The sequence below is a fragment of the Sphingomonas corticis genome (genome assembly GCF_012035195.1).
Classification (GTDB): domain Bacteria; phylum Pseudomonadota; class Alphaproteobacteria; order Sphingomonadales; family Sphingomonadaceae; genus Sphingomonas; species Sphingomonas corticis.
Genome location: NZ_JAAVJH010000002.1, coordinates 331,507 through 444,502 on the forward strand (window position 1 = coordinate 331,507; position 112,996 = coordinate 444,502).

107 protein-coding genes and 2 tRNA genes (2 of these 109 running past the window's edge) are annotated in these 112,996 nt (G+C 71.2%); 33 read left to right on the plus strand and 76 right to left on the minus strand.

The features are described 5' to 3' along the window. The 7 genes from xrtV to HBH26_RS04370 all read right to left on the minus strand — a co-directional run. Positions 1-797: the 5' portion of an exosortase V gene (xrtV, locus tag HBH26_RS04340; protein WP_168133359.1), read on the minus strand. The gene continues 130 nt to the left of window position 1, outside the view; 797 of the gene's 927 nt are visible here — the first part of the coding sequence; its start codon is at positions 795-797; its stop codon lies beyond the left edge, outside the window. Next, complete coding sequence (locus HBH26_RS04345; RefSeq protein ID WP_168133360.1) at positions 787-1,497, minus strand: CpsD/CapB family tyrosine-protein kinase; 711 nt, start codon at positions 1,495-1,497, stop codon at positions 787-789. The genes xrtV and HBH26_RS04345 overlap by 11 nt, the downstream gene beginning before the upstream one ends. A 3-nt stretch (positions 1,498-1,500) precedes the next feature. Beyond that, positions 1,501-2,832: a Wzz/FepE/Etk N-terminal domain-containing protein gene (locus HBH26_RS04350; protein WP_168133361.1), complete on the minus strand. Its 1,332-nt coding sequence runs from the start codon at positions 2,830-2,832 to the stop codon at positions 1,501-1,503. 45 nt (positions 2,833-2,877) lie between these two features. Beyond that, positions 2,878-3,756: an SLBB domain-containing protein gene (locus HBH26_RS04355; RefSeq protein WP_239024548.1), complete on the minus strand. Its 879-nt coding sequence runs from the start codon at positions 3,754-3,756 to the stop codon at positions 2,878-2,880. Beyond that, positions 3,756-4,985, minus strand: coding sequence for a porin family protein (locus HBH26_RS04360; protein WP_168133362.1), 1,230 nt, complete (start codon positions 4,983-4,985; stop codon positions 3,756-3,758). Before HBH26_RS04360 ends, HBH26_RS04355 begins: the two co-directional genes overlap by 1 nt. Positions 4,986-5,058: 73 nt before the next feature. Further along, positions 5,059-6,360: a Coenzyme F420 hydrogenase/dehydrogenase, beta subunit C-terminal domain gene (locus tag HBH26_RS04365; protein ID WP_168133363.1), complete on the minus strand. Its 1,302-nt coding sequence runs from the start codon at positions 6,358-6,360 to the stop codon at positions 5,059-5,061. Between the two features lie 48 nt (positions 6,361-6,408). Next, positions 6,409-7,269, minus strand: a complete 861-nt coding sequence (locus HBH26_RS04370) for an EpsD family peptidyl-prolyl cis-trans isomerase (protein WP_168133364.1) — start codon at positions 7,267-7,269, stop codon at positions 6,409-6,411. Between the two features lie 142 nt (positions 7,270-7,411). Between HBH26_RS04370 and welK the strand changes: the two genes are divergently transcribed. Further along, positions 7,412-8,425: a beta-1,4-glucuronosyltransferase WelK gene (welK, locus tag HBH26_RS04375; RefSeq protein WP_168133365.1), complete on the plus strand. Its 1,014-nt coding sequence runs from the start codon at positions 7,412-7,414 to the stop codon at positions 8,423-8,425. 3 nt (positions 8,426-8,428) lie between these two features. Here welK and HBH26_RS20590 read toward each other — a convergent pair whose 3' ends face one another. The 8 genes from HBH26_RS20590 to HBH26_RS04415 form a co-directional block, all read right to left on the minus strand. Further along, entirely contained in the window at positions 8,429-9,859 is a 1,431-nt protein-coding gene (locus tag HBH26_RS20590) for a sugar transferase (protein WP_239024549.1), read from the minus strand. 225 nt (positions 9,860-10,084) lie between these two features. Further along, positions 10,085-12,196, minus strand: coding sequence for a hypothetical protein (locus HBH26_RS04385; protein WP_168133366.1), 2,112 nt, complete (start codon positions 12,194-12,196; stop codon positions 10,085-10,087). Beyond that, on the minus strand, positions 12,196-12,465 hold the full coding sequence (locus HBH26_RS04390) for a spike base protein, RCAP_Rcc01079 family (RefSeq protein WP_209308311.1): 270 nt from the start codon (positions 12,463-12,465) through the stop codon (positions 12,196-12,198). The genes HBH26_RS04385 and HBH26_RS04390 overlap by 1 nt, the downstream gene beginning before the upstream one ends. An 85-nt stretch (positions 12,466-12,550) precedes the next feature. Then, positions 12,551-12,814, minus strand: a complete 264-nt coding sequence (locus HBH26_RS04395) for a hypothetical protein (protein WP_168133367.1) — start codon at positions 12,812-12,814, stop codon at positions 12,551-12,553. Between the two features lie 61 nt (positions 12,815-12,875). After that, a complete protein-coding gene (locus HBH26_RS04400) occupies positions 12,876-14,531 on the minus strand; it encodes a TolC family protein (protein ID WP_168133368.1) in 1,656 nt (551 codons plus the stop codon). 11 nt (positions 14,532-14,542) lie between these two features. Continuing rightward, positions 14,543-15,889, minus strand: coding sequence for an HlyD family type I secretion periplasmic adaptor subunit (locus HBH26_RS04405; protein WP_338057236.1), 1,347 nt, complete (start codon positions 15,887-15,889; stop codon positions 14,543-14,545). Further along, positions 15,886-17,601, minus strand: a complete 1,716-nt coding sequence (locus HBH26_RS04410) for a type I secretion system permease/ATPase (RefSeq protein ID WP_209308312.1) — start codon at positions 17,599-17,601, stop codon at positions 15,886-15,888. The genes HBH26_RS04405 and HBH26_RS04410 overlap by 4 nt, the downstream gene beginning before the upstream one ends. A gap of 165 nt (positions 17,602-17,766) precedes the next feature. Further along, a complete protein-coding gene (locus HBH26_RS04415; RefSeq protein ID WP_168133369.1) occupies positions 17,767-20,343 on the minus strand; it encodes a putative bifunctional diguanylate cyclase/phosphodiesterase in 2,577 nt (858 codons plus the stop codon). A 151-nt stretch (positions 20,344-20,494) separates the two neighbouring features. On the opposite strand from HBH26_RS04415, the gene HBH26_RS04420 reads away from it, so the two are divergent. The 4 genes from HBH26_RS04420 (at position 20,495) to HBH26_RS04435 (ending at position 26,265) form a co-directional block, all read left to right on the plus strand. After that, the gene (locus HBH26_RS04420) at positions 20,495-22,015 is read left to right on the plus strand and encodes a fumarate hydratase (RefSeq protein ID WP_168133370.1); all 1,521 of its coding nucleotides are present in this window, start codon (positions 20,495-20,497) and stop codon (positions 22,013-22,015) included. 88 nt (positions 22,016-22,103) lie between these two features. Next, complete coding sequence (locus tag HBH26_RS04425) at positions 22,104-24,272, plus strand: TonB-dependent siderophore receptor (protein WP_168133371.1); 2,169 nt, start codon at positions 22,104-22,106, stop codon at positions 24,270-24,272. Beyond that, a complete protein-coding gene (locus HBH26_RS04430) occupies positions 24,272-24,814 on the plus strand; it encodes a hypothetical protein (RefSeq protein WP_168133372.1) in 543 nt (180 codons plus the stop codon). Before HBH26_RS04425 ends, HBH26_RS04430 begins: the two co-directional genes overlap by 1 nt. After that, positions 24,811-26,265 (plus strand): PepSY-associated TM helix domain-containing protein, encoded by a 1,455-nt coding sequence (locus tag HBH26_RS04435; RefSeq protein WP_168133373.1) that lies wholly within the window; start codon positions 24,811-24,813, stop codon positions 26,263-26,265. Before HBH26_RS04430 ends, HBH26_RS04435 begins: the two co-directional genes overlap by 4 nt. 467 nt (positions 26,266-26,732) lie before the next feature. On the opposite strand, the gene HBH26_RS04440 is transcribed toward HBH26_RS04435, so the two are convergent. From HBH26_RS04440 to HBH26_RS04475, 8 genes are all read right to left on the minus strand, one after another. After that, on the minus strand, positions 26,733-27,854 hold the full coding sequence (locus HBH26_RS04440; protein WP_168133516.1) for an OmpA family protein: 1,122 nt from the start codon (positions 27,852-27,854) through the stop codon (positions 26,733-26,735). A gap of 114 nt (positions 27,855-27,968) precedes the next feature. Beyond that, a complete protein-coding gene (locus tag HBH26_RS04445; protein WP_168133374.1) occupies positions 27,969-28,466 on the minus strand; it encodes a DUF2793 domain-containing protein in 498 nt (165 codons plus the stop codon). 14 nt (positions 28,467-28,480) lie between these two features. Further along, positions 28,481-30,595 carry a phage tail protein gene (locus tag HBH26_RS04450; RefSeq protein WP_168133375.1) on the minus strand — a complete coding sequence of 705 codons (2,115 nt, stop codon included), beginning with the start codon at positions 30,593-30,595 and terminating at the stop codon, positions 28,481-28,483. A 1-nt stretch (position 30,596) separates the two neighbouring features. Next, positions 30,597-30,989 carry a peptidoglycan endopeptidase gene (locus HBH26_RS04455; protein WP_168133376.1) on the minus strand — a complete coding sequence of 131 codons (393 nt, stop codon included), beginning with the start codon at positions 30,987-30,989 and terminating at the stop codon, positions 30,597-30,599. A 38-nt stretch (positions 30,990-31,027) separates the two neighbouring features. Continuing rightward, complete coding sequence (locus HBH26_RS04460; RefSeq protein WP_168133377.1) at positions 31,028-31,795, minus strand: DUF2163 domain-containing protein; 768 nt, start codon at positions 31,793-31,795, stop codon at positions 31,028-31,030. Further along, positions 31,792-32,226: a hypothetical protein gene (locus tag HBH26_RS20380; protein ID WP_209308313.1), complete on the minus strand. Its 435-nt coding sequence runs from the start codon at positions 32,224-32,226 to the stop codon at positions 31,792-31,794. Before HBH26_RS20380 ends, HBH26_RS04460 begins: the two co-directional genes overlap by 4 nt. A 27-nt stretch (positions 32,227-32,253) precedes the next feature. Then, on the minus strand, positions 32,254-33,588 hold the full coding sequence (locus HBH26_RS04470; protein ID WP_420824975.1) for a DNA-packaging protein: 1,335 nt from the start codon (positions 33,586-33,588) through the stop codon (positions 32,254-32,256). Further along, positions 33,585-33,857, minus strand: coding sequence for a hypothetical protein (locus HBH26_RS04475; protein WP_168133378.1), 273 nt, complete (start codon positions 33,855-33,857; stop codon positions 33,585-33,587). The genes HBH26_RS04470 and HBH26_RS04475 overlap by 4 nt, the downstream gene beginning before the upstream one ends. Positions 33,858-34,078: 221 nt before the next feature. On the opposite strand from HBH26_RS04475, the gene HBH26_RS04480 reads away from it, so the two are divergent. Beyond that, on the plus strand, positions 34,079-35,575 hold the full coding sequence (locus tag HBH26_RS04480) for a hypothetical protein (protein ID WP_168133379.1): 1,497 nt from the start codon (positions 34,079-34,081) through the stop codon (positions 35,573-35,575). Between the two features lie 36 nt (positions 35,576-35,611). Here the strand turns inward: HBH26_RS04480 and HBH26_RS04485 are convergent. The 14 genes from HBH26_RS04485 to hisG form a co-directional block, all read right to left on the minus strand. Continuing rightward, positions 35,612-35,686, minus strand: a tRNA-Phe gene (locus HBH26_RS04485). A 30-nt stretch (positions 35,687-35,716) separates the two neighbouring features. Then, on the minus strand, positions 35,717-35,887 hold the full coding sequence (gene yacG / locus HBH26_RS04490) for a DNA gyrase inhibitor YacG (protein ID WP_168133380.1): 171 nt from the start codon (positions 35,885-35,887) through the stop codon (positions 35,717-35,719). Further along, entirely contained in the window at positions 35,884-36,813 is a 930-nt protein-coding gene (locus tag HBH26_RS04495) for a ribonuclease E/G (protein ID WP_168133381.1), read from the minus strand. The genes yacG and HBH26_RS04495 overlap by 4 nt, the downstream gene beginning before the upstream one ends. Next, positions 36,806-37,402: a Maf family protein gene (locus tag HBH26_RS04500; protein WP_168133382.1), complete on the minus strand. Its 597-nt coding sequence runs from the start codon at positions 37,400-37,402 to the stop codon at positions 36,806-36,808. The genes HBH26_RS04495 and HBH26_RS04500 overlap by 8 nt, the downstream gene beginning before the upstream one ends. A gap of 1 nt (position 37,403) precedes the next feature. Then, positions 37,404-37,649 carry a translation initiation factor IF-1 gene (infA, locus tag HBH26_RS04505; protein ID WP_022685627.1) on the minus strand — a complete coding sequence of 82 codons (246 nt, stop codon included), beginning with the start codon at positions 37,647-37,649 and terminating at the stop codon, positions 37,404-37,406. 78 nt (positions 37,650-37,727) lie between these two features. Continuing rightward, positions 37,728-38,966 carry a dicarboxylate/amino acid:cation symporter gene (locus tag HBH26_RS04510; RefSeq protein WP_168133518.1) on the minus strand — a complete coding sequence of 413 codons (1,239 nt, stop codon included), beginning with the start codon at positions 38,964-38,966 and terminating at the stop codon, positions 37,728-37,730. Between the two features lie 139 nt (positions 38,967-39,105). Then, positions 39,106-40,554, minus strand: coding sequence for a DNA methyltransferase (locus tag HBH26_RS04515; protein ID WP_168133383.1), 1,449 nt, complete (start codon positions 40,552-40,554; stop codon positions 39,106-39,108). Between the two features lie 123 nt (positions 40,555-40,677). Continuing rightward, positions 40,678-42,864, minus strand: a complete 2,187-nt coding sequence (locus HBH26_RS04520; protein WP_168133384.1) for a sodium-translocating pyrophosphatase — start codon at positions 42,862-42,864, stop codon at positions 40,678-40,680. A gap of 87 nt (positions 42,865-42,951) precedes the next feature. Then, on the minus strand, positions 42,952-43,854 hold the full coding sequence (gene thiL / locus HBH26_RS04525; RefSeq protein ID WP_168133385.1) for a thiamine-phosphate kinase: 903 nt from the start codon (positions 43,852-43,854) through the stop codon (positions 42,952-42,954). Between the two features lie 252 nt (positions 43,855-44,106). Then, a complete protein-coding gene (locus HBH26_RS04530; RefSeq protein ID WP_168133386.1) occupies positions 44,107-45,873 on the minus strand; it encodes a sensor domain-containing diguanylate cyclase in 1,767 nt (588 codons plus the stop codon). A gap of 49 nt (positions 45,874-45,922) precedes the next feature. After that, positions 45,923-46,120: a DUF4169 family protein gene (locus HBH26_RS04535; RefSeq protein WP_168133387.1), complete on the minus strand. Its 198-nt coding sequence runs from the start codon at positions 46,118-46,120 to the stop codon at positions 45,923-45,925. 3 nt (positions 46,121-46,123) lie between these two features. Then, positions 46,124-46,600 (minus strand): transcription antitermination factor NusB, encoded by a 477-nt coding sequence (gene nusB, locus HBH26_RS04540; protein ID WP_239024550.1) that lies wholly within the window; start codon positions 46,598-46,600, stop codon positions 46,124-46,126. Positions 46,601-46,629: 29 nt separating this feature from the next. After that, positions 46,630-47,925, minus strand: a complete 1,296-nt coding sequence (gene hisD / locus HBH26_RS04545; RefSeq protein ID WP_168133388.1) for a histidinol dehydrogenase — start codon at positions 47,923-47,925, stop codon at positions 46,630-46,632. After that, entirely contained in the window at positions 47,922-48,587 is a 666-nt protein-coding gene (gene hisG / locus HBH26_RS04550) for an ATP phosphoribosyltransferase (RefSeq protein ID WP_168133389.1), read from the minus strand. The genes hisD and hisG overlap by 4 nt, the downstream gene beginning before the upstream one ends. 60 nt (positions 48,588-48,647) lie before the next feature. Between hisG and HBH26_RS04555 the strand changes: the two genes are divergently transcribed. After that, positions 48,648-49,730: a DUF2332 domain-containing protein gene (locus tag HBH26_RS04555; RefSeq protein ID WP_168133390.1), complete on the plus strand. Its 1,083-nt coding sequence runs from the start codon at positions 48,648-48,650 to the stop codon at positions 49,728-49,730. Here HBH26_RS04555 and HBH26_RS04560 read toward each other — a convergent pair. From HBH26_RS04560 to HBH26_RS04570, 3 genes are all read right to left on the minus strand, one after another. Continuing rightward, positions 49,700-50,464, minus strand: coding sequence for a gamma-glutamyl-gamma-aminobutyrate hydrolase family protein (locus tag HBH26_RS04560; protein WP_338057238.1), 765 nt, complete (start codon positions 50,462-50,464; stop codon positions 49,700-49,702). The genes HBH26_RS04555 and HBH26_RS04560 overlap by 31 nt on opposite strands. Further along, positions 50,461-51,393, minus strand: coding sequence for a serine O-acetyltransferase EpsC (gene epsC, locus HBH26_RS04565; RefSeq protein ID WP_168133391.1), 933 nt, complete (start codon positions 51,391-51,393; stop codon positions 50,461-50,463). The genes HBH26_RS04560 and epsC overlap by 4 nt, the downstream gene beginning before the upstream one ends. A 74-nt stretch (positions 51,394-51,467) precedes the next feature. Next, a complete protein-coding gene (locus HBH26_RS04570) occupies positions 51,468-53,114 on the minus strand; it encodes an O-antigen ligase family protein (RefSeq protein WP_168133392.1) in 1,647 nt (548 codons plus the stop codon). A gap of 108 nt (positions 53,115-53,222) precedes the next feature. Here HBH26_RS04570 and HBH26_RS04575 point away from each other — a divergent pair, with 108 nt between their 5' ends. Beyond that, on the plus strand, positions 53,223-54,548 hold the full coding sequence (locus HBH26_RS04575) for a polysaccharide pyruvyl transferase family protein (protein WP_168133393.1): 1,326 nt from the start codon (positions 53,223-53,225) through the stop codon (positions 54,546-54,548). A 194-nt stretch (positions 54,549-54,742) separates the two neighbouring features. Here the strand turns inward: HBH26_RS04575 and HBH26_RS04580 are convergent, their stop codons facing one another. The 4 genes from HBH26_RS04580 to HBH26_RS04595 are packed head-to-tail and all read right to left on the minus strand — an operon-like array spanning position 54,743 to position 57,060. Beyond that, complete coding sequence (locus tag HBH26_RS04580) at positions 54,743-55,645, minus strand: pirin family protein (protein WP_168133394.1); 903 nt, start codon at positions 55,643-55,645, stop codon at positions 54,743-54,745. Then, the gene (locus tag HBH26_RS04585; protein WP_239024551.1) at positions 55,642-56,070 is read right to left on the minus strand and encodes an NUDIX hydrolase; all 429 of its coding nucleotides are present in this window, start codon (positions 56,068-56,070) and stop codon (positions 55,642-55,644) included. Before HBH26_RS04585 ends, HBH26_RS04580 begins: the two co-directional genes overlap by 4 nt. Position 56,071: 1 nt before the next feature. Next, entirely contained in the window at positions 56,072-56,779 is a 708-nt protein-coding gene (locus tag HBH26_RS04590; RefSeq protein WP_168133396.1) for a glutathione S-transferase family protein, read from the minus strand. Continuing rightward, positions 56,776-57,060: a BolA family protein gene (locus HBH26_RS04595; protein WP_168133397.1), complete on the minus strand. Its 285-nt coding sequence runs from the start codon at positions 57,058-57,060 to the stop codon at positions 56,776-56,778. The genes HBH26_RS04590 and HBH26_RS04595 overlap by 4 nt, the downstream gene beginning before the upstream one ends. Positions 57,061-57,103: 43 nt before the next feature. On the opposite strand from HBH26_RS04595, the gene HBH26_RS04600 reads away from it, so the two are divergent. Further along, positions 57,104-57,694 (plus strand): J domain-containing protein, encoded by a 591-nt coding sequence (locus tag HBH26_RS04600; protein WP_239024552.1) that lies wholly within the window; start codon positions 57,104-57,106, stop codon positions 57,692-57,694. 91 nt (positions 57,695-57,785) lie between these two features. Then, the gene (locus tag HBH26_RS04605; RefSeq protein WP_168133399.1) at positions 57,786-58,178 is read left to right on the plus strand and encodes a hypothetical protein; all 393 of its coding nucleotides are present in this window, start codon (positions 57,786-57,788) and stop codon (positions 58,176-58,178) included. On the opposite strand, the gene HBH26_RS04610 is transcribed toward HBH26_RS04605, so the two are convergent. From HBH26_RS04610 to HBH26_RS04620, 3 genes are all read right to left on the minus strand, one after another. Further along, positions 58,179-59,039, minus strand: a complete 861-nt coding sequence (locus tag HBH26_RS04610) for a type 1 glutamine amidotransferase (RefSeq protein ID WP_168133400.1) — start codon at positions 59,037-59,039, stop codon at positions 58,179-58,181. Positions 59,040-59,042: 3 nt separating this feature from the next. Next, positions 59,043-59,246 carry a hypothetical protein gene (locus tag HBH26_RS04615; RefSeq protein ID WP_168133401.1) on the minus strand — a complete coding sequence of 68 codons (204 nt, stop codon included), beginning with the start codon at positions 59,244-59,246 and terminating at the stop codon, positions 59,043-59,045. 133 nt (positions 59,247-59,379) lie between these two features. Then, positions 59,380-59,454: transfer RNA gene (locus HBH26_RS04620), tRNA-Thr, on the minus strand. A gap of 83 nt (positions 59,455-59,537) precedes the next feature. Here HBH26_RS04620 and HBH26_RS04625 point away from each other — a divergent pair. Then, on the plus strand, positions 59,538-59,693 hold the full coding sequence (locus HBH26_RS04625; protein WP_168133402.1) for a hypothetical protein: 156 nt from the start codon (positions 59,538-59,540) through the stop codon (positions 59,691-59,693). A 48-nt stretch (positions 59,694-59,741) separates the two neighbouring features. Here the strand turns inward: HBH26_RS04625 and HBH26_RS04630 are convergent, their stop codons facing one another. Beyond that, positions 59,742-61,541, minus strand: a complete 1,800-nt coding sequence (locus HBH26_RS04630; RefSeq protein ID WP_168133403.1) for an aminopeptidase P family protein — start codon at positions 61,539-61,541, stop codon at positions 59,742-59,744. A gap of 154 nt (positions 61,542-61,695) precedes the next feature. Here HBH26_RS04630 and HBH26_RS04635 point away from each other — a divergent pair, with 154 nt between their 5' ends. The 3 genes from HBH26_RS04635 (at position 61,696) to ppc (ending at position 65,562) form a co-directional block, all read left to right on the plus strand. After that, positions 61,696-62,262, plus strand: a complete 567-nt coding sequence (locus tag HBH26_RS04635; RefSeq protein WP_168133404.1) for an HNH endonuclease — start codon at positions 61,696-61,698, stop codon at positions 62,260-62,262. 41 nt (positions 62,263-62,303) lie between these two features. Then, positions 62,304-62,714: an EF-hand domain-containing protein gene (locus HBH26_RS04640; RefSeq protein WP_168133405.1), complete on the plus strand. Its 411-nt coding sequence runs from the start codon at positions 62,304-62,306 to the stop codon at positions 62,712-62,714. A 175-nt stretch (positions 62,715-62,889) separates the two neighbouring features. Continuing rightward, on the plus strand, positions 62,890-65,562 hold the full coding sequence (gene ppc / locus HBH26_RS04645; RefSeq protein WP_168133406.1) for a phosphoenolpyruvate carboxylase: 2,673 nt from the start codon (positions 62,890-62,892) through the stop codon (positions 65,560-65,562). 278 nt (positions 65,563-65,840) lie between these two features. Here ppc and pepN read toward each other — a convergent pair whose 3' ends face one another. Beyond that, entirely contained in the window at positions 65,841-68,447 is a 2,607-nt protein-coding gene (gene pepN, locus HBH26_RS04650; RefSeq protein ID WP_168133407.1) for an aminopeptidase N, read from the minus strand. A 77-nt stretch (positions 68,448-68,524) separates the two neighbouring features. On the opposite strand from pepN, the gene HBH26_RS04655 reads away from it, so the two are divergent. The 3 genes from HBH26_RS04655 (at position 68,525) to HBH26_RS04665 (ending at position 72,259) form a co-directional block, all read left to right on the plus strand. Then, a complete protein-coding gene (locus HBH26_RS04655; RefSeq protein ID WP_168133408.1) occupies positions 68,525-70,192 on the plus strand; it encodes a M28 family peptidase in 1,668 nt (555 codons plus the stop codon). A 74-nt stretch (positions 70,193-70,266) separates the two neighbouring features. Continuing rightward, positions 70,267-71,502 (plus strand): M48 family metallopeptidase, encoded by a 1,236-nt coding sequence (locus HBH26_RS04660; RefSeq protein WP_239024553.1) that lies wholly within the window; start codon positions 70,267-70,269, stop codon positions 71,500-71,502. Between the two features lies 1 nt (position 71,503). Further along, positions 71,504-72,259 (plus strand): Rossmann-fold NAD(P)-binding domain-containing protein, encoded by a 756-nt coding sequence (locus tag HBH26_RS04665; RefSeq protein WP_168133409.1) that lies wholly within the window; start codon positions 71,504-71,506, stop codon positions 72,257-72,259. A gap of 157 nt (positions 72,260-72,416) precedes the next feature. Here HBH26_RS04665 and HBH26_RS04670 read toward each other — a convergent pair whose 3' ends face one another. From HBH26_RS04670 to HBH26_RS04705, 8 genes are all read right to left on the minus strand, one after another. After that, entirely contained in the window at positions 72,417-73,340 is a 924-nt protein-coding gene (locus HBH26_RS04670) for a DMT family transporter (protein WP_168133410.1), read from the minus strand. Positions 73,341-73,353: 13 nt separating this feature from the next. Further along, the gene (locus HBH26_RS04675; RefSeq protein ID WP_168133411.1) at positions 73,354-74,355 is read right to left on the minus strand and encodes a threonine aldolase family protein; all 1,002 of its coding nucleotides are present in this window, start codon (positions 74,353-74,355) and stop codon (positions 73,354-73,356) included. A gap of 31 nt (positions 74,356-74,386) precedes the next feature. Continuing rightward, positions 74,387-75,151, minus strand: a complete 765-nt coding sequence (locus HBH26_RS04680; protein WP_168133412.1) for a hypothetical protein — start codon at positions 75,149-75,151, stop codon at positions 74,387-74,389. Then, on the minus strand, positions 75,148-75,360 hold the full coding sequence (locus HBH26_RS04685) for a helix-turn-helix domain-containing protein (protein WP_168133413.1): 213 nt from the start codon (positions 75,358-75,360) through the stop codon (positions 75,148-75,150). Before HBH26_RS04685 ends, HBH26_RS04680 begins: the two co-directional genes overlap by 4 nt. After that, the gene (locus tag HBH26_RS04690) at positions 75,360-75,875 is read right to left on the minus strand and encodes a DUF2975 domain-containing protein (RefSeq protein ID WP_168133414.1); all 516 of its coding nucleotides are present in this window, start codon (positions 75,873-75,875) and stop codon (positions 75,360-75,362) included. The genes HBH26_RS04685 and HBH26_RS04690 overlap by 1 nt, the downstream gene beginning before the upstream one ends. Positions 75,876-76,132: 257 nt before the next feature. Next, on the minus strand, positions 76,133-76,501 hold the full coding sequence (locus HBH26_RS04695; protein ID WP_168133415.1) for a hypothetical protein: 369 nt from the start codon (positions 76,499-76,501) through the stop codon (positions 76,133-76,135). Continuing rightward, on the minus strand, positions 76,498-77,184 hold the full coding sequence (gene gpmA, locus HBH26_RS04700; RefSeq protein WP_168133416.1) for a 2,3-diphosphoglycerate-dependent phosphoglycerate mutase: 687 nt from the start codon (positions 77,182-77,184) through the stop codon (positions 76,498-76,500). Before gpmA ends, HBH26_RS04695 begins: the two co-directional genes overlap by 4 nt. A gap of 9 nt (positions 77,185-77,193) precedes the next feature. Continuing rightward, entirely contained in the window at positions 77,194-77,652 is a 459-nt protein-coding gene (locus HBH26_RS04705; protein WP_209308315.1) for a GNAT family N-acetyltransferase, read from the minus strand. 68 nt (positions 77,653-77,720) lie between these two features. Here HBH26_RS04705 and HBH26_RS04710 point away from each other — a divergent pair, with 68 nt between their 5' ends. After that, positions 77,721-78,443, plus strand: coding sequence for a dienelactone hydrolase family protein (locus tag HBH26_RS04710; protein ID WP_168133417.1), 723 nt, complete (start codon positions 77,721-77,723; stop codon positions 78,441-78,443). A 96-nt stretch (positions 78,444-78,539) separates the two neighbouring features. Here the strand turns inward: HBH26_RS04710 and HBH26_RS04715 are convergent, their stop codons facing one another. From HBH26_RS04715 to pyrE, 8 genes are read right to left on the minus strand one after another with little or no spacing between them, the layout of a single operon-like run. Then, positions 78,540-79,730, minus strand: a complete 1,191-nt coding sequence (locus tag HBH26_RS04715; RefSeq protein WP_168133418.1) for a glycosyltransferase — start codon at positions 79,728-79,730, stop codon at positions 78,540-78,542. Between the two features lie 22 nt (positions 79,731-79,752). After that, positions 79,753-80,286, minus strand: a complete 534-nt coding sequence (locus tag HBH26_RS04720) for a DUF2141 domain-containing protein (protein ID WP_168133419.1) — start codon at positions 80,284-80,286, stop codon at positions 79,753-79,755. After that, positions 80,268-81,275, minus strand: a complete 1,008-nt coding sequence (locus tag HBH26_RS04725; protein ID WP_338057240.1) for a hypothetical protein — start codon at positions 81,273-81,275, stop codon at positions 80,268-80,270. Before HBH26_RS04725 ends, HBH26_RS04720 begins: the two co-directional genes overlap by 19 nt. Before the next feature lie 39 nt (positions 81,276-81,314). Then, positions 81,315-82,415 (minus strand): AI-2E family transporter, encoded by a 1,101-nt coding sequence (locus HBH26_RS04730; protein WP_168133420.1) that lies wholly within the window; start codon positions 82,413-82,415, stop codon positions 81,315-81,317. After that, positions 82,412-83,341, minus strand: coding sequence for a signal peptidase I (lepB, locus tag HBH26_RS04735; RefSeq protein WP_168133421.1), 930 nt, complete (start codon positions 83,339-83,341; stop codon positions 82,412-82,414). The genes HBH26_RS04730 and lepB overlap by 4 nt, the downstream gene beginning before the upstream one ends. Continuing rightward, positions 83,341-83,763 carry a holo-ACP synthase gene (acpS, locus tag HBH26_RS04740; protein WP_168133422.1) on the minus strand — a complete coding sequence of 141 codons (423 nt, stop codon included), beginning with the start codon at positions 83,761-83,763 and terminating at the stop codon, positions 83,341-83,343. The genes lepB and acpS overlap by 1 nt, the downstream gene beginning before the upstream one ends. Next, positions 83,760-84,488 (minus strand): pyridoxine 5'-phosphate synthase, encoded by a 729-nt coding sequence (locus tag HBH26_RS04745; RefSeq protein ID WP_168133423.1) that lies wholly within the window; start codon positions 84,486-84,488, stop codon positions 83,760-83,762. Before HBH26_RS04745 ends, acpS begins: the two co-directional genes overlap by 4 nt. Beyond that, positions 84,485-85,069 carry an orotate phosphoribosyltransferase gene (gene pyrE / locus HBH26_RS04750; RefSeq protein ID WP_168133424.1) on the minus strand — a complete coding sequence of 195 codons (585 nt, stop codon included), beginning with the start codon at positions 85,067-85,069 and terminating at the stop codon, positions 84,485-84,487. The genes HBH26_RS04745 and pyrE overlap by 4 nt, the downstream gene beginning before the upstream one ends. Positions 85,070-85,302: 233 nt before the next feature. Here pyrE and coxB point away from each other — a divergent pair, with 233 nt between their 5' ends. After that, a complete protein-coding gene (coxB, locus tag HBH26_RS04755) occupies positions 85,303-86,520 on the plus strand; it encodes a cytochrome c oxidase subunit II (protein ID WP_168133425.1) in 1,218 nt (405 codons plus the stop codon). 3 nt (positions 86,521-86,523) lie between these two features. After that, on the plus strand, positions 86,524-88,197 hold the full coding sequence (ctaD, locus tag HBH26_RS04760; RefSeq protein WP_168133426.1) for a cytochrome c oxidase subunit I: 1,674 nt from the start codon (positions 86,524-86,526) through the stop codon (positions 88,195-88,197). 287 nt (positions 88,198-88,484) lie between these two features. On the opposite strand, the gene HBH26_RS04765 is transcribed toward ctaD, so the two are convergent. Further along, entirely contained in the window at positions 88,485-89,693 is a 1,209-nt protein-coding gene (locus HBH26_RS04765; RefSeq protein ID WP_168133427.1) for an LL-diaminopimelate aminotransferase, read from the minus strand. Positions 89,694-89,780: 87 nt separating this feature from the next. Here HBH26_RS04765 and HBH26_RS04770 point away from each other — a divergent pair, with 87 nt between their 5' ends. The 5 genes from HBH26_RS04770 to HBH26_RS04790 all read left to right on the plus strand — a co-directional run bounded on the left by HBH26_RS04770 (position 89,781) and on the right by HBH26_RS04790 (position 94,185). Further along, positions 89,781-91,472: a PHA/PHB synthase family protein gene (locus HBH26_RS04770; RefSeq protein ID WP_168133428.1), complete on the plus strand. Its 1,692-nt coding sequence runs from the start codon at positions 89,781-89,783 to the stop codon at positions 91,470-91,472. Positions 91,473-91,556: 84 nt separating this feature from the next. Then, entirely contained in the window at positions 91,557-92,213 is a 657-nt protein-coding gene (locus tag HBH26_RS04775) for a phasin family protein (protein WP_168133429.1), read from the plus strand. A 132-nt stretch (positions 92,214-92,345) separates the two neighbouring features. After that, on the plus strand, positions 92,346-92,678 hold the full coding sequence (gene clpS / locus HBH26_RS04780) for an ATP-dependent Clp protease adapter ClpS (protein ID WP_168133430.1): 333 nt from the start codon (positions 92,346-92,348) through the stop codon (positions 92,676-92,678). A gap of 57 nt (positions 92,679-92,735) precedes the next feature. Continuing rightward, positions 92,736-93,566, plus strand: a complete 831-nt coding sequence (locus tag HBH26_RS04785; protein WP_168133431.1) for a dienelactone hydrolase family protein — start codon at positions 92,736-92,738, stop codon at positions 93,564-93,566. Between the two features lie 13 nt (positions 93,567-93,579). Beyond that, positions 93,580-94,185, plus strand: a complete 606-nt coding sequence (locus HBH26_RS04790; RefSeq protein WP_338057241.1) for a glutathione S-transferase family protein — start codon at positions 93,580-93,582, stop codon at positions 94,183-94,185. 15 nt (positions 94,186-94,200) lie between these two features. Here the strand turns inward: HBH26_RS04790 and HBH26_RS04795 are convergent, their stop codons facing one another. From HBH26_RS04795 to HBH26_RS04820, 6 genes are read right to left on the minus strand one after another with little or no spacing between them, the layout of a single operon-like run. Then, positions 94,201-94,656, minus strand: coding sequence for an SRPBCC domain-containing protein (locus HBH26_RS04795; RefSeq protein ID WP_168133432.1), 456 nt, complete (start codon positions 94,654-94,656; stop codon positions 94,201-94,203). Further along, the gene (locus HBH26_RS04800) at positions 94,653-95,132 is read right to left on the minus strand and encodes a VOC family protein (RefSeq protein WP_168133433.1); all 480 of its coding nucleotides are present in this window, start codon (positions 95,130-95,132) and stop codon (positions 94,653-94,655) included. Before HBH26_RS04800 ends, HBH26_RS04795 begins: the two co-directional genes overlap by 4 nt. Position 95,133: 1 nt before the next feature. After that, complete coding sequence (locus tag HBH26_RS04805; RefSeq protein WP_168133434.1) at positions 95,134-95,919, minus strand: VOC family protein; 786 nt, start codon at positions 95,917-95,919, stop codon at positions 95,134-95,136. Positions 95,920-95,935: 16 nt separating this feature from the next. After that, positions 95,936-96,655, minus strand: a complete 720-nt coding sequence (locus HBH26_RS21285) for a DUF1428 domain-containing protein (RefSeq protein ID WP_168133435.1) — start codon at positions 96,653-96,655, stop codon at positions 95,936-95,938. Then, the gene (locus tag HBH26_RS04815) at positions 96,652-97,359 is read right to left on the minus strand and encodes a glutathione S-transferase family protein (RefSeq protein ID WP_168133436.1); all 708 of its coding nucleotides are present in this window, start codon (positions 97,357-97,359) and stop codon (positions 96,652-96,654) included. The genes HBH26_RS21285 and HBH26_RS04815 overlap by 4 nt, the downstream gene beginning before the upstream one ends. Positions 97,360-97,385: 26 nt before the next feature. Then, a complete protein-coding gene (locus HBH26_RS04820; protein ID WP_168133437.1) occupies positions 97,386-97,814 on the minus strand; it encodes a VOC family protein in 429 nt (142 codons plus the stop codon). 68 nt (positions 97,815-97,882) lie between these two features. Between HBH26_RS04820 and HBH26_RS04825 the strand changes: the two genes are divergently transcribed. The 8 genes from HBH26_RS04825 to HBH26_RS04860 all read left to right on the plus strand — a co-directional run bounded on the left by HBH26_RS04825 (position 97,883) and on the right by HBH26_RS04860 (position 105,620). Further along, positions 97,883-98,551 (plus strand): winged helix-turn-helix transcriptional regulator, encoded by a 669-nt coding sequence (locus HBH26_RS04825; RefSeq protein ID WP_168133438.1) that lies wholly within the window; start codon positions 97,883-97,885, stop codon positions 98,549-98,551. Between the two features lie 67 nt (positions 98,552-98,618). After that, entirely contained in the window at positions 98,619-99,623 is a 1,005-nt protein-coding gene (gene cobS / locus HBH26_RS04830; protein ID WP_168133439.1) for a cobaltochelatase subunit CobS, read from the plus strand. Positions 99,624-99,626: 3 nt separating this feature from the next. Then, the gene (locus HBH26_RS04835; RefSeq protein ID WP_168133440.1) at positions 99,627-99,920 is read left to right on the plus strand and encodes a nucleotidyltransferase domain-containing protein; all 294 of its coding nucleotides are present in this window, start codon (positions 99,627-99,629) and stop codon (positions 99,918-99,920) included. 16 nt (positions 99,921-99,936) lie between these two features. Then, the gene (locus tag HBH26_RS04840) at positions 99,937-100,269 is read left to right on the plus strand and encodes a HepT-like ribonuclease domain-containing protein (RefSeq protein ID WP_168133441.1); all 333 of its coding nucleotides are present in this window, start codon (positions 99,937-99,939) and stop codon (positions 100,267-100,269) included. Continuing rightward, a complete protein-coding gene (gene cobT, locus HBH26_RS04845; protein WP_168133442.1) occupies positions 100,259-102,082 on the plus strand; it encodes a cobaltochelatase subunit CobT in 1,824 nt (607 codons plus the stop codon). The genes HBH26_RS04840 and cobT overlap by 11 nt, the downstream gene beginning before the upstream one ends. After that, the gene (locus HBH26_RS04850) at positions 102,079-102,351 is read left to right on the plus strand and encodes a ribbon-helix-helix domain-containing protein (RefSeq protein WP_168133443.1); all 273 of its coding nucleotides are present in this window, start codon (positions 102,079-102,081) and stop codon (positions 102,349-102,351) included. Before cobT ends, HBH26_RS04850 begins: the two co-directional genes overlap by 4 nt. A gap of 60 nt (positions 102,352-102,411) precedes the next feature. Continuing rightward, entirely contained in the window at positions 102,412-104,880 is a 2,469-nt protein-coding gene (locus HBH26_RS04855; protein WP_168133444.1) for a TonB-dependent receptor, read from the plus strand. 56 nt (positions 104,881-104,936) lie between these two features. Then, complete coding sequence (locus HBH26_RS04860; protein ID WP_168133445.1) at positions 104,937-105,620, plus strand: Fe2+-dependent dioxygenase; 684 nt, start codon at positions 104,937-104,939, stop codon at positions 105,618-105,620. 40 nt (positions 105,621-105,660) lie between these two features. Here the strand turns inward: HBH26_RS04860 and HBH26_RS04865 are convergent, their stop codons facing one another. From HBH26_RS04865 to HBH26_RS04880, 4 genes are all read right to left on the minus strand, one after another. Then, complete coding sequence (locus HBH26_RS04865) at positions 105,661-105,906, minus strand: response regulator transcription factor (RefSeq protein WP_239024554.1); 246 nt, start codon at positions 105,904-105,906, stop codon at positions 105,661-105,663. Positions 105,907-106,405: 499 nt separating this feature from the next. After that, entirely contained in the window at positions 106,406-107,071 is a 666-nt protein-coding gene (locus HBH26_RS04870; protein ID WP_168133446.1) for a 4'-phosphopantetheinyl transferase family protein, read from the minus strand. A 27-nt stretch (positions 107,072-107,098) separates the two neighbouring features. Next, positions 107,099-108,136 carry a glycosyltransferase gene (locus HBH26_RS04875; RefSeq protein WP_168133447.1) on the minus strand — a complete coding sequence of 346 codons (1,038 nt, stop codon included), beginning with the start codon at positions 108,134-108,136 and terminating at the stop codon, positions 107,099-107,101. Beyond that, positions 108,133-112,996, minus strand: partial view of a type I polyketide synthase gene (locus HBH26_RS04880; RefSeq protein ID WP_168133448.1) — the 3' portion only. Its footprint extends 1,589 nt past the window's final position; the window shows 4,864 of its 6,453 coding nt (coding positions 1,590-6,453); the start codon falls outside the window, past its right edge; it ends in the stop codon at positions 108,133-108,135. Before HBH26_RS04880 ends, HBH26_RS04875 begins: the two co-directional genes overlap by 4 nt.

The window sequence follows — 112,996 nt, forward strand, 5'->3', positions numbered from 1 at the left end:
GCGGCATTGCCGAAATAATAGGTGATGAGGATCAGCGCGAGGACGCGAAGGATGTTCACGAACACCGCGATCGGCACGATCAGCGCCACCATCAGCGCGGCGTAGCGCCAGGATGCGCGATGCATCAGGTAAATGTAGAACAGGCTGATCGCGGTGAGGCCGATCAGCGAGTTCATGCCCGCGCACGCGTCCTCCACCAGCAGCTGGTATTGCGCCACCGTCAGCGTCACGCCCTCGCGCGAGATCGGATAGCCGAGCGGCGCGAGGATGTGCACCGCGGCGAAGGAGACGAAGGTCTGCAACGGCGCGGTGATGCGGTCGATCACCCAGCCTGGCGGCGGGACGACGAAGCCGAGGTAGAAGAGCGGGAAGAGGTTGCGCTTCCACTCCGCCCAGCCGGACAGCAGGTACAGCGCCACGGCGAACACGACGTAGAGGCCGAGCGCCTCCAGGCTGATGAAGTCATAGGCGCGCCCGAAGACGTAGAGCGCGAACGCGAACAGCAGCGGCGGGACCCACAGCAGCCGCCCGGCCCCGGGCGACCCGTCGAGGCGCAGCTTGTTGTAGCTGAACAGCCACAGCCCGGTGGCGAGCACGATCGGGCCGTGCGCCCCCACCTCGGTCGACCAGGTCTGCTTGCCGATGCTAACGAGGGTCGGCACCGCCAGCAGCAGCAGCCCCGCGAACAGCGGCCAGTGCCGCAGCAGGAGGCCGCGCGGGCTGCGCGGGTCGGCGGTGCGCCATCCGCGCGACAGCCCGCCGGACGCCCCCTGCGACGGCAGCGTGTCAGATGTCATTGAGATAGGTGCCCACCACGCGGACGCGATCCGACGTCAGTTCGTCGATCAGCGTGCGCACGTCGCGAACATAGCTCTTGTCGCGCCGCGCGACGACCATGGCGTAGCGCATGACGGAGGCGATGCGGCGCGCGTCGGCGTAGCTGTTTGCCGGGGGCGTATCGATCAGCGTCAGGTCGTAATCGCGCACGCAGGCGTCGACCAGCGCCTTGAACCCGGCCGCGCCCAGCAGCTCCTGCGCCTCCGGCGCGGCCTGGCCGGCGAACAGCAGCGACAAGCCGGGCACCACGTCCTCGTGGATCGCTTCGCGCACCGCCAGGTCGTCGCGCGACAGGCAGTCGTACAGGCCCGGCGCACCCGCGCTCGGGCGAAAGTAATTCTCCAGTCCCGGACCGCGCATGTTGCCGTCGATCAGCAGCGTCTTGACCCCGGTCTGCGCCAGGCCGACCGCCAGGTTGGCGGCGATGTAGGAACAGCCCGCCCCCACCGCCGGCGCGCAGACCGCGAGCGAGCGGCGCCCGTCGCGCAGGTGCTGCGCGATCAGGTGGGTGCGCAGCACGCGGACCGATTCGGCGCGCGCGCCGGTCGGTTCCGACAGCAGGTGGACGTCGGCGGACACCTGGAACGTCGTCGCGCGCTGAACCGGTGCCCCCTCCCTTGCGGCGACGGGCGGCACCGCAGTGGCGGTGGTGGTGGCCATGGCTCAATATCCCCCTTGAACGGCCGGGCGCCGGAACGGCATCAGCCGGTCAAGCAGCGAGCTGCGCCGCACCGGCTTCGCCTTCGTCATCACGCCCAGCACGGGCACCTCGCGGAAGGTGAGGTCCTCCGCGCTGCGCACGCGGCGCCCGAGCAGCTCGACCACCAGTGAGGCGAGCAGCCCGAGCGCGAAGCCGAGACCCAGCGAGCCGAAGATCACCAGCGGCCAGTTGGGGAAGATCGGCGAGGTCGGCACGACGGCGCTGCCCAGCATCTCCAGCCCGGTCTCGTTCGATTCGCCCTGCTGCTGCAGCTCGGCGGCGCGGGCCGCGGTCTTCGCATATTGGTCGCGCAGGACGCGCACGTCGGTGCTCAGCTGCTGCGCCTCGGCCACCTTGCCGCGCTGCGCCAGCACCTTCTGCTGCTGCGCCGAATAGAGGCTGGCGACCGAGGGCCCAGCGGCCGCGGCGACCGGGGAGACCGCGCGCTGCGCCGCGGCGACCGTGGACGCGATCGCGTCGCGCTGGCGCTTCATCGCCAGCAGCTCGGGATTGTTCGGGCCCAGCACCTTCTCCGCATTGGCGATCGCGGCATTGGCCGATTCCAGCTGCGGCGAGGCTACCGCCTGCGCCGCGGCGATCTGTGCCGCGGCCTGCGGGGGGGCGGCCCCGGCCAGGGCGGTCAGCCGCGCCGAATCGACGTCGGTGTCGTTGTCCGCCAGCACGATGCCGTTGGCGCGCTCGAACGCGGTCTTGCGCTGCTCCGCCGCGGTCAGCTCGGCACGGATGCGCGTGGCCTGCTTGCGGAACCAGTCGGCGTTGTTGGCGGCGTCGTCGCGGCGGAAGGTGAGCGCCTGGTCGACATAGGCCTGGCGCACCGTGTCGGCGATGCGCGCCGCCTGCTCGGGCGAATTGGAGGTGAACTGGATCTCGAGGATGTTGCTGGTGTCGACCAGCTTCGTGTCCGTGTTGTCCATCACCTGCTGCGCCAGCCAGCGGCGCACGTCGCTCTGGTCGGACGGGTCGCGCCGCTGGTACGCGGCGACCAGCTGCGGGTTCTCCGCCCAGCCCAGCTCGTCCACCACCTTGCCCGCGATGCGATAGTCGCGGATCAGCTCGCCCTGCGTCTTCACGTAGGCGCGCGCGAAGCCCGACGAGATCGCCTCCCCGGTGACAGGATCGGGCTTGAACATGTTGAGCATCACGCGCGAGCTGGCCTGGTAGCGCGCCGGAAAGCTGCGCGCGACCAGCATCGCCGCCACGAAGCAGACGAAGGTGGTCGCCAGGATGATCCAGCGGCGTGCCCACAGGATGCGAAAGAATTGTGCGATGCTCATGAGATCATCCCGTCCGTCTGCCCGTCCGCCCGATACCGTCGCGGCTTAGAAGAAGCGCTCGCCCACCTTGATCGAATCGCCGCCCTTGATCGGCTCGTCCAGGCCGATCTTCACTTCCCTGCCGTCGCGGAAGACCTTCACCTTCTTGTCCGAACCGCGATCGGTCAGCCCGCCCGCGCGCGCGAGCGCCTTGCGCACGGTGAGGCCGCGGTCGACCTTGTACGCGCCCTGGCCGGTCACCGCGCCGCTGATGTAGAAGATCGGCGCCTCGGGCAGGAACAGCTTGTCGCCGGGCGTGACATAGGGGTCCTGGTCGGGCCCGCCGCTGGCGATCGCCGCGATCGGCAGCGAGATCGACTGACCGTCGGCGCGGCGCAGCTCGATCGCGTCCGCCGCGGTCGGCTGCGCCCCGCCGACGCGGGCCAGGATCTCCGATATGCGATAGGCGCGGTCGACCGGCACCAGCCCGGGCTGTCCCACCTGGCCCAGCACCGTGACGTAGCGGCTGGTGTAGGTCGCTACCGTCACGGCCACGACCGGATCGGTGTAATAGCCCCCCGCCTGGAGCCGGCGACGGATATCGTCGCGCAGCTGCAGCACGGTTTTGTCCGCCGCCGGCACCGATTTCAGGTACGGCAGCTGGATCGTGCCGTCGACCTGCACCTGCACGCGCGCCGCGAACTCCGCGCGGCCGAGCACCGATACCTCCACGACATCGCCGTTGCCCAGCACGTAGCCGTCGGACAGCGAGGTCGTGGGCGCGGGCGTGCCCGTGGCGGGCGCCGTGGCCGGGGCAGGGGAGGGCGTGGTCTGGGCCAGCGGCTGCTGTGCGGCGGCGGCGGTGGCGAGGAGCATCGCGGCGAGGCCGGCGGTGCAGGGGATGGCGCGAAGGCCGACGCGAACCATGGTGTCGATGGTCTCCATCAAATCCGATAGGTGGTGCGAATACCGACGTAGACGCTGCTATAGTCGAAGAACGTGCCGTTGCCGTCGCGGTCCTGGTAGCCGACGTCGATCGCGGCGCCGAGCGGACGACCTTGGTTGAATGACCAGCTGGCGCTGACAAAGCGCTGAACGGAATCGGTTAATGGCAGGCCGAAGAAGCGGCCCGCACCGACGAAACGGCGGTCGTTGATCGAGCCGCGGATCGTCAGCGCCTGCTCGCGCACGAATTGGTAGGTGGCGTCGAGCGAGTAGGTGTTGCCCACCTGGTACAGCGCGTCGGTGCCCAGCGAGGGCGACACGTCGCGCGCGAAGGCGCCGGTGATCTGCAGGTCGGGCCTGGGCACCGCGGTGAGCGCCACGTTCCAGCCCACCGTGCTCAGCGAGGGATCGCTTCCCGCGATATCGGGCTTCAGGCTGATCCAGGAGATGCCGGCGGACCCGGTCAGCACGGATCCCAGCTCGCGCCGGGCGGTCAGCTCGATCCGGTCGCTGCTGAAACCGGTCTGCGAGAAGGTCGCGGGGCGATCGGGATACTCGCTGTCGGTGCGCAGATATTGCGCGGTGAACGAGCCGAGCGCCGGCCCGTCGTAGGACACGCCGCCGCCGTAGCGGGTGGAGCGATAGTTCGAGATCCGGCGCAGCTCGTTGGAATTGTTGCCCTGCGAGTAGCCGAAGCTGGCCATCGGCTTCAGCCCGTAGGGGGAGCTGCCGAGCCGCACCGATCCGCTGTAATCCTGGACCGTGGACCTGTTGCGCAGGCTGTTCGCGCCCGGGATCAGCAGCGGGGCGAGGTCGCCGGGGTCGCTCTGCGAGCGCGACAGCGTGGCGGCGAGATCCACCGTCAGCGGGCCGGCGAGCACGTTCGCGGCGCTGCCCAGCGACAGCCGCTCGCGGTTGAAGCGCTTGTTGCGGCGGTAGAAGTCGTAGCCGGCCGACGCGTTGAGCGACAGCATGTTGCGCCCCAGCGGACGCGAGACGACGACGTTGATGGCGGGCGTGGCGCGCTGGTCGGCACGCGACAGGTTGCGCGCCGACGCGCTCGCCGCGTTCGATCGTGCGACGTTGCTGTCGTGCCGCACGTCCAGCGACAGCGAGATCGCCGTTTCCGGTTCGCGGCGCGCCTGCGCGGCCGCGGTCGTGCCCGTGCCCAACATCGCCAGTCCTGCCAGCGATGCGGCCGCCCGCGTGGACGCCGTGATCCCCATCATTCTTCCCCGGTCCCGAAAAGATGCCCATATCCCATCGGGGTGGACGAAGGAAGCGCCGCGCGCACCACGGCGGTCAGCGGCGCCCCAGGATGATACGCCGGGCGGTACCGACGAGGTTGCGCAACGCCGTGCCGAGCGTGCCCCGCCGCATCGCCGCACCGGTGGCCAGTCCGCGCACGTCCGGCCGTGGCTGGAACAGCAGCGCGCAGGCGGCCAGCCGCGGGATCACCAGCCGCTTCCGATTCGCCTGCGATCCCTGCATCCTGACGATCTCGCCGACCGGCAGCGGCGCGGTGACGATCGCGCCCGCCGCCCGCGCCGCCGCCAGCGCGGCGACGCCCGCCGGCGTGCGCGCCATCACCAGGCTGCGCCCGTCCTGCTCGGCGAAGGAGGGATAGCCGCTCGCGTCCTCGTACCAGGCGTCGGCGACCGCCACGTCGGCGACCCCGCCCACCGCGTCGGGACAGATCTTGCAGCGGAACTGCACTTCCTTCGACAGGTGGCCGCCCCAGCTGTCGGCGTAGCTCATCTCGCCGTGCGTCCCGTCGGCGAGATCCGCGCGCGCGGTGCCGGGCCAGCCGTGCCCGCGATAACGGAAGCGCGCGAGCTGTGCCGGGTCCAGCCCCATGGCGCGCACGATCCGGTCCGCGCCGGCATGGCTGGGCAACCCGCCGCAGAAGAAAGCGATCTTCAGCGGCACCTGCGCGTCGACGCGCGGGTCGGTGAGCGCGAGCTGGCGCAAGGCGGACACGTCGCACGGCTTGCCCACGAAGGCGAAGCGGCGGCCGGAGGCGAGCGCGGCGTCGATCTCCGCCAGCGGCGAGGAAGCGGCGTAGCGCGATCCCGCACCCGCCAGCACCTCCTCGCGCGTCGTCGACCAGTGGAGCACGTTGCGGGTCGGGCGCGCGGGGTCGGCGGCGACGTGGAGGGCGGCATCGACCGCGCCCGATTCGATCGCGCCGATCAGCAGCGCGCTGGCGACGCCGCCCGACGAGCCGACGAAGCGCACCTCCTCGTCCGTCGCATGGCCCGTCTCGCAGGAGTGGAACGGCCCCCAATAGGGATCCACCTGCGGCGCGTCGCTCCACGCGCGGCCGCGGGCGCGCGGGCCGACCCAGGGCGCGACCGTAGCGCCGGGGCACGCCCGGGCGATCGTCCGCTCGGTCGCGGCGTCGAGGGCCGCGGACTGGCGCGGCCGGGTGTAGCCGGGCGCTACCGTCTCCAGCGCGATGCGACCGTGGGAAATCCCCGCGCACAGCCCGCAGCCGCTGCACAGCTCGCCCGCGAGCACGCGGGCCAGCGTGGGCGAGGACGGGCGCGACGCGGACGCGGCGGTCGCGGGCCGATCCGCGACCGCGGGGAGGGGATCAGCCATGCCGGGAGACGTGCGGGACGCGGAACGTTGGGTGGCGGGCGGATCGGCTCAGTTCGCCGCAGCCTTCGGCGCGCCGGCCGCCTTGCCCGCATTCTTCGGCTGGAAGGCGGCGTTGATCTTCACGTCCTTCTGCCCTTCCTTGATGATCGCATCGAACTGCGAGCGGACCTGGCCGACCGTCTGCCGCTGGCTCAGGACCGCCTGCGCGGCGCGCTGCGCCTCCTCGCCGGTCAGTGGCGCGTCCTTGTAGCCGGTGATGCGCGAGATCTGCACGCCGCCCTGCGCGGGTGTGATGAACACCTTGTTCTCGCCCAGTGCCACGACCTTCTTGTAGACCTCGGGCTCCACCTGCAGCGGATCGAGCGCGCCGTTGCCGCGGCGGAACGGCACCTTGTTCGCCTCCAGGAGCGCGACGATGCCGTCCATCGTCTCGATCGGCTCCATCTGCTTCACGACCGCGGCCGAGATCTGCGGCGCCTGGATCTGCTCCAGCAGCGCGACGCGGCGCTGCGCGAACAGCTCGGGATGGTCGCGCACGTAATCGGTGGCCTGCCCCGGCCCGACCTTGGGCGCGGCGCCGACGATGGTGCCCTGCAACATCTGAATCAGCGCCAGCTCGCGCGCCTTCTGCAGCATCATCGCGCCCTGCGGGGTCTTGTCGAGCCCCTTCTCCTCCGCCGCCTCGGCCAGCAGCTTGCGGTTGATGACCGCGCGCAGCGCCGCCGGCTGCTGCGCCGCCGCGTCCTGCGGATCGGTGCCCGCCTCGCCCAGCTCCATCCGCACCTCGGACGCGGTGATCTCCTTGCCATCGACCGTCGCGGCGACCTGCCCCTCGGGCGCACCGCCCCCGTCCTTGTTGCAGGCGACCAGGGCAGTGCAGGCGAGCAGGAGGACGGTGCAACGGTTCATCGCGATTATCCTGAAAGAGAAGGCAGGTCGGCGGCAGTCGCCACTACAGAAGTTTCACGTCTTGCGCGATAGGCACGCATTCTTGAGACAAGATGAACCCCCCGGTGCGGCCCTGCGATGCCGCCACGCGATTGGAGACCCGATGTCGTCGGCGCGCAAGCCCCTAATCTGCCTTGCCGCGTCCGGCGGCGGGCATGTCCGGCAGATCCTCGACCTGAAGCCGGTGTGGCAGGACTATCCGCACTACATCGTGACGGAGGATACCGCGCTCGGCCGCTCCATCGCCGCGGAGGAGGAGGTGCATTTCGTGCCCCACTTCGCGCTGGGCCAGGCGCGGCTGGGCAATCGCGCGGGGATGCTGGCTGCCGCGTGGCGCAGCATCGCGGCATCGTGGCGCATCGTGCGACGGCGCCGGCCGGACCTGTTCATCACCACCGGCGCGGGATCGCAGCTGTTCGTCATGCTGTTCGCGCGGCTGGCGGGAGCGACGGTGGTGCTGATCGATTCCTTCGCGCGCTTCCGCGCCCCGTCCGCGTTCGCGCGGCTCGCCGGGCGGCTGGCGCACGTGCGGATCGCGCAATCGCGGGAGAGCGCGGCGGCGTGGGGCGGGGCGCTCTCCTTCGATCCGTTCCGCGTCAACGACGGGGATCCGCCGGTTAAGGACCCGCTGCTGTTCGCCACCGTCGGCGCGACGCTGCCGTTCGACCGGCTGGTCCAGCTGGTCGAGCACGCCCGCGACGCCGGGCTGATCGCGGAGCAGATCGTCGTCCAGCACGGGGAGGGCGGCCGCCCGGTGCCCGGCGTGCGGTCGGTCGAGGGGCTGCCCTTCGCCGAGGTGCAGGGCCTGCTGCGCCGGGCGAGCATCGTCGTGTGCCACGGCGGGACGGGCTCTCTCATCACCGCGCTGCGCGAATGGTGCCAGGTGATCGCCGTCCCGCGCAGCTTCGCGCGCGGCGAGCATTACGACGACCACCAGGAGGAGATCGTCGACGCCTTCGAGGAGCGCGGGCTGATCCAGCGCGCGGACGACGACGCGCAGTTCGCCGCCGCGCTGGCCGAGGCGCGGCGCCGGCCGCGGCGGTCGGCGACCACCGATCCGGCGGAGCTGATCGCCTATCTGCGCGATCTGGCGGAGGCGACGCCCGCGCGGGGCTGATCGTCAGAAGGCGCGGGGGTGGACGATCACCTTCAGCGTGTTGAAGATGATCGCCACGTCGCGCCACAGCCGCCAGCCGTCGATATATTCGAGATCGGCCTGGAGCCGGTTCTCGAGATCCGACTGCTGGTGCGTCGCCCCGCGGAAGCCGCGAATCTGCGCCAGCCCCGTGATCCCCGGCTTCAGCGTGTGGCGAAGCCAGTATTTCTGCGACACCTGCCAGAACAGTTTGTCCCCGGCCAGGCTGCCGAGCGCGTGGGGACGCGGGCCGACGATGCTCATGTCGCCCTTCAGTACGTTGAACAGCTGGGGCAGCTCGTCGATGCTGGTCATGCGGATCAGGCGCCCGACGCGGGTCACCCGGTCGTCGTCGCGCGACGCGGAGCGGTTGCCGTCGTGGTCGGTCCGCGCCACGTGCATCGAGCGGAACTTGAGGATGCGGAACCGCTTGTTGCCGCGGCCCAACCGCACCTGCGCGAACAGCACGGGACCCGGGCTGTCCAGCTTGATCGCGATCGCCACGATCAACAGCAGCGGGCCGGCAAGCAGCACCGCGGTGCCGGCGATGACCAGGTCCATGATTCGCTTCTTCAGCCGGTTGCCCAGCGACATCGGCCCGCGCGCGACCACCACGGTGTCGGCGCCGTGGAAGCGCGAGATGCCGATCGCGCCCAGCGGATCGCCGCTGTCGAGCTGCACCTCGCTGGTCACGTGATACGCCTTCATCAGCACCGCCCAGTCGTGGCGGCGCTCCTCCGTCGCGGCCACCACCACGCGGTCGTAGGGTTCGATCAGCACGGCCAGGCGCGACAGCATGTCGGGATCGTTGATGTCGGGCGACACGCCCGCCGCGCGGGCGTCGAACACGTGGCGGGCCCCGGGCGCGGGCGGCACGCCGTCGACGATCTGCAACTCGCCCATCAGCCCGCCGCGCACCGGCTGGACGAACAGGACGGAGAAGGTGGTCCGCAGCAACGCGATGAAGAACAATGTGCTGACGATCGCGATGCCGAATGCGACGCGCGACACCAGCGGCCCGGCATATTGGAAAAAGATCAGCAGCGCGATCGCACTGGTGGCGATCATGAACGCGCTCATGGCACGCCGCAGCGATTCCGATCGCCGGAACAGCGCATGGTGCGCGTAGGCGCCGCTGCGCAGTCCCACCAGCACGTGGATCGGCAGGATCAGCCAGCCCAGTTCGATGCCGTTGGGCGCCAGCCATTGCCAGCGACGAAACGAGCCACCCACGGCGAAGCCAGCGCGGATCGCCGCCACGTCGCACAGCATGAGGCCGAAGTAGAGGAGCAGGCGGATGCGCTGCTTGTCCCACGCCACCCGGCGCCCCTCGCGCACCTCGCGCGTGGCGTCGCGGCTCGACGGGGGCAGCGTAGTCGCCATCGTGTCGTCCGGTTCAGCGGGAACCCGACGCATCAGCGGCTCGCTGAGGCGGGACTTGCTGGTGTGGGGTTTGCTGATGAGGGACCGGGGACATGGCGTAGCGTTCTCCGTCGGGACGGCGGCCCGCCAGGGGGACGGGCAGCCGCGATAAGGCGGCGACCTCTCCCTATCGTTCGAGTCTTTCCAAACCCCTTTTGCACCTCGTCGACGGCAAAGGCCAGCGCCGCGAGCGCCGAAAAAGCGCCCGCGGCGAGATCGTTACACGTAGGCGCCGGCACTGTCCGGCCCGTCGGGCGTCCGCGGCGCGCCGGCGAGGTCGTGGCTGAGCACCGCCACGTCCACCAGCCCTCGGGCGGCGGCGCCGGGTTGCAGGCGATAGTCGCCGCCGCCCGCGCCCGCCCCCGCCGCGGTGACGCCGCGATAGTCGACGAAGCCGGGTTCCCGACGCGCCGTGGTGCTGGTGCCGATCAGGCTGCGCACGCCGGGCCACGCCTGAAGCTCGACGTGGGCGGTGGCCGTGGCGACGCGGAACTGCGTCAGGTTGCCGCGGCAGCCGACCCCGTGCTGATACGCCAGGTGGCCGAGCGCCGCCGCCTCGCCGATGTCGACGTCGCCCTTCACGTTCAGCTGCACGCCGACGTCGCCCTGGTGCCACATCCGCCGATGCGTCCGCCGCACGCCGCCGGTGTCGTTGTCGTAGAAGACGTTGTAGCGCCCGGCCGATCCCTGCCCGGTGATGGTGTTGCGGCCCAGCCCGCAATGGTCGGTGTTGCCGAAGGCGGGGGCGTCGGACGAGATGCGGACCATCGGCCCCGCGCCGGTGCGTGTCAGCTCGATCAGGTTCTGCACCGCCCAGAACCCCGTCACCGTATCGCCCGCGCCGGACGCGCTGATCGCGAGCGGAGAGCCCGCGGGATTGGGGTTGAGGAAGCGGTTCTGGAACGCGATCGCGCCCTTGGTCGCATCGCGGATCGCGCCGGTACCCGGCCGCGTCAGCGTGCAGGCCAGCGTCACCCAATTCTCGTACATCGCATCGGCCAGGTCGGCCGCGACGCCGCGCATGATGCGCTGTTCGCCGTTGGCGCCGGCGGCCAGCGTCGTGCCGGCGAGACCGGTGAAGGCCACGCCGAAGAAGTAATTGTCCGATCGCGTCAGCCAGTTGCCCGACACGCCGTTGTTGTCGAAGGCCACGTCCTCCCACTGCAATTCCAGCCGGGCCGCGCCATCGCCGCTGAGGAAGGCCGCGCCGGTGCGGCGGACGGTCAGGTCGCGGAAGCGCAGGCAGCCGGTGGCGACCGGGCCGGTGAAGCCGGTGGAGAGCCGCGGCGCGAAGCCGGCCGCGCCCCACGTGACGATCGCGCTGGCGCGCGGCACCGCGGGATCGCGCTCGATCGTCAGCGCCGCCACGCGCTGCGTCCGCGCGGCGGCGGCGCTGGCCAGTGGAAACGTGCCCGCGCCGATGCGCACGATCGCGCCGTCGAGGCCGGTGGTGGCGGACAGCGCCGCCTGGAGCGCATCGATCGCCCCCTTCACCGTGGCGAACGGCGCCGCCGACGCGGTGGCGGGCACGGTGGAGATCGTGCCGCTCGCGTCGTTGCCCGCGGCTGCGACATAGGCCAGCGGCGGCGCGGCGTGGAGCGCGGGGTGCCTCAGGAAGTATCGGGCGGAGAACTCGCGCGGGGCGGCGAGCTCGGCGCTGCGCAGGACGGCGGCGGCGTCGCCGATCCAGGGATACACTTCGGCGTGGACGGTGACGAGACCCTGCGCCAGCGTCGAGACGTCGAGCGCGCAGGCGAAGACGGGCAGCGGCTGCCGGTCGCCCGGGCGCGTCGATAGCGTCGTCGCGGCGACGACCTGCGACACGACGGTCGCGCCGTCGGACGCGAGGAAGCGGACCGCGGCGACCATGCGCCCGCCTCTCGCGTCGCGGTGGAAGGCGACCACTTCCAGCGGGATCGTGTCGCCCACCACGCGGCGGTGCGGCATCGCCCAGGCGGCGACGGGGCGCGGACTGGTTTCCGTCGACAGGTTCGCCACCCCCGCGATGGTGTCGGTGGCGTAGACATAGTCGTCCAGCGCCACCACCGCGGGCGTGTCGCTCGTCTGGTCGGGCCAGGGAAGGCGGCGGCGGCGCGTGAACAGGCGGGTGGCGGCGTGGACGGTGGGTCGCGCCTCGGCGTCGAAGCCCATCCGCGCGACCGCGATCGTTTGTGGCGCGGCGTCCGGTGCGAAGGTCGGCGGGGTGCCGGTGGCCCATCGCGCGGACCAGCCGTCCGCCTCGATCGCGGAGATGGCGGCGGCGGCCACGGGTCCGGCGATCCCGCCGCGCCGCCGCGCGCGCAGCGACAGGCCGAGCGAGAGCCCCGGCATCAGGCGAGCGCCACGATGTCGGCGGCGGTGGTGCCCGTCGCGCGAACGTGGCTGACGCGCAGGTCGAGGATCTGGCCGCCGGCGACGTTCTTCAGCGTGACGTCGGCGGCCGAGTCGACGCATCGCACCACCAGCGTGCCGCCGGTGCCGACGAACAGTGCGCGCGGCAGCACCGCGAGCGGCGTCGTGTCGTGCGGCGCGATCGCCACGGCGTCGCGGGCGGGATCGTTGAGCGCGCCGGCGAAGGCGGCGAAGGGATCGGTCGGCATCGGCGGTCCTTTTCTCGCGAGAGGAAGGACGCAGCACCTATGCCGGAAGGGACGATGTAGGACAGAACAATCGAAGAACGTGAACTCAGGCGAGCGCCGCCCACGCGCCACCGATCGCCAGCCACGGCACCAGCACCGCGGTACCGATGATGAGCAGGCGGACGCGCGCCGGGTAGCGCTCGTCCCCCGACGGCGCGGTATCGCCGAAGGATTGCAGCAGCTGCTCGTGCAGCGCGCGCGCGGGGGACGCGGACCATTCGACGGCCACCTCGCCGACCGCGACGACCTGCGCCGCGCTGGGCAGCGTGACGGAATGGACGGGTTCGATCGAGCGTGCGGGCTGGGCCATGAATACCTCCGAGAGCGCGACCATCGCCTCGTCGTCGTGAAGGGAGCGTGAAAGGCGAGGGTTAACGCGGCGTTTGCAATGGTACGGGCGCCGCCACCGCCTCCAGCGCGGCAGGATCGCGCAGCGGGCGGTCGCGCATCGTGTCGCCGTTCGCCACGCCGTCGATGCGCGAGAGCAGCGGCGTCAGCAGCGGAACGTCGCCCTTTCCGCGCACGCGCCGGAAATGCGCGTCGGCGTCGTAGCCGGCCAGACCGGGCACCAGCAGCGGCGCCTCCAGCTGGCCCATCGCCGCCAGCAGCGCGGCACGCGCGACATATTCGTCGGCCACCGCGGCATTGTAGCTGAGCCGGATGTTGAGGAGGTCGCGCGCCAGGTCGAGCACGTCCAGCGTGGTGCGGTCGCCCGCGCGCTGCTGCAATTGCGCGCCGTCGTAGGCGCGCTGCGCCGCGTCGACGGCCACGCGATAATGGTCGAGCGAGGCCCGCGCCGCGGTCAGCACGTTCCACGCCTCCGTCACCGATTGGTGCGTCGCGCGGACGGCGTCGTCGATCAGCCGCCAGTCGGCCTGGTTCGCCTGCGCCGCCTCGTTGCGCCGCGCGTTGCGCAGGCCCGAATCGATCAGCGGCTGCGTCAGCACCGCGCGGCCGACCAGCTGGGTGGTGCGCGCGCGGTCGGAATAGGGGGTCAGCGTGCCGTAGTCGGCGGTGCCCTGCAGGTCGAGGCGGGGTCGCGACTCGGCTTTGGTCGCTTCCCAGGCGGCGCGCGACACCTTCTCGCGTGCCTGCGCGGCGCGGACCAGCGGCGCGTTGACCTCCGCCACCGCCAGCGCCTGCACGAGCGAGGCGACCTTCACGTCGATCACGTCGGGCGCGGCGAGCGTGCCGGGCCGCGCGCCGACGTCGCGCAGGAACGCGCCCTGCGCGGTGCCCAGCTGGCCCAGCGCGTTCGTCACCTGCGCGCGGCCGAACGCCACGCGGGTCTCGATCTGCTGAAGGTCGCTCGACGTAATGTCGCGCACGCGGAAGCGCTCGGCATTGTCGCGATACTGCCGGTCGAGCAGCTCCAGGTTCTGCTTCGCGATCGTCACCGCGTTGGCCTCGCGTTGCAGGCGCACGTAGCTGCCGACGATCGCCAGCATCACGTCCGCCTCCGTCACGCGCAGCGAGTCGCGCGCGAACTGCGACTCGGCGAGCGCGCCCGCTGCGGCGGCGCTGTTGCGGCCGAAGGTGAGCAGCGGCTGGTTCAGCACCGCGCCCGCGGTGGAGGTGAAGCCCTGCGCGCCGAGCCACTGGCCGGGCAGCACTTCGGACCGGTTGCGCGTGAAATTGTAGGCGCCGCTGACCGACAGGCTGGGGCCGAACTGCGACCGCGCGGCGGGGTAGCGATAGTCGGCCGAGCGGGCGTCGGCGCGCGCCGCCTGCAACCGCGGGTTGCCCCGGTAGGCGAGCGCCACCGCCTGCGCGAGCGTCGTCACCGGCATCTGCGCTGCGGAATGCGTGACGCCGAAATCGTCCTCGGCGGGAACGTAGGCGAGCAGCGGGCGCCCAACGCGGGCCATGGTCGCGGGGCGTTCCACCGTCAGCGGCGCGGCGGCGGTGTCCTGCGGTGCGACCGCAGCGGCGGCGGCGCCGCTGCTGGTGTCGGGCCGGGTCTGCGCCATCGCGGCCGAAGCCACGGTTGCGAGCAGGACGGCGGCGAAGGGCGCGATACGGGTCACGCGGAAACTCCTCAATTGTCGCGGAAGGCGCGGGCGAACTGGTCGCGCAGCGGCTTGGTGATGTAACCCAGCATCGACCGGCTGCCGGTCGCGACGAAGACCTCCGCCGGCATGCCGGGGCGCAGCTTCATGTCCGGATTGCGCGCCAGGTCGCGCTGGTCGATGGCGATGCGGACCGCGTAGAAGCTCTGCCGCGTCGCCTCGTCCGTGGTCCGCTCGGGCGCGACGACGAGGACGCGGCCGTGGATCTCGGGCGTGGAGGGCGAGCTGAAGGCGGAGAAGCGGATCCGCGCCTCCTGCCCATCGCGCACCTGGTCGATGTCGGCGGGGCTGACCATCGCCTCCACGATCATGCGGTCGCGATCGGGCACGATCTCCATGATCGTCTCGGCGGGGCGCACCACCTCGCCGATCGCGGCGAAGGCCAGCTTGTCGACCGTGCCCGAATAGGGCGCGCGGATGACGTTGCGCTCGTGCGCGTCCATCGCGGTGGCGCTCCTCACCTGCTCGGTGTTGAGCGTGCCGTTGACGGTGGCGAGCTGCGCGCCCGCATCGGCGCGGCGGGTGTCGCTCATCTGCAGCGCCTGTTCCTGCGCCTCGGTGATGCGCGCCTGCGTCTGCGCGATCTGCGCGCGCAGGCTGGCGATCGACCCTTGCAGGTCGGCGCCCGTGCGTTCCAGCTGGTTGAGGCGCCCGATCGTGACCAGCCCCTTGTCCCACAATTCGCGCACGCCCTTCTGCTCGGGCTCGATCAGCGCGGCCTGGCGGTTCAGCGAGGCGATCTGCGCCTCGTACCCCTGGATCTGCTTGCGATACTGCGCGACGCGGGCGGTGATCTGCCCGCGCATCCCGCCGCTCTCCGCGCGGCGGATGCGGAACAGCTTCTCCTCGTCCGCCATCGCCTTCAGCGCGCCCGCGTCGCGGCGGCGCGCCAGTTCGGCCGGGAAGGCGATCGACGGAATGCCCAGCCGCTCCGCTTCCAGCCGCGCGCGCTGCGCGAGCAGCTGGTCGACCGACAGCGAGGACAGTTCGGACTGCACCGACGACACGCCGTCGTCGAGGCGCATCAGGATGTCGCCCTTCTTCACGCGGTCGCCGGTCTTCACGTAGATCTCCGCGATCGTGCCGCCGATCGGGTGGGCGATCCGCTTCACGCGCGACTCGGCCGCCACCTGTCCCCCGGCGATCACCGCGCCGCCGATCGGCACGACGATCATCAGGAGGCCGATGCCGAAGACCAGCACCGCGACCAGGGCGAGCGACAGCCGCAGGCGGTGGCGCATCTGCACGGCGGGATCGAAGGAGAGCAGCTGGCGCTCCCCCGACGCGGGCACGGCGGGTACGGTGGCGGCGGTCACGCGGCATTCTCCACACCCGCGACCGGGCCGGCGCGGCGGTTGGGCACGTCGAGGGGGACGGCGGGTTTCATGATGCGGCTCATCACCTGGTCGCGCGGGCCGAACGCCTCCATCCGACCATCGCGCATGAAGAGGACGTGGCTGACCTGCGCCAGCGCGGAGGGGCGGTGCGCGATGACGATGGCGATGCCGCCGCGCGCGCGCACCCCGGCGATGGCCGCGGCCAGCGCGTCCTCGCCGGCGGCGTCCAGGTTCGAATTGGGTTCGTCGAGCAGGACCAGGAACGGGTCGCGGAACAGCGCGCGGGCGAGGCCGACGCGCTGGCGCTGCCCGGCGGACAGCTGCGCGCCATCGCTGCCGACGGGCGTGTCGTAGCCGCTCGGCAGCTTCACGATCATCTCGTGCACCCCGGCCGCGGTGGCGGCGGCGATCACCTCGTCCGATGTGGCGGCGGGATCGAAGCGGGCGATATTCTGCGCGACGCTGCCGTCCAGCAGTTCCACCGCCTGCGGCAGGTAGCCGACGAAGGCGCCGAACGTGTCCGCGTCCCACTGGTCGGGCGTGGCGCCGTCGAGGCGGATGGTGCCGCGCAGCGCCGGCCAGCTGCCGATCAGCGCACGCGCCAGCGAGGTCTTGCCCGCCGCACTCGGCCCGATCACGCCGACGCCGTCGCCCGCCTCCAGCCGGAAGGTGATGCCCTGCGCCGCGACGCGCTCCACTCCCGGCGGTGCGACGGCGAGCTGCTCCACCGCCAGCTCCTTCGCCGGCGCGGGCAGCAGGACGTGCGCGTCGGCGGCGGCGGGCAGGTGCTGGAACATCGCGTTCAGCCGCTTCCAGCCGCTGCGCGCGGCGGAGAAGCCGCGCCAGTTGGCGATGGCGGTGTCGATCGGCGCCAGCGCGCGGCCCGACAGGATCGAGCTGGCGAAGATCACCCCGCCCGATGCCTTGCCGTCGATGACGAGCAGCGCGCCGACCGTCAGGATCAGCGATTGCAGGAACAGGCGGAATACCTTGGCCGACCCGCCGATCGCGCCGACCGAGCGGGCCAGCCGGTCCTGCGCGGCCAGGTGGTGCTGGTTCACCTCCACCCAGCGATCGCGCATCCGCCGCTGCATGCCCAGCGCGGTCAGCACCTCGGCGTGGCGCAGGTTGTTCTCCGCCATGCCCAATCGCCACGCGGTGATCTGCGCGACGAGGCGCGAGGGCTTCTTCGTCGCCCGCTCGGTCAGGACGGTCAGGCCGATCATGACCAGCGCGCCCGCCAGCGCGGTGACGCCCAGCCACACGTGGAGCATGGCGAGGATCAGCAGGAAGAAGCCGATCCACGGCAGGTCCAGCAGTGCGGCGGGTCCGCCGGACGCGAGGAAGGAGCGGATCTGGTCGAGGTCGCGCATCGGCGTCATGCCGTCGCCCCCGCCCTTGTGCCCCTTCAGCGCGGCGGCGGACATCATCCGCTGCACCTCGGGCGCGAGTTCCTGGTCGAGCGCGCTGCCCACGTCGGTCAGGATGCGCGTGCGCATCGCGTCGAACACCCCCTGGAAGGCGTAGACGACGACCAGCATGCCGAGCAGGCTGAACAGCGTCGGCAGGCTGTGGCTGGGCAGCACCGAGTCGTAGACCAGCATCATGTAGATCGAGCCGGCGAGCACCAGCACGTTCAGCACGGCGCTGAGCACCGCTACCGTCACGATGGCCGTGCGATAGCGCGCCAATGCGGCTCCGATCCGAGTTGTGCCGTCGGCCAACCCCTTCACGCTCATCACGTTTCGCTTCCCACCCGCTGGGCACCGGCCCCTTTTTCCGGTGCGATTCTGGATGGTTCGGACCTAGCGGATCGTGGTGCAGGAACGGTTAACGATACCCGTCGGCGAGCGGGTCTACGCCGCCTGGCGCTGGCCCGCGGCGTTCAGCCGCGCCATGTCGAACGGCCGGTCGAAGGCGACGCCCGCGCGCCCCTCCTCCGCCCAGCGGATCGTGCCCGGCGTGGGATCGCCGTCGACGATCTCGACCGTCACCGGATAGCCGATCGCCTCCGCCGGGAAATCCACGCCGTCGATCAGCACGCCGGTGACGGAGATGTCGCGCACGCGCACCTCCCCCGCCTCGTCGCCGATCGTCAGCCACGCCGCGCGCAGCATCCGGTGGCGGGGCGAGCGGCTGGTCTTGAAGCCGATCGGCTCGGCCCAGCCTCCGGCGCGGTCCAGCTGCTCGAACACCACCGCGCACCGTTCCGGCCGGCCGTAGACGAACCCCTGGATGTGGCTGCATCCCAGCTCTCGGATCAGCGCGATCTCGTCCTGCTGCTCCACGCCCTCGGCCGTGGTCTCCATGTCCAGCGTGTCGGCCAGGCTGACGATCGCCTTGATGATCGCGGCGTTGCGGCTGCCCGGCTCGATCGCGCCGCGCACGAAGGACTGGTCGATCTTGATCTTGTCGAACGGCGCCTTCTTCAGATAGCCGAGCGAGGAATAGCCGGTGCCGAAATCGTCCAGCGCCAGCCGCACGCCGATGCCCTTCAGCGCGCGGAACATCTGATCGGACGAGGCATCCTCGTTCAGGAACACGCCCTCGGTGATCTCCAGCTCCAGCCGGTCCGCGGGCAGGCCCGCCGCGGCGATGGCGCTGGTGACGATGCCAGGGAGCGCGGGGTTGGCGAACTGGATCGGCGACACGTTCACCGCCACGCGCACGTGCTGCGGCCAGGTCGCGGCCTCCGCGACCGCGGTGCGCAGCACCCACTCGCCGATCGCCTCGATCAGCCCGCACTCCTCCGCCACCGGCACGAACTCCGCCGGGCTGATCGATCCGCGCTCCGGATGCTCCCAGCGCAGCAGCGCCTCGTAGCCGACGATCCGCTCGTCCGCGGTGGAGACGACGGGCTGGTAGGTGAGGTAGAACTGGCCCGATTTCAGCGCGTGGCGCAGGTCGTCCTCCAGCCGCTTCCGGTTCTGCGCGCCTTCCAGCAGCGCGTCGCGGTAGAAGCGGTGGACACCGCGCCCCTCCGCCTTGGCGTCGTAGAGGGCGAGGTCGGCGTTGCGGACCAGCACCTCGGGCGTGTCGCCGTGGGCGGGCGCGACGGCGATGCCGACCGAGCAGCCGATGGAGAGCGTCGCGCGGTCGATGTAATAGGGTTCGGACAGCGCGGCGATGATCGCGTCGGCCAGCGCGGAGAGCGCCGCCGGACTGCCCTCGCGCGGGACGACCACCTGGAACTCGTCGCCGCCCAGCCGCCCCACCAGTCCCGCCTCGCCCACGGTGCGTTGCAGCCGGAGCGCCACCTGCTTCAGCAATTCGTCGCCGACCTGGTGGCCCTGCGTATCGTTCACCGCCTTGAACCGGTCGAGGTCGAGCAGCAGCAGTCCGGTCGCGCCCTGCGCCGACTGCGACGACAGCATCTGGTCCAGCGCGTGGCGCATCCGCTGGCGGTTGGCGAGGCCGGTGAGGCTGTCGAACAGCGCCAGGCGCGCGATCTCCGCGTCGGCGCGCCGCTTCTGCGTCAGGTCCGAGCCCGATCCGACGAAGCCGCGGAAGCGGCCCTCCTCGTCCAGCATCGGCCGCCCGCTGATCGACCACCAGCGTTCCGGCGCGTTGTCCGCGGCGGGCCGGACGGGATAGTCGGCGAAGGACGTGCGCGAGGACAGGTGGAAGGCGAGCGTGCGCGCGGTGCCCGCCGCGGCGGCGTCGAGGCAGAACAGGTCGATCAGGGCCGCGCCCGCGGTGGCGCAGCCGAACTGCGCGAACTCGCGCGACACCTTGTCGGACAGGTAGACGATGCGGCCGGCACGGTCGGTCTGCCAGAACCAGCCGGGCCCGTGCGATTCATATTCGGCCACCAGCCACCCCGCGCGCTGTTCCGCCTCGCGCGCGGCGCGGTCGTGCAGCAGCGTGGCGAAGCTGCGCCGCGCGGCGCGGACCGTGCCGATTGCGAACAGGAGCGCGATGATCGCGGCGCACTGGCTGGCGAGCCCCGCGCCCGTCGTCGCCAGCAACGCCGCGACCAGGCCCGCGGCATAGGCCAGCACCGCGGCGCGCAGCGGTGCCAGGGCGGCGGCGACGATGGCGATCGCACCCACCGCGGCGGTGCCGCCGGCGATGCGCCACGATGCGGGACCCAGCAGCGCGGCATCCTGGGCCAGCAGCGACAGCGTGACCGCGATGCCGCCCGCGCCCGCCGTAACCACGGTCGTGCGGAAGTGCGGCGACCAGGCGCGCGGCTGCCGCAGCCGGAGAATGCACCAGACGACCGCGCCGAACCCGGCGGCGAACGTTCCCGCCAGCGCGACGGCGGCAGCGAGCAGCCACTGCTGCTGCCGGATCGCCGCGGCGGCCAGCGCCACCGGCAGCGCCAGCAGCACCAGCGCGGCGGCCGACCACGTCGATGCCGCGGTGTCCAGCGCGGCCTCGCGCGCCCGCGCGATCAGGTCGTCGTCGGTCGCCGCCAGACCCAGGGCCATGCGCACGCCCGGTCGGGCAGCGGGCAGGGCGGGTGGGGCGGAGACGGACATGCGACGTAACTAACGGAACGAAGGTTGCGATTTTGCTTCCGTCGCCGTGCGCCGCGCTTGCCGTTGCCGAGGCGCGCCGCCGGTCCTAAACGACCTCGCCATGACCATTGTGATCCGCGAAGCCGACCTGATCGAGAGCGTGGCCGACGCGCTCCAATACATCTCCTACTTCCACCCGATGGACTATATCCGTGCGCTGGGCGACGCATATCGCGCGGAGCAGAGCCCGGCGGCGAAGGACGCGATCGCGCAGATCCTGACGAACAGCCGCATGTGTGCCGAGGGACACCGGCCGATCTGCCAGGATACCGGCATCGTCACCGTCTTCGTCAAATGGGGGCAGGACTGCCGGCTGGAGAGCGACCGTTCGCTCCAGGAGGTGATCGACGAGGGGGTGCGCCGCGCGTACCTCCATCCGGAAAACAAGCTGCGCGCCTCGATCCTGGCCGACCCCGCCTTCACCCGCCGCAACACGCGCGACAACACGCCCAGCGTGCTCCACGTCGAGATGGTGCCGGGGGCCACGGTATCGGTCGACGTCGCGGCGAAAGGTGGCGGATCTGAGAACAAGTCCAAATTCAAGATGATGAACCCGAGCGATTCGATCGTCGACTGGGTGCTGGAGATGCTGCCGCAGATGGGGGCCGGCTGGTGCCCGCCGGGGATGCTGGGGATCGGCATCGGCGGCACCGCGGAGAAGGCGATGCTGCTCGCCAAGGAATCGCTCATGGGCGCGATCGACATGGCGCAGCTGAAGGCGCGCGGGCCGCGCAACGACGTGGAGGCGCTGCGCATCGAAATCTTCGACAAGGTCAACGCGCTCGGCATCGGCGCGCAGGGGCTGGGGGGGCTGTCGACCATCCTGGACGTGAAGATCGCCGACTGGCCCACCCACGCGGCGTCCAAGCCGGTGGCGATGATCCCCAATTGCGCCGCCACGCGCCACGCCCACTTCACGCTGGACGGCAGCGGGCCGGTGTATCTGGAAGCGCCGAAGCTGGACGAGTGGCCGGAGGTGAACTGGACGCCGGACAAGGCCGCGATCCGCGTCGACCTCGACACGCTGACGCCCGAGGTGGTGGCGACGTGGAAGCACGGCGACCGCCTGCTGCTGAACGGCAAAATGCTGACCGGGCGCGACGCCGCGCACAAGCGGATCGCCGACATGCTTGCGAAGGGCGAGCCGCTGCCGGTCGAGTTCGCCGGCCGCGTGATCTACTACGTCGGCCCCGTCGATCCGGTGGGCGAGGAAGTGGTCGGCCCGGCCGGCCCGACCACGGCGACGCGCATGGACAAGTTCACCCGCATGATGCTGGAACAGGGCTTGCTGGCGATGGTCGGCAAGGCCGAGCGCGGCCCCGCCGCCACGGAGGCGATCCGCGACCATCGCAGCGCCTATCTGATGGCGGTCGGCGGGGCGGCCTATCTGGTCGCGCGCGCGATCAAGGGCAGCAGGGTGGTCGGGTTCGAGGATCTGGGCATGGAGGCGATCTACGAGTTCGAGGTCGCCGACTTCCCCGTCACCGTGGCCGTCGATGCGCAAGGCGCGAACGTCCATCAGCTCGCCCCGCTGGTGTGGAAGGAGAAGATCGCGCGGGAGGGCCTGCTGACCCCGGCATAGCCGAACAATTTGCGATTGATTTGCAATAGCCGCGTCGCTAGAGGCCGCGCGTGCCCGCCGATCGCGGGCGACGTTCGGAGACGATGGAATGACGCGCAGCCTGCTGATCGGATTGCTGGCCACCGCCGCCTTTCCGGCGACCGCGATGGCCGAGGCGCCGGTAGCGGACACGGGCCTGGAGACGGCGGGCGACACCACCGCCGATCCGCAGAACGACCTGATCGTCACCGGCGCGCGCGCGAGCGCCGCCGATGACAAGCAGAGCGCATCGCCCACCGGCCTGTCGCTGTCGCTGCGCGAGACGCCGCAGTCGCTGACGATCGTCGATCGCGAACGGATCGACAGCTTCGCGCTGACCAACGTCAACGACCTGCTGACGCAGACCGTCGGCATCAACGTCGAGCGGACGGAGACCGACCGCACCGAGTTCAACTCGCGCGGCTTCGACATCACCAACTTCCAGTTCGACGGCATCGGCCTGCCGATGTTCTTCAATATCCAGACCGGCGATCTCGACACCGTGCTGTTCGAGCGGGTGGAAGCGGTGCGCGGCGCCAATGCGATCATGACCGGGGTCGGCAATCCCTCCGCCACGATCAACTACCTGCGCAAGCGCCCCACGCGGGAGTTCCGCGCCAACGCCTCCGCGTTCGGCGGCTCGTTCGACCTGTGGCGCTTGGAGGGCGACGTGTCGGGGCCGCTGACCGCGGACGGCAGCCTGCGCATCCGCGCGATCGGCGCGCACGAGGAGCGCGCAAGCTACCTCGACTACAATCACGTCAACCGTGACGTCTTCGCGGGGCTGATCGCGTGGGACGCGACGCCGGACCTGACGGTGACGGCGGGCTACTCGCTGCAGGACAACCGGTCGGACGGCGTGCTGTGGGGGGCGTTGCCGCTGGTCTACAGCGACGGCTCGCGCATCGACTATCCGCGTTCGGCATCCACCTCGGCCGACTGGACCTACTGGAACGTCCGCGACCAGACCGCCTTCGCCGAGGTGGCCTACAAGCTGGGCGGCGACTGGTCGCTGCGCGGCGTCGCGACCTATCGCCACTGGCGCGAGCGTGCGCGCATCCTCTACGCCTATTACGCCAACGGTGTTGGCGCGGACCCCGCGACGGGGCAGGGCATCGTCGGTCTGACCGGCACCTATCCGTCGAAGTACGAGCAGCTGCTGTTCGACGGCTATGCGTCGGGCAGCGTGAACGTCTTCGGCCGCGACCATCAGCTCGCCTTCGGCGTGGCGACGGGGCGGTCGGACGGCGAGCAATTCTCCGCCTCCTCGCTCGGCGGGGCGATCGACTATGGCGACATCCGCCAGCTCGCGTCGTTCCGCGCGCCGCTGCCCGCCTATGCGCCGCTGGTGCAGCAGGCGGATACCTATGATCGGCTGACCCGCGCTTACGGCGCCGCGCACCTGAACCTCACCGACCGGGTGAAGGGCGTGGTCGGCGCCACTGCCATCTGGTTGCGCAGCGGCGGCCTATCCTACGGTGCCGACCAGACGCGCCGCAACGACAAGGTCAGCCCCTATCTCGGCGTGCTCTACGACCTGACGTCGAGCCTGACCCTCTACGCCAGCTACACCGACATCTTCAATCCGCAGCGGGAGGTGGACCGCACCAACGTCCGCCTCGATCCCGCCAAGGGCACCAGCATCGAGGGCGGGATCAAGGGCGAGTGGCTCGACGGCCGTCTCTACGGCAGCGCGGCCGTCTTCCGTGCGAAGCAGAGCGGACTCGCCGTGGTCGCCGGCCAGTTCGTCGAGGGTGAACCCGGCCAAATCGGTACGTCCTACTACACCGGCCAGGACACGACGTCGAAGGGCTTCGAAATCGAAGTCGCGGGCCGCGTCGCCAACCGCTGGCTGCTGTCGGGCGGCTTCACCCATTTGTCGATCGAGGACGAGCAGGGGAGTGACGCGCGTACCTTCATCCCGCGCGACACGCTGAAGCTCGCCGCGACGTACACCGTGCCGGAATGGCGCGACTTCAAGCTGGGCGCGCAGTTCCGCTACCAGAGCGAGATCTCGACACCGAGCAGCGTGGTCGTCGGCGGCACTGCGGTGCCGATCGTGCAGGACGCCTTCGCCACGCTGGACCTGCTCGCCGGCATCCGCCTCGCCGAGCACGTCACTGCCACGGTGAACGTGCGCAACGTCAACGACGCCAAATATCTCGGCACGCTCAAGTACGGCCAGGCCTTCTACGCCGCGCCGCGCAGCGTGATCGCGACGCTGCGGTTCGACTATTGATGACCGCCGCCGCGCTCCTCGTCGTTCTGGCCGGCATCGCCGCGGTGCGCGCGGGCTGGGGAGGGCGTCGTCGCGTGGCGGCGGCTGGCTGGGCGGCGATCGTCGCGGGTGCGGGGATGCTGACCACCGCGGACGGCGCATGGGGCCTCGCCGTCGCGACCGTCGTGGTAATGATGGGAGCGCTGACGATGGTGCTTCACGCCGGGTGGCGCTCGCCGCCGAAGGTGCAGCGTCCGCTCCGCGAGGCGCCCGCCGTGGCGCTGCCGCGCCGCGCGTCCGGCCTGTTGCGGCGTGGCGCGGTCTTCCTGCTCGTGATACCGGTCGGCTTCGCCGCGGCGCAGTGGCTCGCCTTCGGGCTTCAGGCGTTCGCGCGCACTTGCGGGATGGGAGAGACGGACGCGACCGTGCTGACCTTGTTCCTGCAACCGCTGCTGTGGCTCGCGATCCTGACGGTGCAGATGACCCGCGCGCGCACCATGCAGATGGTGGCCGCGCCTGCGATGGCGGCGCTGGCGGGCACGTTGCTGTGGAGCGCGGCATGACCGCGCCGATGCGCCCCCCGGCAACGCTGGTGCAGCGCTCGCTGGGTGGGCACGCCGCCATCGGCCTGCTCGCCAGCGCGCTGCTCTACCTCATCTCGCTCAGCGGCACGCTGATCGTGATCCACGATCGCTGGCAACGCTGGGAGCAGCCGACCGTCGTCGACAGCGGGCCGCTGTCCCCGGCCGCGGTGCAGGCCGCCGCCGTCGCCGCGATCGCGCGCGACGCGGCCGACGGCAAGCCGCGCACCACCCATCTCTACGTCCGCCTGCCGACCGACGACCTGCCCCGCGCGGTCGTCACCACCGATCATGCCGCCTGGTACGTCGACGCCCGCGGTCGCCTCGTCGCGCGGGAGGCGCACGCCTGGACCGAGTTCGTCATCGCGCTGCACGAATATCTCCACCTGCCGCTGACGTGGGGGATGATCGTGGTGGGCGCGCTGGGCGTAGTGCTGGCTGGCCTCGTCACTACCGGCGTGCTCGCGCACCCGCGCATCGTGCGCGACGCCTTTCGCCTGCGCACTCGCCACGACAGCCAGCTCGCGCGGGCGGACTGGCACAACCGGCTGGGCGTGTGGACGCTGCCGTTCGCGCTGGCGGTGGCACTGACCGGCGCGTTCATCGGGCTGGGAAGCGTGGGCTTCACCGTGCTGGCGAAGGCCTATACCGGCGGCGACCTGGAGAAGGCGTACCAGCCCGTGTTCGGCAGCGAGCCGGCGCCCGACCCGCGCGTCGCGCCGCTGCCCGACATCGCCGCGGCACTGACGACGCTGGCGGCGCGCGTTCCCGCGGCGGCACCGATCTACGCCATCGTCCACGATCCCGGCACCCGCGGGCAGCACGTGCAGATCCTGGCGGAGCACCCGCGGCGCCTGATCTACGGCGAGAGCTACGGGTTCGATGCGCGCGGGCGCTGGCACGGCGCGGTCGGGCTGGCCGACGGCGCACTTGGCAAGCAGGCGGCGGCGTCCGCCTACAACCTGCACTTCGGCAATTACGCCGGGTTGCCGGTCGAGGTCGCCTATATGCTCCTGGGTCTCGCGCTGTGCGTCGTGACGGCAACGGGCACGACCTTGTGGCTGGAGAAGCGGCGGCGGCGCGGGCGCGGCGGTGACCGGCTGCGTGGCGCATGGGTCGCGACGGTGTGGGGAACGCCACTGCTGCTGATCGCGACCCTCTGGCTACGGGCCGTGGCGGGACCGGATGCGCCGCTGGTCGCCACATTCTGGTCGGCACTCGCCGCGCTGGTGGCCGCAGGTCTGGCCCAGCCACGCCGGCTGAGCGCGGCAGCCTTGCGCCGTGTCCTCGCGGCGGCGCTGTTCGTGACGGGGGCCGGCCACGCCTTGCTGCTGCGCCCCACCGATGCCGGGTCGATCGCGATCGACGCCGTCGCCGCGCTCGCTGCGCTGATGTTGCTGGTGCCGGACCGCCGGATGCTTCGTCGCGCCTGAGCAAGCGGTTGGTGAGCCGCGAAGGTGTCGACCCGCACGTCGGTCGTCCCCATCCGTGCGCGCGTCCGCTACCGCACGGTGCCTCTGAGGCCCGCTCCTTTGGCGCAATCGAGATGATCCTATCCGATGAACCGGCCTGTCAGCCGGCGTCACGGCCTGTCGCGGCATGGGCCCGTGACCCAAGAACCTGAGCCACGCGCCGCTCGGCCGATGCGTCGGAATGGCACCGATCAATCCAGCGTCGCGCCGCTGAACGCGATCAGCTGGCATCCGAGCTGCCTGAAGCCCGATGGCAGCGCCTGGCGAAAGCGTCGCCCCTCAAGCATCGGCGCGTGCGAGCGCATGCCTGCCGCTCGTGACCACGCGAGCTTTTCCCGCGACGGCCAACCTCCCGGGGCACGTACACAAAGAAAAGGAGGCCGGCTCGCGCCGACCTCCCTTCTTGTTCCACCTCTCGGCGGGATCGCTTACTGACCGGCGCCCGGTCCGTAGGTGATCTCCACGCGACGGTTCTGCACTTCGCGCACGCCATCGGCAGTGTCGACACGCGGGCGGCTCTCGCCGAACGCCTCGGTCGAGATCGTGCCTTCCGGGATCGCCTTCGACACCAGATAGCCCTTCACCGCGTCGGCACGGCGCTGCGACAGGCCGACGTTGTACGAGGCTGCACCCGAACGGTCGGCGTGACCGGCCAGCATGACCTGCGCGTTGTTGCAGGTCTGGTACTGGGTAACGGCGTTGTCGAGGATCGACGCGGCCTCCGGCGTGATGTCCGACTTGTCCCACTCGAAGAACACGATGAACGGACCCGGCGAGCAGACCACCTCGGGCGGAGGGGGCGGCGGCGGCGGGGGCGGCGGGGGCGGCGGCGGGGGCGGAGGAGCCGCAGCCGGCTCTTCCGGCGCACCGAAGTTGTACGTCACGCCGCCCAGGATGCTGTGCGAGCGGAAGCGGCCATCGTACGCGCTGTTGCGCGCGTCGACGAGCTTCACGTTGTCGGCGTTGAAGAAGCGATACTTCAGCGAGACGTCGACGTTGTCGCTCAGCGGAGCGCGGACGCCCGCCAGGGCCTGCCACGCGAAGACCGTGTCGGAATCGTCGATCAGCTGGTAGGAACGACGCAGCGACGCGCGCTCCTTCACCCGGGCGACACCCGCACCGCCGCCGACGAAGCCCTGCAGGCCGTCGTCCGGACCGAAGTCGAGCAGGCCGTTGACCATGAAGCTGAGCGCCGAGGTGCGGCCGCCGGCGCCGCCGTACGAACCGGGGGCCACGGTGGCCGTGCCAGAGACCGGGATCGAGCCGGTCGAGCTGTAGCCGTCGACGGTCGCGGTGCGATAGCCGACTTCCGCCTCCAGGCGGAACGCGCCGAAGTCGTAACCGACGACGCCGTCCAGATCGTAGCCGTAGTTGCTGTCGACCGTGCCGGTGCCCGACAGGCCCGCGGTGGCGCTGCTGATCGAATAGTCGATGTCCTCGACAATCATCGCGCCGCCGTTCACGCCGACATACCACGCCTGATCGCGCGCGAGCGCGGGCGAGGCGATGGCGGTGGAAGCAAGCGCCATGACCATGGCAAGCTTACGCATCATATTCCCCTTTCCTTGGTGTCACTACGGACAGCGCAAACTCACTATAGAAGCGATGGTTTCCACACAAGCCGACAAAACCCGGGGACTGTTGCTCCGGCGCAACAGCCAGGGTCAGGCGCCGAGCAGGCCGTGGGCGGTCAGCGCGGCGAGGATCTGCTGGATCGCCGCCCGCGCCTCGACGTCGATCACCGTTCCTCCGCTCGGTGCGGGCACCGCCACCCGGCGCGCGCCCACGACCTGCTGCCCGTCGATCATCAGGGCGCGGCCGCGCAGCACGCCGTCCTCCCACGTTCCGTCAACCCGCGCCGCCGGTCGTCCCGTCGCCCGGTTCCACACCGCCATCCCGTCGCGCGCGGGAAGGAAGCGCCAGCCGCCGGCGGTCCACCCGGCCACGCTGCCCGCCCGTCCCGCCCACTCCTCGGTCGGCGCGCTGCCGACGATCCAGCATTGCCCGGCCAGCGGCGAAGCCGGCGGCGTGTTGGTGGCGACGGCCTCCACCACGGTGTGCAGGCCGATGTCGATCAGCGCCAGCGCCTCGTTGTGCGTCAATTCCTTCTGCGCCTGGCCGCTCTCCAGCAGCGGCAGGGCGAAGCGTGCGGTGTCGCTCATGCGGTGCTCCTTCCTCAGATGGTGATGGTGGCGGCGGGCGATGGCGCCAGCGTGCCGATCTGCCGGACGCTCACCGTCGCCGGCCCGGCGCCAATGCCGCCCGCGGCGAGGGCGAAGGCGGGCGTGTCGACGATCCATTCGCGGATCGTGCCCGCCTGGTCGACGACGACGCGATAGGTCTCGCGCTCCTCCACCAGCGGAACGTCCACGCCGTCCTCCCACCGCCAGCCGCGGCGGCTGCGGCGGATCCAGCTCGCGCGCAGTCCACCCGCGGTGTCGCGATGGGCGCGCAGGTGGACGGGCGCGGGCGGCGCCACCGACAGGCGCGTCGGCGCGACCGTCCGGGTGGCGGCGTTCACGCCGTCGCCGATCCCGCTCGCGCTGACGGACACCGGCCGGGATGCGTCGGCGAGCGGCAGCGCGACCAGCGTCGCGCGCTCGATCAGGACGAAGCGTGCACCGGCATCATGCGCCGCGACGGCGGTGCCGCGTCTCCCGCGCCACAGGCCGGACAGGCGCCAGCGCCGCGGCGAAAGCCGGGCGGCGTCGGCGAATTGGATCAGCTCGTCGCCCAATAGCGCCAGGTTCGCGCCACCCGCCAGGGCGGCGGCACCGGCGGGTTCCAGCCCGACGTCGTCGTGCGCGAAAACGACGGTGAGCGTCTCGGCATGGTCGGTCAGCGCCGCGGTGGTCGCTCGCACCGGCAGGTCGAGCATACCGATGATCGCGGGCGGCGCAGTCGCTCCGGCATCCTCCCACGCGATGCCGTCGCGGCTGATCGACAGGGCCGCGCCGCGCCAGCCCGCCTCCGTGCCCGCCGCCGCGATCAGCAGCTGCGGCACGTCGGGCAGCGCATCGTCGAGCGGGGGCAGTTCGAACACCTCCAGCACGGTCCGGCCGGCCGGATGGTCGGCCTCCAGGATCGGCCGGCCGGCATCCGCGGGGCGCGCCGTCACACCGGCCGCGACCGGCACCAGGTCCAGCGTCACCTGCATCCCCTCCACCGATGCCTGCGTGACGCGCCAGTCGCCCGTCTCGCCGGCCACGCGTACCGGGTCGCCCGGTGCCACGCCGATGCTGCCGATGTCCGCCGTCACCCGCCGTCGCACCCGCGCCGTCTCGCGCGCCAGCAGCGCGGCATCGGCGATCCGCCGCGCCTGGGCCGCGGAAAGCGCGGCGGGCAGCTCGATCGCGAGATGGCCGTGCCCCGCGCCCGGGCGCCGCGCCAGCTGCCTGCCGATCTGATAGTCTCGCGCCGCGTCATAGTGCGACAGCGACAGCGAGAGCGGCACCGCGTCGATCGTGCCGCGCACCATCTCCTGCGCCACGTCGGCGTCCAGCACCGTCGCCGGCCCCGCCGCGGCGTCGCGCATGGCCAGCCCGCCGCCCTGCGGCACGAACCAGGCGCCCGCCGCCTGCGCCAGCGTCTCCAGCGCGCCGGCCACGCCGCTGCCGGCGGCGGCGAAGCCGTCGACCGTCGCCGTCGGCCCCTCCCCGACGATCGCGCCCGCGCCCAGCTCGCGCGCGATCGCGCCGACCGGCACCGCGCGCTCGTCCGCGGTCACTTCGAAGGTCAGCGACGGGATGCGGTTGCCGAAGTCGGCGAGCTGCAGTTCCTCGAACACGGCATAGGCGATCCCGCGGTGCGCCGGTGTCGGGTTGGACAGGCTGGCGATCAGCGGGTCGGCCGCCTGGTCCTCGTCGCCGCGATGCAGCCGGAACCCGGTCGCGCTCTTCCAGTCGCCCGCCGCGCCGCGCAGCAGCTTGCCGTCCGCCCATATCCGCCCGACGCGCAGCACCGGCCGCGCCGACAGCGCTACGGCGAAGGACGCGGCGTAGCTGTAGCTCGCGGTCGCCGGCTGTCCCTTGCCTCCGCGCCGCCGGGCGCGCGTCTCGATCAGGTCGGTCGACCAGATCACCGTGCCCGCCACGCGCATCGTGCCAAACACGCGCGGGATCTGCGTGCCGTAGGTCGACGTCTGCAGCGCCAGTTCGGTCAGCCGCGGGCCCTGGCGCGCGGGCGGGGCGAGCAGCCGCCGGTCGATCGCCTGCCCGGCCAGGGCGCCCAGCGCCGCGCCGATCGGCCCACCGATCGCCCCGCCCACCGTGGTCAATACCAGTGTCGCCATGTCACTCCTCCTCCCGTGCGACGCGCCACGCCGTCACGATCGGCCACGGCACCGCGCCGGGCCGCTCGACCACCCGACGCGCCGCCGCGTCGGCGTGCACCGTGCCGCCCGGCACGCGCACCAGCAGGTGCAGCTGCGTCGCCGCGACGCGGCACAGCAGGACGTCGCCAGTCGCCGCGCCGTCGCACTCGGCGAGGCCGGCAGGCACCGCCAGCGGCGCGCCGGTGCGCAGCGCGTAGCCCTCCGGCACCTGCCCGCGCCAACCCGCGGCGCGAAGCGCGCAGGCGGCCACGCCGACGCAGTCCAATCCGCCGGCGCGATCGCGGCCGCGCGCCCGGAACCGCGCGCCGACGCACGCCCGTGCCGCCGCCGCGGCGCGCTCCCCCGCCGTCATGCGCCGGGGTAGCGCGTCAGCAGGTCCATTCCCGGCAGCTAAGGCTCGCCGCGGAAGTTCGCGACGTTACCGAACCGGCTCGCGCAGGTCGCGATCGTCCCGTCGCACCCCTCGATCAACTCGACCAGCGCTCCCGCCGCGACCGAGAAGGCCGGCGGCGTGCGCAGCGTGACGCCCGCGCCGTGCGAGCGCGCGACCGCCGTCTCCAGCCCGGCGTTGGCGCCGCCCAGCCAGCGCACGCGCCCGTCGCCATAGGCATCGTCCACCGGCTCCGCCGCGTCCAGCGTCAGCGCGGTGCCCGCCGACGCGACGACCCGGGCGAACCGCCGTCGTCCCGCCATCGCCACCCGGCATCGCGCGTCGCCCAGCACGGCCCGACACCCCGGCGAGGTCGCCTCCGTCACCGGCCGCTCCAGCCGCGCGGCGGCGCCTTGCAACTCGGCGGCGAAGCCACCGTCGGCGACCGTCACCTCGCCCATTCGTCCCTCGGCGAGCGGCACGGGCAGGGTGCCGGCGTCGCTCCAGTCGATCGCGAAGGCGACCACCCGCGCCCCATCCCACCGCCCCGCCGCCAGGTCACGCGCGGTGATCGCCGCGGCGTGCAGCGCGCCTCTCGCCTCCATCGTCGCCGCGTCCAGCCCCTCGCTGCGCACGATGGCGGACGGGGTCATGCCCGGCGCGGCGCGATACAGGTCGTCGCCGATCGACAGGTCGCGATCGTGGTCGGTCAGCGCGATCGTCACGCCGTCGCGCCGCTCGATCCGCCAGCACAGCGCGATGCTCGATATCCGGTCCGCGCCGCTCATGCCTCGCGCACCTCGATCAGCGGCACGCTGGGCGCCGCGCCCGCCTGGAACGTCGCGCGCTGCACGCTCAGCCGGTCCTCGGCGACCCGCTCGGGCCGCAGCGGGAACAGCGCGCTCGCCGCGCCGTCCTCGTTGCGCAGGATCTGCACGAAGGCATTGCCGTGCAGCAGCAGCTGCACCGCCACCGCCTCCATCAGCCCGCGCGCGCCGATCAGCGTCGCCAGCGCGGGGTCGCCCGCATCCAGCGGCGCACCGCCGACCCCTTCGGCCACCAGCCGTACCGCGCGCTGCGCCACCGCGTTGGACAGATATCCCGCGCGCACCTGCGCGTCGTAGCCCTGCGGCACCGCCTCCGTCCGCCACGCGCTCCCGGCACGCGACAGCGCCGGGCGCGCGCCTGCGCGCCCGGGCTTCCACCCGAACCATGCCATTCGTCTGTCTCCCTCGATCCGCTGCGGTCAGACGACCGCCACGCGCCCCTTCGGCACCGGCTTCAGCATCAGATGCGTCAGCGCGTAGACGCAGGCGTCGGCCCGGTCGGGCGACCGGCCCGGCCCCTCGTAGCCGCCGCCCGCCGACAATCCCGCCAGCTCGTCCTCCAGCGCGGGGAAGGCGCCCGCGTGGAACACTCGCCCGCTCTCGTACAGCGCCGCCACCGGCTCCGCCCGCGCCACCTTGCCGCGGCTGGCGTGGACCAGCGTCAGCGGCAGCGTCGCCTCCGCCGCGCGCAGGACGCTCGCCACCATCGCGCCGCCCTGGTTCGCCTCCGCGATCACGCGGTCCGCGCCCACCCGCGCCGCGCACGCCGCCACCGCCCGCGCCCACCCTTCGGGCGAGGCGTTCGCCACGCTCGCATCCTCGATCACGTAGCCGCGACCGTCCTCCGCCTGGCCCGCCGCGACGATGCCGCAGGCGTCGCCAGCGGTCCCGGCGGGCGGATCGACGCCGACGACTACGCGCACCAGCGCCGGCGCATCGCGCACGCGCTGCCGCTCGATGAGCGCGCGCGGCCACAGCGCACCGACCACGTCGTCCAGCAGCTCGCCGTCCAGCTCCTGCCGGCCCAGCCGCGTCCCGCCATATTCCGCCGCCATCGCCGCGACGAAGGCGGCGGGCAGGTGCGCGTTGTCGCCGGTCCGCCCGCGCGTCTCGACCACGCCGGGCATCGCCATCACCTGCCGCATCAGCCGCGTCGGCCGCGGCGTGGTGGTGACGATCGCGCGCGGCAGGTCGCCCAGCCGCAATCCCATCATCAGGTTCGTCCAGGCGTCCGGCCGGGTCCACTTGGCCAGCTCGTCGGCCCAGGCGACGTGGTGCTCCGGACCGCGCAGGCTCTCCGGCGCGGCGGCGGAATAGATCCGCGCCACCGCGCCGCTGGCGAAGCGCACCTCGCCCCGCGTCGGCCGCCACTCGACCCGCTCGTGCGGCGCCGCCACGGCGACGACGCCGCTCGGCCCCTCCACCATCACGCCGCGCGCCTCGTCGATCGTCGCGCCGACCAGCGCGATGCGCGCGTTGCCGCACAGCCGCGCCTGCTCGTAGACCCACTCGGCGCCGGCGCGGGTCTTGCCGAAGCCGCGCCCTGCGCGGATCAGCCACACCCGCCACGCGCCCGCCGGCCCGACCTGCCCGGCGTGCGCCGACAGCGTCCAGCGCGCCGCCAGTTCGCGCCGCTGCGCGTCCGGCAGGTCGGCCAGCACCCGCCTTCGGACGTCCGCGTCCGCCCCCGCCAGCCGCCAGATGTCCTCGCCGACGATGTCCCGGCGCGTTCCCGCCGGCCGTCGCGCCGTCACGCCTCCGCCGCCAGCGCGTCCAGCTTGCGCCGGATCGTCGCGTCCGTGTCCGCCGCGCTGGCGAAGCGCGTCGCCGGCCCGACTGTCGCTTCCCGCGTCCGCGCCAGCAGCGCCAGCCCCAGCTGGATGTCGGCGGCGGTCACCGCCTTGCTCGCGCCCTCGGCTTCCATCCGCCCGATCAGATAGGCCAGCATCGCCCGCTCCAGCCGCGCGTACCGCGCCGCCAGCGCGCGCCCGCCCGCGACCGGACCCCCGCTCCCCTGCGCCATGCCGCCCCCTTCGCCCGAAAACGCCGCGGGCCGGTGCGCCGGGGTGTCCACCACCCCGCCGCCCGGCCCGACTCACACCATCTCGATGTTCCCGTTATGTACACAAACAGCGTCGCGCTGTCAAGGGCTCTGGCGGCGCCCGGCCCGCTTAGTCGGATCGACTATCGACCCCCCGCACCATCGAAGCCGACAATAACACCGATCGATCAGGAGTTTCGGCCATGAACGTTGCGGCAATCGGCGGCGCCTTCGCGACCAGCACGCCCACCTACGTCCCACCCGCGCCGCCGCCCGATCCGAAGGTCACCGATGCGGTGGTCACGACGATCCAGGCCGGCACCTTTCCCGGTCCCGAGCCGGTCGGCGCGATCGCCTATCAGATCCAGCAGCAGCTTGCGGACCCCTCGCTCTCGCAGGAACAGAAGGACGAATATGTCGCGCAGCTGGTGGACCTCACCCACTCGCCCGGCTGGTCGACGCTCGACAACGGCAAGACCGTGCCCGAACTGGTGCAGGCCGCGCTGGAGCAGGTCGGCGCCGGCGACGGCAGCGACGAGGGAGCGGCGCTCGGCGCACAGGTCGCCGACGCGATCGGTCGTGGCGCGGACAGTGGCCGGCTCGACGTCGACGACCTGTTCGGCCTCGTCGATCCGTCGACCAACGCCTTCTCCGACGGCGCGCGCCAGCTGCTGTCGCAGGTCACCGATGGCCGCATGCTGAACCAGGTCGCCGGCCGCCTGCTCGATGCGGCCCGGGCCGAGGGTTACGACATCAACGCCTATGAGAACGGCCCCGCGATGCTGGTCGCGGCGGGTGACGTCGCCAACATGGCGGCGGCGCACGGGGTACCCGCGGCCGCCAACGCCGTGGTGCGCGAGATCGGGCGGATCGAGGCCGCAGGCCCCGTGGCGGGCGACATGGGGCTGATGGACGCCATGATGGCCACCACCAGCACCGGCGCCTATTCCTCGTTGGTCGCGCCGGACCGCAATGGCTTCGACGTGCTGGCCGGCCTGGTCAACGCCGCCAATCCGAGTGCGCCGGGCGTGCAGACGACCACCGACTCGATATTCGCCACGCTGGTCCGCTCGGGTCACACCGGGTCGGAGAACGGCGCGGGACTGGGCGAGCTCGGCCAGTATTTCAACACGAACCTCAGTCGCCTGAACGAGAGCGGCTGGCGCTTCAACAGCGCGGAGGACGCGCGCGAGAACCTCGTGCAGGATTTCGTCGGCAAGATCCTGCTCGACGCCGACTATCCGCTGAAGGACGAGAGCATCGCCGCGATCGGCAACGAAATGGACCGCCTCTCCGCGCAGCTGCAGGACCACGCGCTGAGCGCGGACCAGCGCCTCGCCGGCGCCACCGGGCTGGGTGAACTGGTCGGCTCGGTGACGGGCGGCGCCAACGACTTCTTCGACAGCAGCAAGGAGAGCAAGGACGCGAAGATCGACGCGATCCGCTTCTTCTCCGACAAGCTCACCGGCTTCGTCTCGGGCAAGGCCGGGCCCGCGGGCGCGCTGATCGACGCGGGCGTCGACGCCGCCTGGACCGCAGGCTCGGAGCGGCTCGACGCCGGCATCCGTGAAGAGGTGCGCGACGCGCTCGGCGCGTTCTACGAACAGTCGAATCAGCTGCGCACCGCACTTGGCGAGATGGAGACCGCCCTCATCAACGGCTTCGACCAGCGCTACGTGGAGCACGTTCCGGACGCGTGAGGCCCGGACGAGGGGAAAGCAGGAGGAGGAGGGAAGTGGTGCCCAGGGGCGGAGTCGAACCACCGACACGACGATTTTCAGTCGTCTGCTCTACCACTGAGCTACCCGGGCACACCGCGGAACCGCGATGGAGCGGCGTCCTTAGTCGCGGTTTTCCACGGTGTCCAGCGCTTCCGTCACCCCCTCGCGCCCTGGCAGGCGATATCCCTCGCCCAGCCAGTTGAGGAGGTCGCGGTCGCGGCACCGCGGGCTGCAGAAGGGCGCGTTTGCCGGAGAAGCCGGCGCGGCGCACAGCGGGCATAGCTGGGTCATAGGTCGAAGATGGGGACGCGCCCCGTGCGTGTCACCAGCGCGTCGATCCAGCCGGGCGTCGCCTCGATCCGCGCACGCACCGCGTCGGGCAGGCGGTGCCGGTTCGGTGCGCCGGCCGGCACCCGCTCCAGCAGCCGCAGCGCCGCGCGCGCCGCCGCGCCGACGGGATCGGCGCGCAGCCGCTCGGGCAGCGACACGCGCGGGCGCGGACGCACGATCTGCAGGAAGCCGAAGCCGTTCACCGCGGTCCGCTCGAACGGCGGCGGCAGCGCGGCGTCCAGCGCCGCCGCCACCGCCTGCCGGTCCGCCTTGCCGGTGATCGTCGGGAAGTCGATGCCGATCGATCCGCCGATATCGTGCCGCCGGATCGCCGCGCCCACCGCCGCCGCGGCACGGATGGAGAGGGCCGCCAGGTCGCCCGGCTCGCCGTCCACGTCGAACAGCGTCATCGCCGGCGTCGGCGTCATGCGCAGCGCGCCCCCGGCGAAGGCGATGTCGCCGGTCAGCGCCTCCTCCAGCACGTCGGACCAGCCCGCCTCCTCCAGCGCGTCGCGCTCATGCACGGCGGATCGCCGCACGGGCAGCCCGGTCGCGGCGATCCGCTCGTACAGGTCCGGGCCGGAGCGGGGGAGGGCGTCGCTCACGCGCGCCTTCGCCGGCTTTGACCTGCCGGGCTCGGGTATCGCCTCGCGCACGATCTCCACGACGATCCGCGCGCCCAACGTTACTCCGGCGGGCGCGCGGTCCAGCGCCACGTCGCCGCCCTCGTCCAGCCGCGCGAGCATGCGCTCCACCAGCCGCGCCGGCGCCACCGTTCCGACGCGCAAGCGGCCGGGCAGCTCGGTTCGCGCCTCGACGATGCGCCCGCCATCGATCAGCGCCGCACGCGCTTCGCCGATCCCGTCCTCGTACAGCCACTCAGCCAAGGAGGACGCCCGCGCCCGCCAGCAGCGCGCGCGTCTCGAACAGCGGCAGGCCGATCACGCCCGAGTGGCTGCCGGACAGGAAGCGCACCCACGCCTCCGCCCGGCCCTGTATCGCATAGCCGCCGGCCTTGCCCAGCCCCTCGCCGCACGCGACATAGTCGTCGACGTCGCGCGGGCTCAGCGCGCGAAAGGCGACGATCGTGTCGGCCAGCCGGGTCCGCGCCGTGCCGTCGGGCGCGATCACGCAGACGGCGGACAACGCGTGGTGGCGCCGGCCGGACAGCATCGCCAGCAGCCGCCGCTGCACCGTTTCGTCGTCCGCGGGTGGCAGGATGCGGCGGCCCAGCGCGATCGTCGTGTCGCCCGCGATCACCGCCTCGCCCGCGGCACGATCCACCGCTCGCGCCTTCTCCTCCGCGAGTCGCAGCGCGTAGCGGCGCGGCAGCTCGCCGGGCAGCGGCGTCTCGTCGATGGCGGGATTGGCGATCCGCGCCGGGGTCACGCCGATCCGCGCGAGCAGATCGCGACGCCGCGGCGAGGAGGAGGCGAGGACCAGCGGCGCCCCGGCGGGCGGCGCGTCCACCGCCATGCTACGACGGCCCGGGGCCGCCGCGACCGGGCATGAAGCGGTAGGTGATCCGGCCCTTGGTCAGGTCGTAGGGGGTCAGCTCGACCAGCACCTCGTCACCTACGAGCACGCGGATGCGGTTCTTGCGCATCTTGCCCGCGGTGTGGCCCAGGATCTCGTGATCGTTCTCGAGCCGGACGCGGAACATGGCGTTGGGCAGCAGCTCCACCACCTGACCGCGCATTTCGAGGAGTTCTTCTTTCGCCAAACGGATTCTCTTTTCGGAAGGGATCGCGCGCGCCCTTAGCCGAAGGGCGCCGCAAAGTGAAGGTGGGGACGAAAAGCGCTAGTTTCGAGGGGGCCGCCGCCCCGCGACCATCGTGGCGATGGCGAGATCGCCCGAGACGTTCAGCGTCGTGCGGCACATGTCGAGGAAGCGGTCGACGCCCAGCACGATGCCGATCGCCGCCGGCGGCACGCCTACCATGCCCAGGATCAATGCGATCACGGGCAGCGATCCCGCCGGCACCCCGGCGGTGCCGACGCCGCCCAGGATGCACACGCCCATCACCATCGCCTGCTGCCCGAGCGACAGGTCCACGCCGAAGAACTGCGCCAGGAAGATCACGGTGACGCCCTCGAACATCGCCGTCCCGTTCTGGTTGGCGGTCGCGCCGATCGTCAGCACGAAGCGCGCCACCTGCCGCGGCAGCTTCAACGGCCCTTCCGCCACCTCCAGCGAGGTCGGCAGCGTGGCGTTGGACGAGGCGGTGGAGAAGGCCATCACCATCGCCGGCTGGATCGCGCGATAGAAATGGAGCGGGTTGCGACCCGCCGCCAGGACGATCGCCGCGGAATAGACGACGATCAACTGGAACAGCAGCGCCGCCAGCACCGTCCCGACGAACGCGCCCAGCCGGACGAGCAGGTCGACGCCGAACAGCGCGGTCAGGTTGAACATGAAGCACGCGACCGCGATCGGCGCCAGCCGGATGACCAGGCCGATCAGCCGCAGCACGATCTCCAGCAGACCTTCGATGGCGCGCTCGAACGCCTCGGTCTTCTCGCTGCGCACCAGCACCAGCCCGATGCCGATGGCCAGCGCGAAGACCATCAGCGCCAGGATGTCGCCGTCCGCCGCGGCGCGCACCGGGTTCTCCGGAATGATCGCCAGCACGCCGTCCATCGCGCCCGGCTGCTTCCCCCCTTCGCGCAGGATCGCGCCCGCGCCGGTGCCGCCCTCCGCCAGCATCTGCCGCGCTGTCGCCGGGTCGATGCCCTCGCCGGGGCGCAGCAGGTTCACCAGCGCCAGCGCGACGATCACCGACAGCGTCGACAGCACGACGGTGAACGCCAGCGTGCGCAGGCCGATGCGGCGCAGCTGCGCCAGATCCTTCATCTCCGCCACGCCCGTCACCAGCGCCGCGAACAGCAGCGGAATGACCAGCATGAACAGCAGCCGCAGGAACAGCTGGCCGAACGGCCCGGTGACGTGGGTCGTCACCGCCTTCACCCAGGCGGCATCGCCGGCGGCGAGATTGACGATCAGCCCCGCGACCAGCCCGACGGCGAACCCCGCCAGCATCCGCCAGGCCAGCGGGAAGCGGGAAGGGGCATCGGCATCGCTCACCCGCGACAAGCGCGGGCGGCTGGCGGTTTGTTCCGGTTGCGACACGGAAGACGGCAGCGTGAGCTCAAAGAAGACCCCGTCACCCCGGGTTTCGCTACAGCAGCGATCCCTGCTGCCCGGTCTCCTCCCGCGCCGCCCGGCGGAACGCGGCGGTGGGATCGACATAGGGGATGTCGGGCCGCTTGCCCCGCATCAGTTCCGCCAGCGTGATGATCTGCAAGCGCGGATAGCTCCTGCCGCTCGCCTCGGCGTGGAACCGGCCCACCGCCGCCGCCTCCTTCTCCATCGCCGCGGTTGGCAGGGCCTTGGTCACGAAGATGCCGACCGGCGCCTTCTCGCGTTCCATCGTCGAGTGCAGGTCGCGGATCATCTGCACGCCGACGTTGTCGCCGCCCTTCACGGAGACCAGCGCCCGCTCGGTCCGCTTGCCGTCGGGCTTGAAGTAGACGATGCCGTCGATCCCGCCGTCCGCGCCCTTCCTCTTGCCGCCATGGGGCATGGCGTCGATCATCGAGACGACCCACCATTGGAACTGGTACTTGTCCCGCCGCGCCAGGTCCTCGGCGGAGGCGAGGTCGCGCGGCGTGCCCTCCACGGTGAAGGCGGCGTCGGGAAAGGCGGCCTGCATCCTCTTCTCGATCAGGCTGATGGCGAGGTGCGTCACGTCGATCCCGATCCACTGCCGCCCCAGCTTCTGCGCGGCGTGGACGGCGGTGCCGCAGCCGCAGAACGGGTCCAGCACCACGTCACCCGCGTTGGACGACGCGGACACGATCCGCTCCAGCAGCGCAACCGGCTTCTGCGTCGGATATCCCAGCTTCTCGCTGGAAAAGGACTTGATGTTGGGCGAGTAGAGCGCCGGATCGTCCCAGACGTCGTCGATCGCCTTGCCCAGCGGGTTCTCGCCGCCGCCGCGCCGGACGTAATCGGCCTCGTGCGCGACATATTGCTTGTTGAACGTCCACGTCCCCGCCGGATCGCGCACGTAGTAGAAGATCGTGTCGTGGTTGCGGATCCAGTTGGCGGTGCGCGTCTTGAATCCGCTGACCCAGCCCGACCGCCACACGATCTCGCGCCGGAACGCGCGCGCGCCGAACACGCCGTCCAGCAGCAGCTTCAGGTAATGGCCCGCGGTGGGATCGCAGTGGAGGTACAGGCTCCCGGTCGGCTTCAGCACGCGGTGCAGCTCGATCATCCGCACCGCCATCATCGCGAGATACGCCATCATGTCGTTCTCGCCCAGGAACGCGCGCATCGCGTTCAACAGGTCGAACGCGCGCGTGTTGCCGCTCCTCGCCACCTGGTCGAAGGCGTCCTCCGCGGCGTCGTTCCAATGCCACGTATCCTCGAACGCCTCGATCTGCGCGTCGGCGCTGTCGCCGGTCGGGGATCGGAAGAGGATGTTGTAGTTGGCGTTCGAGTTGAACGGAGGGTCGAGGTAGATCAGGTCGACGCTGGCATCGCCGATCTCGCGCCGCAGCACTTCGAGATTGTCGCCGTAGTAGAGATGGTTTGCAGGACGGTTGCGGGCGGCGGCAGTCATGCCCCCGCATGAAGGACGGTTGCGGCCCGGCGTCCAACGGTGTTGCCTCCATTATGGCGGTATTCCGCGGCACGCGGGAGGACGCCGGGGCCGGGCGGGGCCTCGCCCCGCCCGGTGTCCGCGTCAGCCGCCCCCGCCCGCCAGCGCGGCGAGCAGCAGCAGCGCGACGATATTGGTGATCTTGATCATCGGGTTCACGGCGGGCCCCGCGGTATCCTTGTACGGGTCGCCCACGGTATCGCCGGTCACCGCGGCCTTGTGCGCCTCGCTGCCCTTGCCGCCGTGGTTGCCGTCTTCGATATACTTCTTCGCATTGTCCCACGCGCCGCCGCCACTGGTCATCGACAGCGCGACGAACAGGCCGGAGACGATCACGCCCAGCAGCATCGCCCCCAGCGCGGCGAAGCCCGATGCCTGCCCGTCCACCGCGGTGACGACGAAGTAGAGCACGATCGGCGACAGCACGGGCAGCAGCGAGGGGACGATCATCTCCTTGATCGCCGCGCGCGTGACCAGGTCGACGGTGCGGCCGTAATTGGGCCTGCTGGTGCCCTGCATGATGCCGGGATTGTCGCGGAACTGCCCGCGCACCTCCTCGACCACGGCGCCCGCCGCCCGGCCGACCGCGGTCATGCCGAACGCGCCGAACAGGTACGGCAGCAGCGCGCCCAGCAGCAGTCCGACGATCACGTACGGGTTGGACAGGCTGAAATCCACGGTCAGGTCGGGGAAGTACGTCTGCAGGTCGGTGGTATAGGCGCCGAACAGCACCAGCGCGGCGAGGCCCGCGGAGCCGATCGCATAGCCCTTGGTCACCGCCTTGGTCGTGTTGCCGACCGCGTCGAGCGCGTCGGTCTTGTGCCGCACCTCGTCCTCCAGCCCGGCCATCTCGGCGATGCCGCCGGCATTGTCGGTCACCGGACCATAAGCGTCGAGTGCCACCACCATGCCCGCCAGCGCCAGCATCGACGTTGCGGCGAAGGCGATGCCGATGATCCCGGCCAGCTTGTACGCCGCGATCACCGCGACGACGATCACCAGCGTCGGCAGCGCCGTCGCCTCCAGCGAGATGGCCAGGCCCTGGATCACGTTGGTGCCGTGCCCGGTCTCGCTCGCCTTGGCGATCGACTTGACCGGGCGATAGTTGGTGCCGGTGTAATATTCGGTGATCCACACGATCAGGCCGGTGACGGCCAGGCCGATCAGCATGCACCAGAACAGGTCCATGCCGGTGAACGCGCTCGCCGCGGGTACGCCCGCCACGGCGGCGTCGGCCGGCGTGGTCGCGTCGGCGGTGGGCGCGGCGCCCAGCCCCGCGTCAAGGAAGCCCGCGCCGCCGATCACCGCGTTCATGTCGCCCAGCGTATATTGCGTGGCCAGGTAGATCGCCGGGATGGACAGGATCGCCGACGTCCAGAATCCCTTGTACAGCGCACCCATGATCGATCCGTTGCGGCCCAGCCGCACCATGTACGTGCCGATGATGCTGGTCACGATGCACACGCCGCCGACCGCCAGCGGCAGGCTCATCAGCCGGAGCAGTTCGGCCGCGTCCGCCTGGATCAGCAGCGCGATGGAGATCATCGTCACGCCCAGCGTCACGACATAGGTCTCGAACAGGTCGGCGGCCATGCCGGCGCAGTCGCCGACGTTGTCGCCGACGTTGTCGGCGATGACGGCGGGGTTGCGGGGGTCGTCCTCCGGTATGCCCGCCTCCACCTTGCCGACCAGGTCGGCCCCCACGTCCGCCGCCTTGGTGAAGATGCCGCCGCCCAGCCGCGCGAAGATCGAGATCAGCGACGCGCCGAAGGCGAGTGCGGTCAGCGCCTCCACGATCTCGCGATCGTTGGGCGCGCGTCCCTCGACCGACACGAGGAACCAGAAGAACCCGGCGATGGCGAGCAGGCCGAGCCCCGCCACCAGCATCCCCGTCACCGCGCCGGAGCGGAAGGCGGTGGTGAGGCCACCCTGGAGCGACCCGCGCGCTGCCTCTGCGGTGCGCACGTTGGCGCGCACGGAGATGTTCATGCCGACATAGCCCGCCACGCCGGACAGCACCGCGCCGATCAGGAAACCGATGGTGGAAAGGAGCCCGAGGGTGAGGAAGAGGATCACGGCGACGATCGCGCCGACGATGGCGATGGTGGTGTACTGTCGCCCCAGGTACGCCTTGGCACCTTCCTGGATGGCGGCGGCGATGTCCTGCATTTTGGCGTTGCCGGCGGGCTGTCGCAGCACCTGCTGGCTGGTGACGATGCCATAGACCACGGCGATCAGGCCGCAGACCATGGCGAGGTAGACCGTCGTCATGCTCGCATCTCTCCCCTCGTGGGCGCCCCGCCCCGGTCTTCTGCCGGATGCGAGGCGACGAATCGGGAGGCTAGGCAAGGCGGAAGGTCAGCGCAACCCGTGCTCGAAGCCCAGTCGGGCGGGGAGGGTAAGCGACTGACCCTCATAGGTTAAGCGCAATCCCGCGCCCGAGGCGAAGCGCCCGACCGCGGTGGCGGCGGCGGGCGGCGTTCGGTCCGGCGCGGCGGCGAACAGCAGCTGGTAATCGTCGCCCGCACCCGCGGCGAACAGCCGCGCCGCGCGGGTGCCGCCGCGTGCGCGCACGAAGGCGTCGGACAGCGGCACCGCGTCCAGCGCGATCTCCACCGCCAGCCCGCTCGCCGCCGCCATGCGGGCGGCGTCGATCAGCAGCCCGTCGGACACGTCCATCATGGCGTGGACCAGCGGCGCCAGCACGCGCCCCTCGGCCAGTCGCGGCTGCGGACGGCGGTAGGCGGCGACCAGGGCGGCGTCGTCCTTTCCTTCCTGCAGCAAGGCCAGCCCCGCGCCCGCGTCGCCGATCGTCCCGGTGACGAACAGCGCATCGCCCGCGCGCGCGCCGCTGCGCGCCGGGGCGGGCGCCTCGGCACCGATCGCGGTGCACGTCAGCACCCGCGGCGCACCCGCGGGCAATGACACGGTGTCGCCGCCGATCAGCGGGCAGTCCAACCCGGCGAGCACCGCGGCCATCCCGTCGAGGAACGCCGCATCCCATGCGGCATCGGAGAGCGGCAGGTTCAGCAGCACCCCCTCCACGCGCGCGCCCTTCGCGGCGAGATCGGACAGGTTCGTCGCCACCAATTTCCACGCCACGTCCGCGGGCGGATCGCCGGAAAGGAAGTGCACGCCCTCCACCAGCGTGTCGGTGGTGACGACGAACGGACCCAGCGTGGCGGCATCGTCCGCCAGCCCACGGGCGCCCGGGTGCAGCGGCAGCGCGCGCAGCCGCGCAAGGAACGCGGCCTCGTTCATGCGGACGGCGGCAGGAGCATGGCAAGCGCGCTACACCGCATCGCCGCGCGCGCCTATAGCCTGCCCGCGCAGAACCCCCCTTTGCGGTGCCACACATCGCTCGTGTTCCCGCGCAGGCGGAAATCAGGGCCAGGCAGCACGAAGACGCGCGTCTTCGCGGCACCGACTTTCCGCGTGCGCGCGGCCGCCACGGAAATCCGCGAGATCCTCGACCGGCTTCGAAGTGCGGATCGAGTGGGGGGCAGATCAGACCTAACCGGCGGCGGCGCGCACGCAGTTCCTGCCGCCGCGCTTGGCCTCGTACAGCGCCACGTCGGCCGCGCCGATCAGGTCGGACGGGGACATCGACGGCATCCACGGCGCCAGCCCGACGCTCAGCGACGTCAGCACGGCGACGTTGCCGGCCTGGTGCACCGGGCGGCGCGCCACCGACTGGCCGATCCGCTCGCACGCGCCGCGCGCCGCGTCCGCGTCGGAGGCGAAGAGGATGACGAACTCGTCCCCGCCCAGCCGCGCCACCAGATCGTCCCCGCGCGTGCCCGCCACCAGTCGCTGCGCGATCTCCTTCAGCACGGCGTCGCCCACCTGGTGGCCGTTGCCGTCGTTGATCGACTTGAAGCGATCGACGTCGATCATCGCCAGCGTCGCCGGGCGCAGCCCGTCGGCGTGCCACGCCGCCAGCCGCTTCTCGAACCCGGCACGGTTGACCAGGCCGGTCAGGCTGTCGGTGTCGGCCGCCTTCACCAGCATCGCTTCCGCCCGCTTCCGCGCGGAGATGTCGCGCACGGTGGCGACCACCGCGTCCAGGTGACCGGCATCGATCACCGCCTTGAACGCCACTTCCATCGTCAGGTGCGGACGGTGCGGCAGCTTCAGCTCCGTCGTGCGCACCTCGCCCGAGGCGATCGCCGCCTCGAACGCGTGCGCCACGTGCGCGTCGACCCGCGCGCCCGGGCGCAGCAGGCAGCTGCCGACCAGCCGGTGCGAACCGATGCCCAGCAATTCCACCACCGGTCCGTGCGCGGACAGGCAGGTGCCGTCCGCGTCGAAGCGCAGCAGCACGTCGGCGGAATGCGCCATCAGCAGCCGCAGGCTCTCCTCGCGCTCGCGCAGCCGCACCATCACGTCGTGCCGCGCGCCGATCACCGCGGCGACCGGCAGGATCGTCAGCGTCAGCGCGGCGAGGTAGAATTGGAAGGCGAAGGCCTGCACCGCCGCGCTTCCGGCCATGGATGCGAACGGTCCGTGACCCGTCGTCGTCGCGGTCGCGCCGACCAGCGCCACCACCAGCAGCGCCGCCTGCGCGCCCAGCCGCCCGTTGCGGAACGCGGCGATCAGCAGCGGCACGAAGGTGAAGAACAGGATCGGCAGCGGCGGCCCGGCGAAGATCGCGGTGGTCACACCGGCGGCCAGCGCCAGCAGCGCGGTGGTCTCCAGCCGGCGCGTCCAGCGGCTGGTCGCGATCGCGCGGCGATACTCGCCCGCCGCCAGGTCGCACAGGAAGGGCGTGAAGATCAGGATGCCCAGCGCGTTGCTGGCGAACCAGTGCACGAAGGAGGTGTCCAGCGGGGCGCCGAAGGTGATCCAGCCCGCCGTCGCCCCCGCCGCGGCGCCTGCCGCAGGCGCGGCCAGCGCGCCGAAGAACACGAAGCGCGACAGGCTGGCGCCGTCCTCCAGCAGCCCGCCCGCGCGCGGGTGCCGGCGCAGCATATGCGCGGCGAACAGGACCTGCCCCATGTTGATCGCGCCGTAGAGCACCAGCCCCGGCGTCCAGCCGCGCGTCGCGACGTTGGCGATCAGATTGGCGATCCATCCCGCGGCGAGCAGCACGGGCCACTCGGCGCGCGCGCGCGTCAGCAGCAGCGCCAGGATCACCGCGTCCGCCGCCCACACCGTCGCCGGCGCCGCCGCCTTCGCGGTCAGCGCGATCGTGGCCGTCGCCAGCGCGGCATAGCCGATCGCGCCGGCCAGCGGCACGGCCCAGCGGCGGGCACCCCATCGTGCGGACATCTTCCCCATGGCGCGAGTCCTAACGCGGCGAAGGTAAACCGACCGGTAACGCGCGCGTTCAGTCCACCGCAGGCGGAACCCCCGGCTCGCGCCGCGCGCCGTCCAGCGCCGCCTCGCGCCGCGCCGCGTCGGCGCGGTCGGCGTCCTTCTGCGCCTTCGTCCGGCCGTGCGCGACGCGGTTGGCGGCGGCCTGGCTACGCCGCGCCGCGCTCGCCTTGGCCTTGCGCGCGTGGTTCAGGTTCACGACGTCGCCCATGGCTCAGCCGCGCACGTCCTTCGCGATCGCGTCCAGCAGGCCGTTGACGAAGCCCGATTCGCGGCGCTCGTAGAAGGCGTGGGCGACGTCCACATACTCGCTGATCGCCGCGCCGGTGGGCACGTCGGCGCGCGCCAGCAGCTCAAAGGTGCCCGCGCGCAGGATCGCCTTCATCGGCTTGTCCAACCGGTCGAGCGCCCAACCCTGCGCCAGCTTGCGCGCGATCAGCGCGTCGATCTCCTCCGCGCGCGCGTGCGCGCCCGTCACCACGTCGTCGAAGAAGGCGACGTCGGCGTCGGCATATTCCACGTCCTCGATCGTCGCGCCGATGCGGTGGTGGTGGAATTCGTGCAGCAGCGCGGGGATCGCGGTCCCCTCCATGTCGTGCTGGTACAGCGCCTGGACGGCGGCGAGCCGCGCCGCGGCGCGCGCGCGCGAGCGCGCGGGGGAAGAGGAGGAGCGTGCCATAAGCGGCGCCATGTAGGCGCGCCGGGGCAGCGCGTCACCCCTCAGCGGTTCGTCCGCAGCCGCAGCGCCACCGATCGCGCGTGCGCGGGCAGCCCCTCCGCCTCCGCCAGCGCGATCGTCGCCGGGCCCAGCTCCGCCAGCGCGGTCTCGTCCAGCTGGAGGAAGCTGGTCCGCTTCATGAAGTCGATGACGCCCAGGCCGCTGGCGAAGCGTGCGCGCCGCCCGGTCGGCAGCACGTGGTTGGGTCCCGCGACATAGTCGCCGATCGCCTCGGGCGTGTGCCGGCCCAGGAAGGCGGAGCCGGCGTGGCGCAGCCGGTCGAACAGCGCCTGCGGGTCGTCGCACGCCAGCTCGACATGCTCCGGCGCCAGCCGGTCGACCAGCGGCATCGCGTCCGCCAGCGTCGGCACCAGCACGATCGCGCCATTGTCCTCCCACGCCGCGCGCGCCACCGCCTGCGTCGGCAGCGTGGACAGCTGCCGCTCTACCGCCGCGGCGGCGGCATCGGCGAAGGCGGCATCGTCGGTGAACAGGATCGACTGCGTCGTCGTGTCGTGCTCGGCCTGGCTCAAGAGGTCGGCGGCGATCCACTCGGCGTCGTTGGCGCCGTCCGCCACGACGACGATCTCGCTCGGCCCGGCCACCATGTCGATGCCGACCACGCCGTAGACCTGCCGCTTGGCCTCCGCGACCCAGGCATTGCCGGGGCCCGTCACCACATCGACCCGCGCGATCCGCTCGGTGCCGTAGGCGAGCGCGGCGATCGCCTGCGCCCCGCCGATCCGCCACACCTCGTCCGCCCGCGCGACGTGCGCGGCGGCCAGCACCAGCGGGTTGATCGCGCCATCCGGAGTCGGCGTGACGACGACCAGCCGGTCCACCCCGGCGACCCGCGCGGGGATCGCGTTCATCAGCAGCGTGGAGGGATAGGCCGCGCGCCCGCCGGGGACGTACACGCCCGCCGCCTCCACCGCGCGCCACCGCGCGCCCAGCCGCACGCCCGCTGCGTCGGTGAAGGCGCTGTCCTGGGGCCGCTGCTTCTCGTGATAGGCGCGGATGCGCGTGGCGGCGAGTTCCAGCGCGGCGCGCAGTTCGGGCTCCAGCGCATCGAAGGCGGCGGCGCAGGCGGCGGCGTCCACGCGCCAGCCGGTCTCGTCCAGGTCGTGCCGGTCCAGCTTGCGGGTGAAGGCGCGCAGTGCCGCGTCGCCCTCGTCGCGCACGCTGCGCACGATGGTGGCGACGTCGCGTGTCACGTCCGCCGCGCTCTCCCGCCGGGCGTCGACCAGCGCGTCGAAGCGCGCGGCGAAATCCGCGTCGCGCGTGTCCAGCCGGATCACGCCGCGGCCTCCGCGGCGACGGCGGCCCGGAACGCCTCCACCAGCGGGAAGACGTGCGCGCGCGTCTTCATCGCGGCGCGGTTGACGACCAGCCGCGCCGACACGTCGATGATCCGCTCCACCTCGACCAGCCCGTTCTCCTTCAGCGTCCGGCCCGAGGAGACCAGGTCGACGATCCGCGCGGCGAGGCCCAGCGTCGGCGCCAGTTCCATCGCGCCGTTCAGCTTGATGCACTCCGCCTGCACGCCGCGCCGCGCGAAATGCTTCGCGGTGAGGTGCGGATACTTGGTCGCGACGCGCACGTGGCTCCATCCGCGCGGGTCGTCCTGCGCGGCGAGGTCGGCGGGCTCGGCGACCGACAGGCGGCAGTGGCCGATCCCCAGGTCCACGGGCGCGTAGAGCTCGGGATAGGCGAACTCGGCCAGCACGTCCGACCCGACGATCCCCAGCTGCGCCGCCCCGTGCGCGACGAAGGTGGCGACGTCGAACGCGCGGACCCGGATCAGCTCGATGCGCGCGTCCTGCGTGGCGAAGCGCAGCGCGCGGCTGTCCTCGTCGCCGAACGCCGCCTCCGGCACGATGCCGGCGCGGGCGAGCAGCGGCAGCGCTTCCTTCAGGATGCGCCCCTTGGGCACGGCGATGACGATGGTGTCGCTGGACATGACGCGCGGGCTTTACGCAGCGCATCCGACGGGCGCAATGAAGGAGGGAGGGAGGGCGACATGGCTGACGAGGCGACCAATCGCGCGGCATTCGAGATCCAGGCGGGCTATTGCGACGCGATGGCCGCCCCCGTCACCGCGCGGATCGCGCGCGCGTTGGGCAGCGGCACGACCTGCGCCAGCGCGACCGGCCGCCGCGTGCTCGAGTGGCCCGGGGAGCCGGTGGCGGACGCGCTGGTGCTGCGGCTGATCGGCGGCCTCCACGCGCTGCATCGTTCAGGGCAGGACCCGGCATTGTCGGCGATGTTCGCCGGCGGACCGGTCGAGCCGGCAGCGCTGGACGCCGTCCTCGTCCGCCACGACGCGGCGCTGCTGCCGTGGCTGGACGGTCCGCCGCAGACCAACGAGGCGGCGCGATCGGCGGGGCTGATGACCGGCCTGCTGCACGTCGTCGCCGCGGATCGCCTGCCGGTCGAGGTGCTGGAGATCGGTTCCAGCGCCGGGCTCAACCTGCTGATCGGCCGGATGCGCTTCGACCTGGGCGGGGTAGAGACCGGCCCGCGCGATTCGCCGCTCCTGATCCGCCCCGAATGGCGCGGCCCGCCGCCGCCCTCCGCGCAGGTCCGCGTCGCCTCGGCGCGCGGCGTCGACGTCGCGCCGGTCGACGTGCGTGATCCGGCGCAGGCGGAGCGGCTGGCGGGCTATGTGTGGATCGACGCGACCGAGCGGCAGGCGCGGCTCGACACCGCCATCGCGATGGTGCGCGCCGATCCGGTGGCGCTGGATCGCGGCGACGCGGCCGACTGGGTGGAGGCGCGGCTCGCCGAACCGCAACCGGCGGGTGTCGCGCGCGTGCTGATGCACTCGGTGGTGTGGCAGTATCTGCCGCCGGTCACGCAGGAGCGGATTCGCAAGGCGATGGACGCGGCGGGCGCGCGCGCCTCCGCGGATCGCCCGCTCGCCTGGGTGATGATGGAGCCCAACCGCGACCTCCACCGCCACGAGGTGCGGGTGCGCCGCTGGCCGGTCGGCGAGGCGATGGAGCTGGTCGCGCTCACCCACGCCCACGGCGCCTGGGTGGAAGGGCTCGCGCCTCCCTACGAGACGCGCGACTACGTGATGCGCGCCGCCCCCGCCGGCTGACTGCCCGTCTGACCGCGCAGCGCGGCGTGCATCATTGCGAAGAACGCGCGGCTCGGCGCGCAGGCCGCGACGTCCCACTCGGGATGCCATTGCACCGCCATCACCGTGCCGCCGCACGGTTCGGCGGAGAACGCCTCGACCAGCCCGTCGTCGCTCGCCACCGCCTCGACCGCCAGCCCGGTGCCGAGCCGGTCGACGCCCTGCTCGTGCACCGAGTTGACCGTGGCGCGGCGATGCCCGCTCATCCGCGCCAGCCGGCCGCCGGGGTGAAGCTCGATGTCGTGGCGATGGTCGAACTGCTCGTCGAACGGCCAGTGCTCGCCGCGGTGGTGTGCGCCCGCGCAGTCGGCGGACAGCGTGCCGCCGAACAGCACGTTCAGCTCCTGGAAGCCGCGGCAGATGCCGAACACCGGCCGCCCCGCCTCGATCATCGCCGCCGACAGCCGCAGCGCCACCTCGTCGCGGTCGCGGTCGCGCTGGTCCTCCGCCACGGCCTCCGCCCCGCCGTAGCGCTCGGGCGAGACGTGCGAGCGCGATCCCGTCAGCAGCAGGCCGTCGAGCAGCTGCGACAGGCCCGCCACGTCGCTCGCCTCCGCCAGCGCGGGCACCAGCACCACGGTCGCCTCGGCCAGCCGGTCGAGCGGCGCGACGAAGCGGCTGGCGACCACCTGCACCGGGCGCGCCGCCACCTCGTTGCAGCACAGCACCCCGACGACGGGGCGGCGCGCGCTCACTTCAGCACCTCGCGAAGCTCGCGCGCCGCCGCGGCGGGCAGCGCGCGCGCCTCCGGCTGGACGATGACCGCGCCCGCGGGCACGTCGGACAGCAGCCACACGTTGCCGCCGATCGTCGCGCCGTCGCCGATGGTGACGCGGCCCAGGATCGTCGCCCCGGCATAGATCACCACGTCGTCGCCCACGATCGGGTGGCGCGCGTGCCGCTCCGTGACGCCGGGGTGCGCGCTGCCCAGCGGGCTGCGCGCGCCCAGCGTCACGTGCTGGTAGAGGCGCACCCGCTCGCCCACGATCGCGGTCTCGCCGATGACCACGCCGGTGCCGTGGTCGATGAAGAAATGCGCGCCGATCGTGGCGCCGGGATGGATGTCGATCCCGGTGCGCTCGTTCGCGATCTCGCTGACGATCCGCGCGGTCAGCACCGCGCCCAGCGCGTGCAGTTCGTGCGCCAGCCGGTGGTGCAGGCTGGCGACGGCACCGGGATAGCAGGTGAGGATCTCGTCCACGCTGCGCGCCGCCGGGTCGCCCAGGAACGCGGCGTCGATATCGCTGTCGATCAGCCGCCGCACGTCGGGCAGGGTGGCGGCGAACAGGCGGACGATGGTGGCGGCCTGGTCGTCGTCGAACGGCGCGCTCGCCTCCACCGACCAATAGTGCAGCTCGCGCGCCACCTCCTCGTGCAGCGCGGTCAGCGCGGCGTCCAGCCGGGCGGCGACGAAGGCGTCCTCCGCCGCCTCCCCGCCCGCGATCCCGCCGATCCGCCGGGGGTAGAGGGCGGCGGCTATTCCCGCCACCGCCGCGGCCAGCCGCTCGCGCCGCGGAAAGCGCGGCGGCACGTCGATCTGTCCTCCCGCGCCGCGCGCCAGCCGCGCCGACCGCCGCGCCGCGCGCAGACCCTCGACGACGGACGGGGGAAGGAAAGCGGACACGATGGTGTTCCCGACGCTGCGAAACGGACGGCGCAGGAATACCCACTAAGTTGGTGGGAGTTCAACCCCGTCGATCACGCCGGCAGCGCGCGCCCCGGCAGTGCGGGCGCCGGCCGCGGCGCGGTGGCCGGCGACGTCGCGGCGTCGGGCCCGGCCGGCCGCGCCGCCTCCTCCCTGCGCGCGCGCCAGATCAGCCCGACCGATGCGCCGAGCAGCATGAAGGCGAGCGGATGGTTCTCCAGCTGGCTGAAGACCGACTTGATGACGAAGAAGTTGGTCAGCGCGATCGTGACCGGGACCAGATAGAGCGCATCCCCCGTCGGCGCGCGCCACACCGTCTTGGCTCCCTGGAAGATCGCGACGAGGAACATGCCGAAGTAGAGGAAGAAGCCGAGCAGCCCGAGCTCCAGCGCGACGGCGAGATAGTAGGTGTCGATCGTCATGGTGCCGGCGGGATTGACGAAGCCCAGCGTGCGTCCGCCCATACCCAGGCCGTGACCCTGCGGGTTCTTCAGCACCATGGGGATGCCCATCTCGTACATCATCCGCCGCGACTGCGTGCTGGCCGCGGTCGCGCCCGTCCCCCACACGCTGTTGCGCAACCGTCCGACGAAGAAGGTGGCGATGATGAAGCCGGTGAAGATCGCCGGATAGGCCAGCGTCACCGCGGGGCCGAACAGGCTGCCCTTGTCGAAGCGCCAGCGCATCGCGCCCCACGCCAGCGCGTAGAACAGCAGCGACAGGAACAGCCCGACCATGCCGATCCGCGAATCGGTCTTGACGAGGACCCAGATGATCGGCGGAATCGAAGCGAGCGCGGCCAGCCGCACGCCGGTGCGCTGCGTCCTGACCATCACGTGCAGGATGAAGGGCAGCGCCAGCGAGAGGAATTCGGCGAGGCCGATACTGGTCGTGAACTTGCTCTGCACGCGATAGATGCCCGTCGCGGCGCGCGCGGATCCGGCCAGGATGCGCATCACCGATTCGTCCTGGACCGCCAGGAACGAGGGGATGTGCCCGGCCCAGGGCACATGGCTGAACCGCCATTCCTGGAAGCCGACCGCCGTCACATAGATCGCGATCCCCCACAGCAGGTAGCCCAGCCACTCGATGCGGCGCGGCAGCGACAGGACGTAGACGCCGACGAAGAAGGCGCCGGTCCAGTTGACCAGCATGACGACGAAACGGCTGGCGGATGCGGACACGTCCTCCGACAAGGCGATCGAGAACAGCGCGATGATGGTGACCGCCAGCACGCACTTCCAAATGGCCGGCACCGCCGACAGCCGGTCCTTCATCTCGGCGCGGAACGTCGGCGACACGGACACGCACAGCAGCAGGGTGATGACCAGCGGGAAGCCCGTCAGCCGCAGCAGCGTGATCCACGGCAGCCCCGGCAGCGCGACGGCGAGATAGTCGGGCCAGCACAGCAGTGCGACGATATAGGCGAAGGTCAGCCGCTCCAGCGCGCGGGTCGGCGGGCGATCGTTCTCCGGCAGCATCCACACCACCAGACCCAGCATAAGGGCCAGCGGGGTCATGAAAGGCATCGGCATAAAGCGGCCGATCAGCGTGAAAGCGGCCGAGTAGACAAAGGCGAAGCCGAGCAGGACTGCCAGGCACAGCATGCGATGGCGCTGGATCCAGTTCGGGCGGGCATAGGTGGCGAGCACGGGGGGAACAAGGGCGCGCTCCCTCGTGCGCTGGCGAAAGAGGCTCATCAATCCGTGCATCCCGACCGCCATACCGCCGCCCTAGATCAACTTGCTGCCAAGCGAAAGCTGACCGCTGAGCCCGTCTTCGTGGTCAGAATCGACAGGACAGTCAGGATGACCTTCGAAGGTGGACATAACGTCAACCCGCTGGCACTCGGCCGCAATCGGCGAACTAATATGCTCTCGACCTCCCTTGCCAATCAGTGCGGGGCCCAGCGATACGGATCAGGTGTTATGCCAAGAAAGAAACTACGGATCGGGCTCCTCTTTCACTCGCTGTCATCTGGTAATCTTGGTGTCGCCGCGTTGACGATCGCAAACATGAGCATCGCATCCGAGGTCGCGGCGAAAGAAGGGATAGACATCGAGTTCGTCTCGATAGGGATGAGAGACGGCGAGACGCCGGATATCAGTGGCGGGAGTATTCGATCGATAGGAATCGATGCTCGTTCTCTGTTTTCACCTTCGGGTCTGTGGAGAGAATTTGCGAGATGCGATGCCGTTCTTGACATCAGCGGGGGTGACAGCTTCACTGACATCTACCATCGGAAGCGTTTCTTCTTTATCTGCGCGACGAAATTGCTCGTTATCGCGCGCCGGGTTCCGCTTATACTATCGCCGATGACGATCGGACCCTTCGAAAAGCCGCGGAGCCGGTGGATCGCCGCTTACATCATGAATAGGACACGTGCGACAGTGGCGCGTGATTCGCAGTCCTTCGAGGTCGCGACGCAACTCGCCCCGCGTGCACCGCTGTCGTTGGCCGCGGACGTGGCGTTCGAGCTGCCCTATGAGAGCCGCGCCGCGGAACGCGGCGGCGATCGGCTGCGTGTCGGCGTCAACGTATCCGGGTTGCTTTTCCACGAGGCGGAAACAGGCAGCAACCGATTTGGTCTCTCGATCGACTACGCTGTCTATACACGCCGCTTGATCGAGACGCTGCTCGCGCGGGGAGCCGAGGTGCACCTCATCACGCACTGCTGCAGCCGGCGGATGCCGGAAGACGACGACGGTCGGCGTGCCGACCTGCTGTCGGGGGACTATCCGGAGACGATCCGTGTACCCGACTTTTCCCATCCATGCGCAGCGAAAAGCTACATTTCCTCGCTCGATTTCCTCGTTGCTGGCCGGATGCATGCGTGCATCGGCGCATTTTCAGCGGGCACGCCGGTGTTGCCGGTGGCGTACAGCCGGAAGTTCAGCGGGCTGTTCGGTATGCTCGGATACGATGCGATGATCCCTGTCACAGGGATGACCGACGAGCAGGCGATTACCTTCTCTCTCGACGCCCTGGACCGAAGGCACGCCCTCGCTGCTCAGGAGGCCAAGGGGATGGCGCAGGTACGGCAGCGTCTCGCCGTCTACAAGGAGATCCTGGCGAACCTCTACCGCTCATCGACGATGTCGTCTCGCGACATGCTGCCCCCAGGTTCGGCATAGTAGCGGCGTAGGTCGTCGACCTGCATTCGCTGGTGAGTTCCGCGCTGCGCCCCGGCGAGAAGCAGCGGTGGTCGCCCAAGGTCCTCGCGAAGCAGATCACGCCGCCGATCCTCTGGGATATGCTGGCGGGACGCAAGTAGGCGGACCCTCCGTGCGACCCGTTCCGAAGGATCGCCGAGCGGGACGGCGGGGCGTCACGGATAGCTGACCGTCTTGGGCACCTCGGGCAGCGGGATGCGTTCCGCCGCATCGCCCGGCACGGTCGCGAACTCGCCCCCCTTCCACGCGCGTCGCGCCTCTCTGATCGCCTCGCGCGACGAATGGACGAAATTCCACCACACGTGCCGCGGCGTCGCGAAGGCAGCGCCGCCCGCCAGCATCACGCGCCCGCCGCGTGCGGAGCGCAGCGTGGCGGCCACGCCAGGGCGCAGCACGTACAGCCGCTGCGGCTCCAGCGTCAGCCCGTCCAGCGTCGCCTCGCCCAGCGCCAGATAGACCGCGCGCTCGTCGGTGCTGTCGTCCAGCGGCACGCTGCCGCCCGCCTCCAGCGCGATGTCGGCGTAGATCGTATCGGCCCACGCCTTCACCGGCGAGGTCTGCTTCCACAGGCTTCCCATCACCACCGTCGCGCGCGCGCCGCCGCCCTCCACGACCGGCATGTCCGGCGCGGCGACGTGCTGGAACGCGGGCGCCACCTCCTCCCTGCCGTCGGGCAGCGCCAGCCACGTCTGTATCCCGGCCAGGCTCGGTCCGCCGGGCCGCACGTCCGCGGGCGATCGCTCCGAGTGGACGATCCCCGTGCCCGCGGTCATCAGGTTCACCGCTCCCGGCTCGATCCGCTGGTCGGTGCCGAGCGAGTCCTTGTGCTGGAACGCGCCCTCGAACAGCCAGGTGACCGTCGACAGCCCGATGTGCGGGTGCGGGCGCACATCCACGCCGTCGCCGGGCGGCAGGTGCGCGGGACCCATCTGGTCGAAGAACAGGAACGGCCCCACCATCGTCCGCTCGCGATGCGGCAGCGTGCGGTACACCTTGAACCCGCCCAGGTCGTGGGTCGCCGGCTCCAGCGTCTGGAGGATCAGGTCGTCGCGCGTCATCGGTCGGTCTCCTCCAGCATCTCGATCAGGTCGGCGGGATAGATCGTCTCGGGCCAGCGGGCGATCTCCTCGCGCGCGAACCAGCGGCCCTGCATGCCGAGCCGCACTTCCTGCTCGGTAGGTGCGGCGGCGGCGACCTCGTGCGCGTCCACGTCGACGCGGAACCAGCGCTCGTCCGCGGTCACCTCGACGCGCTCGAACGTCAGGAAGTCCACCGTCCGCTGCGCCACCTGCGCGCCGCAGTCCACGTCCAGCCCGGTCTCCTCGTGCAGCTCGCGCCGCGCCGCCGCCTCGTAGCTCTCGCCGGGATCCACCGCGCCGCCGGGCGTGCACCACAAGGGCGGGCGATCGTCGGGCGCGAAGCGGAACAGCAGCACGCGCCGCTGCGCGTCGACCAGCAGGATGCGCGCCGCGGGGCGCGGCATCCTATTCGGCGTCGAGTTCGGCATAGTGACGAAAGATGCCCTGTGTGTTGAAGGGAATACGCCGCTCGCTCGACAGATAGGCGCGCACGCCCGGCAGCGCCGCGACCAGGCCATGCACCCGCGCCAGCGCCGGATAGCGCGGCGCCAGCGTCGCCATGCGCCGCGGGAACATGTAGCGCAGCCCCTCGATCACCTGGAACAGCGACGTGTCGGCGTAGGTCCAGCGATGATCGATCAGCCACTCCCCCGCGTTCGCCTCCGCCGCGCCCTCCAGCCAGTCGAGGAACTTGGGCAGCCGCGCCGCGCGGAACACGCCGGCTCGCCGCGCCGCCTCGTCCTTCTGCTCCTCGTAATAGGCGCTAAGGTCGACCGGGTGGTGCACGTCGTGCACCTCGGCGACAAGGTCGGCGATGGTCAGCTGGACCTGGTGGATCCAGTAGCGGTCGGCGATGTTCGACGGCGCGAGCCCGTGCCGGTCGCCGAGATACAGCAGGATATCGGCGACCTGCGCGATCACCAGCCCGTCGGCATCCAGATAGGGTGGCGCGAACGGCGCGCGGCCGCGCCGGGCCGCCATGTCGCTCATCAGTCCCTCGGCGCCCGTCCGCCGCGCGACGTCGTCATAGTCGATCCCCGCCGCCTCCAGCGCCAGCCGCACGAACTCGCCGCGGCCCTGAATCTGCGGCCAGTAGAACAGGCGGTAGCTCACGCCCCCGGCTCGCGCGCCACGATCGCCAGCGCGTGGATGCGCGTTTCCAGCAGGTCCGCCAGCGCCCGGTTGACCAGCCGCTGCCGCGCCACCCGCGACAGCCCGGCGAACGCCGCGCTCTCGACGACGACGCTGAAGTGGCTCTCGCCCGTGCCGTCGTCCCCGGCATGGCCGCGATGCTGCGCGCTGTCGTTGGTGACGAGGAGGTGCGTCGGCGCCAGCGCGTCGGTCAGGCGCGCGGCGATCACATCTTGCAGGGGGGCGGTGGCGGGATCGGGCATGGGTGCACATATAGGCCGCTTTTTCGGGAAGGTAGCGAGAGTCTTGTCCGATCGGCGCGCGAACACGCGATTCCACGGCCGGGTCGAAGGGAGTGGCCGGGCCTGCGACCACCCCGGTTGCGCGGAGGCGGGCGAGTTCCGCGCACCGCCGCTGGAAGGGCCCGGCGGCGAAGGGCCGCCCGCGTTCCGCTGGTTCTGCCTCGAGCACGTCCGCGCCTTCAACGCGGGCTACAATTACTTCGACGGCATGACCGCGGAGGAGATCCGCCGCGCGCAGAGCCCGATCGCGGGCTGGGAGCGCGAGACGCGTGCCTTCGCCCGCGCGGGTGCCGGTGACGCCGGGCCACGCTGGGCCGATTTCGCGGACCCGCTGGACGCCATCGCCGCGCGCTTCCGCCGAGCCGCCGCGCCCGAGCGGAGCGACGGCAAGCCGCTGTCTGGCGAGGATCGCCGCAATCTCGACGTGCTGGGCCTCGCGCCCGACGCGGACCGCGCCGCGCTGCGCCGCCGCTATTCCGAGCTCGTCCGCCGCTACCATCCCGATCGCAACGGCGGCGACCGCTCGCACGAGGCGCGGCTCTCCGCGGTAATCGCCGCCTATCAGCAATTGCGCCAGGCGCCGGCCTTCGCGTGAGGCGGCGGGTACCGTCCCGCGCGCAGACGAAAAAGGTACGACCCTGCCGCAGATCAGCGCCGGGCTGATATTTTCGTGTTATATCAATAGCATGGAAGATGCTTCACTCCCGCTCGCCGGCAAGCTCGTCCTGCTGATCGAGGAGGATACGTTCCTCGCCGGCTATGTCCGCGACGGGATCGCGGGGGCCGGGGGGCAGATCGTCGGCCCCGCGCGGACGATCGAGGAGGCGGAGGGGCTGGCCGCGCGGATGCGCCATCCGCCGTTCGCCGTGGTGGCGAGCACGTCGCTGTTCGACGCCGACGGCGGTCGGCTGAACGGCGCGGTCCAGAGCCTGCGCGCGCCCGTTCTCCTGTTGCAGAAGGAAGTGCGCGCCGGCCCGATCGAGCGTGGTCCGCACGACACGCTCGTCGCGCCGTTCGCGGCGTATCAGGTGGTCGACCACCTCCGCCGCCTGGCCGACGCTCCCGCCGTCGCGCGCTAGCTACGCTGCCACGGGCGCGGCGTTGCGCAGCGCGGGGGCGTGGCGCAGGAAGTTGGTCAGCTCGCACCGGCGCCGGCGTTCCTCGGCGAACTCCCCGTCCACGCCCAGCCGCCATCGCACCGCGCGATCGTCGGGATGCGCGTGCAGCGCGAGCAGGTCGTCCACGTGGGCCTGGACCTCGCACTCCGACCCGGCGAGCTCGGCCTCGACCAGATCGCCGGCAGAGTCGCGCAGGGCGAGCGCCACTTCCTCAATCGACAGCTCGGGATGATATTGCACTCCCCAGAACACCCCGCGGTCGTGGCAAATCTCCGCGGCCTGCACCCGCGTGACGCCGTTGCTCGCCAGCAGCGTCGCACCGGCGGGCAGCTCCTCCACCTCGTCGCCGTGGATCGCCGGCGCGTCCCACGCGGCCGGGCGGCCTTCCAGCAGCGGATGCGCCCGTCCCGCGTCGGTCGCCGCGATGCGCCGCGCGACGCCCGCTTCCAGCCGCTCGGGCATCTTGCGCACCCGCCCGCCCGCCGCGGCGGTCGCGACCTGCAGCCCGGCGCACGATCCGAACGAGGGCACGCCGGACGCGAACACCGCGCGCATGAACGCCAGCTGCCGCCGCACGTCGGGCGCATCGTCGTAGACGTGCATCGGCGATCCGGTCAGCAGGATGGCGTCGTAGCGGATCAGGTCCGCCGCCGCGAACGGACCGGCGCTCGCATCCGCCGGGGAGACGATGTCGACCGACGCGCCGGGGCACAATTGCGACAGCGTCGCGGCATAGGTCTCGCCCGAGCTCTTGCCGGCGCGCCGCCGGCGCCGCTCGCGTTCCTCGGGTCGTTCGCTCTGCGCGACCAGGTAACGGGGCAAGGCCTAGTGCCAGAGGCCGCTGGGCGTGATCTCGAGGTCGTAGCGCTCCTCCAGCGACCACGCCTCGTCCGACAGGCGCTCGCCCCGCATCCAGTGCGCGTCCTGTTCCGGCCCGGGCGGCAGCGCGCGGGCGATCGCCTTCTCCCGTTCCTCCTCGCGGTGCAGCTCGCGGGCGGTAGCCTGCGCACCGGCTCGATCGATCGACATCAGCCTTCTCCTGTCGGAAGCGGCTTAAACGCGCGGCGCGCCGATCCGACGCCGGCGAAACGTGGTGACGCAGATCAAGCGGGCGGCGGAGGCGCGGCCTGCATGGACGCGTCGAGCGGATGTCAGGAAAGAATGGTGCTGCCGGTGAGGATTGAACTCACGACCTCAGCCTTACCAAGGATGCGCTCTACCACTGAGCTACGGCAGCACTCGCCCGTTCGGACGGAAGCGCGCTAAGAGACGAGCGGGCGGCGATTGTCAAGGTCGTCGCGGCGGTCTAGCGCGCGGGGCATGAGCAGGGACGACCGGGCGGAGCGGCTGGCGCGAGAGCTGCGCGAGAACCTGAAGCGGCGCAAGGCCCAGTCGCGCGCGGCGGCGGAGCCGCCCGGCGCGACGGCGGATCGATCCCTGCCCGACGGCGGGCAGGGCGAACCGCAGGCGGAGTAGGCGCCGGGCGAGTCCGCGCTGCGGGCGACGTCGTCCTAGCGCCCGATGTCAGCGCGTCAGCGGCGCGCATTTCGCGTCGAGCCACGCGGCATCCTCCCCCGGCAACAGCGGGCGGAGCGCGTCGGCCACGCGTCGGTGATAGGCGTCGATCCACGTCAATTCGTCATCGGTCAGCAGCGCCGGATCGATCAGGTCTCGCTCGATCGGCGCCAGCGTCAGCGTCTCGAACGCCAGCATCGGCGCCTCGCCGCCGGCGATCTCGCGCTCCTCGACGAGCAGCAGGTTCTCGATCCGGATGCCGTACTCGCCGGCCTTGTAATAGCCCGGCTCGTTGGACAGGATCATGCCCGCGCGCAGCGGCTCCTGCGGGCCGCCGCCGGGATAGCCCGGCTTGGCGATCCGCGCAGGCCCCTCGTGCACCGACAGGTAGGCGCCCACGCCGTGGCCGGTGCCGTGCGCGAAGTCGAGTCCCGCCTGCCACAGGGGCAGCCGCGCCAGCGCGTCGATCTGCTGCCCGGTGGTGCCGTGCGGGAAGACGGCGGTGGCGATGGCGATATGTCCCTTCAGCACCCGGGTGAAGCGGTCGCGCATCTCCGCGGTCGGTTCGCCCACCGGCACCACGCGGGTCACGTCGGTCGTGCCGTCGGCATATTGCCCGCCCGAATCGATCAGGAACAGCTGCCCGCGCTCGATCGGCAGGTTCGACGCCTCGTCGACGCGATAGTGCGGGATCGCGCCGTGCGGCCCGGTGGCGGAGATGGCGTCGAACGACAGGTCCTTCAGCGCGCCCGTCTCGCGCCGGAACGCCTCCAGCCTGGCCGCGGCGGACAGCTCGGTCTGCCCGCCCGCCGGCGCCTCGGCCGCGATCCAGCGCAGGAAGCGGGTCAGCGCCGCCCCGTCGCGCAGCGAGGCGGCGCGATGGCCGGCGATCTCGCCCGCATTCTTCACTGCCTTGGCGAGGAGGGTGGGGTCGCGCAGCGGGAGCGTGGTGCCGCCCCCCGCCTCCACCCGATCGAAGATGGCGGAGACCGCCAGCGACGGATCGATCGCCACCCGCTTGCCGGCGAAGCCGCCCAGCGCCGCGGCGAACGCGGCCCGGTCGCGCACGCGCACGGCATTGCCCAAGTGCTGCGCCACTGTGTCGTCGACCTTGCCCGGCGCGACGAACAGCTCCGCGGTGCCGTCCGCGTGGACCACGGCATAGGACAGCGCGACGGGCGTGCGCTCCACGTCGGTGCCGCGCACGTTCAGCAGCCAGGCGATCGAATCCAGCGCGGGGACGATCAGCGCGTCCGCGCCCGCCTGCACCAGCCAGTCGGCGACGTCGGCGCGCTTGGCCGCGCTGCCGCGCCCCGCCAGCGCATCCGGCTGCACCGACAGCGGCGCGTCGGAGGGGAGGGGGCGGTCGGTCCACACCGCGTCGACGGGGTTCGCGTCCACCCCCACCAGTTCGGCGCCCACCGCCGCCAGCACGCGGGCGGTCTCGTCCACCCAGCCGCGGGTGTGCAGCCACGGGTCGTAGCCGATGCGCGCGCCCGGCGCGGCGTGCGCCGCCAGCCAGTCGGCGACGCTGGTCTCCGGCACGCCGACATAGTGCCACTCGTCCGCCGCCACCTGCTCGCGCACCTGGATGGTGTAGCGCCCGTCGGTGAAGATGGCGGCCTCCTCGCGCAGCACCACGGCGGTGCCGGCCGAACCCTGGAACCCCGTCAGCCAGGCGAGCCGCTGCGCGTAGGCGCCGACATATTCGCTCATATGCTCGTCGGTCAGCGGCACGACGAAGCCGTCCAGCCGGTCGCGGGTCAGCTGCGCGCGCAGGGCGGCCAGGCGGGCGGAGTGGGTCGACATGGCGTTGGCTTTCGTAACTCGGGTGGCGCGGGCGTCCTCCTGCCAGAAGCCCGCCCGTGCCGCAAAGGCTTGACCCCGCGATTCGCGCTCTGTCATCATGGCGTCACGCCCGCCCCGCAGGGGGAGGCGCAGAACGGCGAGCAGGGGAGCATCTGTGTTCCATCCCGACCTCATCCGGCATCCGGAGAGTTGTCCGACGCTGGTGCTGAACGCCGACTACACGCCGCTCAGCTATTATCCGCTCAGCATCTGGCCGTGGCAGACCGCGGTGAAGGCGGTGTTCCTCGACCGCGTCGACGTGGTCGCCCACTACGAGCGCGAGGTGCGCAGCCCCAACCACGCGATCAAGCTGCCGTCGGTGATCGCGCTGAAGCAGTTCGTGAAGCCGTCGCAGTTTCCCGCCTTCACCCGGTTCAACCTGTTCCTGCGCGACCGGTTCGCGTGCCAATATTGCGGCGTCGCGCGCGACCTGACCTTCGATCACGTCGTGCCGCGCGCGCAGGGCGGGCGCACCACGTGGGAGAACGTCGTCACGGCCTGCGCGCCGTGCAACCTGAAGAAGGGCGGGCGCACCCCGCGGCAGGCGCACATGCCGCTGTATCTCGAGCCGATCCGCCCGACGAGCTGGCAATTGCAGGAACACGGCCGGCGCTTTCCGCCCAACTACCTTCACGACACGTGGCACGATTGGCTCTACTGGGACGTTGAGCTGGAAGCCTGAAGGGGAGCGCGCGCGTGTCGAAGTCGAAGGGGGCCCTGGTCGTGGCCGTGTTGCTTGTCGCCGGCTGCGGCCCGTCTGCCGAGGAGAAGGCGGAGACGAACGCCGCGGTGCAGAACTTCACGCCGCCCTTCGTCATGTCGCGGCTCGACTATGGCGGCGTGGTGGAGCGCCGCTTCCGCCGGCTGGACCGCAACGACGACGACAAGCTGGTGGCGAGCGAGCTGAGCCCGCGCCTGGCACCGCGCTTCGCCGAGATCGACGCCAACGGCGACGGCGGCATCTCGAACGAGGAGTGGAGCAAGTGGATGCTCGCCCGCTTCGACCATCAGGACGAGAACCGCGACGGCACCGTCACCAGCGCCGAGCGCGAGAAGGCGCGCGCCCAGCGCGAGATGGACTTGCCGACGCCCGCGGAGGAGCCGGCGACGAACGCGGCGGGCGCGGCGAAGTGAAATAACCTCCCCGGCACGGGGAGGGGGACCAGCCGCAGGCTGGTGGAGGGGGACATCCACGGGCGTGCGCTTCGTGGCCCTTCCCCTCCACCACTCGCTTTGCGAGCGGTCCCCCTCCCCGTGCCGGGGAGGAGACGGTTGACCTCGCCCCCTGCCGCAGCGCAGCATGACGCGCATGGCCAGCCTCCCTTCGATCACCAACAATCCCGACGTCCGCTATCTCGGCCGCGTGCTGGGCGACGTCATCCGCGCCTATGGCGGGGAGCGATTGTACGAGCGGACGGAGGCGATCCGTTCCGCCTCCGTGGAGCGGCACCGCGGCAACGGCACGGCATCCACCGATGCCGAGCTGGGGCAGATGGACCTCGACGAGACGCTCGATTTCGTCCGCGGCTTCATGCTGTTCTCCATGCTGGCCAACCTCGCCGAGGATCGCCAGGGCATCGCCGCGGAGGAGGGGGCCGACCTCGCCGCCGCGCTCGCCCGGCTGGAGCAGGCGGGCGTCGCGCGCGCGGACGTGCTGGCGCTGCTCGACCACGCGCTGATCGCCCCCGTACTCACCGCGCACCCGACGGAGGTGCGGCGCAAGTCGATGATCGACCACCGCAACCGCATCGCGCAGCTGATGGCGATGCGCGACCGCGGCGCGGAGACGACGCCGGAGGGCGACCTGGTCGACGAGGCGATCGTGCGCCAGGTCGCGCTGCTGTGGCAGACGCGGGTGCTGCGGCGCGAGCGACTGTACGTCGTGGACGAGGTGGAGACCGCGCTTTCCTACCTGCGCGACGTCTTCCTGCCCGTCATCCCCGCGCTCTACCAGCGCTGGGACCGCGCGCTCGGCCAGCGCACGCCGGCCTTCCTGCGGCCGGGCAGCTGGATCGGCGGGGATCGCGACGGCAACCCCTTCGTCACCGCCGATTCGCTGAAGGCCGCGCTGGCGAAGGCGGCGCAGGCCGCGCTCGGCTTCTATCTCGATCAGCTGCACGCGATGGGCGCGGAACTGTCGATCTCCGCCGATCACGCTCATGTCGACGACGCGGTGGTCGCGCTGGCCGGGGCGAGCGGCGACGCGGCGGAGAGCCGCAGCGACGAGCCCTATCGTCGCGCGCTGTCGGGCATCTACGCCCGCACCGCCGCCACCTATGCCGCGCTCACGGGGCAGCCCGCCCCGCGCCCCGGCGCGCTGAAGGGGGAGCCGTACGCCGATCCCGCCGCGCTGCGCGCCGACCTCGTCTCGATCGCGCGCGGGCTGTCGCGCGAGGGGGAGGGGCTGCTTGGCTCCGGCGGTGCGGTCGGCCGGCTGATCCGTGCCGTGGAAGTCTTCGGCTTCCACCTCGCCACGCTCGACCTCAGGCAGAACAGCGCGATCCACGAGGGCGTGGTGGCGGAGATGCTGCGCGTCGCGGGCGTCGTCGACGATTACGCCGCGCTGGACGAGGACGCGCGCGTCATGCTGCTGCGGCAGGAACTCGCCACCCCGCGCCCGCTGACCAGCCGCTTCGCCGATTATTCGGAAGAGACGCGGGGCGAGCTGGCGATCGTGCAGGCCGCCGCCGACGCGCACGCCACCTACGGCCCGGCCTGCATCCGCCAGTATATCGTCAGCATGTGCAAGTCGGTCAGCGACCTGCTGGAGGTCCACCTGCTGCTCAAGGAGGTCGGCCTCTACCGGCCCGGCGACGACCCATCGGCGGCGATCATGGCGGTGCCGCTGTTCGAGACGATCGAGGATCTGGAGGCCGCCCCCGCGATCATGACCGAATGGTTCGCCATTCCCGAGGTGCGCGCGATCGCCCGCGCGCGCGGCCATCAGGAAGTGATGATCGGCTATTCGGACAGCAACAAGGACGGCGGCTACCTGACGTCCACGTGGCAATTGTCCAAGGCGTCGACCGCGCTGAAGCCGGTGTTCGACGCGGTCGGCGTCGGGATGCAGCTGTTCCACGGCCGCGGCGGCGCGGTGGGGCGCGGCGGCGGCTCCGCCTTCGCCGCGATCCGCGCGCAGCCGCCCGGCACCGTGCAGGGCCGCATCCGCATCACCGAGCAGGGCGAGGTCATCGCGGGCAAGTACGGCACGCGCGAGAGCGCGGTGACCAATCTCGAGGCGATGGCGTCGGCCACGTTGCTGGCCACGCTGGAGCCCGCGCATCTGTCGAACGGCGACAATGCGCAATTCGCCGCCGCGATGGATCGCCTCTCCGCCGACGCCTTCCGCGCCTATCGCGGGCTGGTCTACGAGACGGACGGCTTCCGCACCTTCTTTCGCGAGATGACGCCGATCGCGGAGATCGCCGGGCTGAAGATCGGCAGCCGCCCCGCCAGCCGCAAGAAATCCGACGCGATCGAGGATCTGCGCGCCATCCCCTGGGTGTTCAGCTGGGCCCAGGCGCGGGTGATGCTGCCCGGCTGGTACGGCGTGGGGCAGGCGCTGGCCGCGTTCGAGGACAAGGCGCTGCTGCGCGACATGGCACAGGGCTGGCCGCTCTTCTCCGCCACGCTGGCCAACATGGAGATGGTGCTGGCGAAGTCCGACATGGGCATCGCGCGCCGCTACGCCGGGCTGGTGCAGGACACGGCCTTGCGCGACACGGTGTTCGGCCGCATCCGCGACGGCTGGCAGGCGACGCACGACGGCCTGCTCGACGTCACCGGCCAGTCGCACCTGCTCGAGAAGCACCAGGCGCTCGACGCCTCGATCCGGCTGCGGCTGCCCTATATCGAGCCGCTGAACCTGCTGCAGATCGAGCTGATGAAGCGCCACCGCGCCGGCGAGGACGATGGGCGCGTGCGGCAGGGCATCCTGCTGTCGATCAACGCCATCGCCACCGCGCTGCGCAACTCGGGCTGATCGGGCGGCGTTCCCCCCGAAACCGCCGCCCGATGCTTTCCCCCGGTCGCACCCGACCCTCGCCATAGCGCGGGCCGGATGCGTCCGCATTCGACCTTTCTCATTTTGGGTAGGTTGGCATCGTACTGGCCGGACTCACGCTTCGTGCTGAGAAGGCATTGAGCGAAGACGAAATGCCGTCTCGAAGCACCGTTGACGCGTGCCCTTCGAGACGAGGCTTCGGCTTCGCTCAGCCTCTACTCAGGGCGAGCGGAGCTTTGGCCTTTCGCTCTACCCCTCTAACCCTCCAGGCTCTTCGACACCTGCTCGAACAGGTCCTTCGAGATGCCCGGCGTGCCGGCGATGCGCTCCAGCTCGGCGCGCATCAGCGCGGCGCGCGGGGGCGCGAAGCGGCGCCAGCGGCCGAGCGGGGGCAGCAGCTTCGCCGCGGTCTGCGGATTGAGCGCGTCCAGCGCCAGCAGCTGGTCGGCCAGCCAGCGATAGCCCGCGCCTCCTTCGGTGTGGAAGGCACGCTGGTTGACGCCGAACGCGCCGACCAGCGCACGCGCCCGGTTGGGATTGGCCAGCGTGAAGTCGGGGTGCTGCGCCAGCGCCGCGACCAGCGCCGCGGTGTCGTCGCGCGACGACAGCGCCTGCGTCTGGAACCATTTGTCGAGCACCAGCCCGTTGTCGGCGTAGCGGTTGTAGAACACGTCCAGCGCCGCCTCGCGCTCGTCGGACACGCCGTTGACCAGCGTGGTCAGCGCGCCCTGCCGGTCGGTCATGTTGTCCGCGCGCTCGAACTGCCGCCACGCCACCTGCGCGGCGTCGGCGGCGCCGGAGGCGGCGAGATAGCCGAGCGCCACGTTGCGCAGCCGCCGCGCGCCCTTCGCCTCGGGCGTGTAGGAATAGGGCTCGCCCGCCCCGGTGTCGTACGCCTGCCGCCAGCGCGCCTCCAGCCGGCGGCCGAGATCGCGGCGCAGCCCCTCGCGCGCGCGGAACACCGCGTCGGGATCGACCAGCGCCAGCTGGTCGCCGACGAACGCCTCCGACGGCAGCAGCACCGCCTCGGCGACGAATGCCGCATCCAGCTCGCCGCTCGTCGCCCCGTCCAGCGTGTCGGCGACCGCGGCGACCACCGCGTCGTGATCGGCGCGCCCTTCGACGGTGGCGGCGATCAGCGTGTCCAGCATCAGCTGCTGCATCGCCTCGTAGCGGGCGAAGGGATCGTCGTCGGTCCGCGCCAGGAAGGCGAGGTCGGCGGCGGTGCGGTCGCTCTCGATCACGACGGGGGCGGAGAAGCCGCGGTTCAGCGACACGACCGGCCGCTCCGTCACCGTCTCGAACGTCACGCTCATGCTCGGCTCGCTCAGCAGCACCAGCTGCTCCTCGCTCAGGGGACGCCCGGTCTCGCTGCCGAACAGCCGCACCTTCAGCGGCAGCACCTGCGGTGCCTTGCCCGTCTGCCCCGGCGTGTCGGGCACCTTCTGTCCCAGGTTCAGCGTCGCGCGCCCGCTGCCCGCGTGATGTTCCAGCGAGGCGGAGACGCGCGGCGTGCCCGCCTGGCTGTACCAGCGGCGGAACTGCGTCAGGTCCGCGCCGCTCGCCTCCTCCATGCAGGCGACGAAATCCTCGCACGTCGCCGCCGTGCCGTCGAACCGGTCGAAATACAGGTCGCTGCCGGCGCGGAACGCCTCCGGTCCCAGGATCGTGGCCATCATGCGGATGACCTCGGCGCCCTTGTTGTAGATGGTCGCGGTGTAGAAGTTGCTGATCTCGATATAGCTTTCCGGCCTGATCGGATGGGCGAGCGGCCCGGCATCCTCCGGGAACTGCGCCGCGCGCAGGCCCCGCACGTCCTCGATCCGCTTCACCGCGGCCGAACCCTGGTCCGCGCTGAACCCCTGGTCGCGATAGACGGTGAACCCTTCCTTGAGGCTCAGCTGGAACCAGTCGCGGCAGGTGACGCGGTTGCCCGACCAATTGTGGAAATATTCGTGCGCCACCACCGCGGCGATCGCGTCATAGTCGTAGTCGGTGGCGGTGTCGGGATCGGCCAGGATGTAGCGGCTGTTGAAGATGTTCAGCCCCTTGTTCTCCATCGCGCCGAAGTTGAAGTCGTCCACGGCGACGATGTTGAACACGTCCAGGTCGTATTCGCGGCCGTAGACCCGCTCGTCCCACGCCATGGACAGCTTCAGCGCGTGCATGGCGTGCTCGGTGCGCGGCAGGTCGGCAGCGCGGACGTAGATGCCCAGCTCCACCTCACGCCCCGACCGCGTGGTGAAGCTCGACCGGTTCACCGCCAGCTTCCCCGCCACCAGCGCGAACAGGTAGGACGGCTTGGGAAAGGGATCGTGCCACTCCGCCCAGTGCGTGCCGTCGCCGTTCTCGCCCCGCGCCACCGGATCGCCGTTGGCCAGCAGCACCGGAAAGCGCGCGGCATCCGCGGTCATCCGCACGCGATAGGTGGACAGGACGTCGGGCCGATCGGGAAAATAGGTGATGCGGCGGAAGCCTTCCGCCTCGCACTGCGTGCACAGGTTCCCGCCCGAGGCGTACAGGCCCATCAGCTGCGTGTTGCGGTCCGGCGCGATCTCCACCTCGGTCTCGACCACGTGCGCGTCGCCGGACAGCGGGATCACCAGCGTCTCGCCTTCCAGCCGCCAGTCGTTGATCGCGACGCCGTCGACGCTCACCGCCAGCGGCACCTGTCCCGCGCCGTCCAGCCGCAGCGGTGCGTCGTGCGCCCCGCTGCGCCGCACCGACAGCCGCGCGCGCACCCGCGTGGCGGAGGGATCGAGCGCGAAGTCGAGGTCGGTCTCCGGCACGGTCCATTCGGGCGCGCGATAATCCTCGCGACGCAGAACGGGGGGGAGGGCGGGCGCGGAGAGGGCGTCGAGCATGACGGTGATATACGTGGCGCGCGCGCAGGTTCCACCCGTCGCTTGCGCGACCCGTGCGCGCTGCTACCGGTCGCGCCATGATCCACGCCTTCCGCCTCCTCGCCGCCCTGACGCTCCCCGCCGCCGCGCTGGCGCAGACCGCCGCTCCCGCTCCCGCTCCGGCACCCAAGGCCGGCCCGATCGCCCCGCTCCCCGCCGATCAGGCGGCGATGCGCGCGCACGTGCTGTTCCTCGCGTCGGACGCGCTGAAGGGGCGGGAGGCGGGCACCGCGGACTATGACGTCGCCGCCGCCTACGTCGCCGCGCAATTCTCCGCCGCGGGGCTGCGCCCGGCGGGCGACGCGGGCGGCTATCTGCAGAAGGTGCCGCTCGTCACCTATCGCGCCGCGGGCGAGGGCAGCCTGACGTGGACGCCGGCGAGGGGCGCCGCGACGCCGCTGGTCTTCGGCAAGGATTACCTGCCGCTCGCCAACGCGCGCGCCGCGGCCACCACGCTCGACGCGCCCGTCGTCTTCGTCGGCCACGGCGTCTCCGCGCCCAAGCTGGGCCACGACGACTACAAGGGCGTCGACGTGAAGGGGAAGATCGTCGCCTTCGTCGGCGCCTCGCCCGGCCTGGGCGACGGCGAGATCGAGGCGAGCTTCACCCGCGACGCGCGCCTGCGCGAGGCGCAGCGCCGCGGCGCGGTGGGGGCGATCGGCATCGCCGACCTCGCCTCCGGGCGCGCGCCGGGCTTCGCCGCCTCGGTCACGCGCTGGGACCGCCCGGCGATGACCTGGGCGACGCCGGACGGCGCCGGCGGTGGCCCCGCCGCACGCGGCGTGCCGATGGTGGCGATGCTGTCGAAGGAGGGCGCGGCGAAGCTGTTCGGCCCGGCCTGGGCCGCCATCGCCGCCGCGGGCGAGCGCGGGAAGCCGCGCTTCCGCCCCGTCGTCGCCGCCGGGCGGCTGGCGGTGGCGACGAAGACCGCCTTCGCGCCCGCGACCAGCAGCAACGTCGTCGGCGTCATCCCCGGCGCGGATCCGCAGGTCGGCAAGGAGGTGGTCGTCCTCTCCGCGCACCTCGACCATATCGGCGTGTCGCCTGCCAAGGAAGGGGACGGCGAGGGCGACCGCATCAACAACGGCGCGCTCGATAACGCGATCGGCATCGCCAGCCTGATCGAGGAGGCGAAGCGATTCGCCGCTGCGGGAAAGCCGCCGCGTCGCACCGTCATGTTCCTGGCCGTCACCGCGGAGGAGAAGGGGCTGATCGGCGCGGACTATTTCGCGCAGCATCCGACGGTGCCGCTGGATACGATCGTCGCCGACGTGAACCTCGACATGCCGGTGCTGCTTTACCGGTTCGAGGACATGACCGTCTTCGGCGCGGAACGCTCCACGCTCGGCCCGATCGTGCGCCGCGCGGTGAACAGCGCGGGTGTCGGCCTGACGCCCGACGGCAATCCCGAGGAGGCGTTCTTCGTCCGCTCCGACCATTACCGCTTCGTCGAGCGCGGCATCCCCTCGGTCTTCCTGTGGCCGGGGCAGAAGGGCGCGGGCGCGGCGGCGTTCCAGGGCTTTCTCAAGACGTGCTACCACAAGCCGTGCGACGACCTGACGCAGCCGATCCTGTGGGACCAGGGCGTCCGCTTCGTCGACGTGAACTACCGCATCGCGCGCGAGATCGCCGACGCGGACCAGCGGCCGGTGTGGAACAGGGGCGATTGGTTCGGCACGCTCTACAAGGGGCCGATGGCGAAGTGACGAACGGAGCGGGGACGGCTTGATCCCCCGCGTCGCTTCCTCTCTGATCCACGGATGGGACGAAGGGGGACGGGATGATCGCGACGATGGCCGCAGCGGCGGCGCAGGGCTTCGACGTGGAAACCGCCACGCGCGCCTATCTGGACCTCCTGCAAGGGCCGGCGCGGGCGAGGTCCGACGCCTATTTCGAGGGCGGCTATTGGCTGATCCTGTGGAACGCGGTCGTCGCCGTGCTGGGCTACGGCCTGCTCCTCGTCACCGGCGGGTCGGCGCGCCTGTCCGCCTGGGCGGCGCGGGTGACGCGGCGGCGCTGGCTCCAGCCGGGGCTCTACGCGCTCCCCTTCACGCTCGCCACCGCGCTGATCTTCCTGCCATGGACGATCTACGAGGATTTCGTGCGGGAGGCGCAATACGGGCTGATGAGCCAGACCTTCGCCGCCTGGGGGGTCGACCAGCTAAAGGCGCTGGTGATCGGGCTGATCGGCAACTTCCTGTTCTTCATCGTCATTTTCGCGGTGATCCGCCGCTTCCGCCGTGGCTGGTGGGCGATCGGCGCCGCGGTGACGATCGCCTTCCTCTTCCTTGCCGTCGCGATCGCTCCCGTCTTCGTCGCGCCGCTGTTCAACACCTACAGCGAGATGCCAGCCGGCCCGCTGCGCGACCGCATCGTCGCCGTCGCACGCGAGAACCGTATTCCGGCCGACCACATCTACGTCTCCGACGCGTCGCGCCAGACGAAGCGCATCTCCGCCAACGTCTCCGGCATCGGGCCGACGATCCGCATCACGCTGAACGACAACCTCCTGAACCGCACCGGGCCGGACGAGGTGCTGGCGGTGATGGGGCACGAGATGGGGCATTACGTGCTGAACCACGTCCGCAACCTGGTGCTTGGGTTGGGCGCGATCCTGCTGCTGCTCTTCTTCCTCGCCAGCCGCATCGTCCCCGGCCTGATCGCGCGCCATCCGCGCTGGGGCGTGCGCGATGTCGCCGATCCCGCGTCGGCGCCGCTGTTCCTGGCGTTCGTCTCCGTGGCGATGGTGCCGCTCACCCCCGTGATGAACACGATCGTGCGTCATAACGAGAGCCAGGCCGACGCCTTCGGTCTCGACGCCGCACGCGCGCCGGACGGCTTCGCCAAGGCGGCGATGCGGCTCAGCGAATATCGCAAGATCGAGCCGGGGCCGGTGGAGGAGGCGCTGTTCTTCGACCATCCCTCGGGCGCGACGCGCGTGCGCATGTCGATGCAGTGGAAGAAGGATCACGTGCCGAACGCGCAGGTCGAGCGGCCGGCGCTCAAGTTCGACTAGGATGCTGCTCGTCTTCGGCCTGGGCTATGCCGCGCGCGCGATCGCGGCACGCGCCGGGATGCCGGTCGTCGGCACCACGCGCGACGGGCGTGAGGGCACGCTGCGCTTCGACGCGGCCGACGCGGCGCTGGCGGCGGCGACCCACGTCCTCTCCAGCGTGCCGCCCGACGAAGCGGGCGACCCCGTCCTCGCGCGCTACGGCGCGGCGCTGGCGGGCAAGTGGCTCGGCTATCTCTCCTCCAGCGGCGTCTACGGCGACACCGGCGGCGCTTGGGTGGACGAGAGCGCGCCGGCCGACCGCGGGCGCCGCGCCTACCGCAACGCCGCCGACGCCGCGTGGCTGGCGGCGGGCGCGCGGGTGTTCCGCCTGCCCGGCATCTACGGCCCCGGCCGCTCGCCGCTCGACCGCGTGGCGGCGGGGGAGGCGCATCGCACCGGCATCGCGGGACAGGTGTTCAGCCGCGTTCACGTCGACGACATCGCCGCCGGGGTCGTCGCCGGCTTCGCCGCGCCCGCGGGGGCGTACAACCTGGCCGACGACGTGCCCGCGCCGCAGGACGAGGTGGTCGCGCATGCCGCCGCGCTGCTGGGCCTGCCGCCGCCCGCGATCGTCCCGCTGGACGCGCTCAGCCCCGCCGCGCGCGCCTTCCACGCGGAGAACCGGCGCGTCGCCAACGGCAAGGCGAAGCGCGTCCTCGGCTGGCGCCCGCGCTATCCGGATTACCGCGCGGGCCTGCGCGCGCTGCTGCGGGGATAGTTCACGCGCAGGCGCGGAGGCGCGGAGAATGGCGCACTCGCCTCGCGCCGCGAGGCAGGAACCTCCGCCATGCCGATGATGAGCCGCTCGCGCGGCTCGGCACGGTTCGGCGCGCGCAACTCTCCGCGTCCCCGCGTGAGACATCCTGCCCTCGGCGCTACCCCGCCGGCCGCCGCGCACTCAGCGCGATCACCAGCCCGGCCATCGCCAGCAGCGCTCCCGCCGCGGCCAGCGCGGACCAGCGATAGCCTTCGAACAGCGTCGACAGCGCCATCGCCACCACCGGCACCATCACCCCGTTGTACGCCGCCTTCGCCGGCCCGATCGCGCGGATGATGCGGAAGTAGAGCGTGAAGGCGAGGCTCGATCCGACGAGCCCGAGGTACAGCAAGCCGGCGAGGTACGCCGGCCGCGGATCGATCACCGGCGGGCCGACGGTGGCGAGCGCGAAGGCCGCGTCCATCGCGCTGCCCATCAGCATCGCCACCGCCAGCGTCGGCACCATCGCGTGCCGCCGCGCCCGCGCCGTCGCCTGCATCACGTTGGCGCAGGAGGCGGAGAGGATCGCGCAGCCCGTCAGCGCGATGCCCGTCAGCGTCGCGCCCACCGCGCCGGGATCGGCGCGCGCCTCGTGCACGAACAATAGCGCGACGCCCGCCGCCGCCACCGCCGATCCGGCGACAAAGCGGGCCGACACCCGCTGCTTCAGGAAGAGGCGCGCCAGCACCGCGTTGGGCACCACCAGCAGCGCGAAGACGACCGCCACCAGGCCGGAAGTGATGTGCGCCTCCGCGCGGTAGACGAAGTTGAAGTTCAGCACGAATTGCAGCAGCGCCAGCGCAGCCGCAAAGCCCAGGAAGTCGCGCGTCCACGCCACCCGCTCGCGACGCACGATCGCGACCGCGCCCAGCGCCAGCCCGGCGACGAGGAAGCGGTAGCTCACCGACCAGCTCGGCGGCACGGTCACGCCGCCGGAGCCCAGCTGGTCGCGGATCACGATCCACGTCGATCCCCAGATCAGGACGACGACCAGGAACGGCAGCCACACCCGCGGCCGCGCGACGGCGGGGTCGGAGGTCATCGTCCGGGTCCGGTCACAGCGCGGCGATGGCGTCCGCCAGCGGGCGGATCGCGTCGGCGCGCTGGTTCCAGCTCACCACCAGCCGCGCCTCGCCCGGACCCCAGTCGTAGAAGTCGAAGCCCTTCGCGCGCAGCGCCGCGGCCTCGTCGGGCGAGACGCGCAGGAATACCTCGTTCGCCTCCGCCGGGTGGATCAGCCGCGGGCCCGCCGCCGCCGCCAGCAGCGCGGCACCCGCGTTGCTGGCGCGCGCGCAGTCCAGCCAGATGTCGCGCTCCAGCATCGCCAGCAGCTGCGCGGCCAGGTAGCGGCCCTTGGACAGCAGGTGCCCCGCCTTCTTGCGGCGATACAGCGTGTCGTCGGCGAGCGCCGTGTCGAAGAACACCAGCGCCTCCGCGTTCATGCCGCCGTTCTTCACGAAGCCGAACGACAGCGCGTCCACGCCCGCCTGCCACGTCAGCGCCGCGGGCGCCGCACCCGTCGCCACCACGGCGTTGGCGAAACGCGCGCCGTCCATGTGGAAACCCAGGCCGCGCTCCTTCGCCAGCGCGCCGATCGCCGCCACCTCGTCCGCTGTGTAGACGCGGCCATATTCGGTGGCGTTGGTGATCGAGATCGCGCGCGGGCGCTGCTGGTGCACGTCGTAGCGCGCGGCGGAGAGGACCGCGCCGATCGTCTCCGGCGTCAGCTTCGCGCCCTCGCCCTCGGCCAGCAGCAGCTTCGCGCCGTGGGTGAAGAACTCGGGCGCGCCGCACTCGTCGTTCTGGATATGCGCGTCCTTGTGGCACACGATCGCGCCGTGCGGCGGGCACAATGCGGCGAGCGCCAGGCAATTGGCCGCGGTGCCGCTCGGCACCCACAGCACGCGCACCTCGGTGCCGAACAATTCGGCGAAACGCTCGTCCAGCCGCCTGGACCAGCGGTCGCCGTCATAGGCGGTGTCCAACTCGTCGGCGGTGGCCATCGCGTCCAGCACCGCGGGGTGCACCGGGGCGGCATTGTCGGAGAAGAAGCGCATGGCCGCCCCTTGGGTCGGCCCGCGCGCGGCGTCAATGCGCTGGAGCAAGCGGTACCGGCACCAGCGGCACCTCCGCCCCCTGCGTGACCCGCCGCGCGATGGCGTAGGTCGCCGCCGCCATCAGCGGGCCCATGATGCCCACCAGCAGCGAGTCGGCGACCAGCACCGCCGCCGTGCCCAGCGGCCCGCGGCCGAGCGAGAGGAACGCGAAGCCGTAGTGCAGCACCATGGCGGGCAGGATCGCCGCGGCGGAAACGGTCAGGCTCCACCACACGTGCCCGCGCGTCAGCCGGATCGAGCGGACGAAGCCGATGGCGCCGTTGCCCGCCGCCGCCGCCGTCTTCCACGCCGACAGCGCGATCTCGAACCCCGTGGACAGCAGCATGACGACCACCAGCGCCAGCGCGAAGGGGCGCCCGCTCCACCCCATCGCCCGCGCCGCCCACGCGCCGTCCTGCAACAGCACCAGCCAGAACAATCCCCACAGCATCACCGGCACGAACAGCGCCCACGCCCGCGGGTCGCGCCGCAGCGGCGCGGCGGGATCGCGGCCGAAGGCGTAGAAGCGCAGGGCGAAGAAGTTGGTGGCGAACAGCAGCAGCACCTTGACGTGGCCCATCGCCATCCGCGCGACGTCTCCCTCCGCGGCCTTCATCGCGGCCAGGCTGTCGTAGAAGCCGGCGCGATACTCGATCAGATGCTGCGCCAGTTCCGCCGCGACGACCAGCAGGAACAGCCCCGTGCACGCGCGGACATAGGCGGCGGCGTCGCGGTACATCGCGGCGATGGTGGTCATGCGTCGTCCCCTTCGTAGCTCAGGATGTCGCCCGGCTGGCACTCCAGCACGCGGCAGATCGCCTCCAGCGTGGAGAAGCGGATCGCCTTGGCCTTGCCGGTCTTCAGGATGGAGAGGTTGGCGAGCGTGATGCCGACCGCCTCCGACAGCTCGGTCAGCGTCATGCGGCGGCGGTGCAGCTGGTCGTCCAGGTGGATGCGCACCGGCATCAGACCAGCCCCTCCGCATCCTCGCGCAGCCGCGTGCCGATGGTGAACACCCGCGCCAGGACGAAGGCGACGAGGACGGCGAGCCACCCCATCAGCGTCGGCTGCCACCCGATCGTGTCCAGCCCGCGCGCCTCTCCCCACGCGACGATCGCGCCCAGCATCAGGTCGGTCAGCTGGAGCGCCAGCAGCGACCAGCCGATCGAGCGCAGCCGCGCGGCATTGTCGGCGACGAACGGATCGCCCGCCAGCACGCTGCGCAGGATCGCGGCCAGCCCGCCGAACAGCACGTGCACCGCGGCGGCGGTGGGCAGCGACAGCAGGATCAGCGCGCGGACGAACGCGAGCGCCTCGGGCGCGCGCCCAGCATATTTCGCCGCCAGCCGCGCCTCCAGCATCCCGTGCACGGCGAACGTGGCGGCGAACGCGACCAGCGCGACGACGACGAACGCGACGTTCAGCGCGAGTAGGAAGCGCACGAGCGCGAGAAACGCGCGGCTGAGTCGATCACGATCCATGGTCGGCGAACCCCTTCGTCCGCGATCATGCACGATTATCGAAAAACGGCAAGAGTATTATCGAAAAGCAATGCAGGCGAGTTGCGGTGGTCGCCGACGTTTCATGCTCGTCGTGCCGGGCTTGTCCCGGCACCCACCGCGCCGCACCGCCCCAACGGATCGATCCGCGGCACGGTGGACCCCGCCGCGGGGCCGGGCTGACGACGGACTTGCGGTTCCGGCACGGCTTCTCGCGAAGGAACGCCGTACCCGCCGCGCTACTTCCCCACCTCCAGGTCGGTGAACTGCGCGTTCCGGCTCACGATCTCGCGCACCGGCCGGCCCTCGCAGCCCTTCGCGATCGCGGCGAGGGTGGCGGGGTCGCGCTTGTCCTCCACCTGCACCTGCGTCCCCTCCGCGCGGAAGGCGCGCGGGCCGTCGCCGTCGTTGCCGTCCACCTTGCCGCACACGACCCGGTCGCCCACCAGCCGCACCTCGGTGAAGTTCGCGGTCATGCCGCCGGGGATGCCGCGCACCGCGTTCATGCCCGCGCGCGCCGCTTTGACATAGGCCGCGTCGCGCGCCGTCTCCCCGCCGTCGTCGCAGGCGGCGAGCAGCAGCAGCGGGGCGAGCGCCGCGCGCCTCACCGCTCGCTCAGGTAATAGCGGTCGGTGGCATTCAGCGTGTCGTCCAGTTCGTAGACGATGGGCTGCCCCGTGGGGATCTCCAGCCCGGTGATCTCGTCGTCGGCGATGTTCGACAGATGCTTCACCAGCGCGCGCAGCGAGTTGCCGTGCGCGCTGATGAGCACGCGCTGCCCGTCCTTCAGCGCGGGCGCGATCCGCTCCTCCCAGTACGGCAGCACGCGCGCGATCGTGTCCTTCAGGCTCTCCGTCCGCGGCACCGGGATGCCGGCGTAGCGCCGGTCGTTCGACAGGTCGAAGTCGCTGCCCGCCTCCATCGCCGGGGGCGGGATGTCGAAGCTGCGGCGCCACACGTGGACCTGCTCGTCGCCGTGCTTGGCCGCGGTCTCCGCCTTGTCGAGGCCGGTCAGCCCGCCGTAATGCCGCTCGTTCAGGCGCCAGTGCTTCTCCGTCGGCAGCCACAATCGCCCCATCGCCTCCAGCGCCAGGTTCAGCGTCTTGATCGCGCGGGTCTGCAGGCTGGTGAAGGTCAGGTCGAAGTCCAGCCCCTTCGCCGCCATCAGCTCGCCCGCCGCCTTCGCCTCGGCCGCGCCCTTCTCCGTCACGTCGACGTCCCACCAGCCGGTGAAGCGGTTCTCCAGGTTCCAGGCCGACTGGCCGTGGCGGATCAGGACGAGCGTGGGCATGAGGCCTCCTTAGAGCGCGAGCGCGAGGAACTGGTTGTGCGGGCTCGGGCGATAGTCGGCGAAGGCGTCGCAGGCAACGAACCCGGCGCGCCGGTACAGCGCCAGCGCCGCGTCGTAGGCCGGCGTCGTCCCGGTCTCGAGGTAGAGGCGGCGATACCCGCGCGCCCGCGCCGCCGCGACGATGGCGGACAGTATGGCATGCCCCACGCCTTGCCCGCGATAGGCGGCGTCGGCGCGCATCGACTTCACCTCGCCGCTGTCGGCGTCCAGTTCCTTCAGCGCGCCGATCCCCGCCACGCGCGCGCCGTCCCAGGCGGCATAGAAGGTGACGGCGGGATCGCTCAGCCCGCGGGCGTCCAGCGCGAAGGCGAAGCCGGGGGGCACGTTGCCGTGCTGCTCGGCGACGTGCTCGGCCAGCAGCCCCGCCAGCGCGGTGTTCGCCGGATCGTCCTCGCGCACCTCGATCATCGTCGCCTCTCCTTGCCGGGCAGCGCAACCTACCGCATGACGGCGTCGGCACAACGGGAGAGCGCGGCATGACCATCGAGCGGCGGACGATCGTGCACGACGGCCCGGGCGGCCCGTTCGAGGGCGTGTTCGCGTGGGATGCCGCGGTCGCGGGACCGCGCCCCGGCGTGCTGGTGCTGCCCAACGTTCTGGGGCAGAAGGAAGCCGACAACGCCAAGGCGGAGGATCTCGCCAGGCTCGGCTATGCCGCCTTCGCCGGCGACGTGTTCGGCCAGGGGCGCCGGGCGCAGCGCGGCGAGGGCTATTCGCGCTACATGGACGAGATGAACGCCGACCGCGCGCTGCTGCGCGACCGGCTGGCGCGCAGTCTCGCCGTGCTGAAGGAACAGGCGGAGGTGGACGCCGGACGCACCGCCGCGATCGGCTTCTGCTTCGGCGGCAAGTGCGTGCTCGACATGGCGCGGGCGGGGCTGGACACGCTCGGCGGCGTCAGCTTCCACGGCGTCTACGACCGGCCGGACTATCCGACGGCCGCCCCGGCGGGGATGAAGCTCCTCATCTGTCACGGCTGGGACGATCCGCTCGCCCCGCCCGACGCGCTGATCGCGCTGGGACGCGAGCTGACCGAGGCGGGCGCGGCCTGGCAGGTCCACGCCTACGGCCATGCCGGCCACGCCTTCACCGACGCGTCGGCGACGGCCACCGGAACCCCCGGCATCGGCTACGAGGAGCGCGCCGACCGCCGCAGCTGGCAGGCGATGCGCGGCTTCCTGGGCGAACTGTTCGGCTGATCCCTTCTCCCGCGCACGCGGGAGTCAAGGCCACGAGCGCCGCCGTTCCGGACCCTGCGCTCCCGCCTGCGCGCAGGCACCTCCTTTTTCGCCAGTCTACGCCCGCGCCGCCGCGCCGCCCGCGCGCTTGCGGTCGATCACCGCCTGGTAGTGCGCCACCAGCGCCTCGGCGTGCTCGCGGTCGCTGCGCACCTTGCCCGCGGCCACGCCCGCCGCGCGGCGCACCAGCGCACGGTCGCGCGACAGCAGCCGGACGATCGCCTTGGCCGCGGCATAGGCGTCGCCGCCCTTGTACGTCTCCGCATATTCGGGCTGCGCCACCGCCGCCGCGCCGCCGCGGTCGGGCACGACGAGCGGCAGGCCCGACGCCAGCGCCTCCGACGCGACCAGGCCGAACGGCTCGCTCCACCCGCCGTGGATGAACGCGTCCGCGCTCGCCATGATCGTCGCCAGCTGCGCGCGGTCGTACACCGGGCGGAACAGCCGCACGTGCGGGCTCTGCGCGATGTGCCGCTCCAGCGTGCGTGTGTCGGTGCCCAGGCCCAGCAGCATCAAACCCACCGGCAGCTTCGCGCCCGCGCGCCGCACCGCGTCGATCACGACGGGCCACTGCTTTTCCGGATGGTGCCGCCCGATGCCGATCAGCAGGTGCGCGTCCTCCGGCAGGCCGCACTGCTCCAGCATCGCCGCGCGCAGCGCCTCGCTGCGCAGTCCGGGCGAGAAATGGTGCCGCTCGATCCCCAGCGTCATCGTCGCGTCGATGCGTAGGCCGCGCTTCTGCAACCGCTCCGTCAGGATCGGGCCGTTCGTCACCACCGTGTCGAACGGCGCCAGCCGGCCGGCCATGAAGCGGTCGTACCAACCGAACGCGCGCTCGATCGCGCCCTCGCTCATCACCCGGCCCAGCCAGCGCTTGGGATAGGCCTCCATGTTGTCGTTGTGCATGAACCAGCTCTTGATCGCCGGTCCCGGCCAGTCGGCGACGATCGAGGCGGAGCGCCACGGCGACACGTTCTCGACCACGTCGGGCCGCAGTTCGTCCAGCCAGGCGTGGATCGGGCCCGCGTCCTTGAACAGGCCGTAGTTCGAATCGAACGGCAGCACCGGCGACTTCACGTAGATGATGCGCCCGCCGCCCGGCCGCTCCTCCACCCGGTCCTCGCGTCCTGCCGCGATCACGATCTGCTGGTGCCCCAGCGCCGCCATCACGGCCAGCTTGCGATCGATATAGGTGCGAACGCCCCCGCCGGTCGGCGAGTAGAATTCGTTGACGTCGACGATGCGCATCGCGTCGCTGCTCCCTTGCCGGTCAGCCGAGCGGGCCGAAGCCGCCCAGTCCGCGCAGATATTGCGCGCGGATCGTGGCGGGGGTGATGCCGGGGCCGACGTCGATCAGCGCCTCCGCCAGCTTGGGCCGCGACCGGCCCAGCTTCGCGTTGCTGGGAAAGCCCGCGCCGTCGGACCAGAAGTTGAACTTGTTCTTCCCGTCGCGGTCGTGGCCGAAGAACAGGGCGTAGCGTCCGGCTCGCGGCACCCGCAGGCAGATCACCGCATTGCCCCCGGCGGGGGGCGCCACGGTGATGCGGCGGAACGTCTTGCCCGCGGCCAACAGCGCCTTGTCGCCGGCCAGGAAATCGGCCTCGTTTGCCGGATACAGCTCCAGCTTCAGCGTGCCCTTGCGGTCCTTCAGTCCGGTGATCGTCGCCTGGATCGCCGGGCCCTGGCCGCCGGTGCAGGCCGCCGCGTCCGCCCCCAGCACCTGCGCGCGCGCCGCCGCCGGCTGCGCCAGCAGCGCCGCCAGCGCCCCTGCCAGTCCCGCGACCATCATCGCGCGCGCCGCCATGCCGTCATCCTTTCCACACCCTGCACCATGCCGAAGATCGTGATGATCGCCACATGCATCAACAGGGTTGACGCGGCGGTGAACGCGACGAGATCCGACAGGGTGCGGTCCTGCCCGATGACCAGGATCGCGAAGTTGGCGAAAAGCAGGTCTTTGTTGGGCAAGAGCGGCAGGCGCGAGACCAGCTGCCGCCCGGCGACGAGGAACAGCCACATCCCCGCCGCCACGCTGGGCATCGCCGCCGCCCAGGCGAGCGCCAGCGTGACGCCGACGATCAGCAGGCGCAGGCAGTCGACGACGAAGATGAACCACAGGTCGCGTCGCGGCAGCGAGAAGACGCGGCGGGAGAAGGCGAGCACCGCGGCGGAGACGCCGAGCGGGATCGACAGCGACCACAGGATGGTCGATCGCAGGTCCGGCTCGATCAGGTTCCAGCCCAGCGGCAGCGCGACCGCCGCCAGCAGGATCGTCATCAGGTTGCCCGCGATGCCGGACACGATGCTGACATCCTTCACCGCGCCGAACGGCGCCGCCACCATCTTCAGCCGCGCGCGCGCCCAGGCGTAGAAATAGGCGTCGCCGGAATAGCCGATCAGCACATCGTTCGCGATCCGCTTCGTGTTCAGCGCGGAGAAGGCGGCGGCGGGCACGCGCCACAGCCGGCGGAAGATCACGAAGTCGCTGATCGGCAGCGCGAAATAGCTGGCGAGGAAGAAGACGTAGAACCACGGGCTGTGCGGCACCGCGCGCGACAGGCCGGCGAGGCCGTGGTCGAACAGCTCGTGCACCAGCCCCGCCACCATCGCGACGGACAGCAGCGCGCCGATCATCACCGCCCAGCGGCGCCGCAGCGTGCCGAGCGGCTCCAGCCCGGCGAGCGAGACCGCCGGGGCGGGAGGCGTATCGGATGGGGCGGGGGGGGCGGTCATGACGGGCGGGGGCGCGATGTAGCGACGCCACGACGCGTCCGCCACATCCCCGGCTGCCACGTCCCCGCCCGCCGCCGTCGCGCCCCGCCGCGCCGGGGTTCAGGCGGCGGCGTCACCTGGGCCTTCGTCGCCGTCCTCCACGTTTTCCGAGCGCCGCTCCATCGCCGTCTTCACGATCGCGGTCATCGGATCGGCCAGCGCCAGCCCCATGATGCCGAACAGCGCGCTCGCCAGGATCTGCGCACCCAGCGTCAGCGCGGGCGGAAGGTCGACGGTGCGCTTGGCGACCATGGGGATCAGGACGTAGCCGTCGAATCCCTGTACGACGATGTACGTCGCGATCGCCCAGTAACCGGTGTCCATCCCGGCGGAGAAGCCGACGGCGACCATCAGCGCGCCGGAGATGAACGCGCCGATGTTCGGGATGAAGGCGAGCAGGCCGGTCAGGATGCCCAGGATCAGCGCCATCGGCACCCCGCCCAGCATCAGCGCGATCCACGTCAGCACGCCTTCCGCCGCCATGCCCAGCAGCCGCCCGGCGAGCAGCCGGCGCAGCGTGCGGCCCATGCGCTGCACGGTGACGGCGAACTCGACGCGGTTCTCGCGCGGGACCATCCACTGCAGGCCGCGGTCGTAGACGCGCGGGTCCATCGCGACGAACAGGCCGATGACGACGATCATGAACATGGTCGTCAGCGCGCCGAAGGCGGTACCCACCCACGACGTGACGCGCCCGACCGAGGACAGCGCCTGCCGCGCCAGCCCCGACATGTCCGACGCCCCCGGCATCAGCCCCTGCGCGCTCAGCCAGGAGGTGACGCGCACCGCCTGCGTCTCCACGGTGGAGCGCAGCTGCGTCACCTGGTCGGCGATCTGCACGCCGGCGAGGTAGAAGGTGCCGGCCAGGAACGCGACCGTCAGCAGGCAGACGATGGCGAGCCGCCACCCGCGGCCGACCGGCAGGACGCGGCCCAGCAGCCGCACTCCGCCGTCGAGCAGCGCGGCGAAGACCAGCCCGGCGAAGATGATGAGCAGCGGCTGGATCAGCAGGACGACCAGCGCGACCAGGCAGACCAGGCCGATCCACACCGACGCGCGCTTGATCTCGCGCCGGATCGCCGGGTCGCGCACCTCGTGCGGGCTGGCGCCGGCGACGACGTGGACGCGCTCGCCGTCCAGCTGCTCGATCGTGTCGGTCATCGGCTCTCCTGCGGATGCAGCGAGGTCCCGGCCCGACCGCCGCGCAGCGAGCGCCACCAGGTCAGCGGGTTCAGAGTCGCGCTGCCGTCGACGGAGAAGGTGATGAACTCCGCCCGGCCGCCGATGTTCTCCACCGGTACCGGACCGCCCAGGCCCCGCTCGAATCCGCCCAGCCGGAAGCGGCTGTCGGCGGAACGGTCGCGATTGTCGCCCATCAGGAAGACGTGGTCGGCCGGGATGCGGACGGGCCCGTAATCGTCGCCGGGGCTGTCGGGCTCCAGGTCGACCGTGTCGTAGCGGCGGCCGTTCGGCAGCGTCTCCGTCACGATCGGCAGGCGGCAGGCGAGCGTGCCGTCGCCCTTGGTGATCCGCGCGCCGGGATATTGCGCGGGGTCGCAGGTCGCGTTGTCGTCCACCGGCAGCTCGCGGTAGGTCACCGGCGCGCGCTCCACCGCCTTGCCGTTCAGGAGGACGACGCCGCCCCGCACCGCGATGGTGTCGCCGGGCAGCCCGATCACGCGCTTGATATAGTCGCTGTTCTGCCCGGGCGGCGTCACGATCACCACGTCGCCCCGCTCGGGCACCGATCCCCAGATCCTTCCCTTGCGGAACGGCAGCTGCACCGCCCAGCTGTCGGCCGGGCGGCGGAAGACGACGTCCTCCACGATCGCGACCGGGTTGGGGATGGTGGGCGACACGAACGACCAGCCGTAGGCGAACTTGCTGACCACCAGCCGGTCGCCGACCATCAGCCCGGGCAGCATCGACTCGCTCGGAATGTAGAACGGCTTGGCGATGAAGCTGTGGAAGCCGAGCACGGCGAGCAGCAGGAAGAACAGCCCCTTCGCCTCCGCCCACCAGTCGAACGCGGGCTTCCCCGTCGCGGCCGGGGCTTCGTCGCGGGGAAGGGTGAGGTCGTCGGCCATCACGGGTCCGTCCGGAGAATGGATAGGGGAAGCGCCTCGATCACCACGAACGCCTGCGCCCAGGGATGATCGTCGGTCAAGGTGAGGTGGATACGCGGCGCGTAGCCGCTCGGCACCATGGCGTCGAGCCTCGCCTTCGCGCCGCCCGCCAGCGCCAGCGTCGGCGCGCCCGACGCGGCGTTGACGACGCCGATGTCCTTCATGAAGACGCCCGCCTTGAAGCCGGTGCCCACCGCCTTGCTGAACGCCTCCTTCGCGGCGAACCGCTTGGCCAGCGTGCCCGCCTTGGTGAAGGGCCGCCGCGCCGCCTTGGCCCGCTCGGTCTCGGTGAAGACGCGCTTCTCGAACCGCTCGCCGAAGCGGTCGAGCGAGGCCTGGATCCGCTCGATGTTGCACAGGTCGGATCCCAGGCCGAGGATCATCGCGCGCTCTCCATCAACCCCTTCATCCGCCGCACGCTCTCCTCCAGCCCGACGAAGATCGCCTCGCCGACCAGGAAATGCCCGATGTTCAGCTCGCGCACCTGCGGAATGGCGGCGACGGGCGCCACGTTGTCGAAGGTGAGGCCGTGGCCCATGTGCACCTCGATCCCGTTCTTCGCCGCCAGTGCCGCGGCGTCGGTGAGGCGGCGCAGCTCCTCGACCTGCGCGTCGCCTTCCAGCTCGGCGTAGCGGCCGGTGTGCAGTTCGACCACCGGCGCGCGCAGCGCCACCGCGGCCGCGACCTGCTCGGCGGAGGGTTCGATGAACAGCGACACGCGGATGTTCGCGCCCGCCAGCTCGCGCACCATCGGCGCCAGCACGTTGTGCTGCCCCGCCGCGTCCAGCCCGCCCTCGGTGGTGCGCTCCTCGCGCTTCTCCGGCACGATGCAGGCGGCGTGCGGACGGTGGCGCAGCGCGATGCCCAGCATCTCCTCGGTCGCCGCCATCTCCAGGTTCAGCGGCACTGCCAGCGCGGCCGAGAGGCGCGCGATGTCCGCGTCGGTGATGTGGCGCCGGTCCTCGCGCAGGTGCGCGGTGATGCCGTCGGCCCCGCCGCGGACCGCCAGTTCGGCGGCGCGGACCGGATCGGGCGTGTCCCCGCCGCGCGCGTTGCGCACGGTCGCCACATGGTCGATGTTGACGCCCAGGCGAAGCGGGTGGGTCACGCCGCCGCGCGGCTCCCCGGCTTCACCGCGGGGATCGCCGCCAGCTCGGGCGGCAGCGCGTCCGCGGCGTAGCTCGGCACGTCCAGCCGGATCAGCGGGAAGAAGGGGACGCCCAGGTCTGCCTTGCCGCTCGACCGGTCGACCAGCGCGGCGCCGGCGATCACGCGCCCGCCCGCGGCCTCGATCGCCGCGATCGCCTCGCGCGACGACAGCCCGGTGGTGACGACGTCCTCCATCATCAGCACCTCCTGCCCCTCGTCCAGCCGGAAGCCGCGGCGCAGCTCGAACGTGCCGGTCGGCCGTTCGACGAACATCGCCGGCACGCCCAGCGCGCGCGCCACCTCGTGCCCCGCGATCACGCCGCCCATCGCGGGCGAGACCACCGCGCTGATCCGCTGGCGCAGCTGCGCGGGGATGCGCGCCGCCAGCGCCTCGGCCAGCCGCGCCCCCCGGCGCGGGTCCATCAGCACGCGCGCGCATTGCAGGTAGCGCGGGGAGCGCAGGCCGGAAGACAGGATGAAATGTCCCTCCAGCAGCGCGTCCGCGGCGCGGAACTCGGCCAAAACCTCCTCGTCGGTCACGGGCGATGCCTCCTCCTTCGTCACCGCTACCTAGCAGCGGCGCGAATCGGCGCAACGGGGATGGCGCCGCGGCGGCGCGCTCCACGCCGCTGGATTTGTGCGCGTCCGTGCGCCGTGGGGGCCTTGAGGAGGGGGGGTGCGATGCGTATAGGCCGGGTCCATGGGCCGCGGGAACCGCGGCGGCCCGGCGGGCGGACGCGCGCGCCGATGCGTGCCAGGGGTGACGAAAACAGATGCTGAAGACGGGGATCAAGACTTGGGTGCTGGCGGCGGGCCTCGCGCTCGCCGGCGTCGCCGGTACGGGCAGCGCCGCGCTCGCCGCCCAGCCGGCCCAGGCCTCGCGGCCCGGCGTGCCCGCCGCGCTGCAGCCGGCCAATGCCGCCGATCCGGCTGCCCCGGCGGCGAACGCCGCGGTGGAGGCGACGAACCTGTCCGACGCCGCACAGCGCCCGGTCGCGCCCGACCAGGCGCCGGAGCTGCGCGCCGACGGCGCACCCGCGCTCGCCGCCACCCCGCGCCTGGGCCAGCCCACCGACGGGCTGATGGGCATCCAGCCGCAGGTGACGAAGAACGGCCTGCGCGCGCACTGGTTTCACGATCGCATCCTCTTCCCGCTCATCACGATCATCTCGCTCTTCGTGCTGGGGCTGCTGGTCTACGTGGTCATCCGTTTCCGCGCGGCGGCCAACCCCACGCCCAGCAAGACCAGCCACAACACCTTCATCGAGGTGGTGTGGACGCTTGTTCCCGTGCTGATCCTCGTCGCCATCGCCGTGCCCTCGATCGGGCTGCTGTCGGCGCAGTTCAAGCCGGCGCCATCGGGTGCCGTCACGCTGAAGGCGATCGGCAACCAATGGTATTGGAGCTACCAATATCCGGATCACGGCGGGATCGAGATCACCGCCAACATGCTGAAGGAAAAGGGTGAGGTTCCCGCCGGCGAGCGGTTCCGCACCGATGCCGACGGTCCGCGCCTGATGGCGACGGACAACCGCATCGTCCTGCCGGTGGGCGTGCCGATCCGGCTCATCACCACCGCGAACGACGTGATCCACAGCTGGGCGGTGCCCGCGTTCTGGATCAAGCTGGACGCCATTCCCGGCCGGTTGAACGAGACCAGCTTTACCATCGACAAGCCCGGCGTCTACTTCGGTCAGTGCTCCGAGCTGTGCGGCGCGCGCCACGCCTACATGCCGATCGCGGTGGAGGCGGTGACGCCCGCGCAGTTCGCCGCCTGGGTCCGCGCCAAGGGCGGCACGATGCCGACGCCCGGCAAGGCCAGCGACGCCGCCATCCCGCAGCCGGGCAGCGACAACGCGGCGGGCGCCGCGGCGGAGGCCGCCATCGTCGACAATCTGACGGGGCCGACGCAGAACGTCACCGCCGTCTCTCCCACCTCCCCGCAGGGCGCCACCGGGAATCCCGGCGGCCTCGGCGACACCGGACGCTAAGCCATGACCGACACCGCGCTCCATCCGCAAGGACACGCCTTCGAGGCGCACCACGCCGATCACCACGACGCGCACGCCGACCATCATCCCGGCTTTTTCGCACGCTGGTTCATGTCGACGAACCATAAGGACATCGGCACGCTGTACCTGATCTTCGCGATTGTCGCGGGGATCATCGGCGGCGCGATCTCGGGCCTGATGCGCGCCGAGCTGATGCATCCGGGCATCCAGTATCTGCCCGGCTGGGTCGCGATGCTGCACGGCGGCGCGGACCAGACGTTCGACCAGGCGCTGCACCTGTGGAACGTCCTCGTCACCGCGCACGGCCTCATCATGGTCTTCTTCATGGTGATGCCCGCGATGATCGGCGGCTTCGGCAATTGGTTCGTGCCGATCATGATCGGCGCGCCCGACATGGCGTTCCCGCGGATGAACAACATCAGCTTCTGGCTGCTGGTGCCCGCCTTCGCGCTGCTGCTCGCCTCGCCGTTCTTCGGCGGGGCCGGCACCGGCTGGACGGTGTACGCACCGCTCTCGACCTACGGCGAGCCGGGGCCGAGCGTGGACATGGCGATCCTCTCGCTCCACCTGGCGGGTGCCTCGTCGATCCTGGGCGCGATCAACTTCATCACAACCATCTTCAACATGCGTGCGCCGGGCATGACGCTGCACAAGATGCCGCTGTTCGTGTGGTCGGTGCTGGTCACCGCCTTCCTGCTGCTGCTCGCGCTGCCGGTGCTGGCCGCCGCCATCACGATGCTGCTGACCGACCGCAATTTCGGCACCACCTTCTACGATCCCGCCGGCGGCGGCGATCCGGTGCTGTACCAGCATCTGTTCTGGTTCTTCGGCCATCCCGAAGTCTACATCATGATCCTGCCCGGCTTCGGCATCGTCAGCCACATCGTGGCGACCTTCAGCCGCAAGCCCGTGTTCGGCTACCTCGGCATGGCCTATGCCATGGTCGCGATCGGCGTGGTCGGCTTCGTGGTGTGGGCGCACCACATGTTCACGACCGGCATGAGCGTGAACGTGAAGATGTACTTCACCGCCGCGACCATGGTGATCGCGGTGCCCACCGGCATCAAGATCTTCAGCTGGATCGCGACGATGTGGGGCGGCTCGCTCCGCTTCCCCACGCCGATGGTGTGGGCGATCGGCTTCATCTTCATGTTTACCGTGGGCGGCGTGACGGGCGTCGTGCTCGCCAACGGCGGTGTCGACGACTACATGCAGGACACTTATTACGTGGTGGCGCACTTCCACTACGTGCTCAGCCTGGGCGCGGTGTTCTCGCTCTTCGCCGGCTTTACCTATTGGTTCCCGAAGATGTCGGGCCGGATGATGAGCGAGTTGCTGGGCCAGCTGCACTTCTGGACGTTCTTCATCGGCGTGAACATCCTCTTCTTCCCGATGCATTTCCTGGGTCTGCAGGGCATGCCGCGCCGCTATCCCGACTATCCGGACGCCTTCGCGCACTGGAACAACGTCGCGACGATCGGCTACATGGTGATGGCCGCGGGCATGGCGATCTTCTTCGTCAACGTGGTCTACTCGCTGCTGGCGGGCAGGAAGGCGCCCGACAACCCCTGGGGCGAGGGCGCGACCACGCTGGAGTGGACGCTGTCCAGCCCGCCGCCGTTCCACCAGTTCGAGACACTGCCCAAGATCGACTGATGCGAGGCGGGGAAGCGAGAGCTTCCCCGCCTTCTTTCTGCCTGCGGCAGAAAGCGCATCGGTCCGGCCGGCGCGGGCAGCGCCCGCGTCCGTCGTCACGGCTTTGCCGTGACGGCTCGCATTCTCCCTCCGCCCTCCGGGGCGGGGCCATGCGACGCTGTCCTACACGTCCCTCACGCGCCAAAAGAAACGGGTCGCACGCCCCACCGGCATACGACCCGCTCCGTCTCATCGGCGATACATGCGTATCGCCTCAACACTCTCAACGTTCGCGCCGTGCGGCAGGCTCAGCCCGCGGCCTTGCCCGGCACGTTGACGCCCATCGATTGCAGGTATCGCTTCACGTTGCGGGCCGCCTGGCGCAGCCGCTGTTCGTTCTCGACCATCGCGATGCGGACGAAGCCCTCGCCGTTCTCGCCGTAGCCGACGCCCGGCGCCACCGCGACCTTGGCGTGGGTCAGCAACTGCTTGGAGAATTCCAGCGACCCCAGGTGCTGCAACGCCGGCGGCAGCGGCGCCCAGGCGAACATCGAGGCGGGCGGCGAGGGGATGTCCCACCCCGCGCGCGCGAAGCTCTCGACCAGCACGTCGCGGCGCTTGTGGTACAGCTGGCGGTTCTTCTCGACGATGTCCTGCGGGCCGTTCAGTGCCGCGCACGCCGCGGCCTGGATCGGCGTGAAGGCGCCGTAGTCGAGGTAGGATTTCACCCGCGTCATCGCCGCGATCAGCTTCGCATTGCCCACGGCGAACCCCATGCGCCAGCCGGCCATCGAGTAGGTCTTGGACAGCGAGGTGAACTCGATCGCCACGTCCTTGGCGCCCGGCACCTGCAGGATGGAGACGGTCGGCTTGCCGTCAAAATACAGCTCGGAATAGGCGAGATCGGACAGGATCCACACCTTGTGCTCCTTCGCCCAGGCGACCAGCCGCTCGTAGAAGGCGAGGTCCACCGTCTCCGCGGTCGGGTTCGACGGATAGTTGACGACCAGGATCGACGGGCGCGGCACGGTGAAGGCGATCGCGCGGTCCAGCGACTCCCAGTATCGCTCGTCCGGCGTCGTCGGCACCGCGCGGATCGTGGCGCCGGCGATGATGAAGCCGAAGGTGTGGATCGGGTAGCTGGGGTTCGGCGCCAGCACGACGTCCCCCGGCGCGGTGATCGCGGTGGCGAGGCTGGCCAGCCCCTCCTTCGATCCCATCGTCACGACGACCTCGGTCTCCGGATCGACGTCGACGCCAAAGCGGCGGCCGTAATATTGGGCCTGCGCGCGGCGAAGGCCGGGGATGCCGCGCGACTGCGAATACCCGTGCGCGTCGGGCTTGCGCACCACTTCGACCAGCTTCTCGATGACGTGGTCGGGCGGCGGCAGGTCGGGATTGCCCATGCCCAGGTCGATGATGTCCTCGCCCCCGCTGCGCGCCTGCGCCCGCATCGCGTTCACCTCGGCGATGACGTAGGGCGGCAGGCGCTTGATGCGGTAGAAATCGTCGGACACGGGCGGAACCTCGCTTTCGCTGCCATCCTTAACCAACATGGCGTGGGCACGGAACCCGCGCTATGCACCCGCGCGAGAGGACGCCGCATGACCGACCAGCCGCCGCCCCCGACGCCGCCGACGCTGGAGGAGCTCCAGCACTGGACCTGGCTGATGGGCCGCACGCAGCAGATGATGCTGGAGGCCGGCTTCGACGCGCTGCCCGCCGACGCGAACCCGCTGGCGCGCCAGGTGCGTGATTTCTGGTCGGATCAGCTCGCCCTGTTCGAGCGCATGACCAAGCCCGCCGTCGCACCGGCCGACGCGCCGGAGAAGGACCGCCGCTTCGCCGCGCCGCAGTGGCGCGACAATCCCTATTTCGCCTGGATCCGGCAGAGCTACGCGCTGATGGCCGAGCACCTGCTGCGCGGCGTCGACCGGCTGGAGGGCGTGGACGAGAAGACCCGCGACCAGCTGCGCTTCGCCGCCAGGGGCTTCGTCGACGCCGCCAGCCCGTCGAACTTCGCCTTCACCAATCCCGAGGTGATCGAGAAGACGATCGAGACGCGCGGGCAGAACCTGATCGACGGCATGCAGAAGCTGCTCGCCGATATCGGCAAGGGCCAGCTGACCCATACCGATCCGACCGCGTTCGAGGTGGGCCGCAACCTGGCGACGACGCCGGGCAAGGTGGTGAAGCGGACGCCGCTGTACGAGCTGATCCACTATGCGCCGACCACGGACACGGTGCTCGCGACGCCGCTGGTGATCTTCCCGCCGTGGATCAACCGCTTCTACATCCTCGATCTCACGCCGGAGAAGAGCTTCATCCGCTGGGCCGTGGACCAGGGGCTGAGCGTGTTCATGGTCAGCTGGAAGTCCGCCGACGCGTCCATGGTGGACGTGGCGTGGGACGATTACGTCGCGGCGCAGGTGGACGCGGTGGACACGATCCGGGCGCTGCTGGACGTGCCGGGCGTCCACGCCATCGGCTATTGCGTCGCGGGCACCACGCTGGCCGCGACGCTGGCGCTGCTGGCGGCGCGCGGCGAGGCGGACAAGGTCGCCAGCGCCACCTTCTTCACCGCGCAGGTCGATTTCGCGCGGGCGGGCGACCTGACGCACTTCGTCGACGACGAGCAGCTGGCGCTGATCCGCACGCTCAGTCCGCAGGGGTTCCTCGACGGGCGCTACATGGCCGCGACGTTCAACCTGCTGCGCGGGCGCGACCTGATCTGGAACTACGTCACGAACAATTACCTACTCGGCAAGGATTACAGCGCATTCGACCTGCTGCACTGGAACGGCGACACCACCAATCTGCCGGCCAGGTGGCACCTGTCCTACCTGACCGATCTCTACCGCGACAACCGGCTGGTGCAGCCGGGCGCGATGTCGGTGGCGGGAGTGCCGCTGGATCTGACCCGGGTGGCGACGCCCAGCTACGTCCAGGCGGGGCGAGAGGACCATATCGCCCCCGCGGAGAGCGTGTGGAAGCTGACGCATCATTTCCGCGGGCCGTTGCGCTTCGTGCTGGCTGGGTCGGGCCATATCGCGGGCGTGGTGAACCCGCCCGCCGCGCGCAAGTATCAATACTGGACCAACGACGGCGAGGCCGCGTCGCTGGACGAGTTCGTCGCCGGCGCGACGGAGACCAAGGGCAGCTGGTGGCCCGACTGGATCGCGTGGCTGCGCGGTCACGGTGCGGACGAGCGCCCGGCCACCGGTGCGCGGCAGCCGGGCGGCGGCAACCTGCCGGCGCTGGACGATGCGCCCGGCCGCTACGTGCGGGAACGCTGACCGCCTCTTGCTGCACTGCACAATTCAGCCTTGCATTCGGTTGCAGGTGCCACTATTGTGCAGTGCAACAAGGAGGAGCAGGATATGGCCCAGCCGATCGATCGCAAGCGCTCGCCCGCCGCGTCCAAGCCGCGCGTCGCCAAGCCGGTGGTCGCGGCGTCGTCGCCCGACGCCTCCGTCATCGAGCCGGTCGCGACGATACCGGCCCCCGCGGCACCCGCTGACGCAGCGCCGGTCGCCGTGGTCGAGCCCGCCGTGTCGCCGGCACCTATCGCAGTCGAGGAAACACCGATGAACGAGACCATCCGCAACGCGGCCGAGAACGTCCAGGCCTCCGCCCAGGCGAACGTCGCCAAGTTCGGCGAGCAGGCGAAGTCCGCGTTCGAGAAGGGCAAGGTCCATCTCGAGGACTATGCCGAGTTCCAGAAGGGCAACGTCGAGGCGCTGGCCGAGTCGGCGCGCATCGCCGCCAAGGGCTTCGAGACGCTGGGCCAGGACGCCGCCGCCTTCGCGAAGCGGTCGTTCGACACCACGTCGGAGACGCTGAAGGCGATGGCGCAGGTCAAGTCGCCGACCGAGCTGATGAAGCTGCAGGCCGACTATCTGCGCGGCGCGTTCGACGCCCTCGTCGCCGAGACGTCGCGCTCGACCGAGGCGTCGCTGAAGCTGGCAGGCGAGGTCGCCAAGCCGCTGCAGAACCGCATGGCGCTGGCCGCGGAAAAGGTGAAGGTCGCCGCGTAACACGGCGCCCGACGACGGACGGGGGGCGGTCGCCGCGGTGCGGCCGCCCCTTTTTCGTGCGCGCCGCGTCTTGCCCTCCCGCCCTCGCTTGCCATATCCCGCGCCGTGTCCATGCAACGACGACTCCCTTCGATGGCCGGTCCCGAGGACGACGGCGCGGATAACGGCGGCACCGGCGTCGGCATCGCCACGCGCACGCGGTCGAAGACGAAGAAGCCGACTCCCTATCGCGTGCTGATGCTGAACGACGACTACACGCCGATGGAGTTCGTCGTCCTGTGCCTCCAGCGTTTCTTCCGCATGAGCGTGGAGGAGGCGACGCGGGTGATGCTGCACGTCCACCAGAAGGGCGTGGGCGTGTGCGGTGTCTTCTCCTACGAGGTGGCGGAGACGAAGGTGGGGCAGGTGATGGACTTCGCCCGGCAGAACCAGCACCCGCTGCAATGCACGCTGGAGAAGGCGTGATCTGATCTTGCCGCGGCGCCGCCACGCGCGATAGTCTTTCTGCCGAAGGAGAGGCTCATGTGCGATGCCGACACCGACGCCGACAATGTCCGGCTGTCCCGACGCCAGTTCGCGCTGGGCGCCAGCGTGGGCAGCATGGCGGCGCTGCTGCCCAGCCCCGCGGATGCCCGCCCCGCCGCCGGGCGGGCCGTGACGATCGAGACGCCCGACGGCCCGGCGCAGGCCTATTTTGCCGCGCCGACGACCGGGCGGCACCCCGCGGTGTTGGTGTGGCCCGACATCATGGGGCTGCGCCCGGCGTTCGAGGGAATGGCGGTGCGACTGGCCGAATCGGGCTATGCCGTGCTGGCCGTGAACCAGTTCCACCGATCGACGAAGACGCCCTTCACCGCGCTGCCCGACGCGCGGGCGAAGGCGATGGAGTGGCGCAAGGCGATCACGCCCGAGGCGACGACGCGCGACGCGCTCGCCTTCGCGCGTTGGCTGGACGCGCGCAAGGAGGTCGATGCCGGGCGGCCGATGGCCTCGACCGGCTATTGCATGGGCGGGCCGATGACCTTCCTCACCGCCGCCGCGCTGCCCGCGCGGGTGCGCGCCATCGCCTCGTTCCACGGCGCGGGGATGGTGGGCGAGGCGCCGACCAGTCCGGTCCGGCTGATTCCCCGGCTGAAGGGACGCGCACTGATCGCGATCGCGCAGAACGACGATGCGCGCGCGCCCGGCGACAAGGACGCGCTGCGCGCCGCCTTCACCGCGGCGAACCTGCCGGCGGAGATCGAGGTGTACCCCGCCAACCACGGCTGGTGCCCGCCGGACAGCCCCGCCTACGACAAGGACCAGGCGGAGCGCGCCTGGGCGCGGCAGCTGGCGCTGCTGAAGACGCTGTAGGGAGGAGGCCGGCGTGGCATTGACCTTCTACACCAATCCCATGTCGCGCGGCCGCATCGCGCGCTGGATGCTGGAGGAGACGGGCGAGCCGTACGAGACGGTGCTGGTCGACTGGACCGACAAGCCCACCGCGCTGCTGGCCGCCAACCCGCTGGGCAAGGTGCCGACGATCGAGCACGACGGCCATGTCGTCAGCGAGGCGGCGGCGATCTGCGCCTATTGCGCGGAGGCGTTTCCCGCCGCCGGACTGGCGCCGACCGCGGCGGAGCGCGCGCCCTACCTGCGCTGGATGTTCTTCACCGCGGGGCCGCTGGAGGCGGCGATGATGGACAAGGCGCTGGGCGCGGAGGTGCCCGCCGCCAAGCGCGGCATGGTCGGCTACGGCAGCTTCGCCGAGGCGGTGGACACGCTGGAGCACGCCGTGTCGCGCGCGCCGTACGTGGCCGGCGACCGCTTCACCGCGGCGGACGTCTACGTCGGCAGCGCGGTGGGATGGTTCACGCAGTTCGGCATGCTGGATAAGCGCCCCGCCTTCACCGACTATCTTGCCCGGCTGTGGAACCGCCCCGCCTGGGTGCGCGCGCGGGAGATCGACGACGCGTTGATGCCGGCGGCGTGACGCGGGAGCGGCGCGCTACTCCGCCGCCAGCCGCCTCGCCACCTCCGCCAGCTGGTCCGCGGAGGCGCCCCAGCCCGCCTCGAACCCCATGGCCTCGTGCCCGGCGCGCGCCGCCTCGGTCCAGTGGCGCGCGATTGCCTCATATCGGGTGCGCCCGTCGCCCAGGTCCTCGAACCGGTCGATCCGCACCATGAAGGGACCGGCGGGATGCCAGTCGGCGGTGACGGCGTCGGTGGCGACCACCAGACGCTCGGGCACGACCTCCAGGTAGATGCCCGACAGCGGCTGCTCCTCGCCATCCGGGCCGCGGAACACCATCTCGCTCCGGCCGCCGGGGCGCAGCTCCTGGGTCACGATCTCGGCGCGCCAGGGCCGCGGGCACAGCCATTCCTCGCCATGCTCGCTCCACGCGCGCCACACCGCGGCGACGGGCGCATCGATGACGCGCTCCAGCTTCAGCTCGTGGCTCACCGGATCGCCTCCTCGATGGCGGCGACGTCGATCTTCACCATCGTCATCATCGCCGCGAAGGCGCGCCGGCGCACGCCCGCATCGCCGCTCGCCATCGCATCGTTCAGGACACGCGGCGTGATCTGCCACGAATAGCCCCAGCGATCGGTGCACCAGCCGCACGCCTGCGCCGCGCCGCCGTTGCCGAGGATCGCGTCCCAGTAGCGGTCGGTCTCGGCCTGGTCCGCGGTCTCCACCATGAACGACACCGCCTGGCTGGGCTTCGTATCGGGACCGCCGTTCAGCCCCATGAAGCGCTGCCCGAGCAGGGTGAAATCCACCACCAGCTCGTCGCCCGCGCTGCCGGCGGGAAAGTCGGTCGGCGCGGCATAGGCACCGTCGACATGGCTGTCGGGAAAGGTCGCCGTGTAGAACTCGGCCGCCTTGCGGGCCTCGCCGTGGTCGAACCAGAGGCAGGTACGGAATCGCGCGCCCATCTCACTTCTCCTTGCGCGGGCCCACCAGCCCGACCTGATGGCCGTGCGGGTCGGTGATGTTGGCGGAATGGTCGCCGCCCGGGATCGGGTCCGGCCCCTGGACCAGCGCGCCGCCCCTCGCCTGTGCCGTGAGGATGGCGGCGTCGATGTCGGGCACGTTGACGTACCAGTTCCACCGCGCTGGCGCGCCCGTCAGTGCGCTGGACATGATCGCGCCGGGACGAAAATCCTGTCCCTTGCCGATGAAGGCGTACTCGCCCATGTCTCCCATCGGCATCGCCCCCGCCTTTTCCCATCCGAACAGCGCGCCGTAAAAGGCGAAGGCGGCGTCGGGATCGGGCGTGGCCAGTTCGATCCACACGCCGTGCCCCATCGCCTGCGCCGTCTGTTCGAACGCTCGCGACGGCTCCGCGCCGGTGCCGCGCATGATCGTGAAGGCGACGCCCTGCGGATCGTGCGCCACCGCGAAGCGGCCGACATGGGGGATGTCGGCCGGGCCGAACGCGATCGATCCGCCAAGCCCGCTGATACGCCGCGCCGCGTCGTCCACGTCCTCCACGCCGAGATAGACGGACCAGCCGACGGCGGCCGGAGCCTGCGGCGGCGGCGTCATCAGCCCGGCGACGTCGACGCCCTCGGGCGTGCTGGCGATCAGGTAGCCGCCGTGCTCCGCCATGGGCGAGGGCGCCACCTGCCAGCCGGCGAGGGCGGCATAGAAGTCGCCCGAAGCCGCCGCATCCGGCGTGTGGAGCTCGAACCAGACCGGGTGTCCCTGCTTCTCCGTCATCTGTTCCACCCTCCGTTCACAGCAACAGCAGCGGCGTGAAGCCGCCGAACATCATGCGCTTGCCGTCCATGCCGCGTTCGTCGGGCGATCCGGCGAGCCGGTCGTCGGCCATCAGCTTCTCCCAAGCGGCGTCGCGCACCGCCTTGGACGGCCACTCGATCCAGCCGAAGGCGACGCTCTCGCCCTCCTTCAGGTGCGTGGCGCGCTTGTAGTCGGTGACCTTGCCGTCGGGCACGTCGTCACCCCAGGCATCGACGACGCGGGTGGCGCCATGCTCGACGAATGCCTCGGCCGAGCTGCGGCTGAAGGCGAGATACGCCGCCTTCGCGTCGGTCGCGGCGGGCACGACGACGCCGTCGAGATAGCCGAAGTCGCCACCGGGTCCCGCCTCGTTGATGACGTCGAAGCCGGCGTAGATCATGCGGCTGCCGTCGAACGGCATGTCGGCGCCCATCGCCTCCATCCGCGGATCCGCCATCATTTGCGCGTTGGCGGCGTCGCGCGCCGCCTTGTCGGGATATTCGAACCAGCTGAACAGCACGGTCTCGCCGTCCTTCGCCTGTACCGCGGACCACAGGTCGTTGACCGTGCCGCGCGGCACGTCGTCGCCCCATGTCTCCACGAAGCGCGCGGCGCCGAACTCCTTCACCAGCGCCGCGGCCTCGCGCGCGTGGGCGACGTAGCGATCCCGGTTCTGCGTCGGCACGGCGGTGACGAATCCCTCGACATAGGTCATGCGATCTCTCCCTCGCCGGCCAGGCCCTGTGCCTTCAGCCACTCGTCGAAGCCTGGCGGCGGTGCGCCGGTGAAGCCCGCCAGCTGGTCCGCCAGCGCCCGCGCGAAGGCAGGTCGCGCCTCGCCGCGCGCGACATAGGCGGCGAGATTGTCGTAGCGGTCGAGAAAGCCGTCGCCGGCGACGATCCGCAGAACCGACACCATCATCAGGTCGCCCGCGGTGAAGGTGTCGCCCTCCAGCCAGGATTTGCTGCCCAGCCGGTTCGACAATTCGTCCAGCCGCCCGTGAATGCGCTGCTCGACCGCGGGCAGGCGCGGCTTGGACCACGGTTCCGCGCGCTCGAACAGGGTGGCGATGGCGTGATCCATGATCGGCGGCTCGACCGTGTTCAGCGCGGCGAACACCCACTCGATCGCGCGGGCGCGCCCGTCCCGCGTTTCGGGCAGCAGGCCGTCGTGCGTATCGGCGACGTGCAGCACGATCGCGCCCGATTCGAAGAGGACGAGGTCGCCCTCCTCGTAGGTCGGCACCTGGCCGAACGGCTGGCGTCCGCGATGCGGCGCGCCCTTCTGCTCGCCCTGCGACAGGTAGAGCACGTCGTAGGGCTGCCCCACTTCCTCGAGCGCCCAGCGCACGCGCAGGTCGCGCACCTGGCCGCGAGCGAAATCGGGCACCCAGTCGAAGGCGGTGATGATCGGCTTCATCGTTCCTCTCCTCTCTCTGTCTCGTCTCAGGCTTGTGCGGGCGCGGCGAACGCCTGCTCCGCCGCCGCCATGTCCATGAAGAACGGACCCCAGCCGTGGCCGTCCGGATCCTCGAAGGCGCGGCTGTACATGTAGCCGTGGTCCTCCGCCCCGTGCGCCTCGCGTCCGCCCGCGGCGATCGCCGCCTCGGTGATGGCGTCCACTGCGGCGCGGCTGTCCAACGACAGCGCGAACAGCGCCTGCGTCTCCGTCGCCGGGTCGACGATCCGCTTCGGCGTGAAGGTGGCGTAGAAGCCGTGCTCCAGCAGCATCACGTTGATCGTGTCCGACCAGACCATGCCCGACCCGCGCTCGTTGGAGAACATCTCGTTCTTCTCGAACCCGATCGCCTCGTAGAAGGCGGTGGACCGGGCGACGTCCGCCACCGGCAGATTCACGAAGATCATCTTCGGCATGGCACGCTCTCCCTCCCGGCGACTCGCCGCCTTGCCGTTGGTGCCTTCTTCGGTTATTAAAAGCAACGATGAAGTTAGAAAAGGTAACGAAAGAGCGCCGCTGGTACGACGACGCGTGCGGCACCGCGCTGGCGCTGGAGTTCGTCGGCGAGCGCTGGTCGCTGCTCGTCATGCGAGAACTGGTCTACGGCCCGCGGCGCTTCGGCGAGATCCGCGCCAACCTGCCCGGCATCAGCGCCAATGTGCTGACGCAGCGGCTGGAGAGCCTGGAGGCGGCGGGCATCCTCGTTCGCCGGCGGCTGCCCTCTCCCGCCAACGTGCAGGTCTACGACCTGACCGACTGGGGCCGAGACGCGGCGCCGCTGATCCGCGATCTCGGCCGCTGGGCGGCGCGCTCGCCGCGGCACGATCCGCTGCTGTTCATGTCGCCGGCGTCGATGATGATGTCGTTCGACGCGCTGATGGACCGCGAGCGTGCGCGCGGCGTCCGGCTCACGGTCGGGTGCCGCTTCCCCGGCGACGGCTTCGTCGTCGACGTGGACGACGGCCGCCTGTCCGTCCGCCGCGGGGAGGCGGCGGCGGTGGACGCCACCTTCGAGGGCGACACGATGGCGCTGCGCGTGACCGTCTACGGCAAGATGCCGTTCGGCGGGGAGGGCGGCGCGACGGTGACCGGCGACCTCGCCGCCGCGCAGCGTTTCGTCGATCTGTTCCGGTTGCCGGAGAAGATCGCCTGAGCCGCGCGTTGGCGCCGCTTGAACAGCGCCCGACTTAATGCCTAAGGCGGGAGCGAAAGGCTTTCGCATGACCGACATTCCGAACACCCTGCCCGACAGCCGGGAAACGACGATCCTCGACGCGCCCGACCGGATGGTCAGCGTGCGCGACCTGTTCGGGATCGACGTCGACATGGAATGCCCGGCCTTCAGCGAGGCGGACGAGCGCGTGCCCGATCTCGACCCCGCCTACGTCTTCGATCCCGATACGACGCTGGCGGTGCTGGCGGGCTTCGCGCACAACCGTCGCGTGATGGTGCAGGGCTATCACGGCACCGGCAAGTCGACGCATATCGAGCAGGTGGCGGCGCGGCTGAAATGGCCGTGCATCCGCATCAACCTGGACGCGCATATCAGCCGCATCGACCTCGTCGGGCGCGACGCGATCGTGCTGCGCGACGGGCAGCAGGTGACGGAGTTCCGCGAGGGGCTGCTCCCCTGGGCGTTGCAGACGCCGACCGCCCTGGTGTTCGACGAGTACGACGCCGGGCGGCCCGACGTGATGTTCGTGATCCAGCGTGTGCTGGAGACGGAGGGCAAGCTGACGCTGCTCGACCAGAACCGCGTGATCCGCCCCAACCCGCACTTCCGCCTGTTCGCCACGGCGAACACCGTGGGCCTGGGCGACACCAGCGGGCTGTACCACGGCACGCAGCAGATCAACCAGGGCCAGATGGACCGCTGGAACGTGGTGGTCACGCTGAACTATCTGCCGGCCTCGACGGAGGCGAACATCGTGCTCGCCAAGTCGGGCGAATACGACAAGCCCGAGGGCAAGAAGACGGTAGAGAACATGGTCCGCGTTGCCGACCTGACGCGCAAGGGCTTCGTCAACGGCGACATCTCCACGGTCATGAGCCCGCGTACCGTCATTACCTGGGCGCAGAACGCGCTGATCTTCAAGGACGTGGGCTTCGCCTTCCGTCTGTCGTTCCTCAACAAGTGCGACGAGGCGGAGCGCGCGCTGGTGGCGGAATATTACCAGCGCGTCTTCGGCAAGGATCTGCCGGAGAGCGTGGTGGCGAAAGCTTGAGCGGTGACGCGGGCCGAAGCTCTGGCCAAGCTGCGGACCCATCGCGAACAGCTCTACGCGATGGGGATCGAGCACGTGGCCATTTTCGGCTCGACCGCTCGCGATGAGGCGACGCCCGCGTCCGATCTGGATCTGGCGATCACCCTTCGTGCCGACATGCGGCTGGGATGGGACTATTTCGACCTCGATGAACGGGTTGGCAAGCTGCTCGGCGTACCCGTCGACCTAGTGTCGGATCCTGGCCGCCGGCCGCGACTGCTCGCTGCGATTGAGCGGGATCGCGTCGATGTTTTCTGAGCGCACGCGAGAGCGTATGCTTGACATCGTGGAGGATACGCGTCGCATCGGTATCTTTCTGGACGGGATGACCCTGGACGGTTTCCTCGCCAGCGAGCGCACGCTGTTTGCCGTTGAGCGATTGTTGCAGAGGATCACGGAGGCTACGATCCAGATCGATCCGGCCGATGCCGATCACTTGAGTGATATCGTGCCGTTCAGCAAGATGCGCGGATTGGGCAACAGATTGCGGCACGAGTATGGCGACCTTGATCGTGCGATCGTCTTCGACATCGCTCGCATCGAGGTGCCGGCATTGGGCACCGCGGCGGAGATCGCGCTCGAGAGCGACATGACTGATGGCGACTGACACCCCCCTCGACCGCTTCAAGGCCGTTCTCGGCGGCGCCGCCCGTGCACTCGCTGACGAGCCGGAGGTGGAGCTCGCCTTCACCGCGGACGCGCCGACGCAGTCGGGCAAGCACCTGAAGGTGCCGATGCCCGCGCGCGCACTGCCGGCGGAACAGGTGGCGGAGGCGCGCGGGTTCGCCGACCAGTTCGCGCTGCGGCTGCGCCTCCACGACGCCGCGCTGCACGCGCGCGCCGCGCCGGCGGACGCGACGGCGCGCGCCGTCTTCGACGCGGTGGAATTCGCGCGGGTGGAGGCGCTGGGCAGCCGCGGCTACGCCGGGATCGGCGAGAACCTCGCCAGCGCGCTCGACGTGCGGCTGCGCTCCGACCCGATCACGCGCGCCCGCACGCGCGACGAGGTGCCGCTGTCCACCGCCCTGTCGCTGCTGGTGCGCGAGGCGCTGACCGGCGTCGCGCCTCCGACGGCGGCGGAGGGCGGGCTGGCGATGGTGCGCGAGTGGATCGCCGGTCGTACCGACCTCGCCGCGCTGGAATTGGCGATCGACGACCAGCGCGCGTTCCAGTCGCTGACGCGCAAGCTGCTGGAGGACCTCCAGCTGGTCGAGGGCGAGCAGCTGCCCGACGATGGCGAGGACAGCGAGGGCGAGGAGCAGGGCGAGGAAGGCGGCGACGAGGGCGAGAACGAGGAAGGCGAGAGCGAGGGCGGGGAGGGCGAGGCGCAAGTCGAGGCGCGTGGGCAGGAGCGCGACGCCGAGGAGCAGGACGGCGAGGGACAGGAGGTCGAGAGCGACGACTTCGACGATGTCGACGGCGAACCGGGCGACGACGGCGAGGAGGGGATGCAGCCGGTGCGTCCCAATCGCCCGCCCACGGACCTGAACGCGCAGTTCGACTATCGCATCTGGTCGACGCAGTTCGACGAGATCGTCGCCGCGACCGACCTGTGCGATGCCGACGAGCTGGTGCGGCTGCGCGGCTATCTCGACCAGCAGCTGGTCCACCTGCAATCCGCGGTGTCGAAGCTCGCCAACCGGCTCCAGCGGCGATTGATGGCGCAGCAGAACCGGTCGTGGGACTTCGATCAGGAGGAAGGGCTGCTGGACGCCGCCCGGCTGGCGCGCGTCGTCGTCTCGCCGGGCCAGTCGCTGAGCTACAAGGTGGAGCGCGACACCGAGTTCCGCGACACGATCGTCACGCTGCTGATCGACAATTCCGGCTCCATGCGCGGTCGCCCGATCTCGATCGCGGCGATCAGCGCTGACATCCTGGCGCGCACGCTGGAGCGGTGCGGCGTGAAGACGGAGATCCTGGGCTTCACCACGCGCGCGTGGAAGGGCGGGCAGAGCCGCGAGGCGTGGCTCGCGGCGGGCCGCCCGCCGCAGCCCGGACGCCTCAACGACGTGCGCCACATCGTCTACAAGAAGGCCGACGAACCGTGGCGGCGCGCGCGCGCGAACCTGGGCCTGATGATGCGCGAGGGCCTGCTGAAGGAGAATATCGACGGCGAGGCGCTGTTGTGGGCGCACGCGCGGATGATGGCGCGGCCGGAGGAGCGGCGCATCCTGATGGTCATCTCCGACGGCGCGCCGGTGGACGATTCGACACTCAGCGTGAACTCGGGCTCGTATCTCGAGCGTCACCTGCGGCAGGTGATCGACTGGATCGAGAAGCGCTCCACCGTCGAACTGGTGGCGATCGGCATCGGCCACGACGTGACCCGCTACTATGCGCGCGCGGTGACGATCATGGATGCCGAGCAGCTGGGCGGCACGATGATCGAGCAGCTGGCGGCGCTGTTCGACGCCGAGTGACCGGGCTAGACCCGCCGCCGGGCGGCTTCGTCGGTCCGGTGAAGCGTTCCATCACCATCGCCGGGCACCCGACGTCGATCAGCCTGGAACCGCTGTTCTGGACCAGGCTGGAGGAAGCGGCGCGCGCGCGCAGCCTTCCCCTGTCCGCGCTGGTCGCGGCCGTCGACGCGCTGCGCATCGTCGCCGACGATCCGCCCAATCTCGCGAGCGCGCTGCGCACATGGTTGCTGGCACAGTCGCGCGACAATGATGCAAGTCGCTCGCAATAGCATTGACACTGCGAGTGGGTCGCAATAGCGGAGCCCCAAGGGAAAAGGGGATTCGCTGTCATGTCGTCCACCACGTCCAGCTTCCTGGCGCTATCCTGCGTCGGGTTCATCGCCTCCGTGCCCGCCCATGCGGCGGCGGCCGCCGACGCGGCCACGGCGGCTCGCGCCGGCGCGCCGCAGGATCGCGTGGCGGAGCGCGACGACGTGATCGTCAACGGCAAGCGCGAGCAGCCGACCGCCGAGCTGGAGAGCCCCAAGGCCACCGCGCCGCTGCTCGACACGCCGCAGACCGTCACCGTCATCAGCGACCAGACGCTGCGCAAGCAGAACCTGCAGACGCTGCGCGACGCATTGCAGACGATCCCCGGCATCACCTTCGGCGCGGGCGAGGGCGGCGGCGGCTACGGCGATTCGATCAACCTGCGCGGCTATTCGGCGAACAACGACATCACCGTCGACGGCATCCGCGACTCCGCGCAATACAGCCGCACCGATCCGTTCAATCTTCAGCAGATCGAAGTCTACAACGGCGCCAACTCGGTCTTCAACGGATCGGGCAGCGTCGGCGGCACGATCAACCTGGTCAGCAAGGTGCCCACGCCGGAGACGCTGACGATCGCGCAGGGCGCGGTCGGCACCGATCGATACTATCGCGGCGCGATCGATTCGAACGTGCGCGTGTCCGACCTGGTCGCGGTGCGCCTGAACGGCGCCTATCACCACAACGACGTGCCCGGCCGCGACGTGGAGAAGTTCGAGCGTTGGGGCATCGCGCCCGCGGTGACGATCGGCATGGCGGGGCCGACCAGCCTGACCATCGCCTATGTCCATCAGGAGGACCGCAACACGCCCGCCTATGGCGTGCCCTTCTACGTCAACGCGCTCTACGACGGCGAGCTGCCGGGCGTCGACCGCAGCGACTATTTTGGCATCCGCAACCTCGACCGCCAGGATACCACGGTCGACCGCCTGACCGCCACCTTCCGGCACGAGGTGAACGAGCAGCTGTCGGTCCGCAATCTCACGCGGTGGCAGCGCGTCGGGCAGAATACCGTCACCAGCGCGCCGCAGGGCACCTACTGCCTGGCTGCAACCGGGCGCACCCCAACGGGGGGCGCCTGTGAGGCGGTGTTCAGCAACGTCGTCGACCTTGGCGGCGTCTATCGCCCCGGCACCAATTCGGTGACGATCCCGGTCGCGCGCGGCTTCTTCCAGCCCAACGGCCCGCGCGGGCTGGTGCGCGAGCAGGAGAACCAGCTGCTGGCCAATCAGACCGACCTCCGGCTGGAGACGGGCGAGCGCGGGGGGACACGCAACGTCGCCAACGTCGGCGTGCAGGTGCAGGTGGAGGATTACGCCATCACCACCGCCTCGCTGCTGCGCAACGCCGCCGGCCAGGCGCTGATCGCACCGCCGATCGAGATCGCCAATCCGAACACCATGTGGACCGGGCCGGTGAACCGCACCGTGACTGCGCAATCCACGTCGGAGACGCGCAACATCGCCGTCTATGCCTTCGACACGCTGGAACTCGGCCGCTTCTTCGAGCTGAACGGCGGCGTCCGCTGGGAATTTCAGGAGGCGCGTTTCCGCGCGCTGCCGTTGCAGATCGTGCCGCCGGGCAGCACGCAGCTGACCGCCGCGGCGCAGGCGCCGCAGGTCAGCCGCGAGAAACTGTTCTCCTATCGCGTCGGCGCGGTGTTCCATCCGGTGCAGGACGTCAGCATCTACGCCGGCTACGGCAATGCGAAGACGCCCTCCTCGGCCACGGTGCGGCTGGGCTGCGGCGCGGCGAGCAGCGCAGTGGTCGGCGGGCAGAACGTCAGCTTCGATCCGTGCCAGGTGGCCCCGGAAACCGCGCGCAATTACGAGGCGGGGATCAAGGCGGGGCTGTTCGGCCGCCGGCTGGAAGTGACCGCCGCGGTGTTCCGCAACGAGCGCACCAATTTCCGCGTCAATTCGAACGATCCTGCGCTGCCGACCGCGACGCAGGTGCTGGACGGGCGCAGCCGAGTGGACGGCATCGCGTTGGGCCTGTCCGGCAACGTCACACCGGCCTGGACGATCTTTGCCAATTACACCTACCTCGACGGCACGGTGCTCCAGTCGGTGTCCGATCGCTGCCTCGCCGCGCCGGGCAACGGAACGGCGACCAACAATCCCTGCGGCAATTCGGTCGCCGTTCCCGATCCCCAGCGCGGCACCGCACTGCTGCAGACGCCGGAGCATTCGGGCAGCCTGTTCACCACGTACAAGCTGCCGTTCGGGCTCGAGGTGGGCTACGGCCTTACCTACCAGAACGACTTCGCCCTCAACGCCGCCACGCTGACGGCAGGGCAGGAGCGTGCCGGCGAGTTCCTGATCCACCGTGCCTATCTGGCATACAGTTTCCCGAACGGCCTGACCGCGCAGGTGAATGTGCAGAACTTCACCGACGAGAGGTATTTCACGGGCATCCGCAACGCGACCGGCTGGGCGACGCCGGGCGATCGCCGCCAGGCGGTGTTGAGCCTGTTCTACAACTTCTGACCGCGCTACTTCTCCCCGCCCGTCCCGGCGGGGAGGAGACGGATGAAGGCCATGCCATGCTGATCGCCATTCCCGACGTGCTGGACGCCGCGGCGGTGGCGCGCGTGCGGGGCGTCATCGATCCGGCGGCGTGGGTCGACGGCAACGTCACCTCCGGCGCGCAATCCGCGCTCGCCAAGCGCAACGAGCAATTGCCCGAGGACGGCGAGGCGGCGCGGGCAGCGGGGGCGCTGGTGCTCGACGCGCTGGGCCGCACGCCCCTGTTCGTCGCGGCGGCCCTGCCGCTGAAGGTCTTTCCGCCGCTGTTCAACCGCTACGCGGGCGGGCAGGCGTTCGGGATGCACGTCGACAATGCCGTGCGGATCCGGCGCGGTACCGACTTCCGCATCCGCAGCGACCTGTCGGCGACGCTCTTCCTCGCCGCGCCCGAAGATTACGATGGCGGCGAGCTGGTGATCGAGGATCAGTTCGGCGAGCATCGGGTGAAGCTGCCGGCCGGCCACCTGGTGCTCTATCCCGCCTCCAGCCTGCACCGCGTCGAACCGGTGACGCGCGGCGCGCGGGTGGCGAGCTTCTTCTGGATCCAGTCGATGGTGCGAGACGACGGCGCCCGCCGCCTGCTGTTCGACCTCGATCGCGGGGTCCAGGCGGTGGCCGCCGACCGCGGGCAGGGCGATGCCGCGGTGATCCAGCTGACCGGCGTGTACCACAACCTGCTGCGGCGCTGGGCCGACACCTGACGCTCCGCGCGCAGCCGCGACCGACGCGATCCGCCGACGATCAGCCCACCGCCACCGGCGCGGAGGCGAGCCACCCGTCCTGCAGGACGACCGCGATCATGTGCGCGCGATTGCGCGTGCGTGTCTTCAGGCGCACGTTCTCGATGTGCCGCTCGACGGTACAGGGTGCGATGCTGAGTTCGAGGGCGACCTCCTTGGCCGATCGCCCGTTGGCGACCAGGCGGAGAACCTCGGATTCTCTCGATGTCAGGTGAGAGATGGCAACCGTCGTAGCGTAGGACATCATGTACCCCCGTTCGCGTGACGCCGCATCTTTCCCCATGCGGCGTATGATTGCCTGCCGGCGCCTTCTCGGCGTCCGAGGCGGCAGCGGATGTGCGACCCTCTACGACGACGGCCGGATCGCGAATGCCCATTCGGACTGACCATCGATATGTAAGAGAATTACCCGTGGATCAAAAAATTGTCCAGCAACACCGCAAGGTTAAACAGGGAACCTTTCCAACCTGTGTTATTTTCGCGCCGAAATTTACACGTTTGTTAGGATGATGCAGCGGCCGTGTCGAAGGCTCGTGAAGTGCAAATGCCAGGATTGTCGTTTCTATACAATATGCACGGAGGGCGGACGAGACCGGTCGGGGCGTATCCGACCCTAAATGGGATGTGTCGATTGTAAATACTCGCGAATCGATCGCGTGAGGTAGCAACACTTGTTATTTACATGGGTGCCGTCTTCGATCGGCGTATCCGCCGCGCAATTCGAGCATTGCTGCACCGGATGTTCTTCACTCGCGGACCAGCGCCCATGCCAGCAGCGTGTCCGCCGCCGGCAACGCGACGCTCGCCACCTCCACGGTCCGCGGCACGCCCACGTCTTGGATCGTCACGCGGCGGCGGTCGTGATCGATCGCGCAGGTGAAGCTGGCCGCGGGAAGCGACAATCCGGTGCCGATCGCCTTCAGGCACGCTTCCTTCCGCGTCCAGCCACGAAGAAACGCGCGGCTCCGGTCCGCCGGCGAAACGCGGTCGAGCGCAGCCGTCTCGGACGCGCTGAAGTGCAGCCGGGCGAGCTCGTCGGCGTCCGCGATGGGGCGGCACGCTTCCATGTCGACGCCGATGGCGCCGGCCGTGGACAGACCGACGACGGCGCGGTCGACGGCGTAACTCAGGCTGAAGTGGATCTCGCGATACCCGCTCACGCGCGGCTTTCCCCGCGCATCGGCGATGAAGTCCAGGCGCGAGGGCGAGGCGGCGACTGCGTCGGCGATCAACCGTCGCAGCGCCGCGTGCGCCGCCATGTAGCGCCGCCGGTCGGCTTCCGCACGGAAGCGGGCCGCTCTCGCCAGCTCGGCGGATGACAGGGTGGCGACAGCCCCGGCGGGGGCAATGTCCGCCAGGTCGACGATCCACAGCGCGACCGGCGCGTCGGTGTCGCAGCGGGCGATCGTCATGTCGGATGGGGCCGGTGGCGGGGGCGGTCAGGCGGGGCGCACCCGGGCCGGGCCGGGCGGGGCCGCGTGCAGCCGGTCGTTCGCGGTGATATCGCGATGGAACAGCGCGGACTGTCGGATGAGGTCGCGCAGGAAGTGCGGCGCCCCGCCATGCGCCTTGCCGCGCACCGCGCAGCGCAGCCGCCACTGACACAGGCCGAGGATCGCGATGGCATCCGCCACGATCGCGAAGATGCGGCCGTGGTTCTTGACGTAGTAGCGTCGGCGGGAAGCGAACCAATACGCCGGCACCCGCCGCCCGGCGGCGTCGCTCGCCGTCACCCCGGTGCTCTGTCCCGCGATATGGACGACCCGGGCCTGCGGCACGTACCAGCACGGCCAGCCGAGCCGGGCGACCGCGCGGAAGAAATCCGTTTCCTCGAAGTAGAGGAAATAGCCTTCGTCCAGCAGCCCGGCGCCGTCGAACACCTCCCGGCGGACGATGGCGCTCGCGCCCGACACCCAGTCGACGCGGCGGGGCTGCTCGTCCATCCGGTGCAGCACGGCGCGGTGCGTCAGCCGGCGGCTGAGCCAGCCCAGGCGGATCGCGCTCTCGATCTCCGCCCAGATGGAGGGAAAGCGGAAGGCGTAGGGCCACCGCGCGCCGCGATCGTCGTCGATCGCGGTGCCGATCACCCCGGCGTCGGGATGCTGCGCGAAGAAGGCGCGGATCGCGACGCAGGCGCCGGGGTGGACGACCGTGTCGGGATTGAGCAGCCAGGCGAGTTGTCCCGGCCGGCCGGCGGTGGCGTCCAGCCACTCGCGCAGCGCCAGGTTGTTGCCATAGGCGAACCCGCCGTTCACGGGCGCGCGCCGCACGCTCGCCCAACCCGACCAGCCGCGCGCCACGATCGCGCGCGCGATCTCCTCGCCGGATCCATCGGGCGACGCGTTGTCGACGACGGTTACGTGCAGATCCTCCCCGGCGGCGACCTCGTCCGACAGGCTCTGCAGACAGTCGATCACCAGTTTCCCGGTGCGATAGTTGACGATGACGACCAGCATCGGCGAGGGGTGTCCGGTCACGCCGCCACCTCCACGCATGGCGCCGCGACCGCATGCCCGCACGACGTCGGCGGCGGGGTCGCAATTTCGGGACCGTGGTCGACACGATCGATGGCCTCGCGCATCGCGCGTGCGAGGGCGTCGACGTGCGGCTCCTGCAAGGCCGTCACATGGCCGCCGCCGACGACGACCACCGCCACGCCGCGCTCGACCCGCCGGTTCCAGCCGAGCGCCTCGTCCTCGAACTGCTCGAAGAAGGGCATGTCGTCGGCGGCGCCGCTGCCCGCGCTCGCCCGATAGAGGATCGCGACACCGTGTCGCAGCATGCCCCGCGGTCGATGCGTGCGATGCGCGACCTTGTACACGTCCAGGAAGGGCATGGCGGCCGCGTCCGCCTGCGTCGCCGGCTCGGCCCGCGCCGGCGTGCTCAGCAGCGCCGCCACGCCGCGACGTGCCGTCCGCTCCTCCGCGCGGCGGCGACGCTCATAAGCGATCAGGCCGCCTACCTTGCCCGCCAGCCGGCGGATCGCGGCCCCGTCGCCGCCCGACGCCGCCGCGACGAAGCGCCGCCACCGCGCGCGCGCGACGAAGAAGGGGCGCTCGCGCGCGGCCACGTCCGCGGCGTCGATGATGCCGACGAAGGCGGCGTGGTCGCCGGCCTCCTCCAGCTGGCGCGCGATCTCCACCGCGATCACCCCGCCCGCGCACAGCCCCGCCACCAGATACGGCCCGTTCGGCTGCACCCGCCGCATCTTCGCCAGGTGCGCGGCGGCCATGGCGGGGATGGCGACGTCGATCAGGCCGCCGTCGGCGCGCCGCGCCGGCGCCAGGCCGTAGACCGGGCGACTGGCGGCGAAGCGCGTCGCGAGCGTGCGGTACAGCAGGATCTCGCCGAGGCCGTCGTGGACGAGGAACAGCGGGGTCCGCGCCTTTCCGGGCGTGATGAGGACCGCCGCCCCGCCCGCCTGGGCGCAGGAAGCGCCGGGCACGGGCGCGGGAAGGTCCGCGCCGGCGCCGTCGTCGTCCTGCGGATCGAGCAGCGCCGCGATCGCCGCCACCGTAGGATCGGCGACCAGCGCCGTGGCGGGAAGCGAGGTGCCGGTCCGCTTGCGCAGCTTGTTCACGAACTGCACCGCGACAAGCGAGTGTCCACCCAGGTCGAAGAAATCGTCGTTCCGACCGACACCGTCGATGCCCAGCAATTCCTCGAACAGCTGTGCGACGGTGCGTTCCGCGGCCGTCATGGCGCCCGCGTCCGTGTCGCCGTCCGTGATCGCCGCACGCCGGGCGCCTGCCCGTACGACCGGCGCGCGCGCCTCGGCCAGCACCACCGCGAAATCCTGTGGCGATACGATCACCTGCGGGCCGAGGCCGGCGTCGAGCAGGAGGTCCACCACCGCCATTCCCTCGGCCGGAGCGATGCCGGCGGCGTAGCCGCGCGCCACCGCTCCCCCTGCCCTGGCCCTGGGCCGGCCCGACCGGGTCAGCAGCGCCCGGTCGCGCAGCCGGACCATGGTGAAGTCGTGGACCTGCGCAAGCACGCGGCCGTCGCGATCGGTGACGATGACGTCGTAGACCGCCACGTCGCGGTCGCCGGCGTCGCCGCGCAGGCGGACGTGGCTGAACATCGGCCCGGCGATCGCGCCGAACAGGACGACCCGGCCGTAGGAGGCGGGAACGAAGAAGTCGTCGGCGGGGCTGAAGCCCGGCATCAGCGCCTGCGCGCCAGCGGTGGCCATGTCGAACAAGGCGGGGTGGATCGCGAGCGCCGCGGGATCCTTCGCCACGGCGGCGGGCGGGTCGAGCTCGATCAGCGCCTCTCCCTCGCCGTGGTCGATCCCGCCGACGCTCGCCCAGCGCGGACCGAATTGCATGTGCGGACCGGCGTCGGGCGTGCCCGATCGACGGCCGCAGCGTGCACGAATCGCCGGGATCGACAGCGGCGCGGCGCATTCGTCATCGCCGGGTACCGGCCGGATCGTGCCGCGCACGTGCACCGTCGTCGCACCCGCATCGGCGCCCGCGCTGGCCAGCGCGAAACACCACGCATCGCCGCCCTCCTCGCGTCGCAGTTCGGCGGTCAGCACCCGCTCCTCGCCGTCGTCGACCTCGAACGGGGCGAGGAACAGCACGTCGGACAATTCCACCGGTCCCGACATCCCGGCGTCCGCCGCGGCGGCACGCGCGATCTCGAGGAAGCCCGTACCGGGGATCAGCGCGCCGCCACCCGCCGTGCGATGCTCGTCCAGCAGCCAATGGCGCGCCGGGGCGAAGGCGGTCGCGTAGGTGCGCGCGCCGGGCTCCTCGTGCAGGCAACGATCGAGCAGCGGGTGCGCCACTCGGCGCCCGGCGTCGTCCGGCAGGCCGGCAGCGGCCTTCGCCAGCGCGGCGGCCATGCCGATCTCGCGCCACTGGCTCCAGTCCACCGCCACGACATGGCCCATCGCACCGTCGTCGCAGCCCTGCGCCCACGCGTCGAGGAACGCGTTGGCCGCGGCATAGTCCACCTGCCCCGCGGCGCCCAGCATCGCGCTGACGGAGGCGAACAGCATCGTGAAGTCGGGCCGCTCGCCGGCGAGCGCTCCGTGCAGCACCAGCGTCCCGCGCACCTTGGGCGCCAGCGTGGCGGCGGCGGCGGCGGCGTCCTTGGTCTGGATGACGCCGTCGGCCAGCACGCCGGCGGTGTGGAACACGCCGTGGATCGGGCCGAACCGACGCCGGGTCGCCTTCACGGCGCGCCGCATCGCCACCGGATCGGTCACGTCGGCCTCCAGGATCAGGACCGTGCCGCCGGCCTTCTCGATCGCCAGGATGCGGCGGATCCGGTCGCAGGTGCGCGCGTCCGCATCGCCCGCCAGGATCGCCAGCCACTGCGCACGCGGCGGCAGCTTGCGCCGCGTCACCAGCGCGATCCGCGCCTGCCCGGTCTCCGCCAGGTGCCGCGCCAGGTCGAGCGCCAGCCCGCCCAGTCCGCCGGTGACGAGGTAGCAGCCGTTCTGCCGCAGCGCGGTGCTGCCCCTCGCGAGCGGAGCATCGAGCCGCTCGATCCGCTGGACCCAGCGCGCGCCGTTGCGCAGCGCGACGGCCTCGTCGCGGTCGGCGGCGTCGAACTCCGCCAGTACCGCCCGCACCAGCCGGGAGCGCTGCGGCGAGCCGGCGGGCGGCAGCACGACGTCGACGCTGCGGGCGCGGACCGTGGGATATTCGCGCGGAATGACGCGGCACGGGCCGAGCAGCGTCGCCTTCGCCGCCACCACCTGTGCCTCGCCGCAGACGCGCTGGAGGTCGGTGGACAGCACGACGAGGTCGATCGGGTCCGACAGGTCCTCCCGCCCGATCGCCTGAGCCAGGAACAGCAGGCTGGCGAAGCCGTCGCGCTGCGCGCGGTCCGCCTCGCGCAGCGGATCGCCGCGACGGGCGGCGGGATCGACCGACCAGGCATGGCAGACATGCTGCGGCACGCGTCCTTCCGCCGCCAGTGCGGCGAGCAGCCGCGCATATTGGTCGGGTGCCGTCGGATCGATCGCGAACTCGTCGGGTCCGATCCGGCGATAGGCGCGCCCGCGGCGCACGCGGATGGCGTCGCCGCCGTCCGCGCGCCTCGCCTCCGCCATCGCGTCCGCCACGCCGGCATCGTCCGCGAACAGCAGCAGTCGCTTGTCGCACGCCTCCGCGGGTTGGTCGGGCGTCTGCCGCCAGGTCGGGCGATGCAGCCAATCGGTGATGGCGGGCCGCCGCGCGAGCGGATCGGCACGCGCCTCGATCGCGTCCTGCGCGCCGCTGCCCGGCTCGATCCAGTAACGCTGGTGGTCGAAGCGATAGGTGGGGAGCGGCACGCGCGCGCCGCCGCGGTCGTCCTGCAGGAAGCCAAACGACACCGGCGCGCCCACCGCCCACAGCCGGCCCAGGGCGTCCAACATGTGCGCCTTGTCCGAGCCGCCGTCGTCGGGATGGCGGGAGGAGGTGAACACCGACTGCGCGGCGCCGCGATCGGGATGTTGCCGCGCCAGCCCGGTCAGCACGCGCCCGGGGCCGACCTCCAGCAGGTCGCGCTCGCCGTCCTTCAGCAATTGCGCGAGCCCGGCGTGGAACGCCACCGGCTCGCGCAGGTGGCGCACCCAATAGGCGGGGTCCTGCGCCTGCGCGGGCGTGATCCAGGTGCCGGTCAGGCTGGAGACGAAGGGGATGGTGGGCGCGCGGAACGCGATGGTCGACAGGAACGCGCCGAACGGGGCAAGTATGGGGTCGAGCATGGCCGAATGCGCCGCCACCGCGATGCGCAGCAGGGCGGTGGGGGTTTCCATCGCCTCCAGCTCGCGCCGCAGCGCCGCGATCGCGTCGTGCGGGCCGGACACGACGGTGGACCGCACGCCGTTGATCGCGGCCACCGACAGGTCGGCGTGGATCAGCGGCGACAGTTCGTCGGCGGACATGGGCACGCTCAGCATCGCGCCGGGCGGCATGCTCTCGAACAGCTGTCCGCGCAGGTGGACCAGGCGGAGCGCGTCGGCGAGGTCGAAGACGCCGGCGAGGTGCGCCGCGACATATTCGCCCATGCTGTGGCCGATCATGCCGCTGGGCACCACGCCCCAGGCGCGCCACAGGCTGGCCTGCGCATATTGCGCGGCGAACAGCGCGGGCAGACCGATGGACGGACGCTCCAGCGCGGCCGCGGCGGCTTCCTCGTCGCCCGCGCGCGGATGGATCGCAGCGCTTATGTCGAGGTCGCAGCGGTCGCGCAGGATCGCCAGGCAGCGGTCCAGCGCCTCGCGGTAGGCCGGCTCGGCCTCGTACAGGTCGCGGCCCATGCCGGGATGCTGGGCGCCCCCGCCCGCGAACAGGAAGGCGACCGTGCGGGCGGCGGAAGCGCGACCGGCGAAC

Coding starts and splice junctions, on each gene's coding strand:
- HBH26_RS04345 (WP_168133360.1), bottom strand. CDS start 1,497: ATGGCCACCACCACCGCCACTGCGGTGCCGCCCGTCGCCGCAAGGGAG.
- HBH26_RS04350 (WP_168133361.1), bottom strand. CDS start 2,832: ATGAGCATCGCACAATTCTTTCGCATCCTGTGGGCACGCCGCTGGATC.
- HBH26_RS04355 (WP_239024548.1), bottom strand. CDS start 3,756: ATGGAGACCATCGACACCATGGTTCGCGTCGGCCTTCGCGCCATCCCC.
- HBH26_RS04360 (WP_168133362.1), bottom strand. CDS start 4,985: ATGATGGGGATCACGGCGTCCACGCGGGCGGCCGCATCGCTGGCAGGA.
- HBH26_RS04365 (WP_168133363.1), bottom strand. CDS start 6,360: ATGGCTGATCCCCTCCCCGCGGTCGCGGATCGGCCCGCGACCGCCGCG.
- HBH26_RS04370 (WP_168133364.1), bottom strand. CDS start 7,269: ATGAACCGTTGCACCGTCCTCCTGCTCGCCTGCACTGCCCTGGTCGCC.
- welK (WP_168133365.1), top strand. CDS start 7,412: ATGTCGTCGGCGCGCAAGCCCCTAATCTGCCTTGCCGCGTCCGGCGGC.
- HBH26_RS20590 (WP_239024549.1), bottom strand. CDS start 9,859: ATGCGTCGGGTTCCCGCTGAACCGGACGACACGATGGCGACTACGCTG.
- HBH26_RS04385 (WP_168133366.1), bottom strand. CDS start 12,196: ATGCCGGGGCTCTCGCTCGGCCTGTCGCTGCGCGCGCGGCGGCGCGGC.
- HBH26_RS04390 (WP_209308311.1), bottom strand. CDS start 12,465: ATGCCGACCGATCCCTTCGCCGCCTTCGCCGGCGCGCTCAACGATCCC.
- HBH26_RS04395 (WP_168133367.1), bottom strand. CDS start 12,814: ATGGCCCAGCCCGCACGCTCGATCGAACCCGTCCATTCCGTCACGCTG.
- HBH26_RS04415 (WP_168133369.1), bottom strand. CDS start 20,343: ATGGCCCTGGGTCTGGCGGCGACCGACGACGACCTGATCGCGCGGGCG.
- HBH26_RS04420 (WP_168133370.1), top strand. CDS start 20,495: ATGACCATTGTGATCCGCGAAGCCGACCTGATCGAGAGCGTGGCCGAC.
- HBH26_RS04425 (WP_168133371.1), top strand. CDS start 22,104: ATGACGCGCAGCCTGCTGATCGGATTGCTGGCCACCGCCGCCTTTCCG.
- HBH26_RS04430 (WP_168133372.1), top strand. CDS start 24,272: ATGACCGCCGCCGCGCTCCTCGTCGTTCTGGCCGGCATCGCCGCGGTG.
- HBH26_RS04435 (WP_168133373.1), top strand. CDS start 24,811: ATGACCGCGCCGATGCGCCCCCCGGCAACGCTGGTGCAGCGCTCGCTG.
- HBH26_RS04440 (WP_168133516.1), bottom strand. CDS start 27,854: ATGCGTAAGCTTGCCATGGTCATGGCGCTTGCTTCCACCGCCATCGCC.
- HBH26_RS04445 (WP_168133374.1), bottom strand. CDS start 28,466: ATGAGCGACACCGCACGCTTCGCCCTGCCGCTGCTGGAGAGCGGCCAG.
- HBH26_RS04450 (WP_168133375.1), bottom strand. CDS start 30,595: ATGGCGACACTGGTATTGACCACGGTGGGCGGGGCGATCGGTGGGCCG.
- HBH26_RS04455 (WP_168133376.1), bottom strand. CDS start 30,989: ATGACGGCGGGGGAGCGCGCCGCGGCGGCGGCACGGGCGTGCGTCGGC.
- HBH26_RS04460 (WP_168133377.1), bottom strand. CDS start 31,795: ATGAGCGGCGCGGACCGGATATCGAGCATCGCGCTGTGCTGGCGGATC.
- HBH26_RS20380 (WP_209308313.1), bottom strand. CDS start 32,226: ATGGCATGGTTCGGGTGGAAGCCCGGGCGCGCAGGCGCGCGCCCGGCG.
- HBH26_RS04475 (WP_168133378.1), bottom strand. CDS start 33,857: ATGGCGCAGGGGAGCGGGGGTCCGGTCGCGGGCGGGCGCGCGCTGGCG.
- HBH26_RS04480 (WP_168133379.1), top strand. CDS start 34,079: ATGAACGTTGCGGCAATCGGCGGCGCCTTCGCGACCAGCACGCCCACC.
- yacG (WP_168133380.1), bottom strand. CDS start 35,887: ATGACCCAGCTATGCCCGCTGTGCGCCGCGCCGGCTTCTCCGGCAAAC.
- HBH26_RS04500 (WP_168133382.1), bottom strand. CDS start 37,402: ATGGCGGTGGACGCGCCGCCCGCCGGGGCGCCGCTGGTCCTCGCCTCC.
- HBH26_RS04510 (WP_168133518.1), bottom strand. CDS start 38,966: ATGCTGGCGGGGTTCGCCGTCGGGCTGGTCGCGGGGCTGATCGTCAAT.
- HBH26_RS04515 (WP_168133383.1), bottom strand. CDS start 40,554: ATGACTGCCGCCGCCCGCAACCGTCCTGCAAACCATCTCTACTACGGC.
- HBH26_RS04520 (WP_168133384.1), bottom strand. CDS start 42,864: ATGACGACGGTCTACCTCGCCATGGTCTGCGGCCTGATCGCCGTGGTC.
- thiL (WP_168133385.1), bottom strand. CDS start 43,854: ATGAACGAGGCCGCGTTCCTTGCGCGGCTGCGCGCGCTGCCGCTGCAC.
- HBH26_RS04530 (WP_168133386.1), bottom strand. CDS start 45,873: ATGGGGAAGATGTCCGCACGATGGGGTGCCCGCCGCTGGGCCGTGCCG.
- HBH26_RS04535 (WP_168133387.1), bottom strand. CDS start 46,120: ATGGGCGACGTCGTGAACCTGAACCACGCGCGCAAGGCCAAGGCGAGC.
- nusB (WP_239024550.1), bottom strand. CDS start 46,600: ATGGCGCCGCTTATGGCACGCTCCTCCTCTTCCCCCGCGCGCTCGCGC.
- hisG (WP_168133389.1), bottom strand. CDS start 48,587: ATGTCCAGCGACACCATCGTCATCGCCGTGCCCAAGGGGCGCATCCTG.
- HBH26_RS04555 (WP_168133390.1), top strand. CDS start 48,648: ATGGCTGACGAGGCGACCAATCGCGCGGCATTCGAGATCCAGGCGGGC.
- HBH26_RS04570 (WP_168133392.1), bottom strand. CDS start 53,114: ATGAGCCTCTTTCGCCAGCGCACGAGGGAGCGCGCCCTTGTTCCCCCC.
- HBH26_RS04575 (WP_168133393.1), top strand. CDS start 53,223: ATGACCTTCGAAGGTGGACATAACGTCAACCCGCTGGCACTCGGCCGC.
- HBH26_RS04580 (WP_168133394.1), bottom strand. CDS start 55,645: ATGACGCGCGACGACCTGATCCTCCAGACGCTGGAGCCGGCGACCCAC.
- HBH26_RS04585 (WP_239024551.1), bottom strand. CDS start 56,070: ATGCCGCGCCCCGCGGCGCGCATCCTGCTGGTCGACGCGCAGCGGCGC.
- HBH26_RS04595 (WP_168133397.1), bottom strand. CDS start 57,060: ATGCCCGATCCCGCCACCGCCCCCCTGCAAGATGTGATCGCCGCGCGC.
- HBH26_RS04605 (WP_168133399.1), top strand. CDS start 57,786: ATGGAAGATGCTTCACTCCCGCTCGCCGGCAAGCTCGTCCTGCTGATC.
- HBH26_RS04615 (WP_168133401.1), bottom strand. CDS start 59,246: ATGTCGATCGATCGAGCCGGTGCGCAGGCTACCGCCCGCGAGCTGCAC.
- HBH26_RS04625 (WP_168133402.1), top strand. CDS start 59,538: ATGAGCAGGGACGACCGGGCGGAGCGGCTGGCGCGAGAGCTGCGCGAG.
- HBH26_RS04630 (WP_168133403.1), bottom strand. CDS start 61,541: ATGTCGACCCACTCCGCCCGCCTGGCCGCCCTGCGCGCGCAGCTGACC.
- ppc (WP_168133406.1), top strand. CDS start 62,890: ATGGCCAGCCTCCCTTCGATCACCAACAATCCCGACGTCCGCTATCTC.
- pepN (WP_168133407.1), bottom strand. CDS start 68,447: ATGCTCGACGCCCTCTCCGCGCCCGCCCTCCCCCCCGTTCTGCGTCGC.
- HBH26_RS04655 (WP_168133408.1), top strand. CDS start 68,525: ATGATCCACGCCTTCCGCCTCCTCGCCGCCCTGACGCTCCCCGCCGCC.
- HBH26_RS04660 (WP_239024553.1), top strand. CDS start 70,267: ATGATCGCGACGATGGCCGCAGCGGCGGCGCAGGGCTTCGACGTGGAA.
- HBH26_RS04665 (WP_168133409.1), top strand. CDS start 71,504: ATGCTGCTCGTCTTCGGCCTGGGCTATGCCGCGCGCGCGATCGCGGCA.
- HBH26_RS04670 (WP_168133410.1), bottom strand. CDS start 73,340: ATGACCTCCGACCCCGCCGTCGCGCGGCCGCGGGTGTGGCTGCCGTTC.
- HBH26_RS04675 (WP_168133411.1), bottom strand. CDS start 74,355: ATGCGCTTCTTCTCCGACAATGCCGCCCCGGTGCACCCCGCGGTGCTG.
- HBH26_RS04680 (WP_168133412.1), bottom strand. CDS start 75,151: ATGACCACCATCGCCGCGATGTACCGCGACGCCGCCGCCTATGTCCGC.
- HBH26_RS04685 (WP_168133413.1), bottom strand. CDS start 75,360: ATGCCGGTGCGCATCCACCTGGACGACCAGCTGCACCGCCGCCGCATG.
- HBH26_RS04690 (WP_168133414.1), bottom strand. CDS start 75,875: ATGGATCGTGATCGACTCAGCCGCGCGTTTCTCGCGCTCGTGCGCTTC.
- gpmA (WP_168133416.1), bottom strand. CDS start 77,184: ATGCCCACGCTCGTCCTGATCCGCCACGGCCAGTCGGCCTGGAACCTG.
- HBH26_RS04705 (WP_209308315.1), bottom strand. CDS start 77,652: ATGATCGAGGTGCGCGAGGACGATCCGGCGAACACCGCGCTGGCGGGG.
- HBH26_RS04710 (WP_168133417.1), top strand. CDS start 77,721: ATGACCATCGAGCGGCGGACGATCGTGCACGACGGCCCGGGCGGCCCG.
- HBH26_RS04715 (WP_168133418.1), bottom strand. CDS start 79,730: ATGCGCATCGTCGACGTCAACGAATTCTACTCGCCGACCGGCGGGGGC.
- HBH26_RS04720 (WP_168133419.1), bottom strand. CDS start 80,286: ATGGCGGCGCGCGCGATGATGGTCGCGGGACTGGCAGGGGCGCTGGCG.
- HBH26_RS04730 (WP_168133420.1), bottom strand. CDS start 82,415: ATGACCGACACGATCGAGCAGCTGGACGGCGAGCGCGTCCACGTCGTC.
- lepB (WP_168133421.1), bottom strand. CDS start 83,341: ATGGCCGACGACCTCACCCTTCCCCGCGACGAAGCCCCGGCCGCGACG.
- acpS (WP_168133422.1), bottom strand. CDS start 83,763: ATGATCCTCGGCCTGGGATCCGACCTGTGCAACATCGAGCGGATCCAG.
- coxB (WP_168133425.1), top strand. CDS start 85,303: ATGCTGAAGACGGGGATCAAGACTTGGGTGCTGGCGGCGGGCCTCGCG.
- ctaD (WP_168133426.1), top strand. CDS start 86,524: ATGACCGACACCGCGCTCCATCCGCAAGGACACGCCTTCGAGGCGCAC.
- HBH26_RS04770 (WP_168133428.1), top strand. CDS start 89,781: ATGACCGACCAGCCGCCGCCCCCGACGCCGCCGACGCTGGAGGAGCTC.
- HBH26_RS04775 (WP_168133429.1), top strand. CDS start 91,557: ATGGCCCAGCCGATCGATCGCAAGCGCTCGCCCGCCGCGTCCAAGCCG.
- clpS (WP_168133430.1), top strand. CDS start 92,346: ATGGCCGGTCCCGAGGACGACGGCGCGGATAACGGCGGCACCGGCGTC.
- HBH26_RS04785 (WP_168133431.1), top strand. CDS start 92,736: ATGTGCGATGCCGACACCGACGCCGACAATGTCCGGCTGTCCCGACGC.
- HBH26_RS04800 (WP_168133433.1), bottom strand. CDS start 95,132: ATGGGCGCGCGATTCCGTACCTGCCTCTGGTTCGACCACGGCGAGGCC.
- HBH26_RS04805 (WP_168133434.1), bottom strand. CDS start 95,919: ATGACGGAGAAGCAGGGACACCCGGTCTGGTTCGAGCTCCACACGCCG.
- HBH26_RS21285 (WP_168133435.1), bottom strand. CDS start 96,655: ATGACCTATGTCGAGGGATTCGTCACCGCCGTGCCGACGCAGAACCGG.
- HBH26_RS04815 (WP_168133436.1), bottom strand. CDS start 97,359: ATGAAGCCGATCATCACCGCCTTCGACTGGGTGCCCGATTTCGCTCGC.
- HBH26_RS04820 (WP_168133437.1), bottom strand. CDS start 97,814: ATGCCGAAGATGATCTTCGTGAATCTGCCGGTGGCGGACGTCGCCCGG.
- HBH26_RS04825 (WP_168133438.1), top strand. CDS start 97,883: ATGAAGTTAGAAAAGGTAACGAAAGAGCGCCGCTGGTACGACGACGCG.
- cobS (WP_168133439.1), top strand. CDS start 98,619: ATGACCGACATTCCGAACACCCTGCCCGACAGCCGGGAAACGACGATC.
- HBH26_RS04840 (WP_168133441.1), top strand. CDS start 99,937: ATGCTTGACATCGTGGAGGATACGCGTCGCATCGGTATCTTTCTGGAC.
- cobT (WP_168133442.1), top strand. CDS start 100,259: ATGGCGACTGACACCCCCCTCGACCGCTTCAAGGCCGTTCTCGGCGGC.
- HBH26_RS04855 (WP_168133444.1), top strand. CDS start 102,412: ATGTCGTCCACCACGTCCAGCTTCCTGGCGCTATCCTGCGTCGGGTTC.
- HBH26_RS04860 (WP_168133445.1), top strand. CDS start 104,937: ATGCTGATCGCCATTCCCGACGTGCTGGACGCCGCGGCGGTGGCGCGC.
- HBH26_RS04865 (WP_239024554.1), bottom strand. CDS start 105,906: ATGATGTCCTACGCTACGACGGTTGCCATCTCTCACCTGACATCGAGA.
- HBH26_RS04870 (WP_168133446.1), bottom strand. CDS start 107,071: ATGACGATCGCCCGCTGCGACACCGACGCGCCGGTCGCGCTGTGGATC.